At 44.9% G+C, this 111,097-nt stretch carries 97 protein-coding genes, 2 tRNA genes and 1 riboswitch; of the genes, 66 read left to right on the top strand and 33 right to left on the bottom strand.

The window, feature by feature from the left end; genetic code table 11:
• Window positions 1–122 precede the first annotated feature (122 nt).
• Window positions 123–1,145 (bottom strand): porin, encoded by a 1,023-nt coding sequence (locus tag R7Q09_RS19675; protein WP_005380064.1) that lies wholly within the window; start codon window positions 1,143–1,145, stop codon window positions 123–125.
• A 545-nt stretch (window positions 1,146–1,690) separates the two neighbouring features.
• On the opposite strand from R7Q09_RS19675, the gene greA reads away from it, so the two are divergent.
• Window positions 1,691–2,164 (top strand): transcription elongation factor GreA, encoded by a 474-nt coding sequence (gene greA, locus R7Q09_RS19670; protein WP_005380065.1) that lies wholly within the window; start codon window positions 1,691–1,693, stop codon window positions 2,162–2,164.
• Between the two features lie 84 nt (window positions 2,165–2,248).
• Here the strand turns inward: greA and yhbY are convergent, their stop codons facing one another.
• Window positions 2,249–2,545, bottom strand: coding sequence for a ribosome assembly RNA-binding protein YhbY (gene yhbY / locus R7Q09_RS19665; protein WP_005380066.1), 297 nt, complete (start codon window positions 2,543–2,545; stop codon window positions 2,249–2,251).
• Window positions 2,546–2,683: 138 nt separating this feature from the next.
• Here yhbY and rlmE point away from each other — a divergent pair, with 138 nt between their 5' ends.
• The 17 genes from rlmE to R7Q09_RS19580 all read left to right on the top strand — a co-directional run bounded on the left by rlmE (window position 2,684) and on the right by R7Q09_RS19580 (window position 20,763).
• Window positions 2,684–3,313, top strand: a complete 630-nt coding sequence (rlmE, locus tag R7Q09_RS19660) for a 23S rRNA (uridine(2552)-2'-O)-methyltransferase RlmE (protein WP_005388985.1) — start codon at window positions 2,684–2,686, stop codon at window positions 3,311–3,313.
• A 108-nt stretch (window positions 3,314–3,421) separates the two neighbouring features.
• Window positions 3,422–5,395: an ATP-dependent zinc metalloprotease FtsH gene (gene ftsH, locus R7Q09_RS19655; protein ID WP_031781272.1), complete on the top strand. Its 1,974-nt coding sequence runs from the start codon at window positions 3,422–3,424 to the stop codon at window positions 5,393–5,395.
• Between the two features lie 52 nt (window positions 5,396–5,447).
• Complete coding sequence (folP, locus tag R7Q09_RS19650) at window positions 5,448–6,278, top strand: dihydropteroate synthase (protein ID WP_017820419.1); 831 nt, start codon at window positions 5,448–5,450, stop codon at window positions 6,276–6,278.
• Window positions 6,279–6,297: 19 nt separating this feature from the next.
• Entirely contained in the window at window positions 6,298–7,638 is a 1,341-nt protein-coding gene (gene glmM / locus R7Q09_RS19645) for a phosphoglucosamine mutase (protein ID WP_005388992.1), read from the top strand.
• 220 nt (window positions 7,639–7,858) lie between these two features.
• Window positions 7,859–8,197: a preprotein translocase subunit SecG gene (secG, locus tag R7Q09_RS19640; RefSeq protein ID WP_005380080.1), complete on the top strand. Its 339-nt coding sequence runs from the start codon at window positions 7,859–7,861 to the stop codon at window positions 8,195–8,197.
• A gap of 16 nt (window positions 8,198–8,213) precedes the next feature.
• Window positions 8,214–8,297, top strand: a tRNA-Leu gene (locus R7Q09_RS19635).
• 56 nt (window positions 8,298–8,353) lie between these two features.
• Window positions 8,354–8,430, top strand: a tRNA-Met gene (locus tag R7Q09_RS19630).
• Window positions 8,431–8,655: 225 nt separating this feature from the next.
• Window positions 8,656–9,111 carry a ribosome maturation factor RimP gene (gene rimP / locus R7Q09_RS19625; protein ID WP_005386424.1) on the top strand — a complete coding sequence of 152 codons (456 nt, stop codon included), beginning with the start codon at window positions 8,656–8,658 and terminating at the stop codon, window positions 9,109–9,111.
• Window positions 9,112–9,147: 36 nt separating this feature from the next.
• Window positions 9,148–10,635, top strand: a complete 1,488-nt coding sequence (nusA, locus tag R7Q09_RS19620; protein ID WP_005380084.1) for a transcription termination factor NusA — start codon at window positions 9,148–9,150, stop codon at window positions 10,633–10,635.
• 22 nt (window positions 10,636–10,657) lie between these two features.
• Entirely contained in the window at window positions 10,658–13,369 is a 2,712-nt protein-coding gene (gene infB, locus R7Q09_RS19615; protein WP_005380086.1) for a translation initiation factor IF-2, read from the top strand.
• A 114-nt stretch (window positions 13,370–13,483) separates the two neighbouring features.
• Complete coding sequence (gene rbfA, locus R7Q09_RS19610; protein WP_005380087.1) at window positions 13,484–13,879, top strand: 30S ribosome-binding factor RbfA; 396 nt, start codon at window positions 13,484–13,486, stop codon at window positions 13,877–13,879.
• Entirely contained in the window at window positions 13,879–14,832 is a 954-nt protein-coding gene (gene truB, locus R7Q09_RS19605) for a tRNA pseudouridine(55) synthase TruB (RefSeq protein ID WP_025768208.1), read from the top strand. Before rbfA ends, truB begins: the two co-directional genes overlap by 1 nt.
• Before the next feature lie 141 nt (window positions 14,833–14,973).
• Window positions 14,974–15,243: a 30S ribosomal protein S15 gene (rpsO, locus tag R7Q09_RS19600; protein WP_005380094.1), complete on the top strand. Its 270-nt coding sequence runs from the start codon at window positions 14,974–14,976 to the stop codon at window positions 15,241–15,243.
• Between the two features lie 292 nt (window positions 15,244–15,535).
• Complete coding sequence (pnp, locus tag R7Q09_RS19595; RefSeq protein WP_005380098.1) at window positions 15,536–17,671, top strand: polyribonucleotide nucleotidyltransferase; 2,136 nt, start codon at window positions 15,536–15,538, stop codon at window positions 17,669–17,671.
• Between the two features lie 178 nt (window positions 17,672–17,849).
• The gene (gene nlpI, locus R7Q09_RS19590; RefSeq protein ID WP_005380101.1) at window positions 17,850–18,770 is read left to right on the top strand and encodes a lipoprotein NlpI; all 921 of its coding nucleotides are present in this window, start codon (window positions 17,850–17,852) and stop codon (window positions 18,768–18,770) included.
• Between the two features lie 99 nt (window positions 18,771–18,869).
• A complete protein-coding gene (locus R7Q09_RS19585) occupies window positions 18,870–19,292 on the top strand; it encodes a MarR family winged helix-turn-helix transcriptional regulator (protein ID WP_005380103.1) in 423 nt (140 codons plus the stop codon).
• A 124-nt stretch (window positions 19,293–19,416) separates the two neighbouring features.
• Window positions 19,417–20,763, top strand: coding sequence for an MATE family efflux transporter (locus R7Q09_RS19580; protein ID WP_318071097.1), 1,347 nt, complete (start codon window positions 19,417–19,419; stop codon window positions 20,761–20,763).
• 51 nt (window positions 20,764–20,814) lie between these two features.
• On the opposite strand, the gene R7Q09_RS19575 is transcribed toward R7Q09_RS19580, so the two are convergent.
• The 3 genes from R7Q09_RS19575 to R7Q09_RS19565 form a co-directional block, all read right to left on the bottom strand.
• Complete coding sequence (locus R7Q09_RS19575; RefSeq protein ID WP_170894021.1) at window positions 20,815–21,693, bottom strand: U32 family peptidase; 879 nt, start codon at window positions 21,691–21,693, stop codon at window positions 20,815–20,817.
• A gap of 20 nt (window positions 21,694–21,713) precedes the next feature.
• A complete protein-coding gene (locus tag R7Q09_RS19570) occupies window positions 21,714–22,727 on the bottom strand; it encodes a peptidase U32 family protein (RefSeq protein ID WP_005386427.1) in 1,014 nt (337 codons plus the stop codon).
• A gap of 133 nt (window positions 22,728–22,860) precedes the next feature.
• Window positions 22,861–24,900 (bottom strand): bifunctional diguanylate cyclase/phosphodiesterase, encoded by a 2,040-nt coding sequence (locus tag R7Q09_RS19565; protein ID WP_005380112.1) that lies wholly within the window; start codon window positions 24,898–24,900, stop codon window positions 22,861–22,863.
• A gap of 363 nt (window positions 24,901–25,263) precedes the next feature.
• Here R7Q09_RS19565 and R7Q09_RS19560 point away from each other — a divergent pair, with 363 nt between their 5' ends.
• Both R7Q09_RS19560 and R7Q09_RS19555 read left to right on the top strand, forming a co-directional pair.
• The gene (locus tag R7Q09_RS19560; RefSeq protein WP_005394645.1) at window positions 25,264–25,791 is read left to right on the top strand and encodes an SCP2 domain-containing protein; all 528 of its coding nucleotides are present in this window, start codon (window positions 25,264–25,266) and stop codon (window positions 25,789–25,791) included.
• The gene (locus R7Q09_RS19555; RefSeq protein WP_005380119.1) at window positions 25,775–26,278 is read left to right on the top strand and encodes a GNAT family N-acetyltransferase; all 504 of its coding nucleotides are present in this window, start codon (window positions 25,775–25,777) and stop codon (window positions 26,276–26,278) included. Before R7Q09_RS19560 ends, R7Q09_RS19555 begins: the two co-directional genes overlap by 17 nt.
• 62 nt (window positions 26,279–26,340) lie before the next feature.
• Here the strand turns inward: R7Q09_RS19555 and R7Q09_RS19550 are convergent, their stop codons facing one another.
• The gene (locus R7Q09_RS19550) at window positions 26,341–26,787 is read right to left on the bottom strand and encodes a hypothetical protein (protein ID WP_031781040.1); all 447 of its coding nucleotides are present in this window, start codon (window positions 26,785–26,787) and stop codon (window positions 26,341–26,343) included.
• A 159-nt stretch (window positions 26,788–26,946) separates the two neighbouring features.
• Here R7Q09_RS19550 and R7Q09_RS19545 point away from each other — a divergent pair, with 159 nt between their 5' ends.
• The 6 genes from R7Q09_RS19545 to R7Q09_RS19520 all read left to right on the top strand — a co-directional run bounded on the left by R7Q09_RS19545 (window position 26,947) and on the right by R7Q09_RS19520 (window position 32,228).
• Window positions 26,947–27,345, top strand: a complete 399-nt coding sequence (locus R7Q09_RS19545) for a DNA polymerase III subunit psi (RefSeq protein WP_017635885.1) — start codon at window positions 26,947–26,949, stop codon at window positions 27,343–27,345.
• Between the two features lie 12 nt (window positions 27,346–27,357).
• Window positions 27,358–27,813, top strand: a complete 456-nt coding sequence (gene rimI / locus R7Q09_RS19540; protein ID WP_154205066.1) for a ribosomal protein S18-alanine N-acetyltransferase — start codon at window positions 27,358–27,360, stop codon at window positions 27,811–27,813.
• Between the two features lie 285 nt (window positions 27,814–28,098).
• Window positions 28,099–29,688 (top strand): peptide chain release factor 3, encoded by a 1,590-nt coding sequence (prfC, locus tag R7Q09_RS19535; RefSeq protein ID WP_005380123.1) that lies wholly within the window; start codon window positions 28,099–28,101, stop codon window positions 29,686–29,688.
• Between the two features lie 94 nt (window positions 29,689–29,782).
• Window positions 29,783–29,980, top strand: coding sequence for a DUF5363 family protein (locus R7Q09_RS19530; protein ID WP_005380125.1), 198 nt, complete (start codon window positions 29,783–29,785; stop codon window positions 29,978–29,980).
• Window positions 29,967–30,740 carry a TatD family hydrolase gene (locus R7Q09_RS19525; RefSeq protein ID WP_239945645.1) on the top strand — a complete coding sequence of 258 codons (774 nt, stop codon included), beginning with the start codon at window positions 29,967–29,969 and terminating at the stop codon, window positions 30,738–30,740. The genes R7Q09_RS19530 and R7Q09_RS19525 overlap by 14 nt, the downstream gene beginning before the upstream one ends.
• 204 nt (window positions 30,741–30,944) lie before the next feature.
• On the top strand, window positions 30,945–32,228 hold the full coding sequence (locus R7Q09_RS19520) for a NupC/NupG family nucleoside CNT transporter (RefSeq protein WP_005380131.1): 1,284 nt from the start codon (window positions 30,945–30,947) through the stop codon (window positions 32,226–32,228).
• Between the two features lie 358 nt (window positions 32,229–32,586).
• On the opposite strand, the gene R7Q09_RS19515 is transcribed toward R7Q09_RS19520, so the two are convergent.
• The gene (locus R7Q09_RS19515) at window positions 32,587–32,721 is read right to left on the bottom strand and encodes a hypothetical protein (RefSeq protein ID WP_005391675.1); all 135 of its coding nucleotides are present in this window, start codon (window positions 32,719–32,721) and stop codon (window positions 32,587–32,589) included.
• A 90-nt stretch (window positions 32,722–32,811) separates the two neighbouring features.
• On the opposite strand from R7Q09_RS19515, the gene deoC reads away from it, so the two are divergent.
• The 4 genes from deoC (at window position 32,812) to deoD (ending at window position 37,166) form a co-directional block, all read left to right on the top strand.
• Window positions 32,812–33,588 carry a deoxyribose-phosphate aldolase gene (deoC, locus tag R7Q09_RS19510; RefSeq protein WP_005380133.1) on the top strand — a complete coding sequence of 259 codons (777 nt, stop codon included), beginning with the start codon at window positions 32,812–32,814 and terminating at the stop codon, window positions 33,586–33,588.
• A gap of 97 nt (window positions 33,589–33,685) precedes the next feature.
• The gene (gene deoA, locus R7Q09_RS19505; protein ID WP_206953299.1) at window positions 33,686–35,014 is read left to right on the top strand and encodes a thymidine phosphorylase; all 1,329 of its coding nucleotides are present in this window, start codon (window positions 33,686–33,688) and stop codon (window positions 35,012–35,014) included.
• Between the two features lie 68 nt (window positions 35,015–35,082).
• Window positions 35,083–36,303, top strand: a complete 1,221-nt coding sequence (locus tag R7Q09_RS19500) for a phosphopentomutase (protein WP_239945646.1) — start codon at window positions 35,083–35,085, stop codon at window positions 36,301–36,303.
• Between the two features lie 143 nt (window positions 36,304–36,446).
• Complete coding sequence (gene deoD / locus R7Q09_RS19495; protein WP_005380140.1) at window positions 36,447–37,166, top strand: purine-nucleoside phosphorylase; 720 nt, start codon at window positions 36,447–36,449, stop codon at window positions 37,164–37,166.
• A gap of 94 nt (window positions 37,167–37,260) precedes the next feature.
• Here deoD and R7Q09_RS19490 read toward each other — a convergent pair whose 3' ends face one another.
• Entirely contained in the window at window positions 37,261–37,866 is a 606-nt protein-coding gene (locus R7Q09_RS19490) for a YtjB family periplasmic protein (RefSeq protein WP_005391677.1), read from the bottom strand.
• A 91-nt stretch (window positions 37,867–37,957) separates the two neighbouring features.
• Between R7Q09_RS19490 and serB the strand changes: the two genes are divergently transcribed.
• Entirely contained in the window at window positions 37,958–38,938 is a 981-nt protein-coding gene (serB, locus tag R7Q09_RS19485; RefSeq protein ID WP_130545034.1) for a phosphoserine phosphatase, read from the top strand.
• 64 nt (window positions 38,939–39,002) lie between these two features.
• On the opposite strand, the gene R7Q09_RS19480 is transcribed toward serB, so the two are convergent.
• Window positions 39,003–41,351 (bottom strand): PilZ domain-containing protein, encoded by a 2,349-nt coding sequence (locus R7Q09_RS19480; protein WP_005380143.1) that lies wholly within the window; start codon window positions 41,349–41,351, stop codon window positions 39,003–39,005.
• 136 nt (window positions 41,352–41,487) lie between these two features.
• On the opposite strand from R7Q09_RS19480, the gene radA reads away from it, so the two are divergent.
• Both radA and fusA read left to right on the top strand, forming a co-directional pair.
• On the top strand, window positions 41,488–42,867 hold the full coding sequence (gene radA / locus R7Q09_RS19475) for a DNA repair protein RadA (protein ID WP_239945647.1): 1,380 nt from the start codon (window positions 41,488–41,490) through the stop codon (window positions 42,865–42,867).
• Window positions 42,868–43,082: 215 nt separating this feature from the next.
• Complete coding sequence (gene fusA / locus R7Q09_RS19470; protein WP_005386444.1) at window positions 43,083–45,173, top strand: elongation factor G; 2,091 nt, start codon at window positions 43,083–43,085, stop codon at window positions 45,171–45,173.
• A 118-nt stretch (window positions 45,174–45,291) separates the two neighbouring features.
• Here fusA and R7Q09_RS19465 read toward each other — a convergent pair whose 3' ends face one another.
• Window positions 45,292–46,239, bottom strand: coding sequence for a LysR substrate-binding domain-containing protein (locus R7Q09_RS19465; protein ID WP_318071096.1), 948 nt, complete (start codon window positions 46,237–46,239; stop codon window positions 45,292–45,294).
• A 97-nt stretch (window positions 46,240–46,336) separates the two neighbouring features.
• Between R7Q09_RS19465 and R7Q09_RS19460 the strand changes: the two genes are divergently transcribed.
• Entirely contained in the window at window positions 46,337–46,546 is a 210-nt protein-coding gene (locus R7Q09_RS19460) for a DUF1127 domain-containing protein (protein ID WP_005380156.1), read from the top strand.
• Window positions 46,547–46,614: 68 nt separating this feature from the next.
• On the opposite strand, the gene R7Q09_RS19455 is transcribed toward R7Q09_RS19460, so the two are convergent.
• A complete protein-coding gene (locus R7Q09_RS19455) occupies window positions 46,615–48,306 on the bottom strand; it encodes an AMP-binding protein (RefSeq protein WP_206953302.1) in 1,692 nt (563 codons plus the stop codon).
• Window positions 48,307–48,454: 148 nt separating this feature from the next.
• A complete protein-coding gene (locus R7Q09_RS19450; protein WP_130545037.1) occupies window positions 48,455–49,180 on the bottom strand; it encodes a helix-turn-helix domain-containing protein in 726 nt (241 codons plus the stop codon).
• A 336-nt stretch (window positions 49,181–49,516) separates the two neighbouring features.
• Here R7Q09_RS19450 and R7Q09_RS19445 point away from each other — a divergent pair, with 336 nt between their 5' ends.
• The 14 genes from R7Q09_RS19445 to R7Q09_RS19380 all read left to right on the top strand — a co-directional run bounded on the left by R7Q09_RS19445 (window position 49,517) and on the right by R7Q09_RS19380 (window position 62,000).
• Window positions 49,517–49,690: a Flp family type IVb pilin gene (locus tag R7Q09_RS19445; protein ID WP_145473528.1), complete on the top strand. Its 174-nt coding sequence runs from the start codon at window positions 49,517–49,519 to the stop codon at window positions 49,688–49,690.
• Window positions 49,690–50,178: a prepilin peptidase gene (locus tag R7Q09_RS19440; RefSeq protein ID WP_031781044.1), complete on the top strand. Its 489-nt coding sequence runs from the start codon at window positions 49,690–49,692 to the stop codon at window positions 50,176–50,178. Before R7Q09_RS19445 ends, R7Q09_RS19440 begins: the two co-directional genes overlap by 1 nt.
• 62 nt (window positions 50,179–50,240) lie before the next feature.
• Window positions 50,241–51,554, top strand: coding sequence for a hypothetical protein (locus tag R7Q09_RS19435; RefSeq protein ID WP_005386447.1), 1,314 nt, complete (start codon window positions 50,241–50,243; stop codon window positions 51,552–51,554).
• A 13-nt stretch (window positions 51,555–51,567) separates the two neighbouring features.
• On the top strand, window positions 51,568–52,323 hold the full coding sequence (gene cpaB, locus R7Q09_RS19430; protein WP_005386448.1) for a Flp pilus assembly protein CpaB: 756 nt from the start codon (window positions 51,568–51,570) through the stop codon (window positions 52,321–52,323).
• Window positions 52,324–52,330: 7 nt separating this feature from the next.
• Window positions 52,331–53,794: a type II and III secretion system protein family protein gene (locus R7Q09_RS19425; RefSeq protein WP_005386449.1), complete on the top strand. Its 1,464-nt coding sequence runs from the start codon at window positions 52,331–52,333 to the stop codon at window positions 53,792–53,794.
• A gap of 13 nt (window positions 53,795–53,807) precedes the next feature.
• Complete coding sequence (locus R7Q09_RS19420) at window positions 53,808–54,032, top strand: hypothetical protein (protein ID WP_031781045.1); 225 nt, start codon at window positions 53,808–53,810, stop codon at window positions 54,030–54,032.
• 25 nt (window positions 54,033–54,057) lie between these two features.
• Window positions 54,058–55,377, top strand: a complete 1,320-nt coding sequence (locus R7Q09_RS19415) for a pilus assembly protein TadG-related protein (protein WP_318071095.1) — start codon at window positions 54,058–54,060, stop codon at window positions 55,375–55,377.
• A gap of 1 nt (window position 55,378) precedes the next feature.
• Window positions 55,379–55,843: a TadE/TadG family type IV pilus assembly protein gene (locus tag R7Q09_RS19410; protein ID WP_031781046.1), complete on the top strand. Its 465-nt coding sequence runs from the start codon at window positions 55,379–55,381 to the stop codon at window positions 55,841–55,843.
• Window positions 55,840–56,373 carry a TadE/TadG family type IV pilus assembly protein gene (locus R7Q09_RS19405; RefSeq protein WP_005386454.1) on the top strand — a complete coding sequence of 178 codons (534 nt, stop codon included), beginning with the start codon at window positions 55,840–55,842 and terminating at the stop codon, window positions 56,371–56,373. The genes R7Q09_RS19410 and R7Q09_RS19405 overlap by 4 nt, the downstream gene beginning before the upstream one ends.
• 4 nt (window positions 56,374–56,377) lie before the next feature.
• Window positions 56,378–57,586, top strand: coding sequence for an AAA family ATPase (locus tag R7Q09_RS19400; RefSeq protein ID WP_318071094.1), 1,209 nt, complete (start codon window positions 56,378–56,380; stop codon window positions 57,584–57,586).
• A gap of 12 nt (window positions 57,587–57,598) precedes the next feature.
• Complete coding sequence (locus R7Q09_RS19395; RefSeq protein WP_006742393.1) at window positions 57,599–59,044, top strand: CpaF family protein; 1,446 nt, start codon at window positions 57,599–57,601, stop codon at window positions 59,042–59,044.
• A 9-nt stretch (window positions 59,045–59,053) separates the two neighbouring features.
• Complete coding sequence (locus R7Q09_RS19390) at window positions 59,054–60,022, top strand: type II secretion system F family protein (RefSeq protein ID WP_046875024.1); 969 nt, start codon at window positions 59,054–59,056, stop codon at window positions 60,020–60,022.
• 2 nt (window positions 60,023–60,024) lie between these two features.
• Window positions 60,025–60,966, top strand: coding sequence for a type II secretion system F family protein (locus R7Q09_RS19385; protein ID WP_318071093.1), 942 nt, complete (start codon window positions 60,025–60,027; stop codon window positions 60,964–60,966).
• A 20-nt stretch (window positions 60,967–60,986) separates the two neighbouring features.
• Complete coding sequence (locus R7Q09_RS19380) at window positions 60,987–62,000, top strand: tetratricopeptide repeat protein (protein ID WP_005386465.1); 1,014 nt, start codon at window positions 60,987–60,989, stop codon at window positions 61,998–62,000.
• 99 nt (window positions 62,001–62,099) lie between these two features.
• On the opposite strand, the gene R7Q09_RS19375 is transcribed toward R7Q09_RS19380, so the two are convergent.
• Window positions 62,100–63,215 (bottom strand): phosphatase PAP2 family protein, encoded by a 1,116-nt coding sequence (locus tag R7Q09_RS19375; protein WP_213912240.1) that lies wholly within the window; start codon window positions 63,213–63,215, stop codon window positions 62,100–62,102.
• A gap of 113 nt (window positions 63,216–63,328) precedes the next feature.
• On the bottom strand, window positions 63,329–64,468 hold the full coding sequence (gene chrA, locus R7Q09_RS19370) for a chromate efflux transporter (RefSeq protein ID WP_318071092.1): 1,140 nt from the start codon (window positions 64,466–64,468) through the stop codon (window positions 63,329–63,331).
• 122 nt (window positions 64,469–64,590) lie between these two features.
• On the opposite strand from chrA, the gene R7Q09_RS19365 reads away from it, so the two are divergent.
• Entirely contained in the window at window positions 64,591–65,508 is a 918-nt protein-coding gene (locus R7Q09_RS19365) for a LysR family transcriptional regulator (protein WP_155486743.1), read from the top strand.
• Between the two features lie 169 nt (window positions 65,509–65,677).
• Here the strand turns inward: R7Q09_RS19365 and ebgR are convergent, their stop codons facing one another.
• Window positions 65,678–66,664, bottom strand: coding sequence for a transcriptional regulator EbgR (gene ebgR, locus R7Q09_RS19360; RefSeq protein WP_262681221.1), 987 nt, complete (start codon window positions 66,662–66,664; stop codon window positions 65,678–65,680).
• A 420-nt stretch (window positions 66,665–67,084) separates the two neighbouring features.
• On the opposite strand from ebgR, the gene R7Q09_RS19355 reads away from it, so the two are divergent.
• The gene (locus R7Q09_RS19355; protein ID WP_017636001.1) at window positions 67,085–67,672 is read left to right on the top strand and encodes an outer membrane beta-barrel protein; all 588 of its coding nucleotides are present in this window, start codon (window positions 67,085–67,087) and stop codon (window positions 67,670–67,672) included.
• A 38-nt stretch (window positions 67,673–67,710) separates the two neighbouring features.
• On the opposite strand, the gene R7Q09_RS19350 is transcribed toward R7Q09_RS19355, so the two are convergent.
• Window positions 67,711–68,262 (bottom strand): gamma-glutamylcyclotransferase family protein, encoded by a 552-nt coding sequence (locus tag R7Q09_RS19350; RefSeq protein ID WP_154205079.1) that lies wholly within the window; start codon window positions 68,260–68,262, stop codon window positions 67,711–67,713.
• A gap of 182 nt (window positions 68,263–68,444) precedes the next feature.
• Between R7Q09_RS19350 and R7Q09_RS19345 the strand changes: the two genes are divergently transcribed.
• Window positions 68,445–69,629, top strand: a complete 1,185-nt coding sequence (locus R7Q09_RS19345) for an NnrS family protein (protein WP_318071091.1) — start codon at window positions 68,445–68,447, stop codon at window positions 69,627–69,629.
• A 73-nt stretch (window positions 69,630–69,702) separates the two neighbouring features.
• On the opposite strand, the gene R7Q09_RS19340 is transcribed toward R7Q09_RS19345, so the two are convergent.
• The 5 genes from R7Q09_RS19340 to R7Q09_RS19320 form a co-directional block, all read right to left on the bottom strand.
• Complete coding sequence (locus R7Q09_RS19340) at window positions 69,703–70,656, bottom strand: CorA family divalent cation transporter (protein ID WP_005391702.1); 954 nt, start codon at window positions 70,654–70,656, stop codon at window positions 69,703–69,705.
• Between the two features lie 275 nt (window positions 70,657–70,931).
• Window positions 70,932–72,491, bottom strand: a complete 1,560-nt coding sequence (gene glpD / locus R7Q09_RS19335) for a glycerol-3-phosphate dehydrogenase (RefSeq protein WP_017636005.1) — start codon at window positions 72,489–72,491, stop codon at window positions 70,932–70,934.
• Window positions 72,492–72,667: 176 nt separating this feature from the next.
• Window positions 72,668–73,459 carry a DeoR/GlpR family transcriptional regulator gene (locus R7Q09_RS19330; RefSeq protein ID WP_005380192.1) on the bottom strand — a complete coding sequence of 264 codons (792 nt, stop codon included), beginning with the start codon at window positions 73,457–73,459 and terminating at the stop codon, window positions 72,668–72,670.
• Between the two features lie 158 nt (window positions 73,460–73,617).
• Complete coding sequence (gene glpK, locus R7Q09_RS19325) at window positions 73,618–75,135, bottom strand: glycerol kinase GlpK (RefSeq protein WP_318071090.1); 1,518 nt, start codon at window positions 75,133–75,135, stop codon at window positions 73,618–73,620.
• Between the two features lie 59 nt (window positions 75,136–75,194).
• Window positions 75,195–76,049 (bottom strand): MIP/aquaporin family protein, encoded by an 855-nt coding sequence (locus tag R7Q09_RS19320; protein WP_005380195.1) that lies wholly within the window; start codon window positions 76,047–76,049, stop codon window positions 75,195–75,197.
• Window positions 76,050–76,945: 896 nt separating this feature from the next.
• On the opposite strand from R7Q09_RS19320, the gene glpT reads away from it, so the two are divergent.
• Window positions 76,946–78,310: a glycerol-3-phosphate transporter gene (gene glpT, locus R7Q09_RS19315; RefSeq protein WP_005380199.1), complete on the top strand. Its 1,365-nt coding sequence runs from the start codon at window positions 76,946–76,948 to the stop codon at window positions 78,308–78,310.
• 56 nt (window positions 78,311–78,366) lie between these two features.
• Complete coding sequence (glpQ, locus tag R7Q09_RS19310; RefSeq protein WP_318071089.1) at window positions 78,367–79,422, top strand: glycerophosphodiester phosphodiesterase; 1,056 nt, start codon at window positions 78,367–78,369, stop codon at window positions 79,420–79,422.
• A gap of 139 nt (window positions 79,423–79,561) precedes the next feature.
• On the opposite strand, the gene dapD is transcribed toward glpQ, so the two are convergent.
• The 5 genes from dapD to R7Q09_RS19285 form a co-directional block, all read right to left on the bottom strand.
• The gene (gene dapD / locus R7Q09_RS19305; RefSeq protein ID WP_009707469.1) at window positions 79,562–80,593 is read right to left on the bottom strand and encodes a 2,3,4,5-tetrahydropyridine-2,6-dicarboxylate N-succinyltransferase; all 1,032 of its coding nucleotides are present in this window, start codon (window positions 80,591–80,593) and stop codon (window positions 79,562–79,564) included.
• Window positions 80,594–80,917: 324 nt separating this feature from the next.
• The gene (locus R7Q09_RS19300; RefSeq protein WP_009707468.1) at window positions 80,918–81,901 is read right to left on the bottom strand and encodes a GGGtGRT protein; all 984 of its coding nucleotides are present in this window, start codon (window positions 81,899–81,901) and stop codon (window positions 80,918–80,920) included.
• A gap of 23 nt (window positions 81,902–81,924) precedes the next feature.
• The gene (locus R7Q09_RS19295) at window positions 81,925–82,617 is read right to left on the bottom strand and encodes an iron-sulfur cluster assembly scaffold protein (RefSeq protein ID WP_005386501.1); all 693 of its coding nucleotides are present in this window, start codon (window positions 82,615–82,617) and stop codon (window positions 81,925–81,927) included.
• Window positions 82,618–82,749: 132 nt separating this feature from the next.
• Window positions 82,750–82,825: riboswitch (Fluoride riboswitch) on the bottom strand.
• A gap of 156 nt (window positions 82,826–82,981) precedes the next feature.
• Window positions 82,982–83,281 (bottom strand): YebG family protein, encoded by a 300-nt coding sequence (locus R7Q09_RS19290; protein ID WP_009707466.1) that lies wholly within the window; start codon window positions 83,279–83,281, stop codon window positions 82,982–82,984.
• 134 nt (window positions 83,282–83,415) lie between these two features.
• A complete protein-coding gene (locus R7Q09_RS19285) occupies window positions 83,416–84,342 on the bottom strand; it encodes a LysR substrate-binding domain-containing protein (RefSeq protein ID WP_005386506.1) in 927 nt (308 codons plus the stop codon).
• A gap of 109 nt (window positions 84,343–84,451) precedes the next feature.
• Between R7Q09_RS19285 and R7Q09_RS19280 the strand changes: the two genes are divergently transcribed.
• Window positions 84,452–85,426: a TDT family transporter gene (locus R7Q09_RS19280; RefSeq protein WP_318071088.1), complete on the top strand. Its 975-nt coding sequence runs from the start codon at window positions 84,452–84,454 to the stop codon at window positions 85,424–85,426.
• 75 nt (window positions 85,427–85,501) lie between these two features.
• Here the strand turns inward: R7Q09_RS19280 and R7Q09_RS19275 are convergent, their stop codons facing one another.
• On the bottom strand, window positions 85,502–87,325 hold the full coding sequence (locus tag R7Q09_RS19275; protein WP_318071087.1) for a DUF3413 domain-containing protein: 1,824 nt from the start codon (window positions 87,323–87,325) through the stop codon (window positions 85,502–85,504).
• A gap of 252 nt (window positions 87,326–87,577) precedes the next feature.
• Between R7Q09_RS19275 and recC the strand changes: the two genes are divergently transcribed.
• The 3 genes from recC to recD all read left to right on the top strand — a co-directional run bounded on the left by recC (window position 87,578) and on the right by recD (window position 97,218).
• Entirely contained in the window at window positions 87,578–91,069 is a 3,492-nt protein-coding gene (gene recC, locus R7Q09_RS19270; protein ID WP_318071086.1) for an exodeoxyribonuclease V subunit gamma, read from the top strand.
• A 327-nt stretch (window positions 91,070–91,396) separates the two neighbouring features.
• Window positions 91,397–95,071 carry an exodeoxyribonuclease V subunit beta gene (gene recB / locus R7Q09_RS19265; protein ID WP_318071098.1) on the top strand — a complete coding sequence of 1,225 codons (3,675 nt, stop codon included), beginning with the start codon at window positions 91,397–91,399 and terminating at the stop codon, window positions 95,069–95,071.
• Window positions 95,071–97,218: an exodeoxyribonuclease V subunit alpha gene (recD, locus tag R7Q09_RS19260; RefSeq protein ID WP_318071085.1), complete on the top strand. Its 2,148-nt coding sequence runs from the start codon at window positions 95,071–95,073 to the stop codon at window positions 97,216–97,218. Before recB ends, recD begins: the two co-directional genes overlap by 1 nt.
• Window positions 97,219–97,252: 34 nt before the next feature.
• Here recD and R7Q09_RS19255 read toward each other — a convergent pair whose 3' ends face one another.
• Together R7Q09_RS19255 and argA are read right to left on the bottom strand one after the other, a co-directional pair.
• Window positions 97,253–97,441 carry a hypothetical protein gene (locus tag R7Q09_RS19255; RefSeq protein ID WP_005380230.1) on the bottom strand — a complete coding sequence of 63 codons (189 nt, stop codon included), beginning with the start codon at window positions 97,439–97,441 and terminating at the stop codon, window positions 97,253–97,255.
• A 415-nt stretch (window positions 97,442–97,856) separates the two neighbouring features.
• Entirely contained in the window at window positions 97,857–99,194 is a 1,338-nt protein-coding gene (argA, locus tag R7Q09_RS19250) for an amino-acid N-acetyltransferase (protein WP_012841478.1), read from the bottom strand.
• A 162-nt stretch (window positions 99,195–99,356) separates the two neighbouring features.
• Here argA and R7Q09_RS19245 point away from each other — a divergent pair, with 162 nt between their 5' ends.
• From R7Q09_RS19245 to R7Q09_RS19225, 5 genes are all read left to right on the top strand, one after another.
• Window positions 99,357–99,812: a DUF2850 domain-containing protein gene (locus tag R7Q09_RS19245; RefSeq protein ID WP_213869640.1), complete on the top strand. Its 456-nt coding sequence runs from the start codon at window positions 99,357–99,359 to the stop codon at window positions 99,810–99,812.
• Between the two features lie 273 nt (window positions 99,813–100,085).
• Window positions 100,086–101,189: a murein transglycosylase A gene (mltA, locus tag R7Q09_RS19240; RefSeq protein ID WP_005391723.1), complete on the top strand. Its 1,104-nt coding sequence runs from the start codon at window positions 100,086–100,088 to the stop codon at window positions 101,187–101,189.
• Window positions 101,190–101,288: 99 nt separating this feature from the next.
• Window positions 101,289–102,098 (top strand): tRNA cyclic N6-threonylcarbamoyladenosine(37) synthase TcdA, encoded by an 810-nt coding sequence (gene tcdA, locus R7Q09_RS19235; protein ID WP_005380241.1) that lies wholly within the window; start codon window positions 101,289–101,291, stop codon window positions 102,096–102,098.
• Between the two features lie 19 nt (window positions 102,099–102,117).
• Window positions 102,118–102,546, top strand: coding sequence for a cysteine desulfurase sulfur acceptor subunit CsdE (gene csdE / locus R7Q09_RS19230; RefSeq protein ID WP_017636016.1), 429 nt, complete (start codon window positions 102,118–102,120; stop codon window positions 102,544–102,546).
• 309 nt (window positions 102,547–102,855) lie between these two features.
• Window positions 102,856–103,776 (top strand): GGDEF domain-containing protein, encoded by a 921-nt coding sequence (locus R7Q09_RS19225; RefSeq protein ID WP_053304085.1) that lies wholly within the window; start codon window positions 102,856–102,858, stop codon window positions 103,774–103,776.
• A 33-nt stretch (window positions 103,777–103,809) separates the two neighbouring features.
• Here the strand turns inward: R7Q09_RS19225 and csdA are convergent, their stop codons facing one another.
• The 4 genes from csdA to R7Q09_RS19205 all read right to left on the bottom strand — a co-directional run bounded on the left by csdA (window position 103,810) and on the right by R7Q09_RS19205 (window position 107,413).
• Complete coding sequence (gene csdA / locus R7Q09_RS19220; protein WP_062730471.1) at window positions 103,810–105,021, bottom strand: cysteine desulfurase CsdA; 1,212 nt, start codon at window positions 105,019–105,021, stop codon at window positions 103,810–103,812.
• Complete coding sequence (locus R7Q09_RS19215) at window positions 105,021–105,620, bottom strand: DJ-1 family glyoxalase III (RefSeq protein WP_006742560.1); 600 nt, start codon at window positions 105,618–105,620, stop codon at window positions 105,021–105,023. Before R7Q09_RS19215 ends, csdA begins: the two co-directional genes overlap by 1 nt.
• Window positions 105,617–106,507, bottom strand: coding sequence for a 2-dehydropantoate 2-reductase (panE, locus tag R7Q09_RS19210; RefSeq protein WP_053349833.1), 891 nt, complete (start codon window positions 106,505–106,507; stop codon window positions 105,617–105,619). Before panE ends, R7Q09_RS19215 begins: the two co-directional genes overlap by 4 nt.
• Before the next feature lie 108 nt (window positions 106,508–106,615).
• Complete coding sequence (locus R7Q09_RS19205) at window positions 106,616–107,413, bottom strand: outer membrane protein OmpK (protein ID WP_005380251.1); 798 nt, start codon at window positions 107,411–107,413, stop codon at window positions 106,616–106,618.
• Window positions 107,414–107,736: 323 nt separating this feature from the next.
• Between R7Q09_RS19205 and R7Q09_RS19200 the strand changes: the two genes are divergently transcribed.
• Genes R7Q09_RS19200 through R7Q09_RS19185 form a run of 4 tightly spaced genes read left to right on the top strand, consistent with a single transcriptional unit; the run spans window position 107,737 to window position 110,973 of the window.
• Window positions 107,737–108,333, top strand: coding sequence for an LON peptidase substrate-binding domain-containing protein (locus R7Q09_RS19200; RefSeq protein WP_017636020.1), 597 nt, complete (start codon window positions 107,737–107,739; stop codon window positions 108,331–108,333).
• Window positions 108,330–109,688 (top strand): DUF4397 domain-containing protein, encoded by a 1,359-nt coding sequence (locus R7Q09_RS19195; RefSeq protein ID WP_262647450.1) that lies wholly within the window; start codon window positions 108,330–108,332, stop codon window positions 109,686–109,688. Before R7Q09_RS19200 ends, R7Q09_RS19195 begins: the two co-directional genes overlap by 4 nt.
• Window positions 109,689–109,732: 44 nt before the next feature.
• Entirely contained in the window at window positions 109,733–110,317 is a 585-nt protein-coding gene (locus R7Q09_RS19190) for an RNA polymerase sigma factor (RefSeq protein ID WP_017636022.1), read from the top strand.
• The gene (locus R7Q09_RS19185; RefSeq protein WP_005380256.1) at window positions 110,314–110,973 is read left to right on the top strand and encodes a ChrR family anti-sigma-E factor; all 660 of its coding nucleotides are present in this window, start codon (window positions 110,314–110,316) and stop codon (window positions 110,971–110,973) included. The genes R7Q09_RS19190 and R7Q09_RS19185 overlap by 4 nt, the downstream gene beginning before the upstream one ends.
• Window positions 110,974–111,097 lie beyond the last annotated feature (124 nt).

The following is a 111,097-nucleotide window of genomic DNA, read 5'->3' as shown; positions in this document are numbered from 1 at the left end:
GAGTAGTTTTACAGGCAAAGCCGAAACGGATGATAACCACCTACTGAAGTAGGTGGTTTAGGGCTGAAAATAAAAAATGCCCGCTTAAAGCGGGCATTCGATATTCTAGTCAAAGACCGGAACTAGAAGTCGTAACGTAGACCTAGAGCTAGCTCGTCTTCAGCATCGATCTTAGTTGCAACTGTTTTGCTCGTGTCAGTTGAACCAAACTTGTCACCTGCATCAATCAGGTTGAAGTTGTAAGAAATGTAACCACGGAAGTTAGGCTTGAAATAGTAAGAAGCATCAACAGCGAAGTTGTTTGCAGAAGTTTCGTTGTTAGTTTCTGCATTGTTGTATGATGTTGTAAATACTGTTTGGCCTAGAGTGTAAGCACCCGCTAGCTCGTAACCAGTGTAATCAACTGTGTTACTGTTGTTTGAATCTTCCATTTTCTCGCCGTCAGTGAATACACCAGCGAAGTAAAGATCAGACATTGTGTAAGATGCAGCTAGCATGTACTCGTTAGCTTTGTCTTGATCTGCGTAACCAGCACCTAGCTCAAGACCAGTGTCAGCTAGAGCGTAGATTGCAGATAGAGAGTAACCGTCTTGTTTGTTGTCGTAGTACTCACCAGTGTTTTTGTTTTCCATACGATCAGCGAAGCGGTAGCTTGCTTTTACGCTTAGGTTTTCAAACTGGCCTTTGTAAGCCATCATGTTGTCTGTACGGTCTGATACAGCTAGTTTGTCTGCTGCAGAGTTACCGTGGTAAGCCATGATATCTGTGAAGTCAGTGATAACGCCTAGTGCACCTTCAGTTTTACCGTATGCGAACTCACCGTAAGCACCGCCAAGACCAGCGTAAGCAAGACGAGTTTCTAGATCGCTCTTGTCGTCGCCGTCTACAGTGCCGTTTTGAGCAGTCTCAAATTCACCTTCCCAGAAACCAACACCGTATAGGTTGTCATTGATTTCTTGTTTACCAAGGAAGTTTAGACGGATGCGAGATTTGTCTTGAGCGTCGCCATCTTTCATAGATAGACGTGCTTCAGCACGGCCGCCCATTTCTAGAGAAGTACCGTCTTGGTTGTAAAGTTCAGCTGCGTTTACGCCAGTTGCCATAGCTGCTGCAGATACAGAAAGAGCAATTAGAGTCTTTTTCATCTTATTTGTCCTAGTTAGCTGTCCATAATCATTGTTGTATGGGGGAGAGGTGATCTCTCACAAGTTGTTGGTCCAAAATTGGCTAATTGAGCGATATAGTTCGCACTTGTAAGCCATTGATCTAACAACTCGCTGGACATGTTTTACTGCTAAAGTTTCCGTATGAGTTAGTAAAATGATATAAATCCCACTGATGAACACTGTTCAATTGTGCGTTGTTTTTATTTAACTTACTGTTTTTGATTGAAATTATTGGCAATGACATTGGCCTGACATTGATTAGTTTTTATCTTTTTTGAGGTTTTTGGTGTAATGAACAGTGTTGTTTTTCAATAAATTGAGAAGGTGATTCGCCCTAGAACCGCTCTAAAAGTGAGTTATATCATTATGCCGAAAAGGCATAGTCTTGCTGTCTTTCGAATTAAGATGATTTCGTCCGGGAGTTTGTTTACACTAAACGAAATACATCTTTAAGCGCACTACCCAGTCCTATGACAGGGTGGGCTTTTTTTGTCCAAAGACCCATTTGGGCTTGAGGTTATAAAATGGAAAAAGTTCCAATGACACTACGTGGCGAGCAAAAGCTACGTGCAGAACTCGATCGTCTACTTAAACTACGTCCTCAGATCTCAGAGGCAATTGCTGAAGCTCGTGAGCTAGGTGATTTAAAAGAGAATGCTGAATATCACGCCGCTCGTGAAGAGCAGGGCATTTGTGAAGCACAAATCCGTGATATTGAATACAAACTGTCAGTTGCTCAAGTTATTGATGTAACGAAGATGGAGAACACGGGTAAAGTTATTTTTGGTTCAACCGTAACCTTGATTGATATTGACACCGAAGAAGAAAAAACGTACCAAATCGTTGGTGATGACGAAGCCGATATCAAAGCAGGTCGCATTTCAGTGAGCTCACCTATTGCTCGTGGCCTGATTGGTAAGATGGAAGGCGATGAAGTTGCTATTCAAACTCCGGGTGGCGCGAAAGACTTCGAAATTGACCGAGTAGAATATATCTAAGTCGTTTGGAGTAGCATTACTACTCTGATAAAACGCAAAAAGGTCGCCTCAGGCGACCTTTTTTCTTCAGCAACGTAAGTAGAGTTACTTACGAGGGATTTCGATTTTACGCTCTTCAGACTGGCGATATAGCACAAGCACTTTACCAATAGTCTGAACTTTTTCAGCGCCCGTCTCACGTACGATAGCGTCGATGATTAGCTGTTTTGTTTCACGATCTTCCGAAGCAACTTTTACTTTGATAAGTTCGTGATGGTTAAGAGCGATTTCAATTTCTGCTAGCACGGCTTCTGTAAGTCCATTTGCGCCCATTAGCACAACAGGTTTTAAACTGTGAGCTAGGCCTTTAAGGTGCTGCTTTTGTTTGGTGCTTAGGTTCATTACGCGGCCAATTTTCTTTAAAATAAGGGTTGAAAAAAGCTATTTTAACGCCATCTATTGCTGAAGACTATAATTTATTGAGTAATAGGTAGCGCCTATTAAAACAATAGCTCCAATTTGTGCCTTGTTGGGATTAAAATGAGTAAACAAAAACATTCGGCTAGTTCTGGTCGTTGGTTGAAAGAACACTTTGATGATAAATACGCGAATGAAGCCCGAAAAAAAGGCTACCGCTCACGTGCTTATTTCAAGATCGATGAGATTCAAACGAAAGATAAATTGTTAAAGCCTGGAATGACAGTCGTCGACTTGGGGGCTGCGCCGGGCGGATGGTCTCAATATGCTGCTAAGATAGTAGGGGACAGTGGTCAGATCATCGCGTGTGACTTGCTTCCTATGGACCCGATTGCTGGCGTTAGCTTTTTACAAGGCGACTTTCGTGATGATGCGGTATTGGAAGCTTTGCTAGAAAGGATCCAACCTTCCATGGTAGACGTAGTAATGTCTGATATGGCGCCTAACATCGCGGGAAACAATTCTGTTGATCAACCTCGCGCTATGTATTTAGTTGAATTAGCTTTAGATATGTGTCGACAAGTTCTAGCGCCTAATGGTAGCTTTGTCGTAAAGGTTTTCCAAGGGGAAGGCTTCGATCAGTATGTGAAAGAAGTCCGAGACATGTTTAAAGCCGTAAAAATTAGAAAACCAGACTCATCGCGAGCTCGCTCTCGAGAGGTCTTCGTCGTAGCCACTGGTTACAAAGGTTAACCATTTTGCTCTCTTGAGAGCGTGTTAACACTATAGCTACAGTTAATGAACTGTAGTACCCTACCTTTAATTACAATTAGTTATCGAGAGGCTTACACCTTGAGTGACATGGCAAAAAATTTAATTCTGTGGCTTGTTATCGCCGTCGTATTGATGTCGGTATTCCAGAGCTTTGGCCCTGGAGAAAGCAATGGCAGAACCGTGGATTACACCACGTTTGTACAGGAAGTTGGCCAAGGCCAGATTCAAGAAGCAACTTTTAAAGACGGTGAAATTAGCTTTGTTCGTCGTGGCGGAGGTGCCAAAATGGTCACTTACATGCCAGTGTATGACCAAAAGCTTCTAGATGACCTAATTAACCAAAACGTGAAAGTACAAGGCACGCCTCCAGAAGAGCAAAGCTTGCTTGGTACTATCTTCATCTCTTGGTTCCCAATGATCTTACTAATTGGTGTATGGATTTTCTTCATGCGTCAAATGCAAGGCGGCGGTGGTAAAGGCGCCATGTCTTTTGGTAAGAGTAAAGCTCGAATGATGAGCGAAGAACAAATCAAGACAACTTTTGCTGACGTTGCTGGTTGTGACGAAGCAAAAGAAGACGTGAAAGAACTGGTGGACTACCTACGCGATCCAAGCCGCTTCCAAAAACTGGGCGGTAAGATTCCAACGGGTGTTCTAATGGTTGGTCCTCCTGGTACGGGTAAAACGCTTCTAGCGAAAGCCATTGCCGGTGAGGCGAAAGTACCATTCTTTACTATCTCTGGTTCTGATTTCGTAGAAATGTTCGTTGGTGTTGGTGCATCTCGTGTGCGTGACATGTTTGAACAAGCAAAGAAAGCTGCACCTTGTATCATCTTTATCGATGAGATCGATGCGGTAGGTCGTCAACGTGGCGCAGGTGTTGGTGGTGGTCATGATGAACGTGAACAAACACTAAACCAAATGCTCGTTGAGATGGATGGTTTCGAAGGTAACGAAGGTATTATCGTTATCGCTGCGACTAACCGTCCGGACGTGCTAGACCCTGCGCTACTGCGTCCTGGTCGTTTTGACCGTCAAGTGGTAGTTGGTCTTCCAGATGTACGTGGCCGTGAACAGATCCTAAAAGTTCACATGCGTAAGGTCCCTCTAGCGGGTGATGTAGAGCCTTCTCTCATCGCACGTGGTACTCCAGGCTTCTCTGGTGCTGACCTAGCAAACTTAGTTAACGAAGCTGCACTGTTTGCTGCGCGCGGTAACAAGCGCAACGTTTCTATGGTTGAGTTTGAACTGGCGAAAGACAAAATCATGATGGGTGCTGAGCGCCGTTCAATGGTGATGTCTGAGGAAGTGAAAGAGTCAACAGCATACCACGAAGCGGGTCACGCGATTGTTGGTCGCTTGGTTCCTGAACACGATCCAGTGTACAAAGTGTCTATCATTCCACGTGGTCGTGCGTTGGGTGTAACAATGTACCTTCCAGAGCAGGACCGCGTGAGTATGTCTCGCCAACACCTAGAGTCAATGATTTCTAGCTTGTACGGTGGTCGTTTAGCAGAAGAACTTATCTACGGTGCTGACAAAGTATCAACCGGTGCTTCTAATGATATCGAGCGCGCAACAGATATTGCTCGTAAGATGGTTACTCAATGGGGTTTCTCTGAAAAGCTTGGCCCTCTGCTGTATGCAGAAGATGAAGGCGAAGTGTTCTTAGGGCGTAGTGTAACTCAGACTAAACATGTGTCTGACGATACAGCGAAGTTGATTGATGACGAAGTTCGTCAGATCATTGACCGCAACTACGATCGTGCGAAGAAGATTCTTCAAGAGAACATGGATATCATGCATGCGATGAAAGATGCGCTGATGAAGTATGAAACCATTGATGCTCGCCAGATTGATGACTTAATGGAGCGCAAAGCTGAAATTCGTGAGCCTGCGGGCTGGAGTGATAACTCAGCAAGCAAACCAGAAGACAGCGACAAGCCTCAAGCAAAGCAAGAAGTTAAAGAAGAAGCAACGGAGACTGCGAAAGATGTAGAACAGCCTAGCTCTTCTGAAACAACTTCTAACGAAGCGCCTGAAAAGAAAGACTCTGAATAAAGAGTATCGATAATATTAAACCCCGAGTTATCTCGGGGTTTTTGTGTTTATGATGATGATTACAGCAAATAACAAATCTTTGGACCTTTCGCGTCCACATGTCATGGCCATTCTAAATGTGACACCGGATTCCTTTTCGGATGGCGGTAAATACAACTCAATTGAACTTGCTCTTGCTCAAGTTGATAAAATGATAAAGGCTGGTGTAAGTATTGTTGATGTTGGTGGTGAATCGACAAGGCCTGGTGCACCGGATGTGTCTTTGGAAGAAGAGCTTAGGCGTGTTGTCCCAGTAATCAAAGCCATTCGTGAAAAGTATGATGTGTGGATTTCCGTTGACACCAGTAAAGCAGAAGTGATGCGTCAAGCAATTGATGCTGGGGCTGATTTGATCAATGACATCCGTTCGCTGCAAGAGCCAGGCGCTCTGGAAGTCGCAGCAGAAGCAAACCTTCCAATTTGTCTGATGCATATGAAAGGTCAACCTAGGACCATGCAAGTTGACCCTCATTATGATGATTTAATGGGGGACGTGTCGGCTTTTCTAGAAGAACGTATCGCGGCGTGTGAAGCTGCAGGGATTGATAAATCTCAACTGATTCTCGATCCTGGGTTTGGCTTTGGCAAAACAATCGAACACAATTATCATATGCTTGCTCATCTTGAAAAGTTTCATGAATTCGGCCTGCCTATTTTGGCTGGCATGTCTCGTAAATCCATGATCTTCAAACTGTTAGACAAGCCAGCAGCAGAGTGTACGAACGCAAGTGTCGTTTGTGCTACGATTGCCGCGATGAAAGGCGCGCAGATCATTCGCGTGCATGACTTTGAAGAGACAATCGAAGCAATGAAAGTTGTTGAGATGACGAAAAACAATATTTAAAAATAATAAAGGAAAGTTTATGTCGAATGAAAGACGTTACTTTGGTACTGACGGTGTGCGCGGTAAAGTAGGACAATACCCAATCACTCCAGACTTCGTACTTAAGCTTGGCTGGGCTGCTGGTCGTGTACTAGCGAAACAAGGCACAAAGAAAGTTATCATAGGTAAAGATACACGTATTTCAGGTTATATGCTTGAATCTGCACTAGAGGCTGGCCTTGCAGCTGCGGGACTTAAAGCAACATTTACTGGTCCCATGCCAACTCCAGCTGTGGCATATTTAACTCAGACTTTCCGTGCCGAGGCTGGTATTGTGATTTCTGCATCACATAACCCATATTACGACAACGGCATTAAATTCTTTTCTTCTGAGGGTACTAAGCTACCTGACGATATCGAATTGGCGATCGAAGCTGAGTTAGATAAAGAAATTGAATGTGTGGAGTCTGCTGAGCTTGGTAAAGCAACCCGCCTAAATGATGCAGCTGGTCGTTACATCGAATTCTGTAAGAGTACTTTCCCATCTGAGTTGAGCCTTGCGAACTTTAAGATCGTAGTAGACTGTGCGCACGGTGCAACGTACCACATCGCTCCAAATGTTTTCAAAGAACTTGGGGCAGAAGTTATCGCTATGGGCGTAGAGCCTAACGGCATCAACATTAATGAAAAAGTGGGCGCAACAGACGTACGAGCTCTTCAACAGCGTGTTGTTGAAGAGCAAGCGCATCTTGGTCTCGCATTTGATGGTGATGGTGACCGCATCATTATGGTCGACCACCTAGGTAACAAAGTTGATGGTGACCAAATTGCTTATATCATCGCTCGTGATGCACTTCGTCGTGGTGAGCTAAAGGGTGGTGTTGTTGGTACACTAATGACTAACTTGGGTATGGAAAATGGTTTAAAGCAGCTAGGCATTCCGTTTGTACGTGCTGCTGTTGGTGACCGTTATGTCATGGAGCAACTGCTAGAAAAAGGTTGGAAAATTGGTGCTGAAAACTCAGGCCATGTGATCTTATTAGATAAAGTCACAACCGGCGATGCGATTGTTGCTGCACTTCAAGTACTTGCTTCTGTAATTGGCAGCGATATGTCTTTATATGAACTATCGCAAGGAATGACATTATATCCTCAGGTTTTAGAAAATGTCCGTTTCTCAGGAGAAAGTAACCCTCTTGAAGCTACAGCTGTATTAAACGCTGTCGCTGAAGTAGAGGCGACACTTGGTGATAAAGGGCGTGTACTGCTGCGTAAGTCTGGCACTGAGCCTTTGATCCGCGTTATGGTGGAAGGCGAAGATGGTGAACTAGTTCAACACTCAGCATTGAAAATCGCTGAGGCTGTTAAAGCAAGTTGTTAATCATTGCGTTAAAGCATGTCTTGAATGAAAAGGGCATCTTTTGCCCTTTTTTTGAGCGCTTAACGCATTGGCATTGATTTTTTACTAATTTTCCCTTGTCAGCGTTACTGGCTTTCGCTAGTATTGCTCCGCCTCCCGTTAGGAGGTCGCTAGCCTTGTTCATTATGATTTGTTCTTTTGAACGGCGCTGGCTCAACAATTTGGAACATAGGTGGAAAAAATGTTTTCAGTTCTACTTGTGATTTACCTGTTGGCAGCGCTTGGTGTGATTGGCCTTGTGTTGATTCAACAAGGTAAAGGCGCAGATATGGGAGCCTCGTTCGGTGCTGGTGCTTCAAACACAGTGTTTGGTGCTGGCGGCTCAGGTAATTTCTTAACCCGAACAACTGCTATTTTAGCAACCGTATTCTTTATCGTTAGCTTGTTACTTGGTCGTATGTCTACGCACCAGACTGAATCACAATGGGTAGACCCAACGTTAGGTCAACCAGTTGTCGAACAAGTTAAGGATGCAGCGAGTGAAGTTCCTGCCCCTGCGGGTGATGAAATTCCTCAATAAGCTGTAAGGTTTTGATGCCGAGATGGTGAAATTGGTAGACACGCTAGCATGAGGTGCTAGTGCCTTAGGTGTGAGGGTTCGAGTCCCTCTCTCGGCACCATGTATTTACAAACTTGTAAATCACTTGTTTGCGAGTATAATGCTCAGCAAGTCGGACGCGGGGTGGAGCAGCTTGGTAGCTCGTCGGGCTCATAACCCGAAGGTCGTCGGTTCAAATCCGGCCCCCGCAACCAATCTCTTTCTTTAAAAGGAAATCGTAGATTGGCAAGTTTGCGTAGTGCTAACCACACTACGAGTTAAGAAAAGCAATTGTTGGCTATTCTTAACGTATCAGGGTCCAGCAGCATAAAACCCCGACTATCGGGGTTTTTTGTTATCTGAGCTTTTTGAAATAGCTCAGATACTGCTTGGTTTTTTGATTGGGCTCTGAGCCCTTTTTTTGTTTCTGGAGTGGTTAAATGACTGGTTTAGAAAGACAACTTACTGAAATGCTTGACGCGCCAGTAGCGGCATCAGGTTATGAGTTAGTTGGATTAGAATTCATTCGTGCAGGCGCGCACTCAACGTTACGTATCTACATTGACCATGAAAATGGTATTAACGTAGACGACTGTGCAGAAGTTAGCCACCAAGTTAGTGCAGTTTTAGACGTTGAAGATCCAATTTCTGTTGCTTACAGCCTAGAAGTGTCTTCTCCAGGTTTAGAAAGACCACTTTTTAAAGCAGCACATTACGAGCAATTTATTGGTCACGAGGTCAGCATCGTATTGAAAATGGCTGTAGCAAACCGTCGTAAGTGGAAAGGTATTATCCACGGTGTTGATGGCGAAACAGTGACAATTACTGTAGACGGTCAGCAAGAAGAGTTTGCTCTAAGTAACATTTCCAAAGCTAACCTGATCCCTAAATTTTAGTTCCCTAAAAAAGTTTAAGCTTAGAGGCTAAATACAATGAGTAAAGAAATTTTAGCGGTAGCAGAAGCGGTATCGAACGAAAAAGCGGTACCTCGTGAGCGTATCTTTGAGGCTCTTGAGATTGCTCTAGCAACTTCTACAAAGAAAAAATACGAAATCGAAATCGACGTACGTGTTGCCATTGACCGTAAAACCGGTGAGTTTGTAACTTACCGCCGTTGGTTAGTTGTTGATGACGTTGAGAACCCTACAAAAGAGATCTCACTAGAAGCAGCGCAATACGAAGATGACTCAATCGAGCTTGGCGACTACGTAGAAGACGAAATCGAATCAGTAACGTTTGACCGTATTACGACTCAAACTGCTAAGCAAGTTATCGTTCAAAAAGTTCGTGAAGCTGAGCGCGCACAAATCGTTGAACAGTTCATCGACAATGAAGGTGATCTAATCACTGGTGTCGTGAAAAAAGTAAACCGTGACACAATCGTGCTTGATCTTGGTAATAACGCTGAAGCGGTAATCCTGCGTGATGACCAACTTCCTCGTGAAAACTTCCGTCCAGGCGACCGCGTACGTGGCCTTCTTTACAAAGTCGCGCCTGAAGCACGTGGTTTCCAATTGTTCATCACTCGTTCTAAGCCAGAAATGTTGGCAGAACTGTTCCGTGTTGAAGTGCCTGAAATCGCAGAAGATATTATCGAGCTGAAAGGCGCGGCACGTGATCCTGGTTCTCGCGCTAAGATCGCTGTCAAAACAAATGACAAACGTATCGACCCTGTAGGTGCGTGTGTTGGTATGCGTGGTGCACGTGTACAAGCTGTTTCTGGCGAACTTGGTGGTGAGCGTATCGATATTGTGCTTTGGGATGATAACCCAGCTCAATTCGTTATCAACGCAATGGCGCCAGCTGATGTTGCTTCTATCATCGTTGATGAGGATGCACACTCAATGGACATCGCAGTTGAAGCTGACAACCTAGCGCAAGCTATTGGTCGTAACGGTCAAAACGTGCGTCTAGCATCTCAACTAACCGGTTGGGAACTGAATGTTATGACAGTTGCTGATCTTCAGAAGAAACACGCTGAAGAATCACAAGCATCTATTGAAAACTTCATGAAGTACCTAGATATTGAAGAAGACTTCGCTCAACTTCTTGTTGAAGAAGGTTTCTCAACGCTAGAAGAAATCGCATACGTGCCAGTTAACGAGCTACTAGAAATCGATGGTTTGAATGAAGAACTAATCGAAGAGCTTCGTGGACGTGCAAAAGATGCACTAACGACGATCGCACTAGCACAAGAAGAGTCTTTTGAAGGTCTAGAACCAGCTGAGGACCTACTTGCACTTGAAGGTCTTGAGCGTGAGATGGCATTTAAATTGGCAGCGAAAGGTGTAGCGACACTGGAAGATCTTGCTGACCAAGGTATTGACGATTTAGAAGGTATCGAAGGCCTGACCGAAGAACGTGCAGGTGAGCTAATTATGGCCGCACGTAACATCTGTTGGTTCGGCGAAGAAGCATAATTTTCGGCAAGGAGGAAGCGGCATGACACAATTAACAGTTAAAGCACTGAGTGATGAGATTGGTACGCCAGTCGACCGCTTGATTGAACAACTTGCTGACGCTGGCATTAAAAAGGCGAGCTCTGACAATGTTACTGATGAAGAGAAGCAGAAGCTTCTCTCTCATTTAAAGAAAGAACACGGTGATAAATCAGGTGATTCAGAGCCGACTCGCCTTACGCTTCAGCGTAAAACTCGTAGTACACTTAGTGTGAACGCGGGTGGTGGTAAGAGTAAGAATGTTCAGGTTGAGGTGCGCAAAAAACGTACATACGTGAAGCGCAGCACAATTGAAGATGAAGCGAAACGTGAAGCTGAAGAAGCAGCACAACGTGAAGCAGAAGAAGCAGCAAAACGTGCAGCAGAAGAAGCTGCAAAACGTGAAGCTGAAGAAGCTGCGAAACGTGAAGCTGAAGAAGCTGCAAAACGTGAAGCGGAAGAAAAAGCGAAACGTGAAGCTGAAGAAAAAGCGAAGCGAGACGTAGATACGAATGCACAACGTAATGCTGAAGAAAAAGCAAAGCGTGATGCTGAAGAGAAAATTAAGCAAGAAGCAGCGCGAAAAGAGGCCGACGAGCTTAAACGTCGTCAGGAAGAAGAAGCTAAGCGTAAGGCTGAAGAGGAAAGTCAGCGCAAGCTTGAAGAAGCTCGCGAATTGGCTGAAAAGAATAAAGAGCGTTGGTCTGCTGCAGAAGAGAAAAAGGGTGATATGGAAGATACAGATTACCATGTAACGACTTCACAATACGCACGTGAAGCCGAAGATGAAGCAGATCGCAAAGTAGAAGGCGGTCGTCGTAAGAAGAAAAAAGCAGCTTCGGGTAAAGACGACCAAGCTCGCGGTGGCCGTAACAACCAACGTGGCGGTAGAGGTCGTAAGGGCAAACTTGCTAAGCCGACTTCAATGCAGCACGGGTTTGATAAGTCAGCAACGGTTGCTAAGCAAGACGTTGTAATTGGCGAAACGATCGTTCTATCAGAACTTGCTAACAAGATGTCGGTTAAAGCGACAGAAGTTATCAAAGTAATGATGAAGATGGGCGCTATGGCGACTATCAACCAAGTGATCGACCAAGAAACAGCACAACTTGTTGCTGAAGAAATGGGCCATAAAGTAGTTCTTCGTAAAGAGAACGAACTGGAAGAAGCGGTACTATCTGACCGTGACACTAACGCGGAAGCAGTTCCACGTGCTCCAGTTGTTACTATCATGGGTCACGTTGACCACGGTAAAACGTCAACACTTGACTACATCCGTCGCACACACGTTGCTTCTGGCGAAGCGGGTGGTATTACTCAGCACATTGGTGCGTACCACGTTGAAACAGACAACGGCATGATCACGTTCCTTGATACTCCTGGACACGCAGCGTTTACTGCAATGCGTGCTCGTGGTGCTCAAGCGACAGATATCGTTGTTCTTGTAGTTGCAGCAGACGATGGCGTAATGCCACAAACAGTAGAAGCGATTCAGCACGCGAAAGCGGCAGGCGTTCCTCTAATTGTTGCTGTGAACAAGATCGATAAAGAAGACGCGAACCCAGATAACGTTAAGAACGAGCTTGCTCAATACGACGTTATTCCTGAAGAGTGGGGCGGTGAGAACATGTTCGTTCACATCTCTGCTAAACAGGGTACAAACATCGATGGTCTTCTAGAAGCAATCCTTCTTCAGTCTGAGGTTCTTGAACTTACAGCTGTAGCTGAAGGCATGGCATCTGGTGTTGTTGTTGAATCTCGCCTAGATAAAGGTCGTGGTCCAGTTGCAACAGTACTTGTTCAATCAGGTACACTAAACAAAGGCGACATCGTTCTTTGTGGTCAAGAATACGGACGCGTTCGTGCAATGCGTGATGAGCTAGGTAAAGAAATTACTTCGGCTGGCCCATCTATCCCTGTAGAGATCCTAGGTCTTTCAGGTGTACCATCTTCAGGTGATGAAGCAACAGTAGTTCGTGACGAGCGTAAAGCGCGTGAAGTAGCTAACTACCGTGCTGGTAAGTTCCGTGAAGTGAAACTTGCTCGTCAGCAGAAATCTAAACTAGAGAACATGTTCTCTAACATGACTGCTGGTGAAGTTGCTGAACTTAACGTTGTACTTAAAGCAGACGTTCAAGGTTCTGTAGAAGCAATCGCAGACTCACTAGTTAAGCTATCTACTGACGAAGTTAAAGTGAACATCGTTGGTTCTGGTGTTGGTGGTATTACGGAAACTGACGTAGTACTAGCGGAAGCTTCAAACGCAATCATCCTTGGCTTTAACGTTCGTGCAGATGCTTCTGCTCGCCGTGCTGTTGAAGCCGCAGCTGTTGACTTACGTTACTACTCAATCATTTACCAATTGATTGACGAAGTGAAACAAGCAATGGGCGGTATGCTTGCTCCAGAATTCAAGCAAGAGATCATTGGTCTTGCTGAAGTTCGTGACGTGTTTAAGTCACCGAAACTGGGCGCTATCGCTGGTTGTATGGTTACAGAAGGTGTGATCAAGCGTAACAACCCAATCCGTGTACTACGTGATAACGTTGTTATTTACGAAGGTGAACTAGAGTCACTGCGTCGTTTCAAAGATGACGTTCAAGAAGTTAAGAATGGCTACGAATGTGGTATCGGCGTTAAGAACTACAATGATGTTCGCGTTGGTGACCAAATCGAAGTCTTCGAAATCGTTGAAATTAAACGTACTCTAGACTAATTGACTAAAATTACTAATATTGTCTTTGAAAGATAAGTAGTAATTGGTTGTTGAATACACCATGGGGGGCTGGCTTTGACCAACCCCCCATTCTTTCTATATAAGAGTAAAGATATGTCAAAAGAATTTAGCCGCACGCAGCGCGTTGCACAGCAGCTGCAAAAAGAACTAGCGATGATCCTTCAACGTGAAGTTCGTGACTCTCGCCTTGGCATGGTGACGATCTCAGACGTAGAAGTCTCTCGTGACCTAGCTTACGCAAAAGTATTTGTGACCTTCCTATGTGTGGGTGAGCAAACACCTGAATCATGTCTAGCAGCGCTACGTGAGCACGAAGTGCACATTCGCATGATGTTAGGTAAGCGTATTCGTCTACGTTTAACGCCAGAAATCCGCTTCCACTATGACAATACGCTTGTTGAAGGTATGCGTATGTCTAACCTAGTGTCTGAAGTCGTTAGTTCAGACAAACAAAAGCAAAAAGATTCTGGTCGTGAGGACGAAGAATAATGGCTCGTCGTCGTAAAGGTCGTCCAATTAATGGCGTTATACTGTTGGACAAACCAACAGGTATCTCTTCCAATGATGCACTGCAAAAAGTAAAGCGAATCTACTTTGCCGAGAAAGCAGGCCACACTGGAGCCTTGGACCCATTAGCGACAGGCATGCTGCCAATTTGCTTGGGTGAAGCGACAAAATTTTCTCAGTTTCTTCTTGATTCTGATAAACGCTACCGCGTGATCGCAAAGCTGGGTGAACGTACTAATACGTCTGACTCGGATGGTGAAGTTGTAGAGACGCGTCCAGTCGATGTTACGTTAGACAAACTAAAAGCGTGCATCGATCAGTTCCGTGGCGAATCTGATCAAGTACCTTCCATGTTTTCAGCGTTGAAATATCAAGGGAAACCCTTGTATGAATACGCTCGTAAAGGCATCGAAGTTCCGCGCGAATCTCGTAAGATCACGGTATATGAGATTGTTCTTCACCGTTTTGAAGGCGATGAAGTAGAGATGGAAGTGCACTGCTCTAAAGGTACCTATATTCGTACTATCGTTGATGATCTGGGCGAAATGTTAGGTTGTGGTGCGCACGTAACTATGCTTCGTCGTACTGGTGTTGCTAAATACCCTTACGAGAATATGGTAACACTTGAGCAACTAAATGAGTTGCTAGAGCAAGCTCACCGCGAGGAACGAGCGCCTCGAGAACTACTGGACCCGCTACTTTTGCCAATGGATACAGCGGTAGAAGACTTACCAGAAGTCAACTTGGTACCTGAACTGGCGGATATGGTCCAACATGGGCAGCCCGTTCAAGTATTTGGTGCTCCGACTGAGGGCTCACTTCGCCTTACTATGGGTGAAGAACGCTTGTTTATTGGCGTTGGCGAAATGAACGAAGATGGCAAAATCGCTCCTAAGCGATTGGTCGTGTTCCGAGATGACGTTGCATCCAAGTAAATGATTGAAAATACCGACCTGAGTGTCGGTATTTTTATATTGCACGAGATAGGAAATTTCCCTATAATCCGCGCTTCGCGTAGCGGCTGAATCAGAGATTGGCTGCTACAACTTTAAACCTACTCTTATTAGGAGAGAATTATGTCTCTGAATGCAGAAACTAAAGCAGCAATCGTTGCAGAATACGCACAAGGCGAAGGCGACACTGGTTCACCAGAAGTTCAAGTAGCTCTACTTACAGCTTCTATCAACCACCTACAAGGTCACTTCAAAGCGCACAAAGGCGATCACCACAGCCGTCGTGGTCTTCTACGCATGGTTTCTCGTCGTCGTAAGCTTCTAGATTACCTAAAAGGTAAAAACCTAGCTCGCTACCAAGACCTAATCAAACGTCTAGGCCTACGTCGCTAATCAGCGACTGCATAGCAGTTTGTCTAAAAAGGGGCTTTATGCCCCTTTTTTGTTGCCTAAATTTAGCCAAATTAGACTTATGCCGTTATAATACTGGCGGCTAAACCTTGTAAGAGGTTTTCTCAAAAGCTCATAGCATTACAGTCAACCACGTCGACCAAAAGGTCGCGACTATTCAAAAGGAATTTCCGAGTTTCTTTTTACTAGTCGCGATTCGTAATGCCTTGAGTGTCAATTAACACATCTAAGATTTCTTTAAGCACTAAAGGAAGATTAGAAACAAGGAATAACAATGTTCGAAAAACCAGTTGTTAAAACGTTCCAGTACGGTAACCACACAGTTACTTTAGAAACTGGCGTTATTGCACGTCAAGCTACAGCAGCAGTTATGGTCACAATGGATGATACGTCTGTATTCGTATCTGTTGTAGGTAAAAAAGAAGCCGTTGCAGGTCAAGACTTCTTCCCACTAACGGTTAACTACCAAGAGCGTACTTACGCTGCGGGTAAAATCCCAGGCGGCTTCTTCAAACGTGAAGGTCGTCCTTCTGAAGGCGAAACGCTAACAGCTCGTCTAATCGACCGTCCAATCCGTCCGCTATTCCCAGACGCGTTTAAAAACGAAGTTCAGGTTATCGCGACAGTAATGTCTGTAAACCCAGATGTTCAGCCAGATATCGTTACAATGATCGGTACTTCTGCTGCTCTTGCTATCTCTGGCATTCCATTCAACGGCCCTATCGGTGCGGCGCGTGTTGGTCATATCGATGGTCAGCTTGTACTTAATCCTAGCCAAACTGAACTAGAAACTTCTAAGCTTGACCTTGTTGTTGCAGGTACAGAGTCAGCAGTGCTGATGGTTGAGTCAGAAGCGGACAACCTAACTGAAGAAGAAATGCTAGCGGCGGTTGTTTATGGTCATGACCAACAACAAGTTGCTATTCAAGCTATCAACGAATTCAAAGCAGAAGTTGCAACTCCTGCTTGGGATTGGGTTGCTCCTGAAGAGAACACAGCGCTTAAAAATAAGATTGCTGATCTAGCAGAAGCTAAACTTGTTGAGGCTTACCAAATTACTGAGAAAATGGCTCGTTACGACCGCATCCACGAGATCGCTGCGGAAGTAAATGAAGTTCTTCTTGCTGAAGATCCTGAAGCAGACACAAAAGAAATCCACACTATCTTCCATGATCTAGAGAAGACAGTAGTACGTAGCCGTATTATTGCGGGTAACCCTCGTATCGATGGCCGTGAAAAAGACATGGTTCGTGCACTAGATGTACGTACTGGTGTTCTTCCTCGTACTCACGGTAGCGCGCTATTCACTCGTGGTGAAACTCAGGCGATCGTTACGGCAACGCTAGGTACTCAGCGTGATGCTCAAATCATCGATGAGCTAACTGGTGAGCGTAAAGATCACTTCCTACTGCACTACAACTTCCCTCCATACTGTGTAGGTGAAACTGGTTTTGTAGGTTCTCCTAAGCGTCGTGAAATCGGCCACGGTAAACTGGCGAAGCGTGGTATTGCTGCAGTAATGCCTTCTGTTGATGAGTTCCCATACACAGTACGTGTTGTATCGGAAATCACTGAATCTAACGGTTCATCTTCAATGGCTTCAGTATGTGGTACTTCTCTTGCGCTTATGGACGCAGGTGTACCAATCAAAGCATCTGTTGCTGGTATCGCAATGGGTCTTGTTAAAGAAGGTGACGATTTCGTTGTACTTTCTGACATCCTTGGCGATGAAGACCATCTAGGTGACATGGACTTTAAAGTAGCAGGTACTAACACTGGTATCACTGCACTTCAAATGGACATCAAGATCGAAGGCATCACTAAAGAAATCATGCAAATTGCGCTTAACCAAGCTCAAGGCGCACGTAAGCACATCCTATCTGTAATGGATGAAGCAATCTCTGGTGCTCGTGAAGACATCTCTGAATTTGCTCCGCGTATTCACACGATGAAGATCAGCGCTGAGAAGATCAAAGACGTTATCGGTAAAGGTGGTGCAGTTATCCGTGCTCTAACTGAAGAGACTGGTACAACTATCGAAATCGAAGACGACGGTACTATCAAGATTGCGGCAACTGAAGGCACTGCTGCGAAAGAAGCTATCCGCCGTATCGAAGAGATCACTGCTGAAGTTGAAGTGGGCCGTATCTACACAGGTAAAGTTGCACGTCTAGCAGACTTCGGTGCATTCGTAACGGTTCTTCCAGGCAAAGATGGTCTTGTACACATTTCTCAAATCGCAGAAAAACGCGTAGAGAAAGTGTCTGACTACCTAGCTGAAGGTCAAGAAGTTCAAGTTAAAGTTCTTGAAATCGACCGCCAAGGCCGTGTACGTCTAAGCATGAAAGAAGCGGTAGAAAAGCCAGCTGAAGAAGCTGCTGCTGAAGCACCGGCTGCTAAAGACGAGTAAGACAAAATGAGACTTTCAGCCTTTTATTAGATTAAGGGCCTGAAAGCATGTTATAAAAGGGGAGCATTTTCGCTCCCCTTTTTTGGTTTGTTTCGATGTATTAACCTCAAACGAGGTTATCGCCTATATTGCATTAAGAGAAACAAATCTTGAGCGGTCCAAACAGGAGTATCAATTAGTGAAATGGTTTCAAACCGCAATTTTATGTGTTGCTATCGCGCTGACCGGTTGTGCAAATACTTCTCAACAATCAGCACAAAAGTGGTTATATCCACCGATGGCGGTGCCACTTCAGCCTAGTGTTCAACAAGAAGTACAAATCGCGCGTCTCTCGCAGTTGCTACAACGTCCCGACCTTAGTGATGAAGTGCGCGCTAAAATGCATTATGAGCGCGGTAGCTACTACGACAGCGTTGGTTTACGTGATCTTGCCCGTTTGGACTTTAACCAGTCTTTGCAGTTGAATCCTGCTCAGCCGGACATCTTCAATCTTTTGGGAGTATACTTTACCCAAGTAGGAGAGTTTGATGCGGCATATGAAGCGTTTGACTCGACCATAGAGTTGGCTCCTGATAATACCTATGCTGAGCGCAACCGTGCGATTGCACTGTATTATGGTGGCCGAATCGATCTCGCTTTAGAAGATATGACCAAGCATTATCAAGAAATGCCAACGGATCCTTTTCGTTCATTATGGCTGTACATCATCGAAGCTGAGCAAAATCCAGAGCAAGCAAAAGCCAATCTTCAACAGCGTTATTTACGTGATCGCAGTGAAGAGTGGGGGTGGGTTCTTGTTGCTATCATGCTGCGAGATGTCTCGGACGAAGACGCGCTTAAAGCAATTATGGATGGAACAAGAGAGAATTATCGCCTAGCTGAACGATTGACGGAAACGTATTTCTACCTTGGAAAGCGTAATCAGCTTGAAGGTGATATCGCAAGTGCCATCTCACTTTATAAGCTCGCGATTTCGTTCAACGTTTACGATTATGTTGAGCATCGCTATTCTTTCTTGGAGCTGGCGCAAATTTACGATCAATTACAGCAAGATAGATTGGCCAAGTTAAAGGCTGCCAAGAAGCTGGAAATTGAATGATTTAGAGCCGCTCGATGAGAGCGGCTTTTTTTATGATTGAACTTGATGAGTGACTCATTTAAAATAGTTAGTCTTGCTAACTAAGTGGTGGTGGCTTTTATGGCATTAGAAGAAAGCTTGATTGATTTAGAGCGTTTTTGCGCCAAAGCTTGGCGTGTCTATGCCAAAGAAGATCCATTATCACATCTAAGCTTTAATGAGTTCGATTATTTACGTGTGATTCAGGTTTACCCTGAGGGTGTGCGAATAACCGATCTTGCAGAAGAGCTGCAAGTGACTAAGCCTTCCGCATCGACAATGGTTGTGCGTTTGGAAAAAAAGGGTTTGGTGAAACGCATCGCATGTAATGAGGATGCTCGTGCTAAGCGTGTGTTGCTTACGGAAGAAGTCGCAGAAAAAATGTCTTTGGAGCAGGTAGTGTACAAAGATATCTCTGACCAAATGATGCAACAATTAAATCAGCAAGAAGCTGAGCAGTTACAAGCTTTACTGAATAAAGCATTGAGTAATAAGTCATTTTAAACTAAACCAAAGGCCTCCGCTGTACGCATTAGCCTTTGGTGTTTCATTTTTCTTTTATTTAATTTAACCATTTAGTTAGTCTTGCTAATTAAATGGTTAGCTTTGCTAACTACTGGTGACAGTCATGCAAAACTCAATTTATAGACAGTTTTGGAAATATACGATTCCAACCGTCGCAGCAATGCTCGTAAACGGTTTGTATCAAATAGTTGATGGCATTTTTATTGGCCGTTATGTTGGCGCTGACGGATTAGCTGGGATCAATGTTGCGTGGCCTATTATCGGCTCGATCCTAGGTATAGGAATGATGATTGGGGTGGGGACTGGCGCGCTGACTTCGATCAAGCAAGGAGAGAACGAGCATGAAGGCGCTAAGCGAATCCTAACGACCGGATTGACGGTGTTAGCGGCATTGATGCCGGTCGTTGCTACAATATTGTTCTTGTTTTCGGATGAATTTATTCGCTGGCAAGGAGCGGAAGGGCGAGTGTTTGAACTTGCGCTGCAATATTTGCATATTCTGATTGTCGCGTGCGTATTCACGTTGGGTTCTATCGCGGTTCCGTTTCTGTTACGCAATGACGACAGCCCGAACTTAGCAACGATTTTGATGGTCATCGGTGCCGTTATTAACATCGTATTAGACTACGTATTTATTGCTTGGTTGGAGTGGGAGTTAACCGGAGCCGCTATTGCCACTGCACTTGCACAATTAGTGGTCACTGTGCTCGGTATTGGTTACTTCTTTACTTCAAAAGCAACATTACGCCTTCGTATCCGCGACTTCAAAGTTCAGGTTGATGCTGCACCAAAGATTATCATGATAGGTACATCAAGTTTCTTTATGTACGCCTACGGCTCTGTGATGGTGGCACTGCACAACGCGTTATTTGCTCAATACGGAAGTGCAATGTTGATCGGAGCGTACGCCATTTTGGGGTACATCGTGACGGTTTACTATCTGATAGCCGAAGGAATTGCGAATGGTATGCAGCCTTTAGTGAGCTTCAACCACGGTGCACGTAATCAGGAGAACATCAGAAAGTTATTAAAGGTCGCGATGGGGACATCTGTGCTTGGTGGGGTGGCGTTCGTTGTTTTGATGAACCTTTTCCCGTACGAACTGGTTGCGGTGTTTAATAATGCTGACCAACAGTTGATTGATAGCACCGTGATCGGGATTCGTTTACACATGTTTGCGTTGTTCTTAGATGGTTTTTTAGTTGTGGCGGCCGCGTACTATCAATCAGTAAACAAAGGCAGCAAAGCTATGTTTGTAACACTAGGCAACATGCTGGTCCAGTTGCCATTCTTATTCATTATGCCGAAACTTTTCGGCGTGACAGGTATTTGGTTAGCTTTCCCATTGTCTAACATTGCATTGAGTTTGGTCGTGATCAGTATGTTGTGGCGAGATGTGAAAAAGCTGCTTAATGAGAGTTCTGTCGAACCAAGGGTGCAAGCCTGCTAACAAAAGCTAACAGATAAAAGCGAGGCTAGGCCTCGCTTTTATCTTTAAGGATTAAATGGTTTTTACTTCTAAGCCCGCTAGTTGATGCCAATAGCCATTGCATTGGCGGCTTTCGAGCTTTTCAGGATTATCGCCGTATTCGTTTGAGCGAAAACGCTCTAACTCTGAAAAAGTGTCGATACCAAGAGGGCTTAACCGGACCACATCAACCAGCCCTTTCATACTTGGTAAGTCATTGATGAGGTTGTAGCAATACCCTGACTGTGTTTGAATGCCGTTAAGGTTAAAGACTTCTTGCCCTTCTTGGCTGCTGACCTGGATACCCGTAGGGTATTTGATACAGCAGGTTTCGCAATCGTCTTTCGCTCGGTTTTCAGCTCGGGCTGTGAAACAGCGAGCGGAATACGCTAAAGGCAAATAACCGTGGCTAAATACCTCAACTTCAAACTTGTTACGAATACCAAGCTCGTCACACTGAACTAAAGTATCGTTTAACCATTCGCGAGAGAGTTCGACAGGCATGCACCAACGCATCATACCTTGCTTCAAAAATAAGTTGAGCGTGTGTGCGTTATAAGTATTGATTGCAGGGCCAACGACGAAAGGCACTTTATGCTCTGATGCCAATTGAACAGCAGATACGTCATTTGCTTCAATCGCGAAGTCACCGTTGTCGATGTACTTCTTCATTATGTTTACTTCACTCGGAGCTTCTAGTAGTGCCATCGTTGATAGCACCACTTGCTTGCCAGATGCAGACAGCTCTTTTGCGATTTCAAGCCAATGCGAAGGCTTCATTTCTCGACGTTTTGAGCATACGGTTTCCCCAAGATAGATGATGTCCGCGGAGCTTGATTTCGCTTGTTCATAAAACGCTTCGATGTCTTGTTTTGGCCAGAAGTACAACAGCGGGCCAAGCGCGTATTTCATTGAATTATCCATCTTAACCTCTATTGCCATTTGCGGTGATAAGCACCAAGTGTGGTCTGCGTACCTTCAGACACGTTTGCCAATGCGGCATCCCAAGCCGCTTCGACTTGGTAAGCTTCTGGGTTTGCTTGGTAACGGTCAATCGCGGCTCGCCATGTTCGAGTGACTTGTTCTACGTAAGCAGGGCTACGTTGGCGACCTTCAATTTTTACAGACGCCACATTTGCAGCAAATAGTTCTGGCAGCATAGAGAGGGTGTTCAAACTGGTTGGTTCTTCCAGTGCGTGGTAGCGTTTTTTCTCGCCTTCGATTTCTGCTTCGAAACGACCTTTACACAAGGTAGGGTAGCCCGCATTTTCACCGGCGCTGTAGCGATCGATCAAAATGTCGTTAAGGCGGGATTCCAGACCATTTTCTGTTTCTTGCCAGCGAACGTACTTAGCTGGAGAGCATGCTCCCACAGTGTTTGGAGACTCGCCTGTCATGTATGACGATAGGTAGCAGCGACCTTCAGACATGATGCAAAGGCTACCAAAAGCAAAGACTTCTAACTCGACATCGCTAGTGATGTTGCGTGAAAGCTGTTTGACCTGATGAATCGATAAAACGCGAGGTAATACTACCCGTTTTACGTTGAAGTTTTGTTTGTAAAAATCAATGGCTGCGACGTTGGTCGCTGATGCTTGCACTGAAAGGTGTAGTTCCAGATCGGGATATTTGCGAGCCGCGTACTCCAGCACAGCAATGTCTGCAACAATCAGCGCGTCTACACCCAGTGCTGCTGCATTGTCTACTGCGTTCGTCCAGCGCTCGAAGCCATTGGGATGAGCGAAGGTATTCAACGCGACATGAATTTTTTTATTGCGGTCATGAACGTATTGCACCGCTTTTTCTAATTTCTTGCCGTTAAAGTTGAGGCCAGCAAAGTGACGGGCGTTGGTATCATCTTTGAAACCAATGTAGACGGCATCGGCACCGCAATCAATCGCAGTTTTTAACGCAGGCAGGTTACCCGCGGGACACAAGAGTTCCATATGCTCACAATCATTGAGAATAAAAAGGTGTCCGCATTTTATGAAGAATTATGAATAGCGAAATTGACCTAAGTTAGGTTTAGCTCAATAAAGTCGATATTTACCTCTTGCGAGTAAGGGTATCGGGTCTGGGTTAGTTCTTGTGACGACGATTCTGTACAAACAGCTCTTCAATTTCATGTTTTGGCTGTGGGCGATAAAAATGGAATCCTTGAATCGCATTACATTGAAGGTTAGAGAGCAAAGTAGCTTGCTGGTGGGTTTCCACCCCCTCGGCAACGACAGTTAAGTCGAGCGACTTACCCAGATTAATGATGTTTTCAATCACAGTGACTTGTTTCGGTAGTGTGTCGATATCATTAATAAAAGCGCGGTCGATTTTTAGCTCGTCAATAGGGAAACGCGCTAAGTAGGAAAGAGAAGAGTAGCCGGTACCAAAGTCATCGATAGAGAGAGCGAAGCCAAGCTTTTTAATCGCATTCAACATTTGCAGTGTATGTTCGCTATCACTCATCACGGCACTTTCGGTTAGCTCGAAGGTAATGCAGCTTGGATCAAGCTCGGTAGTGCGAAGCAACTTTTCCATAAAGTCGATCAGCTGTGGGTTGCCAAATTGCTCGGGAGAGAGGTTGATGGCGACACGGCCTGGCAGTATGCCCTGTTGTTTCCAACGTTTTACCGTATTGAAAACATCACGCATCACGACACGTCCAAGGTGTTCGATTAACCCAGCTCGCTCGGCGACAGGAATGAATGAGCCAGGACTAATGTACCCTTCGACTGGATGCTTCCAACGAACGAGCGCTTCTGCGCCGTTGATACTGAAGTCTCGCGCGTTAACCTTAGGTTGATACCACACTTCCAAACCGTTCTGCTGCAATGCTTTTTGCAGTTCGATTTCAAGCCACAAACGCATACGCGCTTCTTTGTTCATTTGATCGTTAAATTTGATCAGACGATTTCTACCACGATCTTTGGCTTCATACATCGCAGTATCGGCATTTTGTAGTAGGATTCGTGCATCTTGTCCGTCTTCAGGGTATCGAACGCTACCAATTGAACAGGCAAGGCGTTTGCTGAAGTGGTGCAAGTCGAAAGGTTGGTTGATCAACGAGATAATGCGATCGGACAAAATTTCAGCCATGCGGGTATTTTCTGGCTCCGGCAGAATGACGCCAAACTCATCGCCACCCAAATGACCAATAATCGCTTGGTTTGGTAGTAACCGTTTAAGACGGGCCGATACCTCTTGAATCACTTTATCGCCAATATGGTGACCAAGTGAGTCATTAATGTTTTTGAAGTTATCGATATCCAAATAGAACACCAGAAGCGGTGTTTGCTTTTTGATCAGCTGTTCCAAACGTTTGGTGAAGCCAAAGCGGTTGTAGAGTTTGGTGAGCGAGTCAATGTGTATGTCTTCATTCGATGCAGAAGACAGGTTTTTGGGCGCATCATCAGCATCTTGGATTAGGATAATTTGAGATTCGCTACCTAATATCGCCGTGGAATCCGCGTGTAGCTGAACTTTCCGTTCAAAGCCGCATCTTGCACTGGTTAAGCAGACAAAAGGTTTGTCAGAAATTAATGTACTCAATCGATGACTAAATACCTTTTTACTGTTTTCATCGATGAATAAACGACTTAGCTCTTCGCCCAACAATTCATGAGGAGAGTTAAGTCCGAGAAGGCGCGCTGATGCGGGGTTCGCAGAGATGACAATATCATCTTCGATAAGCAGTAAGCCGTCTGGTAGCAGTTGTGTTAACTTCGCAAACTTACTTTCGGACTCTTCTAAGGAGCGAACGAGTATCTGCTTTTCTGAAGTATCGACAGCGTGAAAAACAACAAAGCGAATGTCGTTACCTTCAAAAACTGGCGAAAGACTAAAGTGAAGACTGGTTTCAAGGTCGGTTTCATCGAGCGTGATTTCGGCTTCGACATGTGCCCCTTTGAACGCGCGCTGATAGTATGGTGCAAGCTTCTTATAAAACTGTTCACCCAGCACTTGGCAATCGTTTAAGCCGACGATTTCCTCATGACTTAAACCTGCGATATCGCAGTAACGGTCACTTACCATTCGATAATTGTGTTTTTTATCAAGAATGGCAAAGAAGAAAGGGCTATTTGAGGTTAGCGTGGCAAACCAATGTTTTAATTGCTGGGAAGGCATTAGGGTATTACCGATCTCCAATGAGCCAGATTATTCGTCCGTGTATAAAAAGCGACACCCTGATAAGCCTGCGGCGGTCTACCACCAAGCTAAAGTGTTACCTGCCATTAAAGGGCTCGCGGTTTTAGCTGTGCAGTCGACAATCACATGGATACGCTCAGATAACTATAACTTTGAAAATACGGTTGTAAAAGTGTTTATCCACCTGTTCGCATCAATAATACACGTAAGTTCAAAAAAAGAAGCGTTAGTGAGCAATAAACCACCAATCTAAAATAAGCACTTTATTGATACATAACAGTAATCTCATCGCCACGATTGCTTAATATAAGCAACCTAATGACAAAGTAACGGATAATGAACGTGTTAAACAAGATTCGCAGTCAACTAGTAAAGAACGCAGCTAATATTTTGCGTTCTCCAGTCCAGTTATTACCACAGCCAATTCAGCAAAAAGCGTTGCTGGAAGGGCTAAAAATGGTGTTTAAAGAAGCCTTGGAAGATGGTGACTTTGAGTTCCTTGAAGACAAGTGGTTAAAAGTTGCGATTAAAGACTTGAACTTAGCATGGTACATCAGCTATCAAGACGAAAAATTGGTGGTAGCTGAAAAACCAGTTCAGGAAGATGTGAGTTTTAGTGGTAATCTAAACGACCTAGTACTGATTGCTGGTCGTAAAGAAGACCCTGACACACTGTTCTTCCAACGTCGCCTTTCAATTGAAGGTGATACTGAGCTTGGCTTAGAAGTGAAAAACTTAATGGACAGTGTCGACTTAGAGCAGTTACCGAAAGCAATGCAAGTCGCTTTGAATCAATTGGCTGATTTTGTTCAGAAAGGAGTTCAAGCGCCTGCACAACCAACCGGAGTAGCGAATGCTTATTCGAACTGAAGCCCCAGCGGACATTCTTACCATTGACCGCTTATTGAAACACGCCTTCCCGACGGAAGCTGAAGCTGAGCTTGTGATGCGTTTGCGCGAAAACAGCAAATTCACGCTTTCCTTAGTCGCGTGTACAGATGAGGGAGAGGTGATAGGCCATGCTTTATTTAGCCCTGTGACCTTAAATGGTGAAGATTTGTCATGGCAAGGGCTAGCGCCATTAGCTGTTCATGAAGATTACCGTCGCCAAGGCATCGCTGCAGAGTTGATCAAAGAAGGTTTTGATTCACTGCGTGATTTTGGCTACCCAGTGTGTGTGGTGTTGGGCGATCCTGATTATTACGCGCGCCAGGGTTTTCAATCATGCGACGAGATGGGCTTTGAATGTGCTTGGGATGTCCCTAAAGGTGCATTTCGAGTCGCAGAGTTGGTCGAAGGTCAATGTGCTGGACGCTCCGGACGCATAGACTATGCGCCAGAGTTCTCTGAACTGTAAATGAAAGAAGCCCACGACTAAGTGGGCTTCTTTCTTATTCACTGAAAACTGAGATAGGGAGGTTAGGATGACTGGTTACTTTTCTTTTTGCCCCAGACCTCTATTTTCGCTTTTTTACTTACCCCTAGCAGGCTGAGTTTTGTGCTTCCCCAGCTACTGTAAGTCATTTCAATCTGTTTTAGCTTGGCTTCTTTTGTACCTGGAAGGCTCCAGGCACGAGTCGACAATCCGCTTGTTAGTACGCCCATAGAGGAAAGCTTTTTCTCACTACCATCTGTCATGACGACTTTTAAACCATTAATGTCTACCGTTCCTTGCACACATTTTAGTTTTATTTTACTGAAGCTTCGGTTTCGGAATAGGCTATTTGGTGTCACGGTATCTGTTTCTGTATGAAAGTTAACGGTTTTCGTTGCAATCAGCTCCCACTCATCGCTGTTATTAGCAAAAACACTCATACTGGTGGCGGCTACCAGTGTGCAAAGTAGTAGCGTATTTAAGAATTTCATAATGTACCTCATATGTCATACCCAATGTGTGGCCGTTGGCAAAACGCTATGTTCAGGAATATCCAAATCATCTCATTGTGTTCAGGTGTTCCTTGAAGTCCTTTAGGTATAATCGCGATAATTTGATAGGATTGCCCTCGTTCAAATAGGTGACGGAAAATGTCAATTAACGAGAAACAGTATTTACGTGAAATGGGGATCAGCACATGGGAGCTGGTACACCCTGAAAGACTGGAAGGCTATCAATCGCCATTATTGGATTTGCAAAGTTCATGTAAACTCCTATTGGTATCGCCAATATGTCCAGAAAACGAGACGGCATTGATGTTTGAGCGCGTATTAAAAAGCATTAAGCTCACGCTTGATGATGCGCTACACCTAGAGCCTGAGCGCTTATCCATGCTGGGTGAACATCAGCTAGAGTGGGTGTGGTTTGCAGGCTGTGAGGCTGATAAAAGCATCAAGGCAAAGCACCTGACCTCGCCACTATTACAAGATATTGATGGTAATAACGAACAGCGCCGCGCATTGTGGCAACAAATCTGTTCGTACTCTTAACGGAGCTAATGCGTGACAATTGAAATTACGCCGATGCGTGCAGAGCACCTCGACCAAGTTTTGCAAATCGAGCAGCAAGCACATTCTCACCCTTGGGCCGAATCTTTGGTTCGTGACTTATCCAGTCGCGGTGCTTGCCATCATGTGATGCTGGAAGGCTCTCAAGTGGTTGGTTACTTCTATGGACAGAATATTGTTGGAGAAGTGACACTATTAAATATTGCAGTAGCGCCTTCTCAACAGGGCAGAGGGCTAGGGCAAAAATTGCTGGACGCGTTTATTGAATACTGTGAACAAGCCAAAGCAGAGAGTGCTTGGTTAGAAGTGCGTGAAAGTAATCACCCAGCTATCCATATTTATGAGCAAGCAGGTTTTAATGAAGTGGACCGTCGTTACAACTATTACCCAGCTAAATCGGGAAATGGTAAGGAAGACGCCATTATCATGAGTTACTTATTTTTGAGTTAGTTTTAGGCCGTTACTAATTACCTCATCAACACTTATGCTTTAAATGCGTATCCGGATTCGAGGCTTTTGAATATGTAATAATAATTTTTTGAATTTTTACATCTCTTTGTGTGGAGCTGGCTTTCCCTTGTTAGTTGCAGGTAAAGGCTGGTGAGCCGAGTAAATTCAGTTCATGTCTTTCCAGTTTGCTAGCACAGCGATAATAAGCGAGAATACCGCACAATATCGAATAGTAGATATGCTTGCCTATTTTGTGAGCATGAAAGTAATTTAGAAGATTAACTAATGTCAAATCCCCTTTTTTTAGGCGAAGTGTCTAAGCGCAGAACGTTCGCTATTATTTCTCACCCGGATGCGGGTAAAACCACCATTACTGAAAAAGTCCTTTTATTCGGAAACGCGATCCAAAAAGCAGGTACGGTTAAAGGTCGTGGTAACGCACAGCACGCAAAATCAGACTGGATGGAAATGGAAAAAGAACGTGGTATCTCGGTAACCACTTCTGTAATGCAGTTCCCTTACAATGACTGTCTGGTAAACCTACTTGATACGCCTGGACACGAAGACTTCTCGGAAGATACATACCGTACGTTAACGGCAGTAGACTCGTGTTTGATGGTTATCGATGCGGCGAAAGGTGTCGAGGATCGTACACGTAAGCTGATGGAAGTAACGCGTCTGCGTGACACGCCAATCGTAACCTTCATGAACAAACTTGACCGTGACGTTCGTGATCCAATGGAAGTATTGGACGAGGTAGAAAACGAGTTGGGCATGATGTGTGCGCCAATTACATGGCCAATCGGCTGTGGTAAAGAATTTAAAGGTGTGTACCACATTCACCGTGATGAAACGATTTTATACGAATCAGGTCACGGTCATGAGATTCAAGAAGTTCGAATCATCAAAGGTCTCGATAACCCAGAGCTTGATGAAAAAGTTGGTGCAGGCCTTGCGGAAAGTGTTCGAGAAGAGCTTGAGCTTGTTATGGGTGCTTGCCCTGAGTTTGATTTGGAAATGTTCCTAACAGGTGACCTGACGCCAGTTTACTTCGGTACTGCATTAGGTAACTTTGGTGTGGATCATATGCTAGACGGTCTAACTGAATGGGCTCCAGCGCCGAAAACTCGTCAAGCGGTTGAACGTGAAGTTGAAGCGACTGAAGAGAAGTTCTCTGGTTTCGTATTTAAGATCCAAGCGAACATGGACCCAAAACACCGCGACCGTATCGCATTCATGCGTATTGTATCGGGCACTTACACGCAAGGTATGAAGATGAACCACGTTCGTCTTGGCAAGCAAGTGAGTATCTCTGATGCAGTAACCTTTATGGCTGGTGACCGTGCACGTGCAGAACACGCTTACGCCGGTGACATCATTGGTCTACACAACCACGGCACTATTCAGATTGGTGATACCTTTACGCAAGGTGAATCACTGAAGTTCTCTGGTATTCCGAACTTCGCTCCGGAACTATTCCGTCGTATTCGCCTGAAAGATCCATTAAAGCAGAAGCAGCTTCTCAAAGGTTTGGTTCAGCTATCAGAAGAAGGTGCGGTACAGGTATTCCGTCCTCTACAGAACAACGATCTGATCGTTGGTGCCGTTGGTGTACTTCAGTTTGATGTTGTTGTGGCTCGTTTGAAATCTGAGTATAACGTTGAAGCGATTTATGAAGGCATTAACGTTGCAACTGCTCGTTGGGTTGAGTGTGGTGATGCGAAGAAACTGGATGAGTTCCAACGCAAGAATCAAGCGAACTTAGCATTGGATGGTGGTGATAACCTAACGTATATCGCTCCAACAATGGTTAACTTAAACTTGGCGAAAGAGCGTTTCCCTGACGTTGATTTCCGTGCGACGCGTGAGCACTAATTTGCGCGGTTAGGGTAAGCCTTAACGCAAACTAGATTTTAAAACGCCCTTGGCTATAAACTTAGCCAAGGGCGTTTTTATATAAGGATAAGATATGAATTGGTTTAAACGTGGGCTAAAGCGTTACGACAACTGGTGTAAAGAGATGGGGTTAACTCCCGATCAGAAACGCAGTTGTGTCCCATATCGAAAAGACCCAGCCCATCAAACTGAAGAGAAGAGTGAAGCCCAACCATCCTCTGATTTTCTGCCCGCAGATACAGATAAAAAGCGTCAAGATGAAGCTCTTTGATACGCACTGCCACTTTGATTTTGATGTGTTTCAAGATGACTTTGCACATCAACTTGAGCTTGCTCAAACGCAAGGCGTCGCAAGAATTTTGATTCCTTCCGTCGGTCCGCAAAACTGGGCTCGTATTCAAACTTTGGCAGAGCAACATGCCAATTTGTATTATGCGCTCGGCTTTCATCCGTATTTTCTTGAAGATAACGTTGAGCAGCACCTTAAAGAGCTAGAAGGCTATCTAAATCAAAAAGGGCAGCAGTGCGTGGCAATAGGAGAGTGTGGTTTAGATTTTGCCATTGATGTTGATCCACAGTTGCAAGAAAAGATACTTGAAGTTCAATTTGAGCTGGCTAGACGCTTCGAACTCCCAGTTATTTTACATAGCCGAAAAGCGCACAATCGCCTCATTCAAATGGTGAAAGCGGCGAATCTCCCTAGAGGTGGTGTGCTACACGCTTTTTCTGGGAGTTATCAGCAAGCCATGGAGTGGGTCAAATTAGGTTTTTTTATCGGTGTAGGAGGAACGATTACCTACCCAAGAGCCAAGAAAACACGCGACGCAATTCAAAAATTACCACTCGAAAACCTAGTAATCGAAACAGACGCACCAGATATGCCTATACTTGGATATCAAGGGGAGTCAAATCACCCAGCCAAACTCATTCACGTCTTTAATGAGCTCGTAGAGTTGCATAACGGCCGAAAGCAATCGATTGCCTCTCAACTGTGGAAAAATAGCAATTTTGCTTTCTCGATATGTGAATAAAATCTAAAGATGTGGTTTGAAATCGAAAACGTTTTCCTGCTTATTGTGAATTAACTCACAAAGCTGGTTGAATCAATCATGAATCTTATAGGAAAGTGTGAGGCTGGCATTACTTTAATTGATTCTGCATGAGTATAATTGCCCCCGCTTTATAGCTCCATTTTGTAACACGCCAATAAATAACTTATAAGGAAGTCATAAACTATGAGCCTGTTTATGAGCCTAATCGGTATGGTAGTGCTTCTTGCGATTGCAGTGGCATTTTCTAACAACCGAAAAGCTATCAACTTTAGAACTGTGGGTGGCGCATTCGCTATCCAATTCGCATTAGGTGCATTTGTTCTGTATGTACCTTGGGGCCGTGATCTACTAAACGGTTTCTCTTCAGGTGTTTCTAACGTTATCAACTACGGTAACGATGGTTCATCATTCCTGTTCGGTGGTCTTGTTTCTGACAAGATGTTCGAAGTATTCGGCGGCGGCGGTTTCATCTTCGCATTCCGTGTTCTTCCTACACTGATCTTCTTCTCTGCACTGATTTCAGTTCTTTACTACATTGGCGTTATGCAATGGGTTATCAAGATTCTTGGTGGCGCACTACAAAAAGCGCTAGGCACTTCGCGTGCGGAATCAATGTCAGCAGCAGCTAACATTTTCGTAGGTCAAACTGAGGCACCTCTAGTTGTTCGTCCATTCGTTCCAAAAATGACTCAATCAGAGCTATTCGCGGTAATGTGTGGTGGTCTAGCTTCTGTTGCTGGTGGTGTGCTAGCTGGTTACGCATCTATGGGTGTTCCACTAGAGTACCTAGTTGCGGCATCATTCATGGCAGCACCAGGTGGTCTACTGTTCGCTAAAATCCTTCACCCTGAGACTGACCAGCCTCACGAAAGTATCGAAGAAGCGATGGACGGCGGTGACGACAAACCAGTTAACGTAATCGACGCAGCTGCGGGCGGTGCGGCTTCTGGTCTACAACTTGCGCTTAACGTAGGTGCAATGCTAATCGCATTCGTTGGTCTAATCGCGCTAATCAACGGTATGCTAGGTGGCATCGGTGGTTGGTTCGGCATGCCAGAACTAACACTAGAGCTAATTCTAGGTTACGCGTTCTCTCCACTAGCATTCCTAATCGGTGTTCCATGGGCAGAAGCTGTAACAGCTGGTTCATTCATCGGTCAGAAAATCGTAGTGAACGAATTCGTTGCTTACTTGAACTTCACACCATACCTAGGTGAAAACGCTCAAGTAATCGCGGCAACTGGTGAAGTAATGTCTGAGAAGACAACAGCTATCATCTCATTCGCACTATGTGGTTTCGCGAACCTTTCTTCTATCGCGATTCTACTTGGTGGTCTAGGTAGCCTTGCACCAAACCGTCGTAGTGACATCGCTCGCATGGGTGTTAAAGCAGTTCTTGCAGGTACGTTGTCTAACCTTATGGCAGCGACAATTGCAGGCTTCTGCTTAAGCCTTGCAGCACTATAATTAGAATCGGTTCTTAATATATAGACGCCGTTTTACATCATGCCCTGTAGCAAGAGATTGCTGCGGGGCATTTTTCGTTTTTCGGGCTCCAAAATTTCATCGGGTGTTTGCCTTAGTCGAGGTATTACGCAGTCAATGGAATAGGGGCTAGGAAATTTTGAGATACAAACCGTTTGCGCTCTATTTGGTGCTACAGTTTTGCGGTGAAACTCTATAATGTATTAATCACAGGATAGTGGTTAAGCTTGATTCTTAATCACGTAATGAATATTACATAATCGATGGGCAAATGAATTGCCCTGCAATATCAGATCTAATAGGCGTTTTGCTTTGTGATGTGATATTAAAGACACCGCAATCATAGATTGTTGTGCCATAGGCCAAACTGGTACTGTGCGGTGACAAGGATAGCAATTGGCATATGATAAATTTTCGCTGTATATGCCGAGTCTTCAGGGAACCAAGTCCGTTCATTAATAGACTGTTTAGCCATTTACTCACATTGTCTCGACTTGTTGATTATAGTTAAAGACGTGATGTAAGGCTGAGTAGTGAATTTTTTGAATATTGATCGGAGATAGAAATGAGCGATTTAAAAGCAGCAGCGCTACGTGCACTTAAACTTATGGACCTAACTACGTTGAATGACGATGACACTGATGCAAAAGTGATCTCACTATGTCATGATGCGAAAACAGCAGTAGGCAACACAGCTGCAATTTGTATTTACCCTCGCTTTATTCCTATTGCTAAGAAGACACTTCGTGAGCAAGGTACGCCAGAGGTTCGTATTGCAACAGTAACGAACTTCCCACATGGTAACGACGACATTGAAATCGCAGTTGCCGAAACAAAAGCGGCGGTTGCTTACGGTGCAGACGAAGTTGACGTAGTTTTTCCTTACCGCGCGCTAATGGCGGGTGATGAGAAAGTAGGCTTCGAACTAGTTAAGCAATGTAAAGAAGCTTGTGGTGACATTCTTCTTAAAGTGATCATCGAAACAGGTGAACTAAAAGAAGAAGCACTAATCAAGAAAGCATCTCAAATCTGTATTGAAGCAGGTGCTGACTTCATTAAAACTTCAACTGGTAAAGTGCCAGTAAACGCAACACCAGAATACGCTCGCATGATGCTTGAAGTTATTCGCGACATGGGTGTTGCAGAAACTGTTGGTTTCAAACCAGCAGGTGGTGTGCGCACTGCTGAAGACGCAGCAGCATACCTAGCAATGGCTGACGAAATCCTAGGTGACAACTGGGTTGATGCTCGTCACTACCGTTTTGGTGCGTCTAGCCTGCTAACCAACCTACTAAATACATTAGAAGTATCGGACGACGTCGCTGATCCAACAGCGTACTAATTCCAATAATGCGTCTGAACGGTAGCACCTAAACGGGTGCTACCAAACCTCTTCTATCCTACTACAACCATGGCTCAAAAGAGCTTGGGAGGCACTAATGTATTTACCACAAGAAATCATTCGTAAAAAACGTGACGGCGAAGTCCTAACCGCCGACGAAATCAACTTCTTTATTCAAGGCGTAGCGAACAACACGGTATCTGAAGGTCAGATTGCGGCGTTTGCTATGACGATTTTCTTTAATGAAATGACCATGGATGAGCGCATCGCCTTAACGTGTGCAATGCGTGATTCGGGCATGGTTATCGACTGGAGCCACATGAACTTCGGTGGTCCAATTGTCGACAAACACTCAACCGGTGGTGTGGGTGACGTAACTTCTTTAATGCTTGGCCCAATGGTGGCAGCGTGTGGCGGTTTCGTACCTATGATCTCTGGCCGCGGTCTTGGTCATACAGGCGGTACGCTGGATAAACTTGAATCTATCCCTGGTTACAACATTACACCGAGCAACGATGTTTTTGGTCAAGTAACCAAAGACGCTGGTGTGGCGATCATCGGTCAAACTGGTGACCTTGCTCCTGCGGATAAGCGTGTTTACGCGACTCGTGATATTACCGCAACGGTAGACAATATCTCCCTGATCACGGCGTCGATCCTTTCTAAGAAACTGGCGGCGGGTCTGGAATCGCTAGTGATGGACGTAAAAGTGGGTTCAGGTGCATTTATGCCAACTTACGAAGCGTCTGAAGAGCTAGCAAAATCAATCGTTGCGGTAGCAAACGGTGCTGGCACTAAGACTACGGCAATTCTTACGGACATGAACCAAGTATTGGCGTCTTCAGCGGGTAACGCAGTAGAAGTTCGTGAAGCGGTTCGTTTCTTAACAGGTGAATACCGTAACCCTCGTCTACTTGAAGTGACCATGGCTTCATGTGCTGAAATGTTAGTACTTGGCAAGCTTGCTGAGAACACAGAAGACGCACGCGCAAAACTGATGGAAGTGCTGGATAACGGCAAAGCGGCTGAGTGCTTCGGCAAGATGGTTGCCGGCTTAGGCGGCCCCGAGGACTTCGTAGAAAACTACGACAACTACTTAGAAAAAGCAGCAATCATTAAGCCAGTTTACGCAACAGAAACGGGCATTGTCTCTGCAATGGATACACGTGCTATCGGCATGGCTGTGGTTGCTATGGGTGGTGGTCGTCGTGTTGCTACTGATGAAATCGACTACGCAGTTGGTTTCGACGAGTTCATCCGCCTAGGTGAGGTCGCAGACAGTGATAAACCTCTTGCAGTCATCCACGCTCGCACTGAAGAGCAATGGGAAGAAGCGGCAAAAGCACTGCGCAGTGCAATCAAAGTAGGTGGTGAATACACACCAACTCCAGAGGTTTACCGCCAAATTCGTGCAGAAGATATCTAATAGAACAAGTAATTACACAAGGCCTACTCAACCATAATAAAAAGCCGAGTGGGCCTAAGGAACGAGCAATGAAAAGAGCATTTATTTTAGTACTAGACTCATTCGGTATCGGTGCAACTGCCGATGCTAAAGAATTTGGTGATGTAGGTTCAGACACACTAGGTCACATCGCTGACCAATGTGAAAAAGGCTTAGCAGATAACGACAATCGCCAAGGTGCACTTCGCCTTCCAAATCTATCGAAACTTGGTTTGGCAATGGCGCATAAAGAATCGACAGGTCGCTTCGCACCTGGACTAGACGCAGACGCTGAAATCATCGGTGCATACGGTCACGCTGCAGAGCTTTCTTCAGGTAAAGACACACCGTCTGGTCACTGGGAAATCGCAGGTGTGCCTGTTCTGTTTGATTGGGGTTACTTCACTGACAAAGCAAACAGCTTCCCGAAAGAACTGACAGACCGCATTCTTGAGCGTGCAGGTCTTGACGGTTTCCTAGGTAACTGCCACGCATCTGGTACTCAAGTTCTTGACGATCTTGGTGAAGAGCACATGAAGACTGGCAAACCAATCTTCTACACGTCTGCTGACTCTGTATTCCAAATTGCATGTCACGAAGAGACTTTCGGTCTTGATCGTCTACTAGAGCTTTGCCAAATCGCACGTGAAGAGCTAGAAGATTACAACATTGGTCGTGTTATTGCGCGTCCATTCGTTGGTGCTGGTAAAGGTCAATTTGAGCGTACTGGTAACCGTCGTGACCTTTCTGTTGAGCCACCATCAGCAACGGTTCTACAGAAACTTGTTGAAGAGAAGCAAGGCAACGTGGTTTCTATCGGTAAGATTGCTGATATCTACGCAAACTGCGGCATCACTAAGAAAGTGAAAGCGACAGGTATCCCTGCATTGTTCGAAGCAACGCTAGAGCAAATCAAAGAAGCGGGTGACAACACGATCGTATTCACTAACTTCGTAGACTTCGACTCAGCTTACGGTCACCGTCGTGATGTAGCGGGCTACGCAGCGGCACTTGAGTACTTCGATGGTCGCATCAACGAAGTGCTGGATATTATGGAAGAAGACGATGTGCTGATCCTAACGGCAGACCACGGTTGTGACCCAACATGGCCAGGTACAGACCACACTCGTGAGCACATCCCAGTGATTGTTTACGGTAAGAAAGTACCAGCAGGTTCACTAGGCCGTCGTGATAGTTTTGCAGATATCGGTCAAACATTGGCAAGTTACTTCGGTACTTCTCCAATGGATTACGGTAAGAACTTCCTATAATTAGTTAGGTTTTTGAAAACTAGGAGCTTGATTGCTCCTAGTTTTATGTTTGCAGTATGTAAATGCTGCTTGTCGGAAATGAGAATACTCTGGCTTATATCGCCTTAAGCGCGGAGCGCTAGAGAAAGGTTAAGGAAAAGAAAATGGCAACTCCACATATCAATGCTGAAATGGGTGCATTTGCAGACGTCGTACTGATGCCTGGTGATCCACTACGTGCAAAATACATCGCAGAGACTTTCCTTGAAGATGTCGTTCAAGTGTGTGACGTTCGTAATATGTTTGGTTACACAGGTACATACAAAGGCCGTAAGATCTCGGTAATGGGCCACGGTATGGGTATCCCATCATGCTCGATTTACGCGACTGAACTAATCAAAGACTTCGGCGTGAAGAAAATCATCCGTGTTGGCAGCTGTGGCGCAGTGAATGAAGACATCAAAGTGCGTGATGTTGTGATCGGCATGGGTGCATGTACTGACTCTAAAGTGAACCGTATCCGCTTTAAAGGTCATGACTTCGCGGCAATCGCAGACTACAACATGGTTCGTGCGGCAGAAGACGCTGCAAAAGCTCGCGGTATTGACGTTAAAGTTGGTAACCTATTCTCAGCAGAGCTTTTCTACACGCCAGATCCAGAAATGTTCGATGTAATGGACAAGTACGGCATTGTTGGTGTTGAAATGGAAGCGGCTGGTATTTACGGTGTTGCGGCAGAATACGGTGCAAAAGCTCTGACAATCTGTACGGTTTCTGATCATATCAAGACTGGCGAACAGACTACATCTGACGAGCGTCAAACGACATTCAACGACATGATGCTAATCGCACTAGATTCAGTATTGCTTGGTGACGAAGAGTAAGCGACGAAGAGTCATTCTATTTTTCGCTCTCAAGAGCTAAAAAACAGCCCGCACATTGCGGGCTGTTTTTATATGAGTTATTAGCGCTACCTAGTTACTTGGTTAGCAGCAGGTTTGGCGCTTTTTTACGACGTATCGGTTGTCGACGTAAAATCAAGATGAATAACATACCACAGACAAAGCTCATTAAGACCATCATGTACATATAACGATCACTCTTGCGATAGTGGTGGTCAGAAATAGCCGTCACCCGGCCCGTCTCAAAGGTCACGCGAACAAAACCGATAAGCGCACCATCTGCAAAAACTGGTTCAACCAACTGCTGGCGACCAATGGAAGCTGTTGCCAAAGGCGTATCCAGGCCAAGAACTTCGCGTACCGATAATGCCTCTTCACTAGATGCTAAACGTACACCCTGTGCATCGTAGATTGTTGCATCAAACACTAAACGGTCTTGTGCTAGCTGGTTTGTTAGCTGAAGTAATCGTTCTTGATCTTTAGTTAAAATCATCTCACTGGCAGAAAGAGACGCCTGTGAAATCAAAACTTTGGTGAGTGTTTCAAGCTGTTGTGCTTGAATTTTCTCATTACCCTTACTGATCACAACACTGTTTTTTATTGTGATAAACAACATCACACACAGTAGGATTAGTGCCAGAATTCTTAGGGCATTCCTTACTGAGAACAAAGATTCACTCATGCTCTTTACTCATCCATTTAAAATAAAACAAAGACTTGCCTTTTTAGTTTGTTGAGGTAACGTTTTAGCAAAGTCATAAGGGATTATATACATGGACGCGTCAAAAAGCTTGCCTATCAGAAAACATACGACACTTTTAAAACGATTACCCGAGACTCGATTTGCCTCCCAATTAGATAAAGCAAAAGCAAACTGGATCGTATTTGCTGAGTACCTTTCGCCAAATCACTTCGAAGACATTGATTTCTTCACCGGCTTTTACAACCCGATACTAGAAACGTGGAAAGTTGGCCAATATGAAGTAGCCCTGATGGCCGGAGAGTTGACTCCTCAACATGAAACGATCTTACAAAGTCTCAACCTAGATTACGCCTCGCTTAATGAAGTGCCCGATCTATCAACCCAAGGGTTGATTGTATTTGATATGGATTCAACGGCGATCCAGATAGAGTGTATTGATGAAATCGCGAAACTGGCAGGAGTAGGGGATGAGGTAGCGGAAGTCACTGAACGTGCCATGCAAGGTGAGCTGGATTTTGAGCAAAGTTTACGTCAGCGAGTTGGTAAGCTCAAAGGTGCCGATGAATCAATTCTTGAACAAGTTCGTTCCCAGTTACCATTCATGCCGGACTTTGAAGCGCTAATTGCGACGTTGAAAGCCTTGGGCTGGAAAACAGCGATTGCTTCCGGTGGTTTTACTTACTTCTCTGATTACATCAAAGATAAAGTCGACTTAGATTTTGCTCGCTCCAATCAATTAGAAATTATTGACGGCAAACTCACGGGTAACGTACTTGGTGATGTGGTAACGGCGCAGATGAAGTCTGACATTCTAGTGGAACTGGCGGATGAATATGAAATTGAGCAGCACAACACGGTTGCTGTCGGTGATGGCGCTAATGATCTTGTGATGATGTCGGTGGCAGGATTAGGGATTGCGTATCACGCAAAACCAAAAGTGGAAGCTCAAGCGCAATCAGCGATTCGCTTTGCAGGGTTGGGCGGTGTGCTCTGTATTTTATCTGGCGCATTGGTGAAGCAGCAAAAGGTCAGCTGGAAAGCTAAACCTTAACCATCCATTCAAAAACACCGCCAGAAAGGCGGTGTTTTTTTTTCAATTTGGTATGACTTTGAATTTACTCGGTTAACTCCAATCTAATTACAACCTCTTCAGTAATGTCTTCAAATTCACTGTAACCAACGAGCGCTGTTAACTCTTTTTCTAACTTGCTCGCTTGATGTACGCCAAATTGGGTTAAGTCACTTAAATCTTGTTGCAGTAATGATGTCATCGGATCGAAAATTGGCGCAGTAGAAAGGCGAATCACGTAAAAGTCACCCATCATTCGCGCTTTCTTTATAAATTGAATCCGCTCTTTTACGCTGTTGAACTCTTGATGAAGCTTTGACTCAATGCCTGTAATTTTATTGCCTACTTTTGCGGCGCTTATGTAGATATCCTGATGTCTGGCTTGAGCACCTTCTACACGTTTTATTGGCTCTGCGATTAATGTGCTTGTCCGGCCTTTAAAGATAGGTTCAAGTGACAACAGTTGGTCATGCCCAAGACGGGCAAAAAGCTCAATGTGTTTAGGTAGCGGCAAGTTCACCCCGATAACGGGGGTTTTGATTGAAGATGACGTACTCTTACTGATAAAAATAGGCGTGCTCAGCGTACGCGAGAGCAACATGCAGTGCAGCCTTTCAAGTAGAGCATTACTTGGTAGCGTCTCTTTTTGCGGGATTAGCTTGTCTTGATTGTGCTCGATAATGCTGTTGAAAAAAGCGATTACCTTCATGGTTTGGCTGCTTTCATCAATAACTAGCTGCACGCTACAACCGTCTGGGCTTACACGAATTACTCGGTATGGCACCGACATTAACGGCAATTTTTTATCGTAGAGTTGTAATTCTCGAAAGTTGATTCTTACCTCTTGCCCAGAACGTAACATCGTGGGCTCACTTAGCCTAATTCCGAGTCCTCGTTTGGAAAGGTCAACAGTACAGCCGCCTGTTTTAGTTTGTCCTGAGTACAACTCTAAAGGTGTTTTAAAACGATAACGAGGCTCTTTTCGACGAGACTTTGCATCAAAATAAATGCCCTTTGGATTGCCGATAACTCTTCTCGGATGGCGAAACGCGTTTAATGTATTAGCGGGTAAGCGCGGCTTTTCAGTTAGCAGGTAATCCTGCCCTGACTTTTCGTCAGCAATTTCTTGCAAAATACCAATATGAGTCAGTGATTGAGACGTTTCTGCTAACTCTGGAGAGAAAGCTGCTAGGTCTTCCTGTTCTTGCTCTGATAGTTCAAAGATTGAAATTCTAAAGGCGCGCCAACTCTCTCGTTTGCCACCTAAATGCCAAAATAGCTGGCGCTGTTCGCGAGTTGCTTCAGGGCGAAACATCGAATAGAAATAGGTTCGATTCTCGTGCTCGTGAGTAAATGAATAAAGGACATTGGTTGTTCCTTTAACACCAGGCTTAATGAGTGACGCGATGCGTTGCTCGTTGAATAAGGAACCAAACATTTGCTGGTTTCTCTCATCGTGCCAGTATTGCCAAAGCTTTTGATTGTTTGGCGTTAACATTGCTAATTTTAGGTCACTACCATCAAAGAATAGAGGTAAGCTGCTGGTGTGCTTTAGTGCGATGTGCTCATAACCGCGAGTTCGAGCTCGAATAATCTTGTCTTGATTGTCGTGACGAGCCCTTTTAGCAGCACTGTTGAGCGCTTCATCTATCACTCGGGTGACGACATTGGTGTCAGTTAAGCGTATGGTTCTGAGGTATCGAACTGAGTCATTTTCGTAACAGTCATCAACCGCGAGTATGCGGTATGCGAGCGGTTTCTCTATACCTGCAACGTTAGATTTGCTGGCAAATTCAGTAAACGTGACCTGAATAATTTCCCCAAGGTTATATTTAAATGCGCTAGGAACTTTGAACTTTGCGCCAGAGCTAGATAAATCAATGCTTAATCCATGAAGAAGCTGTCCTTTAGAACGGCAAATTTCAACTTGAGATTGGACTTTCAAGCGTTTTTCTTGGCGCTTTAAATCGTAGCCTAGGTGAACGGGTTCTGCTAAGAACGGGCTTTTAGGATCCGTTAACGATTGCGTTTTTTGCTGAGTAAGGCGCTTGCTCATTACGCGAAAGTTATTTCGCGTGTTGACCAATGCTTCCCACATTCCTTCCGTGTAGCAGCCAAACTTTTTGATGTTTTTATGGTAAGCGTTGAAAGCAACGTCATCCAACCAATGTGGAATGCCATCCAAAATATACTCGCGACATTCGCCTTGAACGCGACCTCGCAAATCAATGCTTTTTTTGCATGGAGCCATTAAGCGGTTAAGTTCCATTTTAACCAAAATTTTGGCCGAAGGCGGCTCTTCCTCGGTCAGTTGGCCAAGGACAAAGTCAAAGTCATTCGTACCGTAAACGGGAATGAGTCGTTCTGCGAGCGAGAGAATTTCAGATTGCTGCATTATTTCTGTTAGAGTATGTCGTTACTTTAAATTGTATCGGCTAAGCGAAGTAATACTTAAGTATATCAATAGTTCATTTCAGTTCAGGTCTGACTTGGCTGTGCTTAGTCACATTTGTAGAAAAAATTGAGGCATCATGGCGAAAGCAAAACGAGCGTATGTTTGTAATGATTGTGGCGCGGACTTTCCCCGTTGGCAGGGGCAGTGTAACGCATGTGGTGCATGGAATACGATAACAGAAGTACGTATCGCTGCATCGCCAACCGTTGCTCGCAATGAACGCTTAAGCGGCTACGCTGGTTCCGCAACAGAAGCTACGGTTCAAACGCTATCCGAAATTGATCTGCAAGAAGTACCTCGCTTCACCAGTGGGTTTAAAGAGCTTGACCGCGTGTTGGGTGGTGGGGTTGTGCCAGGTGCCGCAATTTTGATTGGTGGTAACCCTGGTGCAGGTAAATCAACCCTTCTGTTGCAAACCATGTGTAGTTTATCTGCGCAAATGCCAACGCTTTACGTAACCGGTGAAGAGTCATTACAGCAGGTGGCAATGCGTGCTTCCCGATTGGGCTTGCCGAAAGATCATTTAAAAATGCTATCGGAAACGAACGTCGACAAAATTTGCCAAATCGCCGAAAAAGAGCAGCCTCGTATAATGGTAATAGACTCGATTCAGGTGATGCACGTTTCTGATGTTCAATCGTCGCCTGGCAGTGTTGCTCAGGTACGTGAATCTGCGACGGCTCTGACACGATACGCAAAACAGAATAATGTTGCGGTATTTATTGTTGGTCACGTAACAAAAGATGGTACCCTTGCGGGCCCCAAAGTTCTTGAACACATTATCGACTGTTCGGTACTACTCGATGGTGGAACGGATAGCCGATTCCGCACTTTGCGTAGTCATAAAAACCGTTTTGGCGCTGTGAATGAGCTTGGTGTCTTTGCAATGACAGGCCAAGGATTGAAAGAAGTGAGCAACCCATCAGCGATCTTCCTTTCTCGTGGTGAAGAAGAAACATCAGGCTCTTCCGTCATGGTGGTTTGGGAAGGCACGCGCCCTCTGCTAGTAGAGATTCAAGCGCTGGTGGATTACTCGCAGTTAGCCAACCCTCGTCGTGTTGCGGTCGGCTTGGAGCAGAACCGCCTATCACTTTTGCTCGCTGTGTTGCATAAGCATGGTGGCTTACAAATGGCAGACCAAGATGTCTTTGTTAATGTGGTTGGCGGTGTTAAGGTGACGGAGACGAGCGCTGATCTTGCTTTAGTTATGGCGCTTTTATCGAGTTTTCGTGACCGTCCACTCCCTAAAGATGTGGTGATTTTTGGTGAGGTAGGGCTTGCGGGCGAAATCCGTCCAGTGCCAAGTGGGCAAGAGCGTTTGAATGAAGCGTTCAAACATGGTTTCAAGAAAGCCATTGTGCCAGCAGCCAACATGCCGAAAGATGGCATCCCTGGCATGCAAATTCACGGCGTTAAGAAATTGTCGGAAGCTATAGAGGCTTTTGACGAGCTGTAATGCTCATAAGAATGGTATTTGTGCAATCACAAACTGTTCTATTCGTCCTCAATAAAATGCGAATAAAGTACATAAATTGCTGTGTTTGACTATGCTTTGGGGACGGAAATTTCACGTTAAAATTTTTTTTCTTCCATCCGCACGCAAGGGTATCAGTATTGACAGAATGTGATATACTCTGCGCGCACTTTATACCTTATTAACAGAGTAAGACAATGACTGATTTATCAAAATACAGAAACATTGGTATTTTTGCTCACGTAGACGCGGGTAAAACTACCTCTACAGAGCGTATCCTAAAGCTAACTGGTAAGATCCATAAGATCGGTGACACTCACGACGGTTCAACTACTACTGACTTCATGGAGCAGGAAGCTGAGCGTGGTATCACAATCCAGTCTGCAGCAACAACTTGTTTCTGGAACGATCACCGTCTAAACATCATCGATACTCCTGGACACGTTGACTTCACTATCGAAGTTTACCGTTCTCTAAAAGTACTTGACGGTGGTATCGGTGTATTCTGTGGTTCTGGTGGTGTTGAGCCTCAGTCAGAAACTAACTGGCGTTACGCTGACGAATCACACGTATCACGTCTGATCTTCGTTAACAAACTAGACCGTATGGGCGCAGATTTCTACAAAGTTGTAGATCAAGTACAGAACGTACTAGGTGCTACACCTCTAGTTATGACTCTACCTATCGGTATCGAAGAAGATTTCGTAGGTGTTGTAGACGTACTAAGCCAACAAGCTTACGTATGGGATGAGTCTGGCCAACCAGAGAACTACGAAGTTCAAGATATTCCAGCAGACATGGTAGAGAAAGCTGCTGAATACCGTGAAATGCTAATCGAAACTGCTCTAGAGCAAGACGAAGATCTAATGATGGCTTACCTAGAAGAAGGCGAAGAGCCATCTCTAGAAGACATCAAACGTTGTATCCGTAAAGGTACTCGTGATCTAGCATTCTTCCCAACTTACTGTGGTTCAGCGTACAAGAACAAAGGTATCCAACTTATTCTTGACGCGGTAATTGATTACCTACCATCTCCAACAGAAGTTGATCCACAGCCTCTAACTGATTCAGAGACTGGTGAGCCAACTGGTGAAGTTGCGACTGTATCTGCAGACGAGCCACTACGTGCTCTTGCATTTAAGATCATGGATGACCGCTTCGGTGCTCTAACCTTTATCCGCATCTACTCTGGTAAGATGAAGAAAGGTGACACAATCCTTAACTCTGCAACTGGTAAAACAGAGCGTATCGGCCGTATGGTTGAGATGCACGCGGACGAGCGTAACGAGATCGATTCAGCACAAGCTGGTGACATCATCGCTGTAGTTGGTATGAAGAACGTTCAAACTGGTCACACTCTATGTGATCCTAAGCACGAATGTACTCTTGAGCCAATGATCTTCCCAGATCCAGTAATCTCTATCGCAGTTAAGCCTAAAGATAAAGGCGGTTCTGAGAAGATGGGTATCGCGATCGGTAAAATGGTTGCAGAAGATCCATCATTCCAAGTTGAGACTGATGAAGATTCAGGCGAAACTATCCTGAAAGGTATGGGTGAACTTCACCTAGACATCAAGGTAGATATCCTTAAGCGTACTTACGGCGTTGAGCTAGAAGTTGGTGCTCCACAGGTTGCTTACCGTGAAACTATCACTCAAGCAATCGAAGATAGCTACACGCACAAGAAACAGTCTGGTGGTTCTGGTCAGTTCGGTAAGATCGACTACCGCATCAAACCAGGTGAGCCAAACTCTGGCTTCACGTTCAAATCAACAGTTGTTGGTGGTAACGTACCTAAAGAATTCTGGCCTGCAGTTGAGAAAGGCTTTGCGTCAATGATGGAGCACGGTGTTCTAGCTGGCTTCCCTACTCTAGACGTTGAAGTTGAACTATTCGACGGTGGTTTCCACGCAGTTGACTCTTCAGCTATCGCTTACGAAATCGCAGCGAAAGGTGCATTCCGTCAGTCTATGCCTAAAGCTGGCGCGCAACTTCTTGAGCCAATCATGAAAGTTGACGTGTTCACTCCAGAAGATCACGTTGGTGACGTAATCGGTGACCTTAACCGTCGTCGTGGTATGATCAAAGACCAACAAGCAGCGTCTACTGGCGTACGTATCAAGGGTGATGTACCTCTATCAGAAATGTTTGGTTACATCGGTACTCTACGTACTATGACTTCTGGTCGTGGTCAGTTCTCTATGGAGTTCTCACACTACGCACCATGTCCAACAAACGTTGCAGAGCAAGTAATTGCTGACGTTAAAGAGCGTAACGCTAAGAAGTAATTCTTAAGTTAACTCTATAACTTGAAAGCCCCGCTTAGTGCGGGGCTTTTTGTATTTAGCAGTCTTATACGCAGAGCGTGTTTGTTTTATTCCTATTTAGCGTTTGTTTTGACGATTGTTATGATGCCGTTCTAGTACTGTTGCCTTTTAGGTCAATGGTCTTAAAGTCTGGTACCACTGACTTTTCAAATATTTCTATTTCTTCCTTCAACCATTGCGCAAACAATTGAGCTTTAGGTCTTTTTAAGTAGCCTTTTGGCGCACACAAGTAATACGCAAAGTTGGGCTTGATAGCGATATCTCCAATTCGGACCAATTTGCCAGAACGAAAATATTGATGGGCTAAACTGTGTTTTACTAATGCCACGCCTTGAAGTGATAGTGCAGCCTCAAGCACGAGATGTGATCCACTGTATTTTAAGGTAGGCTTTGCTGCGCAGTGACCCAAGGTTGCTAACCACATATTCCAATCAAGATCAGGCCAAACATCTTCAATCAGCTCAGCTTTGCTTAAATCCTCGATGTTATAGATCCCGTGCTCTTTCTGGTACACCGGATGACAAGCAGGATAAAAAGCTTCGTCCATCAGCCATTGTGATTCTAAATTGGGATATTTTCCTAAACCGTAACGAACACATAAATCTATCTGACTATCTTGAAAAGACACCAAATCATTGGTTGGTTCTAATAGCAAGGCGATATCAGGGTGACGCTGGCGAAAAGCCGTAATTTTCGGGACTAACCAATGATGAGCGAAAGAGGGGAGTGTTGATATCGAAAGGTGGTTCGGGTTTGGATCTTGATTGACTAATCTAACCCCTTGCTGCAAATGAGCAAACCCTCTTTCTGCCTGACTAAACAGTAGCTCTCCCTCTGGTGTGAGCACGATTTTTCTGTGCTGACGAACAAATAGGTCCGTGCCTAAGAACTCTTCTAAATGACGAATTTGCTGACTAATGGCCGCTGGCGTAACAAACAGTTCTTTTGCTGCCGTTTTAAAGCTTCCTTCCTTTGCTGCAACGAAAAAGTAATACAAGCCCTGTAAGGGAGGTATTCGATCTTTCACATTAGTTTTCCTTAACTCTATGGCAGATTCTATCGTTTGAGGATATCAGCGTAGTCGCTGATTATTAAGTGGTCAACATTGTATAGGGAACTTTGAAATGGAAAACATGACACACACTTGTGAGCGTACTATACCTACTGCCCATCAGAGCGGGTTACAGTTAATTTATTCTAAACTGGCGGCTTGGAGAAGGAACTATAAGACACGTCGTCACTTGAGAGAGTTACCAAAGCACCTTTGGGACGATATTGGATTAGGTGAAAGGGAGATTAGTTGTGAAGTGAGTAAGCCATTCTGGAGAGAGTAGTCTATGAGTTTGATTCAAGCTCAAAGTTAAGTTGCACTCCCCAATGGTGTTGAGGAGTGCAAGCAAAATTACAAGTCTTCTTCCCACACGACCAATTCATCTTTTGGCCAATTGTGGCCTATCTCATGATACTTTTGTTCGAGCACATGACGTTTAATTTTAAGCGTTGGCGTCAGTACGCCATTTTCTATACTCCAAGGTTCTTTAATCATTAACACACCTTTGATTTGCTCATGAGAGGCGAGTTCTTGATTCATCCTGGCAATAACTTTACGTGTGGTACGTGCGTATCGCTCTCGATCAAAGTTAGGGAAGTCATGTGGCACAACCAAAAGAATTGGAGCGGGTAGCCCTAAACCGATGAGACACATCATCTCTACGCGACTGTACTCGAAAAGCTTTTTCTCGATAGGAACCGGAGAGACAAATTTACCTTTGGCGGTTTTGAAGTTATCTTTTTTACGGCCTTGAATCGTTAGATAACCATCTGAGTCGATAGCGCCGATATCGCCTGTGTGTAGCCAGCCCTCTGAATCAAAAGACTCTTGGGTGGCAATATCATTTTTGTAGTAGCCAGAAAATAGCCCTTTGCCACGCACCATGATTTCATCATCGGCTGCGATTTTTAACTCAATGCCTGGCCCTGCATTACCGACACTACCAATTTTGTCAGCTCTAAATGGGTAGTTGAGCGTGCTGTAGGCAAATGATTCCGTCATCCCCCAAGCCTCTGTGATATCAAGGCCCACTGAGTGGTACCATTCCAACAACGCTGGCGAGACAGGTGCAGAGCCACAGCCTAATACTCGAGCCTGATCTAAACCTAGACCATCTGCTAGCTTTTTCTTGATCAAAGAATTGACGAATGGGATTTTCAACAGAATATTGAGCTTCTTCTGTGGAAGTTTGTCTTGAATACGTTGCTGGAATAGCGTCCATAATCGTGGGACGGAGATAAACAGAGTTGGTCGGTGCATCTTCACATCTTCGATAAAAGTGTCCAGTGACTCTGGAAATGCTGTTGGCACGCCACCCATAATCGATGAACCGAAGATATAAACACGCTCTGTAATATGAGCGAGCGGTAAATAAGAGAACAATCGGTCGTTTTCTTGGATACCAATATGATTGATCAGTTGCTGAACAGACCAACTGAATGCGCCGTAAGTTAGCATCGCGCCTTTCGGTAACCCTGATGTGCCTGAGGTATACACCAACGACATTAGCTTGTCATCGTAATGCTGCGGACGCTCTTCACTTGGCACTGCATCAGCAATGAGCGCTTGGTATTCGTGCTTACACTTAGGTGCCGTGTCATAAGGTAGAGCGATGCTAATGAGTTCAGGCATAGCATCAATGACTTGCTGAGTTGCTTTGGGATCATCGAGTTTTCCGCCAATGATCGCTTTACTTTCACTATGAGTCACACAGTATTCGATGGTGTCTGCACCGGCGGTAGGAAAGATTGGCACACTGACATAGTCACCAAGCATCATAGCAAGATCGCAAATAAACCATTCTGCACAGTTTTTAGATACTAACGCGACTTTGTCGCCAGGCTTTACACCAAGCGTGCGTAATGCGCTGACAAGTTTTAAGGCTTGATCTGCAACATCAGAGAATGTGTACTCAACAAACTGTCGGTTAATAATTTGTTTTAGGTAGACCTCATTTGGACGCTCTTGAGCCCATTTGAGGATCATTTCATTTGGTGGTGGGAGAGCGCAACCAGCAGCGCTATTTAGATTCGGCTGATTCATTTTAAGTGACTCCATGTCTTCTCATTGTATTTATAATTGTTAACGCATTGTTAACTTTAGCATGTTAAATCGCGACACGGGAATGCATTTTGATGAAATATGTGGGGAAGATAGCGTTAGTTGTTCTGACAGTTGCTACAAATAAAGCCTAAAACTGCTGTCGATAATTTGCTGGAGACAGACCTGTTTTTTTCTTAAAAATTCGAGAAAAGTAAGAAACGTCTCGATACCCGCACTGATAAGCAATGTAAGCAATTTTCATCGATTCATTTTCAATTAGCATTTTCTTAGCTAATGAAATGCGTTTCGCCGTGACATAATCACGAAAGCACATACCCACTTTACGGTGGAAAACTTTGGAAAAGTAGTTCGGCGAGTAATGACAAAGAGCGGCTGCTTCCTCTTCTCTTAGGTCCTTATGAACGTTATTGGCGATGTAATGGACTACGTCTGAAAAGTTTGACTTGCCGCTTCGAGAGAAAAGTTTATCTACCGAGATTTGTTCTTCGTCTACTTTACTATGCAAAAAGTATTTCAATTTTATTTGTGAAAGCCAGATAGGAAGAGTGAGCTCGTTCAACTTATAATATTCCGCACAAATATGCTTGGGCGGCAAGTGAGGAGCCGTATCTTTTGGAGATACGACGATCAGTTTTTTGTCGAGGTTTTTACAGAGCGTTATAACACCTTTCAAGTGCTCTTGATGATCACAGGTTATGTAGTAAAAGAAGTAGCTATGTTCTTTATCACTGAGGACTGAGATATCTTTACTGCAGTCCATAATGTCAAAGCACCCATCAAACTCACAACGAAATTGTTCCGGCAGCGAGCAAAGGGTCTCTCCTATCCAGTAAGCTTTGGTCTGTTTATCCATATGAATCCTGCTCAGTACGTACTACACCAATGTTAGTATGCATTGAGGTCAGTCGAGCCTCATTCCTTGAGCTTCAGACCTCACCCTTTCGTTTATTAAGCTTAGGCTTATATAGTCATACTGCAAGTGTGAAATGTGTCACATAGCTTACAGTGATGTGTCTTATTTATGATACATTTTGCCTCTGAAGCGCAGACAGGCAAGAAAGTACTAACCTTTGGCAAAAAAGTCCTAACCCCCCTAATTCTTGATGACTAATGTTTAAGCATGATTCGGGTGTATATGATACCTGCGTCATGGACAAGCGAGATTTGGTTAAATAAAGGGGATAATCTTATGGATAACTTTCGCAATCTAATCAAGGACTTCATGGAAGACGAAGAGGGGCTAACACTTTTGGAGTATATCCTAGGTGCGGCACTAATTGTTACTGCATTCTTGACTTCAGGCTTCTGGACAACCTTGTCTAACAAGTTCACTTCAGTAGCTGGTCGTATTAGCACTTCGTAATGGTTAGCGAGTTAATTATTTGGTCATTACTTATTGCGATTGGAGTTTCAGACGCACAGAAACACAGAATACCGAATAAAGCAGTGCTTATGCTTTTGGTTGCAGTAACTGCAAACGTAATTTACAACCCAGCCACAACTGGTTTGGATCATTTATATGGTGGGTTGGTTGCGTTTGCGGTGTGTTTCGCGCTGTATCTTTTCAAAGTAATGGCTGGAGGAGACGTTAAGTTACTCGCCGTCATAGGGGCATGGTTGGGATTGAGTAACCTTGGGGAAGCGTCTACCGGGATAATACTCGCTGGAGGCATTGTCGGCATTTTTTATCTAATGCTACATGTGTCATCGACTAGTGTTGCTCTATCACATCAGATTAAAGGGTATTGCTTAGAAAAAGTAACACCAGGTTTTAGGTCCAGTAAGCCGTTAGTCATTCCATTCGCGCCGATAATCGTAATTGGATTAGCTTATTTTTCCTATACCCACTAAATAAAAATAATAAATGGCATGCAGCATCAGTTGGCTAAGCAACTTCAAGGAGGGGAAGTGTGATGGGCTCTGTGTATTGGGAAAAACTCGTGCCACAAATAAATCCACCAAAAGTACCTTCATCGGTAGAAGGTCTTGGCATACCGGCTTCAGTCGTTGAAAACTTAGTGTTGAAACACCTGTCAGCTTATCCGAAATGTGATTTGATCGAGTTAACACAGCGGTTATGTGTGGTTTCAAATATTGTTGAACTTGCTTTGGCGCAGTTGAGGAAACGAAGCTGGGTTGAGGTATATCAGCCTACATCTGAGAAGCTAAACCATTCGTACTCGAACATTCGTTATAGTCTAACGGAGTTAGGACTTGCGGAAGCAGACATTGCATATAGAAAAGATCCGTATATCGGTCCTGTTCCAGTTTCTTTGGAAGAGTATTGGACCGTTGTTGAAGGACAAGATCTACGCAAAAACCCTGTTACCCGTATCGATGTAGAGCGTGCATTATCTGATGTTTTTGGCTCGGATCACTTAGTTCCTGTTCTCGGACCTGCTATCAACTCTGGACGAGCTTTGTTGCTTTACGGCCACGCGGGTACTGGTAAAAGTTACGTTGCATCAAGAGTGCTCAATGCAATGAACACTTCGGTGTTTATTCCTTACGCCGTATATGCCGATGGCAACATCATCAAAGTGTTCTCAGAGCATCATCACCGTCGTTTAGACAACTCCCATTCTCAGGTTTTCGTTAAGTTGGAAACCCATTACGACAAACGCTGGGTTCTTTGTGAAAGACCAAACATTCAAGTGGGCGGTGAGCTGACATTGGAGATGCTTGAGGTAAACCACAGCGAGCATAATCGCGTATGGATTGCGCCACTTCAAATGATGGCTAACAACGGAATCTTAGTGATTGATGATCTCGGTCGTCAGTCAATGCCTGTTGACGCCTTGCTAAATAGATGGATCGTTCCAATGGAATACTTATTTGACCATCTGGCGCTGCCAAATGGTCAACAAGTAACGGTGCCATTTATGCTTACTTTGGCATTCTCATCCAATTTTGCACCAAGCAAAATTGCTGACCCTGCTTTTTTACGCCGTCTGGGGTACAAAATTGAGTTTAAGCCACTTGGTGATGATGACTATAAAGCGCTTTGGTTATCGCTGTCCAAAGACTTGCAACTCGCGTTGTCGCCTGAATTCTTTGACACATTAAATCAATTGCACCGTGAAAATAGAATGCCTAATTATCCATGCTTACCTAAAGATCTTTTGGGCATTAGCAGAGACGTTCTCGTTTTTGAAGGAAAACGAAAAGTCGTCTCATCAGACATTTTAACTCGTGCCTGGGGACTGTATTTCACAGTGGATGAATAGGGAGATCTAAATTATGAGTCGGACTCAAGTCATCATGCTATTGCTACTCTCCATTGTTTTCGGCCTTGCTGCCGTGTTGATAGCTAAACAATGGATGGATGGCAGAAACCAACCAACAGTCGAGTTAGAAGAGGTCGAAAGGCATCCCGTTTTAGTTGCCGCCATGGAGCTAGAACCAGGAACTATTCTCTCTGAGAAACATTTGTCTACTAAGCTCATGGAAGTGGACTGGATAGATGATGAAACATTGAAAGTAAAAGAACAGGCATTGGGAAGAATCGTTGCCAATACTATTTACGCGGGTGAACTTGTTAACCCTCATCGCCTTGCCCTACCTGGTGAAGGCGCAACACTTGCTGCATTAATTCCAGAAAACAAGCGAGCAATCACTATTCGCGTAAATGACGTTATCGGTGTGGCAGGTTTTTTGTTACCAGGCAACAAGGTCGATGTCCTGAATACAGTGAGTTATGGACAAGGTAAAAACGCCACAACAAAAACAGTGCTTAAAAATATCAATGTTCTTGCGGTGGACCAAACAGCCAAAACGAATGATAACAAACCCGTGATTGTACGCGCTGTGACTTTAGAAGTAACACCGAAAGAGGCAGAAAAGCTCTTATCGGCGAACAGCAAAGGCGATATACAACTTGCTCTGCGCAACCCTCATGAAGTGGATAAACCTGTTGTAGCAAGAAAATACACGCCACGACCTAGTGTGACCATTATTAAGGGATCTCAGGCATCCAGTGTCCGAGTCAGCAATTAGGTGAATTATGAAAACAATAATATTACTTGTTAGCCAGTTACTTTTCGTCAGCTTGTCTGTTAACGCAGCTACGGCGCAGTCAGGAAAAGTCGTAACCGTTGCACATCACCAATCAACTCAATTGATGATATCAGGCCAAGCAAAGAAAGTGACGTTAGGGGATCCAGAAGTCTTGGATATTTTAGTGCTCAGATCGAACGAGCTGTTTCTTATTGGTAAGAAGTTAGGTACTACGAATGTGTCGGTGTGGGATCGCCGAGGCCGGTTAATTGAGCAGTTTAACGTGGAAGTCACGCATGATCTAAATACGCTTAAGTCGAAGCTTTATCAGTTCTTGCCGGATGAAAATATCGAAGTGCACAGTGCGCAAGAAAAAGTGGTACTTAGAGGCTTGGTCAGCAGTCAGCAAAACATGGACACTGCGGTCAAAATTGCTGAAACCTTTGCTTTGGGTGAAGCGGCAGATGAAGAAGATGATAGCTCTAAAGATGATGAAAGTATGGTCATCAATCTACTTTCTATTGGTGGTGCTCAACAGGTAACGCTAGAAGTTACCGTTGCCGAAGTACAGCGCACACTTGTAAGACGCTTCGACTCAAACTTCCACTTTTTCCAAAGAAGTGGGGACTTTACTTGGGGTGGTACGACTGCTGGTGGCGGTATTGATGGCATTGGACCGATTTTGAACGTCCCAACAGTCGAAGATTTCGGTTTTCTCGGATCGTTTATTGACAGTAATACCTTGTTTACCTTTGCGCTTGATGTGGCGAAGCAAAATGGCGTAGCGAAAGTGCTGGCAGAGCCTAGCCTTACCGCATTAAGTGGTACGCAAGCCGAGTTTGTCGCTGGTGGTGAATTCCCAATTCCAGTACCAAATGAAGATGGTATTACCATCGACTACAAAGAGTACGGTGTTCAACTCGACTTTGTTCCGTTTATTTTGAGCGATAAGAGAATCAATCTAAAACTGAACGTCAATGTGAGTGAAATTTCCAATTCTGGTGTGTTGACGTTTAATCCAAACGAAGTGAATGCCACTTTCTTTATTCCACCAATCACAAAACGAAGTGCTGGTACCACGATTGAGCTAGCAGATGGTCAAACCATTGGTATTGCGGGGCTATTGAGTGAAAACGCGCGTAACGTTGCGAATGGTATACCTGGTGCGAGTGATCTACCTGTGTTAGGCCGCTTGTTTAAGAGTGAAGAATTTACCTCTGGGGAAACAGAACTAGTCATTCTGGTTACTCCTCGATTAGCAACCCCAATTGATCGACGTCGAATTACGCTACCAACAGATGGTTTTGTTGCTCCAAACGATGTGGAGTTCTATTTGCTTGGTAAAGGTGCTGAGTTGGATTTCGATAGGTACCAGCTAAACGACATTAGTGAAGAAGATACTAACAACAATTTTATTCAATACGGTTCGTCAGAAGGTGGCTCTGAGGGCAAGTTTGGGCACAGTCTATAAGTGGGAGAACAAGATGAAAAGCATAATGATAATGACCATTTGTTTCACATCATTCGGCTTGTTTGGCTGTGCGAATGACCCCGAGCTTGGTATCTCGGTTAGCCAGCTGCGCGCTGAACAAACTCTGAATCCAGAAGCCTGGTATGAGAATTTGGGCTACTTACCGGAAGGTAGTGGTGAGCGCACACAAGTTAGCTTAGAGGTATATAACAACAATGGGGTAGCCAAAGATGATTAAGTGATACGTTCACTTAGGAGGGGCTATGCGAAGGAATATGCATATAGCGCCAAGGAGAGCTCAGAAAGGGATTACCTTGGTATTAATTAGTTTAGTTTTATTATTTTTACTTGGTGTTGTAGCCTTTGGTATTGATTTGAATCACCAAGTACTCAATAAAACAAGACTACAAAACGCGGTCGACTCCGCTGCATTAGCGGCTGCGGTTGTCGTCGATGAAAGGACCGACGCGGCAGATTTGGCTGAGCGGCTTAGTTTAGCGACGCAAGCGGCGAATGATGCTCTGACTCATTCTGCTGCGTCTGATGGTAACCAAGAATTAGTTTACACGGGGGAAAACATAGATGTAACTTTCTCAAATTCGAACGCTAAAGGCTCATTTGTTGAAGCTGGAGAGTTCTCTTTGGGCAGTGACAGCGACATCTATGTTCGTGTTGCCGTTAGTAATGTTCTTTTGACACAGTATTTAAGTGGCATGTTTGGGCTCGACAAAGGGGTGTCAGCAAGTGCTGTTGCAGGACCAAGTGCGCCAAGCATTACTACATGTAACGTGTCGCCTATTGCTATGTGTGGCGATGTAGGCTCAGCTGATCTGGCGTGGGGATACATTCCTTCTTCAAACCCAAACTACAATGGTGCACAAGATCGAGATGCTGACACTATTCATGTATTGAAACCATCAGGGCACACGGATGGTGGCATTGGTTCGGGTAACTATCACCTTTTAGACTTTGGTTCCGGTAAAAATACAGTAAGAGAAATGCTGGCAGGGGATACTGAGGAGTGCATAACAGTCGGTGATTTAGTCACAACAGAGACTGGTAAAGGTACGGGACCAGTAGCTCAAGGTCTAAATACGAGATTTGATGGGGGTAAGCCAGATGAAGGCATTACTTCAGATAAGTACATCGAAGAGTCCAACGTAACATACGACAATTACCAACAACAATATCAGGATGCGGAAGACCCGGCCGTTGATAACGATGCGTTTTATTATGCCGATTATGTCGAAGGGTTAGCCGCTTGTACGGGGGGGCCTGGCGCGTGCAAGTCGCAATATTACCGAGCGGATGGGAAAACCGATCGAAGGGTATTACGAGTGCCGATCGTTCGTTGTGATGAAGCTCCAAAAAAAGGCGGCAAGATGGATTTAGAAGTACTGGGCCTAGGATGCTTTTTTGTTACTCAGGAAGTGCAAAACAAGGGGAATGAATCGGAAATATTCGGTCAGTTTCTAGAGGATTGTACGGTAAAAAATGCGTCGTCTGGGGTAGATCCGGATGAAGATGGAGTTGGGCCATACAAAATCGTTCTATACAAAGACCCGTCAAGTGGAGGGTCTTAATATGATGTACTCCAATAGAAAGCATCAGATGAAAAAGATGGCTAACCAGAAAGGACTGGCAATTATAGAGTTTATTCTTGCATTGCCAGTGCTACTGATGCTGACCGTATTAGTTATCGACGTGAGCCGAGCTTTTATTCAATACACAGAGGTCAACAAAGCGTTGCAAAATGGCGCACGGTATGCCGTGGTTGATACTTATGGCACGTTAGATTTTGAAGGTATAGCTGAAGAATCTGATATTAAAAATGTGGTGATCTATGGCACGCCGAGTGGCGTTGGTACGCCGGTAATCGACTATATTGAAGCTGCTGACATTATTGTGACTCAACCAACGGACACCAATAAGGTTGTCACCATATCGGCTACTTATAATTATGAGCCTATTTTCTCAACCTTACCTTTTACCGGAACCTCTTTGGCTTTCAGTATTGGCTCTTCTGCGTCAATGAGGACTAGCCCATGAAACAATGGATAAGGAAACAGAAAGGACTGACCCAAGTTGAGTTTTCGTTAATTGCACTTGCGGTAATGTTAGTACTGTTCATGATTATTGAGTTTGCAATCTACTTTTATTCAGTGCAAATGGTCAACGAAATTACCAGGCGAGCGGCACGACTTGCCACGGTTTGTTTTATTTCTGAACGTGATGAAATACCTAATCATCAAGCTTTGGAGAGTCTATATCCTTCAGGTTTTACCGCTAATAATTTACAAATCGAATATTTAGACGATACAGGTGCAACTGTTGATGTGTCGGATTTTTTGAGTACTCCACCTGCAGCATCTACAGTGTTAGATGCTCAGTTTTCAAAAATAAAATATGTTCAAGCAAGAGCAGTTGATTATGAATTTAAGTTTTTTGTGTTAGCTGCGCTTATTAGTGCAGTAGGAAAAACGCCTGCTTTTGAAACTGTATTGCCGGCAGAAAGCTTAGGTGTATTAAAGCCTGAAGCTGATAACCCTGCTGTTTATTCGGATTGTTCCGCGGAGTAGCTTTATGTTGAAACCAGTCAAAATGGATAATGAAACACATAAAAGTTTAAAAACTAACTTGATTATTTGGATAGTTTATTCTACATCAAATTTTAAAATTCACATTGCTGATGAACTATCAAGGTGTGTAAATCTAAATATTGATTGGATAGAGCTAGATACCTTTAACTTGGACTTTGTGAAAAATAAGCAAGTTCCTGATCTCATTTATATTGAAACCGGTGAAAGCTGGGCTCAGAAAGTGGCTCATGTTTATTCTAGTGACAGCAGTTTACAGCATAATCATACCGCTTTGATTGTATTTGGCGACGAGAACGATACTGCATCCCTTAAAATGGCATTAAGGCTTGGGGCAACAGACTATTTGTCGCGTTCTGTTGATCTTGGTGAGCTTTATCCGCTATTAAAATCGACCGCGGATGAAAAGATTGCCAATAAACAAATGGGCGATTTAACTTTATTTATCAATACAAAAGGTGGTTCGGGTGCAACAACACTGGCGATCAACACCGCGATAGAACTTTCAAGTTACGCGAAGAGTAAAGTATTGCTCATTGACTTAGATATGCAGTTTAGTGATGCGGCCGATTATTTAAACTGTAAGCCAAAATACAATATTAATGATGTGATTGATTCTGTTAATGATTTGGATGAGTTATCACTAGAAGGTCTCGTATATCAACATCCTTCAGGTTTGAATTATTTATGTTTTAACCAAAATGATACCAAGGATAATCATAAACACGCAGTTCAAGTCAGTAAGTTATTACCTATTCTGAGACAGTTTTACTCACATATTATTGTGGATTTGTCTCATGGTGTTGAGCATGTTTATCAACAAATTGTTTCTCCGGCTACGCATATCTTTTTAATTATGCAGCAGAATGTTACTTCGGTTAAGCATGCTGTCAGCTACATACGTTCTTTAGAATTAGACTATGGTTTAAGTAGTCATCAGGTTGAACTGATTGTTAATCGTTTTGAAAAGAAATCAACAATATCTTTGAAAGACATTGAAAATGCAGTTAGTGGACATGCGATACATTTAGTACCTAATAATTTTGCTATTGCTATCGAGAGCGCTAATTTGGGTAACCCAATTGTTCAATCTAAGAAAAATAGTGCGCTGAAAGCTTCTTTGGCTGAAATATCGCACTTATTAGAAAGTCCGACCAAAGAGAATCAAAGTTGGATCAAAAAACTATTTTCTTAGTAAGGGGGAGTTATGTTTTTCAAACGGAAAGGCGTCGGGAGTTCTTTCAATTCCGTAGATGAAACAAAAGAATCCAAAGTTGTGAATGTCGAGTTGGCAAAATCTGACGAAGATACGTCAGATGAGCAAAGGGCTTTATCGCCTGTTGAAGCCAAGATGAAAGCGATCGAGGAGCAGAAAAAACAGCTAGAACAAGATCTCTCGATCAAACACTACTATCACAAAAAGCTACTGGATACCTTGGATCTCGGGCTTCTATCGCACTTGCAAGAAGATCGCGCGAAAGAGGAGTTACGCGAAGCGGTCGTTCAGCTCATTGCTGAAGATCAAACACACCCGTTGAGCTCTGAAGCTCGCAATCGCGTGATACATCAAATTGAAGATGAAGTGTTTGGTCTAGGGCCGCTGGAACCGCTGCTTGAAGACCCAACGATCTCAGATATCTTGGTCAATGGTCCGAAAAATATCTTTGTCGAACGTTTTGGTAAGCTCGAGAAAACGCCACATACCTTCTTAGATGAGCGCCATCTGCGCAACATCATTGATCGCATTGTTAGCCAGGTTGGACGAAGAATCGATGAAGCATCACCAATGGTGGATGCTCGACTCAAAGATGGTTCGCGTTTCAATGCGATTATTCCTCCTCTTGCCATTGATGGCCCTTCCGTTTCTATTCGACGTTTTGCAGTTGAACGTTTGAATATGGATAACCTATTAGAGCTTGGTTCGTTATCTCCAGAGATGGCGAAGTTTCTCAATGCTGCGGTTGTGGGGGAAATGAATATCCTGATATCTGGTGGTACAGGCTCTGGTAAAACAACCACGCTGAATATTTTGTCGGGCTTCATTCCAAGTGATCAACGTATTGTGACCATTGAGGATTCGGCAGAGTTACAGCTCCAACAGCCACATATTATCCGCTTAGAAACACGTCCTTCTAATATCGAGGGTAAAGGTGAAATATCTCAGCGCGATTTAGTGAAAAACTCGCTACGTATGCGTCCCGATCGGATAGTTGTTGGTGAGGTTCGTGGCTCAGAAGCGGTGGATATGCTATCCGCAATGAACACGGGTCATGATGGGTCTTTGGCTACTATCCACGCGAATACACCAAGAGATGCGCTGAGCCGGATTGAGAATATGTTCTCGATGGCAGGGTGGAATGTGTCGACAAAAAACTTGAGAGCGCAGATCGCGTCTGCCATCAATATTGTTGTGCAAATGGATCGTCAGGAAGACGGTAAACGTCGCATGGTTAGCGTACAAGAAATTAATGGCATGGAAGGTGACGTTATTACCATGTCGGAGATCTTCACCTTCCAAAGAAGAGGGGTCGATCAAGAAGGCAATGTGTTAGGTGATTACATGGCTACAGGGATTGTACCAAGCTGCCATGACCAATTAGTAAAACGAGGCTTAGACGTACCATTTGAAATATTCAATGAAAAAGCCCGTTAGGAGATTGCTATGGATAGTCAATTCCCCCTTTTTCTTGTACTGCTGTTTTTGTCCGTATTCTTTATTAGCCAAGCGTTAATTCTGCCTTCTGCGGGTAAAAAGGTTAAGCATAAGCAATTAATCAAGCGGATACACGAAAGCCATAAACATATTGATCAAGAGAGTATTTCTTTATTAAGGGAAAACTCGCTCAAGAATCTATCGCCATTAGAGCGATGGCTTGTGAGGTTTAGCCTGTTCGATAACTTTAAGAAGAAGTTGGAACTGGCTGGGATACACATGGGGTTCAGTCGGTTTATTTTCCTCACATTCCTCGGAGGGACTGCGGTTGGTCTATTTCTGTTCTTGTTCGGGCAAGTTTGGTACCTCTGTGCTGGTGTTGCTTTTGCTTGCTGGGTGTCTGTTTACTTCTACATACAGAAAAGGATTGCTGATCGTTTAATGAAATTTGAAGAGCAACTGCCAGAGGCTCTCGATATCATCAAGCGAGTTTTGCAGGCAGGGCAGCCAATTACGCAGGGGTTTGGAGAAGTAGGCAGAGAGGTTAGTGCTCCGCTTGGTCCTGAGTTCATGAATACCTTTAACTTACTCAACTATGGTTATGACCTCCGTTTGGCGATTATGCAAATGTCGGAGAGAACTCCTACCGTATCTATGCTTGCTTTTTCCAGTGCTGTGTTACTGCAAAAGGAAACGGGTGGTAACTTAGTCGAAAACATTGAGAAGCTCTCCCATATCCTACGTGCTCGTTTCAAACTTGCTCGAAAAATAAAAACCATTTCGGCGGAATCTCGAATGTCGGCATGGGTATTAGTATTAGCGCCTTTTGGTTTATACGTCATCATTTCCCTTGTTCGACCTGAGTATATTGAGTTACTCCACACGCATCCAATGGGGATCAAAATGGTCATTGGTGGGATGGTAGCGTTGTTTATCGGTACGCTTTGGATTCGTAAAATCGTCAATATTGAGGTGTAGCCATGGAAAGTATTCAAGGATGGTTAAACGATTTTGCTGTCGGCCAAGAAACACTGCTTATGGGGTTGATCCTCATCACTACAGTGTTGGTTGTGATGACGTTAGGCTCGATAATTATCGGGGTTAACTCGCCAATTAAACGAAAGTTAGCCGAATTGTCTGGTGATAAGAAAGAAGTCTCTCATCACAACAAAAAAATGTCAGACACCTTGGAGTCGTTAGCGCCTTTAACTTCCCCAGCCAGTGAAAAAGAGCGCCAAACGACACGCAATAAGCTGATGCATGCTGGGTTTCATGAAAGCAATGCATTATCGATGTTTTATGCCATTAAATCGGTCACGACGATCTTAGGTGTGATGGTGGCGGCACTGGTGTATTTCTCGGTTCCGGAATCTAAATACCTGTACACGTATATGGCGTTATCCGTATTTATTGGGCTTTTATTTCCTGATTTTATTTTGCGTCGAATGGTGAACAAGCGTCAGCAAGCGATTCGTGCAGGTGTGCCCGACATGCTTGATTTGCTGGTGGTTTGTACCGAATCAGGGCTTGGCTTTAATGCAGCGTTGCGTCGGGTTGCTGATGAACTGGTTATCTCTCACCCAGAGCTTGCCGATGAAATCGATACGGTGTGCAACAAAATTAAAGCGGGCAAACCAATGCCAGAAGCGCTGAGGGAGCTAGTATTAAGAACAGGGTTAGAAGAATTAATGGGGCTGGTAAGTATGCTTAGCCATGCCTCTCGAATAGGGGGGAGTTTAGTCAACTCCTTGCGTGAATATACCGAAGACTACAGGGATAAGCGTCAACAAGCAGCAGAAGAAATTGCTGCAAAAATCCCAGTCAAAATGATGTTTCCAATGGTGCTATTTATTTGGCCTTGCTTTTTTATAGTGGCTATCGGACCTGCGTTAATTTCATTGGCTGAGGCATTTTCTAATTAAAAAGCAAAATAGGGATCGTTATGTGGATTAAGAAATACGTCATCATCTCGTTGTTGGTGCTTACCGCATGTTCAACAACTGAACAGTCATCAGATTTCGATTCAACGCTGTACTCAGGTAAGCCCGTTGAGTCTCTCACTAATGATGAACCTCCCAAAACAGAGGAAGAGGCAATCTCACGAGGGGATATTGCATTAAGCAACAAAAATGTCGACTTAGCCTTGTATGAATATATTCGCTCGCTCTCTTTCCCGAATGCGGTCCATAAAGATAAAACCTTGTACACCGTGGGGCGCATCCATTTAGCTAGGGAGAATTCAGAACTCGCCGATAAATCATTTCGAGCATCTTTGGCTGAGAACCCCGATCATATTGGCTCCCTGACTGAGCTTGGTACTTTATACACGAAGCGTGGAGAAAAGGACGTCGGGAAAAGCTACTACATACGCGCTTTGAATGCTGACCAAATTCGCATGGATGGCGATCCTACCATCACTAAAGACAACATTACTGCAGAGAGCGTTGCAACATATCGCTATGATGATAAATCACCAGTCTCTGCTTACTCCGGTCTAGGTGTGCTTTACGACATTCGTGGCGACCACGATATTGCGCAGGCGTTAATTCGAAAAGCGTTGGATATTGACTCAAGAAACGTAAACGCTTTGGTCAGCCTTGGCTACTCCTACTACATGGAAAAAGCTTACTCAAAAGCGGCGCACTTTACTCAAGCCGCACTAAGTATCAAGCCAGGAGATGAGAGAGGAATCAATAATTTAGGTCTCATTGCTTTAGCTAAAGATCAGCCACGACAAGCTCTGAGTATTTTTAGTCGACACATGACAGAACCCGAAGCGCTCAACAATGTTGGCTATTTCTTGATCCTTCAAGGCAAACCAGGAGAGGCGATTCCTTATTTACAACAGGCTATTGATAAGAACCCTGCCTACTATGAACTGGCAAATAAAAACCTAGAACGAGCATTGGCAATGGTGAGAGAGCGAGGGGATACCTCTACCGCGCTTCTCCAATAAATTTGAAGACCCTTTTAAAAGAAAGCCACTCTGCAAGATAGAGTGGCTTTTTCATTTATGGGGAGTAGTCCGTTGCAAAGGTGTTTGTTCAATTAGCCGTCATTCGCTTCTTTCAGGGTAAGAAGCATAGCGCCGTAAAGCCCAACCAACTATCTTCCATAACATCACCGTCAAGAGTGTTGCGAGGTAGCCATCAATCGCATAATGCCAGGCTAAATGTACCGAACCGATTTGAATGATGACTGCGAAAGCGTAAGCAAAGTAGCCGATGGTTTTGTTGAGTCTATAAATTGATAGCGCCATCAAAACAGCAATGGAAACGTGCAAACTCGGCATTGCCGAAATGCCAGAGCCAATACCATTGGCATTCGCGATGTACTCATCCCAAAGATATTGCTGTGTAGGCAATGCCCACAATTGCCCAGCGTCTACATTGGTAAGATATTGGCTTTGGACTTCGAGCGTTTTCATCAGAGGAACAAACTGTTCATCTCCAGTGATAAGCTCCACATAACATGGGCCTGCTGAAGAAAGCAACGTGGCGAAGAAGACACCAAGAATCATCCAAGACAATGCGAACGTGAGTAAAAACTGTTGCCTTACCAACGGGTATTTTTTGTAGATAAGGAAAAAGATGAGTATGCCCCACATACAAAAAAACCATGCGTTGTAGGCTACATTTAGCCCTAATGAGGCCCAAGCATTGGAGAATAATGCATGGGTCAACTCCCACGGAGCAAACCCGAAGTGTAGCAACGAATCAATATTCGCAAAGGTCAGATCCCACTTGAATGGATTGATGATTGGAATCAGCGATTTCAAAAACGTGTGGTTAGAGAAAATCAGGTTGAGTGCCATCATCGAAACAAACACTGATACAGGTCGGTACAGCGGAAAAATAAGATGCTTCAGTTTTCGTATGAAGCGCTTTGCTGGCTGTTTTTCTTTGCGCAGTATGAGATAGAAATAATAGTAGATACACCAGCTTAAACCTGTGACATACAAAGCTTGTATGAGTGTTTCAAGGTAAGTGGTAAAAGAGTAATCGATAGGGAAATCGAGATACAAAGAACAAAGATAAATGACAGCAGTCGAGATAAAGCAATAGGTGTAGAAAATCTTATCGTTCAATAACTCATTCTTTACTGATGTGAGTAAAGCCGATGCTTTTTGCTGCCAGCTAAGGTTGAGCTCGTAATTGTTGTCTTGTTCCATTGATGATCCGTCATCTCTATCCTTCCAATATCATTAAGCTTAGTTGAGAAAACGGGCACTCGTATTTGAGTACCCGTGGTTTATCTGGATTCAATAGTTGGCGTATCAGCAGGCTACATCATGCCCGTGACAAGGCCTGCCGCCACAAAAAACACGATCATCCACAGAACCGAAAGGTTGAGCTTTTTGTGTAGATAAAAACCTGCAACCACTAACGCCATGTCGATGGGAGCAACAACTGCGCTGCTAAATACTGGCTGGTAAAGTGCCGCGAGTAGTAACCCTACTACCGAGGCATTTACACCGTTGATGGCGCCGGAGACCAGCGGTTTGCCTGCCAGTGCTTGCCAGTTTTTAAGAACGCCAAGCAGTAAAATAAACCCTGGGAGGAATACGCCAAGCGTTGCGATCAGAGCGCCTAAAATTGGCGTATCCGAAAGCTCATAACCGATAAAAGTCGCAAAGGTGAACATTGGCCCCGGTACAGCTTGTGCAGCGGCGTAGCCTGTTAAAAATGCATCTTGGCTGAGCTGGTCGCCAACAATGTTTTGCAGAAGCGGCAGAACCACATGACCGCCACCAAACACTAAGCTACCAGCTTGGAAAAAATCACTAAACAGCCCAAGTAAAGGTAACGTATGAGCCACTAACGGTAAGCCGAGTAAAAGCATCGCAAATAGAGCCAATGGCGCGATAGACGGTTTAAACGACTCGGCTGATGGCTCGGAGTCTTTCTTCAGATATCGCATTCCGACAAAACCTGCTGCGATCAACACGAACATTTGCGTCATGATGCTTGGTGCCACCAGCAACGCAATCGCAGTCGCAACGCACAAACCCGCGGTCAGTTTACTTTGGCAGAAGTTTTTGTACATGCCCCAAGTCGCATCCGCCACGACGACGACTGCGAGCAGTTTTAGGCCGTGAACGATGTTTTGGAACACTGCGGTGTCGGTGATTTGGCTGCTCACCATCGCCAGCGCCAACATGATGACCACTGAAGGAAGCGTGAATCCGACAAATGCTGCGCATGCGCCACCTAAACCGCCACGTTTATAACCCAATGCAAAGCCAACTTGGCTTGAGCCCGGTCCCGGCAAAAACTGACTGAGCGCGACAATTTGCGCGTACTCGCTGTCATCAAGCCATTTCAGTTTCTCAACAAATGTTTGGCGAAAATAACCAATATGAGCCGCAGGGCCGCCGAAGCTGAACCAACCCAGCCAGAAAAAAGTTTTGAATATGGTGAACATGTCGAGCCTGTTTATCTAAAAAGCATTGTTGCTAATTTATCGAATGCTCTAAAATGACTCAAATTGATGATTTTAATTTCATCTATGAATGAAATGAAATGAAATGGGATGAGGATGTTGGAGTGAAAGAGGACATTCAGTGGCGCAACATTGACTTGAACTTATTGGTGACGTTTTCCTACTTGTATCGCTATCGAAGCGTTAGCGTCGCGGCAGAGAAAAGTTACGTTAGCCAGTCGGCGATGAGTCATAGTTTGTCTCGTTTAAGGTTGTTGTTTGACGACCCGCTTTTTGAGCGAAAAGGGCACAAGATGGAGCCCACCGAGCACGCTCACCACATCGCGCCAACTGTGCATCACTTGTTGGATTCTATCGCCAAAGACTTGCTCACTAAGTCTGCCTTCCAACCTAAAAATTATGCGGGTGTATGTCGCATTGGATTAACGGATTATGCCGAGTTTATTTTTGCTCCTCGGCTTTATGACGAAATACGCCAGCGCGCACCAGAGGCCCAGATCAGTTTTATTAACGTCAATCGTAGCAACTACGTGGCATTAACTGAGCACGAAAAGATCGATGTCATTATTGGCAGCATGCCAGTGTTGGATGACAACTTTGAGAGCTTGTACTTGTACACGGAAAAACACGTGTGTATGTGTGATAAACAGGCATTGAAAGGGGAAACACAGCTGTCTCTGGAAGCGTTCGCGAACATAGAGCAAGCTCTGGTAAGTCCCGATGGGAGCTTAAAGACACAAGTAGACCAAAAGCTTGCAGAACATGGCTTGAGCCGCAAAGTCACCGTGGCGTCGCGCAACTTTCTCACTATTCGGCATCTATTGAAAAAACGCGATCTCATTGCCATCGTGCCAGAAAAAATGGCATTGGCGGAGGGCTTTTCGGACGATCTCGTTACCGTTAAGCCGCCGATCGCCGTTGCGGATTTTGATATTGCTATGCTGTGGCATTCCAGCCGAAACAATGAAGACAAAGGCATTTGGCTACGCGAGTTGGTTTCTTCGACCATCACCTCTAAATGATAAACATTTGGGGCACTCATGGTGCTTAGAGTGATTTGTTGTTGAACTTCTTACTACCCGCTGAGTTATCGGCGTTATACCGAAACAGTACTGATTGAGCAAAATGAATGTCTTTGGTTGGGGGGGATGTTCCAGATTTAATTCATAAAAGAGATTAATGGAAAAGGTATCATTGAGTTGTACCACGTAGTTTAAGCTCTGTTTGCACGTATACATGAAGAGGTTGTAAGCGTCCATCTCGGTATTTTTCCACCAGTAAGTTCACTCCCTGAGTTCCCATCAACTCAGAGTGAATACGAATTGTAGACAACGGCGGAAAGGTAAAGCGAGCAGTAGGAATATCATTCATACTAATCAACGTAATATCCTCTGGTATCTTTAAGCCAAATTCATGGATTGCACGTACTATGCCAATCGCGATGGAGTCTGAATCAATGAATACTGCTTTCGGGAAGTCACCTTTGGCTAGCATCTCTTTCGCTAAGTTATAACCGGACAAACTAGAGCAGGAACAATAGTGTATATCTTGTTCTGCGACCACGCCTTTTAGATAGCCATAGTCCAAAAACACATTTTCACGAATGTCAGCTGCGTCGGGCTTGTTTTGACCGCCAATATAACCGATGCGGCGGTGGCCTCGTTGTACAAAGAAATCAACTACTTGCCTACTGATTCGAATAAGGTCGACATCAACGCAATCATAAGGGCAGGTTGGATCTGAAAAGTTTATGTAGCAGATGCTATCGGCTAGACGTTTAGGTAATTTATCTACTACCTTTTGGTCGACATTTCCGACTAAAAGGACACCTGTTATCTTTTTCGTTTCAACATCAATTTCACTGTTATAGCAATTGGTTAGCGTAATACCTAATTTGTCGCATTGCGTTTCAATCCCATGACGAATTGATAAGTAGTAAGGGTCATTCACCTCTGTTTCTTGTTTGTAGTTATATAAGGCTAAAAAGTGATGTTTTTGCTTAGCTTCTTTGATGCCTTTCTTCGAGCTACTGGTGCGGTACTCCAGTTTTTCTGCAATTTCCAAAATGCGGTATTTGGTTTCTTCTTTAACGCTCAACGTTGGGTCGTTGTTCAAAACCCGCGATACGGTTGCAAGTGAGACGCCTGCTTCAATGGCGATATCTTTTAGCTTTGCCATGTAAATTTCCCGTTGGCACTGCCCAAGTGTGAGCTCAATAATCTGACTATTTTAAACAGCTACTTAGAGATGCACAAACCTTTAGTAAGACAGTCCTAAACACTTTAAATCAGCATATCAAGCCAACTTGTTTTCATGAAATACACTCTATTGAGTAATAAATAAAGCCGTAAACGTAAGGATTATATTGCTGTAAAAATACTGAAAAACGTGACTGGTTTGGAAACTTGCTATTTGTGGTAACTCTAGTACTTAATAGGACTCGAGCTGTTTAGAGTTTAACCAAGCAAACGTTTTATTGTTCATGTTTATGTTTTGTGTCTCATTTTATAAACAAATCAATAGGAAAGTATTCAACTCTATTTATAATCTCCGCGCTTTTAAAAGCTGTCTAACAGTATGAAAAATTAGGAAATTATAATGAAAAAAGTATTGCCATTATTGGCTTTAGGTGCAGTGGTTGCTTCAGCGTCAGTTCAAGCAAAAGGTAACTGGTATGTTGGTGCTGATTTGGTAAATTCAGATCTTAAAGTTAAAAGCTTGTCAAAAGATTTTTCTGCGACAGGTCTTAGCCTTGCTGTAGGTAAAGAGCTGCAATATTCAGAAAACTTCAAACTAGCTTTTGAAGGTGAGTACATATACTTTGGCGACTTTGAAGAAACATTTTCTTACATGGGGTGGCCGGTTAAATTTAGTGTTGATGCTTCTGCGTTCAATTTCAATGCGAAGCCTAAATACCAATTTGCAGGTACAGGCTTCTATGTTGGTGCGATTGCTGGCCTTGGTGTAATGAGTGTTTCTTATGAAGTGAAATCATCTAGCACTGTTACCGATGATGGTCGTGATGTAGGCTTTAACTACGGTGTTGAGGCTGGTTATGAGTTCGCTTCAGGTTTGGTTGTATCTGGTGGCTACCGTGCTTCTTCGGTAAGTATTGATGCCGAAAACGGTGGCAGCGAAGATTTTGATTTTGACAGCCTGTACGTTGGTGTTGATTACAAGTTTTAAGCTCGCGTAAGCAAAACATAGATACTAAAAAGGAGCCGTCAGGCTCCTTTTTTGATCAGATTATCAATCAACTCATAGTGGTGATCTTGTACGCCTGCAAGGTTGCCATATTTGGGTTGATGGCGGTCATTTTCTTTCGCGTGTTGCCAGCCAATGGTGTGACGCACAAAATGCTCTGCAAACGCGTGGGAAACTTCCAAGCAACCTGCCAGCACGGTATCAACATAACTTTGCATGATTGGGCTCTTTGCGCATGGTGGTAGTGGCTCGTCTTTTACGTAAACCCAAATGTCATGTTCTTGGTTAAAACTCGCATCTGTTTCGATTTGATCTGGCTGAAGTTGAATACGATGATAACCTCGTTCACGGCGGTCGAATTCTGCGAGCGCTTCTTCATTTACTTCGAGTAAAACGCCATTAACCTGTCCATCGCCTTGGTTCACCACTAATGGAGAGAGGCTGTAGCTGTCGTCAATCTTCCCCCAGTAGCGAACCAACCCATGTGCTATGACGGGAATGGCTTCTCCCGTTTGTCCGGTTAACTTACGCGACGCAGAATTAATCAAACTGCCATAGCCAAATATGTACATTGTCGTTGCATCCCTTAACTGATAGTTGTGCCTCTCATGTTTATACCTAACCCGCATCTGAAGCACAACTTTACCTCTTAAGTATAATCTTAATTATAAACATGTATTTTCTATACATGTTTATGGTAGCATCAATATGTAGTTGAGTTAACCAGCATCGAGAGACGCTTGAGGGCAAGATAATGCTGAATATCACCGATAAAAAAGTAGAAGAAAAAATCCCCGCATGGCTGCGATTAGGCTTTCGGCCGTTTTTTCTGTTTGGGTCGATTTACGCCATTGTTGCGATTGCGTTATGGGTGTGGATGTTCCAAAGTGGGCCGCCAAGCGCATTGGCCGTGCCTGCATTGTGGTGGCACGTACATGAAATGTTGTTCGGTTTTTCAATGGCCATCGTAGTTGGCTTTGTACTGACCGCGGTACAAAACTGGACTGGGATTAATGGTACCAAGCATTACATGCTTCTGGCTTTATTTGGCTTGTGGTTAGTGCCCCGCATATTGCTTTGGACACAAGCACCGTTATGGTTAACCAGCAGTATCGAAGCGGTATTTTTACTGTTTGTCGCCTATGAGGTGGGCATTCGTGTGTATCGAGCCAAAGGTTGGCGTAATTTGTTTTTCGTTCCACTGTTTCTTTTAGCCATCTTTGCGAACTTTGCAAGCTACGCAACGATAAAAGGTATGCCGCCCTTTAGCTCTTCAGCGGTGTGGCAAGCAATGCTGTGGTGGTTTACCTTGCTGTTGTCAGTGATGGGCGGACGTGTGATTCCATTTTTTACTGCGCGTCGATTTAATTTCGAAAAAGCGCAACCATTGGCTTGGTTAGAGTGGTTTGCGAACTTGCCGTTGGTAATGCTATTTGTGCTGAGCTTTTTCCCTGTGACGTTTGCAGAACTAGGTAGTCCTTTGATGCTGTTTGCAGGTGTTGCTCAGTTGGTGCGTTTTGTTCGCTGGAAACCTTGGTTAACCCTGAGCGAGCCTTTAGTGTGGTCGCTGCATGCTGCGTATTTGTGTTTACCACTAAGCTTAATTTTGCGAGGCGTCTGGGGAGATTCATTTGCCAGCCATAACCTCATTCATCTGTTTGCGATAGGTGCGTTAGGCGGTTTGATTTTAGCGATGATTACACGGGTGACGATGGGACATACTGGTCGCATGATCTACAAAGGGCCAAACATGAGCCTTGCGTTTGCGGCGATTACCGCGGCAGCTTTGGTTCGCAGTTTCGCCGTGATCTTTGACCCAGCGAACATGATACTGTGGATTGATATCAGCGGCGGATTATGGATTGTTGCGTTTGGGCTATTTGTGTGGCGCTTTGGTGTGATGCTTGTGACCCCTCGTGTGGATGGTCACCCCGGATAAGATTCTGATGTGATTAGAGAAAAGAGGAACCGCGTGCTCCTCTTTTGGTTTTTGTTCTTTATAGGTTTAGTGTTTATTCGTCTTCGTCGTCCGCTTTATTCGTGAGCCCCAAGCGTTTAAATAGCCACCACTCTAGACCAAAAATGACAATTAAGGCGATGCAGAACCAGGTGAATGCCATGGTGGATTCCACACCTGGCATTCCACCAACATTGATGCCGAGTAAACCTGTTAAGAAGCTGGTTGGTAGAAAAATCGTTGCTACCAAAGTAAACAGGTAACTGTTTTTATTGGTTTTCTCATCACGATGATGTTTGATCTCTTCTTGGAAAAGCGCCACTTCTCCAAGATAAAACTCAAGTGTTTCATTTATGCGCGTAATATTATTGTGTGCGAAGCGATATTGATGAGGTCTCAAAGCAATCAATTCTGATTCTGACTCCACAAGATCACGGATAGCGTACTGCTGAGGGCGAATAAAACGCTTAATAGAAATCAGTGCTTTTTGAGTCGCCATATGTTTGTACGTCGACTCATCATTCACGTCGAACTGGTTTAGTGTTTCTTCAATCGTATCAAGGTAAATGTCTATTTTACTGTTTAATCCTTCAATGATCTGATGAAGTAAACTAGCAAGACTTTTTGGGCCTTTGTGTTCCGCTAATGCTTGGCGAATCTCCATGATCGCGCGTGATGGAATTTTACGAGTTGAAATGAGTGCGCCTTGAAAGTAGAGAATTCGAATACTAAGCATATCTTCTGGTGATGCATTGCCGTTCATATTGACGCCTCGTAAAATCAACATGAAGTTCTCGTCATCTAAAGGATGGAAAGATGGTCGGCTTTCGTCGGCTAATAGATGATCAACCGTAGCTCGAGGTACTTGGTTCTGCTCCAGCCAACCACGAATATCGGGATGCAGCCGTTCGCAATGGTACCAATGCTTAGCTTGAATTTGCTCTGCCGTGGTGGATTGTTGAGTTGCTTCTGGGGTTGAGAAGTCCCAATGTTCAATCATAAAACCCATTTTCTTTTCCTTGTTTGAGCCGATACCAAAATAACCTCAAGATACTTCTTTCGCGAGAATTGCATTGCCATACAGAGGCAATACTCTGAGTACGGTACTCTGAAGTCATTGATGCATTATTTTTCAAATGAGTATGATTGTATTTAACGCCAAATGTCTATGAATAGTTGTTCTTATTTGCAATCGAGTGGAGCGCACCAAGGTGTTGTGCTTAAACAACAAAACAAAAAGCCTGCAACTAAGCAGGCTTTATTGTGGGGGAGGGAGGGGAGCTGTTAGCCAACTTGAGAAAGATTAACCACTTTCTGTTGTAGCTTTTTCTTTAAATAGTCCGTTAAGGCCTGTTTTTCTTCCTCGTTCATGTAAAGACCAAGCTTAGTACGGCGCCATAAAATGTCTTCATCGGTCATTGCCATTTCATGGTTCATTAAGTAATCGATCTCACGTTGGTAAACACCACCTGCTTGTGCCGAGAACGTTTGTCCTAAGTCAGCTTCACTTGTTGTGCCTTCCATTAAGTTCCAGGTTTGGGTACCAAACTGTGTGACATAACGAAGAATCAATGCTTCTGGCGCCCAAGTGTATTTAGCGTGAATTTGTTTAGCTAATTGTTCACGACTACAGCTGAAGTTACCACCAGGAAGGGTTTGGTTGGCCGTCCAGTCTTTACCCATTTCAGGTAGGAACGGAGCAAGTTTCTTCATTGCTGCTTCACCTAACTTACGGTAGGTCGTTAACTTACCACCAAAAACAGAAAGCAGAGGTGCATGGTCGTATTCCGCATCGAGCTCTAGCGTGTAGTCTCGTGTGATTGCTTGCGGAGAGTCAGATTCATCGTCACATAAAGGACGAACACCGCTGTATGTCCAAACTACATCTTCGCGAGTCAACTGGTGGACAAAGTGTTGGTTTACGATATCAATGAGGTAATCGACTTCGTCATCTGAGATCGACACTTCACGTGGGTCACCTTTGTATTCCACATCTGTTGTACCAATGATTGAGAACTTATCTAAGTAAGGAATCATAAATACGATGCGATTGTCTTTGTTTTGAAGGATGTAGGCTTGCGGTTCGTTGTGGATACGAGGAACAACGATGTGCGAGCCTTTGATTAAGCGAATGTTACGAGGAGAGGCTTGCTCTAATCCATCATCAAAGAACTGTTTTACCCAAGGCCCCGCAGCATTGACTAACGCTTTCGCTTTACGTTCGAAACGTTGGTCTGTCATCACATCGTGAATAGTAACGTGCCAGATACCACCTTCACGGTGTGCTTTTTCCACGCGGCAGTAGTTACGTACTTCAGCATGGTTTTCGCGAGCCGCAAGAACGTTCAGTAATACTAAACGTGCATCATCAACCCAACAGTCAGAGTATTCGAAACCCGTTTTCATTTCTGGTTTTAGCAAGCCAGATTTCGCAAGGTTGACGGTTTTACTGCCTTGCAGCGTCGTACGTTTACCCAAGTTATCGTAAAGGAAAAGGCCACAACGAATCATCCAAGCTGGGCGTAGGAATGGGCGATGCGGTAAACGGAAACGCATTGGTAGTGCGACGTGTGGTGCTTTACGAAGAATAACCTCACGCTCTGCGAGCGCTTCCGAAACTAAACGAAACTCGTAGTGTTCAAGGTAGCGTAAACCGCCGTGTATCAGTTTAGAACTTGCTGAAGAAGTCGCAGATGCGAAGTCATTTGCTTCATATAAGCCAACACTCAAACCTCGGCCAGCTGCGTCTGCCGCAATACCAGCTCCGTTAATGCCGCCACCGATTACGATCAAGTCTAAGGTAGTGGATGAGCTAGTAGTGGAAGCATTATTTTGTATACTCATAAATTTGACCTCTTGGTGAGCGAACGAGCATTTTAGAACATAATGTAATCCTAGCTCAGGTTTCGTTTGTGATCATCTATTATTTTCGTTTGTGAGCGTTTTGTGTGATTTAGACACAAAAAAACCTCTGTCTAATTAAGACAGAGGTCATTTGAGGGGGAATTATACGATTGACGTTACTCGTTTTCGGAGTTTGATTCGTTAGCTTCAACCACTTCAAGTGGGATAGAAGCTTCCTTCAAAATTGACAAGATTTCTTCTGGTGGCTGCTTATTGGTAAAGATCATGTTGAGCTGTGCAATATTGCCTAGTTTCACCATAGCATTGCGCCCGAACTTGGTGTGGTCTACGGCAAGAAATACACTACGGCTATTGTCAATGATCGCTTGTTTTACCCGGACTTCGTGGTAATCAAAGTCTAATAGCGAGCCATCGAAGTCGATACCGCTAATGCCGAGAATACCAAAGTCGAGACGGAACTGTTTAACGAAATCGAGGGTAGCCTCGCCAACAATACCGCCGTCTCTGCTGCGGACTTCTCCACCCGCCAAAATGACTTTGATTTCAGGGTTAGGGAAAAGAATGGTCGCAACATTGATGTTGTTGGTGACAACACGCAACTGTTTATGGTTTTTATTGAGCGCTCGCGCAACTGCTTCTGGTGTGGTGCCGATATCGATGAATAGTGTGGCACCATCTGGAATGTGTTTGACTACCTCGTCTGCAATGACATCTTTTTCATTGAAGTTGAGCGCTTTACGCGTGTTGTAAGATGTGTTTTCAGAACTGAGAGGAATAGTGGCTCCACCGTGATAACGACGAATTTTGTTGTCATCGGCGAGTTCATTGAGATCGCGTCGGATGGTTTGTGGGCTGACATTGAATCTTTCTACCAACTCATCCGTGCTGACATAGCCTTGTTTTTTCACCAGCTCAACAATCTGCTGGTGTCGAGGTATTTGCTTCACTTACCACTCCCTTGTGCATTGGTAACGGCCAATGCTTCAAATTCGAAGCTCTATTGTGCTCGAATTTGCTCGTTGTGAGAAGTAAGCGAGTTCAGGAATCGGGGATAAAGCGCAAAAAGAGCGCACAAATGGCGCTCTTTTTTCTTATGGAGATGAGATTAATCTTCTTCGTCGTGAAGTTCAGACCAGGTTTGTGCACATTTCACTGCACGTTTCCAGCCCTTGTAACGACGATTGCGTTTTTCTTCATCATCGTGTGGCTCAAAGGTGCGATCAAGTACCGCTTTATTCTGCAACTCATCAATGCTATCCCAGTAACCAACTGCAAGGCCGGCAAGGTAGGCTGCACCAAGAGCGGTAACCTCAGTTACTTGAGGGCGGTGTACTTCTGTGTTCAATACATCGGATTGGAATTGCATTAGGAAGTTGTTCGCTACTGCACCACCATCGACTCGAAGGTTCGCAAGCTTAATGCCTGAGTCAGCTTGCATCGCATCCAGTACGTCACGAGTTTGATAAGCGATGCCTTCCAATGTTGCACGGATGATATGGTTTGAATTCACACCGCGAGTAAGGCCGACAATCGTGCCACGTGCGTAGGCATCCCAGTATGGAGCGCCTAAACCAGTAAATGCAGGCACGACATAAACGCCGTTTGATGTATCCACTTTTGTCGCGAAGTATTCAGAGTCTTCTGCACCGTTTAGGATTTTCAATTCATCGCGTAGCCATTGGATAGAAGCTCCACCCATGAATACGGCACCTTCAAGTGCATAAGCTGGTTCGCCTGCAGGACCACAAGCCAAAGTTGTTAGAAGGCCATGTGTCGAAGTGACTTTTTCTTGGCCAGTATTCATTAGCAAGAAACAACCCGTACCGTAAGTGTTTTTCGCTTGACCCGCTTCAACACACATTTGGCCGTAAAGCGCCGCTTGTTGGTCACCTGCGATTCCAGAAATAGGAATACGAGTACCGCCTTTACCACCGATGTTGGTTTTACCGTAAATTTCCGATGAGCGCTTCACTTCTGGCATCATAGATGCTGGGATGCCAAGCTCATCTAACATTTTTTGATCCCAACATAGATCGTTGATGTTAAACAGCATGGTACGCGATGCGTTAGTGTAGTCGGTTACGTGAACGCGACCTTGAGTCATCTTCCAAACTAACCAAGTATCGATAGTACCAAACAACAGCTTACCTGCTTCTGCGTCTTCTCGTGCGCCTTCAACATTGTCCAGAATCCATTTAACTTTGGTACCGGAGAAGTAAGGGTCAAGCACCAAACCAGTGTTGTCACGTACATAGTTTTCGAGACCGCGTGCTTTTAAATCTTCGCAGATATCAGCAGTACGGCGACATTGCCATACGATCGCATTGTAAACGGGTTTACCTGTTTCTTTATTCCAGACGATGGTCGTTTCACGCTGGTTAGTAATACCGATAGCCGCTAATTGGTCGCTACGGATACCAGACTTAGCTAGAGCTTCTACTAAGGTAGAGCTTTGTGTTGCCCAGATCTCCATTGGATCATGTTCAACCCAACCAGCTTCTGGATAAATCTGAGTAAATTCGCGTTGCGCGACGCTTACGATGTTCGCATCGTGATCAAGAATCACTGCGCGAGAGCTTGTTGTACCTTGGTCTAGGGCAACAATGTATTTTTGCTCAGTCATGGTAAGAATCCTTTTGTTTCGTTATTTATATTTTAGTAAATGTTCGAGTTACGTCAGTTTTAAGCTCTAGCTTCTTCTGTTTCTTCTTCCGTCTCACATTGGTTTGGAATCGTGCAACCGTGGCCTTGTTGTGGAAGGTAAGCTGCAATCGCTTTTGGATACAACCAACCACCAAAACACGCACCTGCAATCGGAGCAAGTAAAGGCACGATAAAGTAAGGAATGTCTTTAGCACCTGTCAGAGCGTAATCCCAACCTGCGAAGTAAGCGAACAGTTTCGGTCCAAAGTCACGAGCGGGGTTCATCGCAAAGCCTGTTAGTGGGCCAAGTGAACCACCGATGACGGCAATCAAAATACCGATCAATAGAGGGTTCATTGCGCCACGTGCCGCGCCGTTATTTTCATCGCCCAGAGCCAGAATCGCAAACATCAGCACAGCAGTGATAACGAATTCCACAGCAAAAGCACCAAAGAAAGAGAGGGAGGCATGCGGATAGGTTGAGAAGATACCAGCAGTTGCTAGTGCATCTTGGCTGCTGCGAACGAAGTTATGAGCGATTTCGTAGTCGGTGAAAAGGTTGCTGTATAAGCTGTATACCAATGCAGCAGAACAGAATGCCCCAAGCATTTGAGCGATAATGTATGGCACCACTTTCGCCTTATCAAAACCATGGAACATAGCAAGTGCGATGGTAACGGCAGGGTTGATGTGTGCACCAGAGACGCCAGCCGTACAGTAAATAGCGATGGCGACACCGAAGCCCCATACAATACTGATTTCCCATTGTCCAAATGATGCGCCTGTTAGAACTAAGGCTGCAACACAGCCTACGCCGAAGAAAATAAGTAGTCCTGTACCGATAAACTCGGCCAAACATTCTCCAAGCAGAGAGGGGTGTTTGTTCGTTGTCATGTTAAAAGTCCTTTGATCATTTTTGCCTGTCTAGCACGATACTATTGTGCATATATAAACGTTTGCGAAAACAAACGAGCGTTAAAAATGAGCGTTTGAGCATAAATTTGTTAATCAAAGTCTTCGTTTTTGTTAAATGGCGCATCTTTTAACCGGAAAAGAACACAACGAAAATAATTTATTTGTCACGAGGCCAGTGTTGAGAGCGCTCAAATTACCGATGTGAAAAAGAATGCACAACTGGTAAGAGGAGTTTTGTGAAGCTGCTACGTGCTTGGAGATTTATTACACAGAACTTGTGTAGCAGTTAACCCTAAAGGAGTAGGAGGATGTCAAATGTATCAAGGGCTAGCAGTGATATAAAAATACGCAGTCATGTTTGGACTTTTAGAAAAAATCGTCATCCCATTGATACCAATAGGATGAGTTGAGAAGAGAATAAACGCTGTTAATGTCTTGTGTTTGTGAATCATTGCTTCGGCTTGTATTCAAATAAAAAATTGTTTTTTTTATTTCGTTTGATGCTAACCGTGATCGTTTTTCAGCTTTTTAGTTATTAGTTGGTTCGGAGCGAGTAGGGCAGGCGTAAATCGCCCTTTTTACGGTTAGTTTATGTTCTAATTCGAGCCTTTGTTTCAAAGGTTTCGAATTGGAATGCTAAAGTGAGGGGTTTGAACATCAGTTTAATATTAACGAATCTTGAGTAAAGTTGAACGATGATCTAATTAATGCTCATATAATTTACTGTATTTACTTATATTTAATTCATGTGCAACATTTGTCACAGAAATAAAATCCTAACTCCATACAATTCATGAACTTTCGAACGAAGATTTATTTTGTTTCGTTCGCTCCTTTTGTGTTTTTACCATCGCATACAAAATAATGAGGTTCCTATGTTTGGAATATTCAAACCTAAGGCGCACATTGATCGTCTGTCCCCTGGCAGCATCGATAGCACCTACTCTCGCCTCCGTTGGCAACTCTTTATCGGTATCTTTGTTGGCTACGCCGGTTACTATCTAGTTCGTAAAAACTTCAGTTTGGCGATGCCTTATCTTATCGAGCAAGGCTTTAGCCGCGGAGACTTAGGTGTCGCCTTGGCAGCTGTTTCCATTGCATATGGTCTCTCTAAGTTTCTAATGGGCAGCGTTTCAGACCGCTCCAACCCTCGCTATTTCCTTAGTGGCGGCCTATTGATGTCTGCATTAGTGATGTTTTGCTTTGGCTTTATGCCATGGGCGACTGGTAGCGTCACTGCGATGTTCATTTTGCTTTTCTTGAACGGTTGGTTCCAAGGGATGGGGTGGCCTGCTTGTGGCCGAACCATGGTGCACTGGTGGTCACGTAAAGAGCGTGGTGAGATCGTTTCGGTTTGGAACGTGGCGCACAACGTGGGTGGTGGCTTGATTGGTCCACTATTTATTCTTGGCCTGTGGGCATTTAACGATGATTGGCGCACTGCATTTTATGTTCCTGCATTTTTCGCCACGTTGGTTGCTGTGTTTGTTTGGATGACGGTTCGCGATACCCCTCAGTCTTGTGGTCTGCCTCCTATTGAAGAATACAAAGACGATTACCCAGATGACTATGACAAGTCCCATGAACAAGAAATGACAGCGAAGGAAATCTTCTTCAAATACGTCTTCAATAACAAACTTCTTTGGTCGATTGCAATTGCAAACGCATTTGTTTACCTAATTCGTTACGGCGTACTGGACTGGGCACCTGTTTACCTAAAAGAAGCGAAGGATTTCTCGGTAGATAAATCGTCATGGGCTTATTTCTTATACGAATGGGCTGGCATTCCAGGAACACTATTGTGTGGTTGGATCTCTGACAAATTGTTCAAAGGTCGTCGTGCACCTGCTGGTATCTTATTTATGGTGTTAGTGACAGTTGCAGTGATGGTTTATTGGTTTAACCCTGCGGGCAACCCAACAGTAGATATGATGGCGCTTATTGCAATTGGCTTCCTAATCTATGGTCCGGTTATGCTGATCGGTTTGTACGCACTTGAACTCGCTCCGAAGAAAGCGGCAGGTACTGCCGCTGGTCTTACTGGTTTGTTTGGATACCTAGGTGGGGCAGTTGCCGCAAACGCGATTTTGGGCTACACCGTAGACCACTTTGGCTGGGATGGTGGCTTTATCATCTTAGTGGGTTCTTGTATTACTTCTATCGTGTGTTTGATGTACGCCTTCTTAGGTGAACGTGCGCACCACGAGCAAAAAGAGCGCGAGAAGGAAGCGCTAGCGTAATATTTATTTAAAGAGGCAGTGGAATACTGCCTCTTCGCTTTATCAAGGAAATAACAATGAAAACAAAGTCAGTATGTCTTACTTTTTTAGCACTTAGCCTCTCTGCTGGTGCGATTGCGAAGCCGCTTGTCATTGCGCATCGTGGTGCATCGGGCTACTTGCCTGAGCACACGCTAGAAGCCAAAGCACTTGCTTACGCAATGAAACCTGACTACATAGAGCAAGATGTGGTAATGACGAAAGATGACCAGTTGGTCGTGTTGCATGACCATTATCTCGATCGCGTAACGGATGTTGCGGAGCGTTTTCCTGACCGCGCTCGTAAAGATGGCCGTTACTACGCGATTGATTTCACGTTGGCAGAAATCAAATCATTGCGAGTCACTGAAGGCTTTAACATCGACGAGAAAGGGAACAAGGTTGCTGGTTATCCGACACGATTCCCAATGTGGAAATCAGACTTCACCGTACCTACTTTTGCCGAAGAGATTGAGCTGATCCAAGGCTTAAACAAAACGCTGGGTTATGACATCGGTATTTACCCAGAAATCAAAGCGCCTTGGTTCCATCGCCATGAAGGCAAAGACATCTCAAAAGCGGTGCTTAACGTTTTAAAACAGTACGGTTACGATTCGCAAGACGACAAAGTATACCTTCAGTGTTTTGATGCGAATGAGCTTCAACGCATCAACAGTGAGCTCATGCCTGCAATGGACATGGATTTAAAGCTCGTTCAGCTCATGGCTTACACCGACTGGAACGAGACCATGGAGTACAAAGGCGACAAGGCAACACCATACAGTTATGACTGGATGTTTGAAGCCAATGGTATGAAGAAGGTCGCGGAATACGCGGAAGGGATCGGTCCTTGGAAGCCAATGTTGGTGGATGACAAATCAACCAAGGATAACATCATCATCAAACCTTTGATGAAAGCAGCAAAAGACGCGGGCTTGCAAGTACACCCTTATACTTTCCGAGCGGATCCAGGGCGTATTCCTGCGTACACGGATAGCTTCGATGGCATGATGGATATCTTCTACAATCAGGTGAAAGTGGATGGTTTGTTTACTGACTTCCCTGATAAAGCGGTGAACTTTTTGAACAAGTAAAGTTCTAAAAACAGAGTGTTTGAAACGCTCAGTATTACGTCACACGCCATGTCGTAACAATGTGCCATCTATCAGGCAATAAAAATCCCCCAACAGTTTCCTGCTGGGGGATTTTTCGTAGGGCTAATTCACAAATGAATTAGTTGTTTTTATGCAGTTCGCTGTTTAGTTCAACCGCGCTCTTGTTTGCAAGACACTCGATTTGACCTGTTACAGAGTTACGACGGAACAGTAGGTCAGAAACACCAGCAAGATCACGTGCTTTCACTACTTCTACTTCTTGGCCAGCAGAATCTAGCATGCGTACTTTAGAACCAGCAGTTACGTATAGACCTGATTCGATAGTACAACGGTCACCCATTGGGAAACCAAGACCTGCGTTCGCGCCTAGTAGCGAGTTTTCACCGATAGAAACCACAACTTTACCGCCGCCAGATAGCGTACCCATGATAGATGCGCCGCCGCCGATATCAGAGCCGTTACCAACCACTACGCCAGCAGAGATACGACCTTCAACCATGCTCACGCCAGTTGTACCCGCGTTGAAGTTGATGAAGCCTTCGTGCATTACCGTTGTGCCTTCGCCAACGTGTGCGCCAAGACGTACGCGAGAAGTGTCAGCGATACGAACGCCAGTTGGTACCACGTAGTCCACCATTTTAGGGAACTTGTCTACGCAATCTACGCTTAGTGCACGACCCGCTAGGCGAGCTTCGATTTGACGCTCTGCTAGTTCAGGTAGGTCGATTGGACCTTCGTTAGTCCATGCGATGTTGTGTAGTAGACCGAAGATGCCGTCTAGTACCGTGCCGTGTGGTTGAACTAGGCGGTTAGAGATAAGTTGAAGCTTTAGGAAGCCTTCAGCAACACTTTGTGGCTGTTCGTCAGTTGCAAGGATAACCAGTACAAGTGGTTGTGCTGATTCTGCTGCTTTTGCTGCGAAAGATGCGTTTACCGCATCGCCGTTTGCTTCAAATGCTGCTGCCAGTTCTGCGCTTTGTGCTGCAGAGATCTCGATAGCTTGGTTGCCTTGCTCGTAACCTGCTACTGCTGCTAGTGCGTTAACAAGCGCTTCGCTTGGGTTAAGAACTGGGTTTGGGAAAAACGCTTCGATGATTTTGCCGTCGCGGTTTTTAGTTGCCGTACCAAAGGCTAGAGAGAAGAAAGCCATAGTTGATCTCCATGTGTTGAGTCTTGTGTCTCGTCTGTTCACTGACAAGAAATAATTAAGTTGTCAGCCATCATAAAGAGAGTGTTGGGGAGTTTAAAGAGGGGAAATGGAGAAAGTCTGTAGATGGATACCTTTTGTCTTTTTAGAGATATGTTTGTCTGATGAGAAATGTGTCGCAAAAGCCTTATCAGACCGATTTTGGACAGAGACACAGTGAAGTTGGAGAAGGGCGCATCGCAAAAAATAAGGGGAGGACCGAAGTCACTCCCCCTACACTGGGTTTGTTGGACTTACTGGCTTTGGATAGTAAAGCGATAAATCGATTTAGAGGCTTAGCTCACCGACCTCTACTGCAAGTGCAACCGTTGCCCCTACCATTGGATTGTTGCCCATACCGATGAAGCCCATCATCGCTACGTGTGCAGGTACTGAAGAGCTGCCCGCGAATTGTGCATCGGCGTGCATGCGACCCATAGTGTCTGTCATGCCGTAGGATGCAGGACCTGCCGCCACATTATCTGGGTGTAGAGTACGACCAGTACCACCACCTGATGCCACAGAGAAGTAAGGCATGCCTTCACGGTTACGTTCCGCTTTGTAGATACCTGCTACAGGGTGTTGGAAGCGAGTCGGGTTGGTTGAGTTACCTGTGATGCTCACATCCACTTGTTCTTTATGCATGATAGCCACGCCTTCACGCACATCGTCTGCACCGTAGCAAAGGATCTCACCTCGTGGACCTTGGGAGAAACGGCGACGTTCTACTTCCACTAACTCACCAGTTTGGTAGTTGTATTGAGTGCGCACGTAAGTGAAACCGTTAATGCGTGAGATTAGGTAAGCGGCGTCTTTACCCAAACCATTTAGGATAACTTTCAACGGATTTTTACGTGATTTGTTCACGTTCAATGCGATTTTGATTGCGCCTTCTGCCGCTGCGAATGACTCATGACCCGCAAGGAAAGCGAAACAGCCACTTTCTTCATTCAATAGACGAGCCGCCAATGCACCGTGACCGATGCCCACTCGGCGTTGCTCTGCTACGCTGCCTGGTTTTGTGCAGGCTTGAAGGCCTTCACCGATGATGTTTGCAGCTTCTTCTGCTGTTTTTGCTCCGCGAAAAATCGCCAAAGCAGTGCCTAGCGTGTAGGCATCGGCAGCGCTTTCAAACGCGATAGGTTGAGTGTCCATCACTAGTGCTTTAGGGTCGATACCACGATCCATACAGTATTGGTAAGCCTCTTCCAGAGAAGAAAGTTGCATTTCGTCTAATGTGCGACGTACAGATTCAGTAATTGGAGTGTTCATAATCTCTTTCCTCTTGGTGGCAATTATTGTTGGCGTGGGTTGATGGTAGTTACGGCTTCGTCAAAACGACCGTAAGTCCCCGTTGCTTTGTCTGCGGCTTCTGCTGCAGATACGCCTTCGTTGATGGCTTTCATCATCTTGCCTAGGTTGAGATATTGGTAACCAATCACTTCTTTGTTTTCGTCTAGTGCGAGTTTTGTTACGTAGCCTTCAGCTAACTCCATGTAACGTACGCCTTTTGCTTTAGTTGAGTAGCTAGTACCCACTTGGCTACGTTGAGTTTGACCAAGGTCTTCCAGTGCCGCACCAATTTCCAAGCCGCCTTCAGAGAAAGCAGATTGAGTACGACCGTAAACAAATTGAAGGAAGATTTCGCGCATCGCGACGTTGATAGCATCACATACCAAATCGGTATTCAGTGCTTCAAGAATGGTTTTGCCAGTTAGGATTTCTGCGGCCATCGCTGCTGATTGAGTCATGCCTGAACAGCCGATCGTTTCGATCAAAGCTTCTTCGATGATGCCATTTTTGACGTTAAGGGTCAGTTTTGCTGCGCCTTGTTGAGGAGCACAAGCACCAACGCCGTGGCTAAGACCAGAAATCGCGATAACGTCTTTTGGATTGATCATTGCGCCTTCAACAGGGATCGGTGCAGATGCATGAAGATCGCCGCGTTGAATCGGGCACATTGATTGGATTTCGTGTGAATATTGCATAATGTTTTCCCAGTGTATTTTTATTTTTTGAGAAAACAGGAGCGGGGTTGGAGAAGAGTTGAATTGCTCACTACAGAACTCTTGCTTTCACAACACAGGCGAGAGCATTTCCAACAGGGCTGACCTGTTTTCGTTTCTGTAGGAGTCATTAGCTTTGAAAGCGGTTCGAACCTTTCGATTCCGGTGGCACCCCATCACCGTGCCCATTTAGATTAGATCTAAGTCACACTAATCTGCAACATGAAATTTAGAGCAATTTGGGATATCAAATCGGTTCTTTATATTCTCAGAGATATATGGCGATAAATACAACGCATAAAAAAACGCCGCATAATGCGACGTTTTTTCTAAACAAATGAGAGGCTTATGCAGCGTCTTCTTGATCGCCATCTTCTTCAACAGCTTCAAGCTTCTTTGCTTTTTTTGGTGCAGGTTTACGTTTTGCACCCAGAGCGTAAAGCACTTCTTCTTTGTTTTGCGCAAGGTACATTGCAAGATCTTCTTGCTTACCTTCGTCTTCTAGAAGTTCACTCTTACCCAGCAGTGAGAATAACTCGTCCGCCATATCCAGCATTTTGTCGTATGCGTCAGCTTCCGCTTTAGAGGTAAAAGTCATTTTCTCTTCTCCATTGCGTTCTACCACGTACTTGACGATTACAGCCATGGTTGGTCCTCTAAGTTAATTTGTTAAATTTTATACTGGCTTTTTATACAGTTTTTGACCAATTAAGTCTAGCCACAAGCCTCAGAATGAGAGACACGTACAACTAACTGACTAGCATTTAAACTATCTTGGTTTCACTTTGCGGGTTTGTCCGTCAAAGGAAGGTTTGTTGGTCGCTCCCAATCTTGGCAAAATTCGATAAACGTTTTGAGCAATGGGCTTTGATATTTCTCTTTATGAACCAGTAACCAGAAGCGACGTTTCATATCTAAAGGCATGTCGAGCAGTTTTACGCGGCCGTCACGAATAGCAGGTTCTGCAGACAAACGTGACAAGCAGCCCAAGCCTAACCCTGCCGATACTGAGTTGATCAACGCTTCGGTGGTATTGAGCTGAAAAGCTTCATGCCAATGTTCCAAGCGCGGTGCGACAACGCGCATAAAAAATTCGCGTGAACCAGATCCTGCCTCTCGCAATATCCATTCACTGTTTTCTAGCTCGGTTAAGTTTACTGGCCCTTCGTGCGCGGCTGGGTAATCGGGCGCGCAAATCACGCACATTTCATCTTCGCTAAACTGGGTAGACTGCAATTCAGGGTGAAGTGTTTTGCCCTCAATGAGGGCTATGTCTAACTCGTAATCGGTCAGCATGTCGCAGATTTGTGCGGAGTTAGAAATGAACAGGCTTTGAGAACGATGGTTCGTTTGCTGACGAAATTCGCTAAGCAAATAGGGCGCGACTTGGTTGCCAATGGTGTCGCTGGCACCAATGCGAAGTTGGCCCGATAGCGCTTGGTCACCATCGAAAATGCTCTCGATGTCTTTGGCTCGGTTGAGTAACTCATCCGCCAGTGGTAGCAGTTTTTGACCTTCTTGGTTCAAAATCAGTCGGTTATTAACACGATCAAACAAGTGATGGCCGATCTGTTTTTCTAATTCTGAGAGTGCCATGCTCACTGCGGCTTTCGATAAAAAGAGACTATCAGAAGCCGCTGTGAGCGTTTTGTGCTGCGTGATCGTCGTAAACACTTTCAGTTGTTTAAGAGAAATGTGACTTGCCATACCCTACCGTTAAGTAATTCTGAACGTTTGTTTTAAATAATTAGATATATCGGAACGAAGTGCAAGCGTATTATACGTCCCATCAAGAGTGAGTCTGGTTGAGGTCATCATGATTCAAAGAACAAAAGCAAAAGTAATGGGAGCGCCAACTCCAATGGCGGGTTTGGCTCTTGGTATTGCAAGCTTGGGCTGGAGTTGGGAGAACTTCGCCGAATTACATGGCTACGGACAGTGGATTAGTGCGGGTATCGCGAGCATATTATTGGCTATATTGGCAACCAAGTTTTTGCTACATAATCATCTATTGAGACAAGATCTTGCTCATCCGGTTGTGGGTAGCGTGGTTCCGACATTTGCGATGGGCACTATGGTGGTATCGAACTCTCTCGGCCATTTTTACCCATTGGCTGGTGATGTGCTTTGGCTGATTGCGGTGGTTCTGCACATCGTGTTCTTGGTGAGCTTTGTTTACCATCGCGCCAAAGATTTTGAATTGCACCACATGGTTCCTAGTTGGTTTGTACCGCCAGTGGGTATCATCGTTGCGGATGTGTCTTTCTCTGGCAACCCGATGTTAGCACCAGTGGCACAAGGTGCATTGATGTTTGGTATGGTGGCGTACGCGATCATGTTGCCGATGATGATTTACCGTTTCATGTTTACCCATGAAATTCCGGATGCAGCGAAACCAACAATGGCAATCATGGCAGCGCCAGCAAGTTTATCATTGGCAGGGTACTTAACGGTCACTGCGACACCATCACCAGTGATCATCGCTATGCTATTTGGTATCGCGGTATTGATGACAGCCATCATTTACCTAGCATTCTTTAAATTGCTAAGACTGCCATTTAGTCCAGGTTACGCAGCGTTTACCTTCCCAATGGTGATTGGTGCAACGGCTCTGTTTAAAATGGCGAATTGGATGGAGTTGCAAGGATTGGCTGCGCACTATGTTCAACAAGTGCGAGGCTTAGCTGGTCTTGAGTTGATTGTGGCAACATTTGTTGTCTCTTATGTGGCCTTACAATACATCAACAACTTGTTGATTCAGCCACGCTTGATACACGCTCATCACGCTTAAATAGCAGATAGGAAAAAGCCTCTTGGTCTTACAACCAAGAGGCTTTTTTATTTCAATCGGCGTCGATGTTGGACGCTAGCCTTTTTTGTAAAATCGCGACATCTCATCCAGAGAATGACGAATGATATCGACAGGAACTTTCTGTTCTTTCTCGACTTTTAACTGGCGATTCAGTTGCTGAGAGTGCCCGCCAGGATTGACCACAAGCATCAGTTCTTTGCCGACCAATGCATAGTTGTAGTAGCTGCCAGCAATATACCAATCGCGAGGGGCAGAGTTATCAAACAAGTTATGACCAACACTGTATGAACTTGTTGTGCCTTGAACGTCAAACAGCGTATTCATCATGGTTGGCACGACGTCAAAATGGGTCGTGCGGTAATCAATTTGCTCTGGTTGACGATTTGGCATGTACACGTAAAGAGGAACATGTACTTGAACGTCACTGTAGTTACCCGTGTGGCCCCAATAGTTCATCTTATGGTCGTTAAACTCTTCACCATGATCAGATGAAATCACCACAATGGTGTTGTCTAAGTCGACGTTTTTCAGCACATCACCAATCAAGCTATCGATGTAGTACAACGAGTTCTTGTATCGATTGTGGTAAAGCGAAGCGTCAAAATCGTTGTTGAGCAAAATGTGGTCAACGCGTTCCCAGTATGGTTTGAATTTCGCAAATTCAGGTTCAGGAAACACCGTGCCGTGGGCGGCATCGTAGAACAGAAAACCAAAGTACGGCTTGTCGCTGTCCTGCTTTTGGAACTCGATGAACTTGTCTGTTATCTGCTGATCGCGCTCGACAGCTGTTTCCCCAGTTTGTTTCAGGGTCAAGTCCGACACTTTTTTGAATACCGTGCGAGAAAGTGGCGGGCTGGTGAGCGGCGCCGAGCCAAAAATGCCCATGCGGTAGCCTTCTGCTTGCAGCGTATCCATAAAAACAGGAGAGCGTTGGCTTGCGTAAAAGCTTTCCCAGTAGGTCGCTGGCAAGCTGTAAAACAGGCTGAAAATACCCGCTTGAGTTGAGTTGCCACCGCTCATATGTTGTGTGAAATTCACCGTTTTTTCGGCGAACTTGCTGACATTTGGCATGACTTCCGGCGTCGCATCACTATAGCGCCATGCGTCAACCAAGATAAACAAAACATTGGGCTGTTTCTCTTTGCTTTGCACTTGAATCGGCGCAAGCGGGTAGTTGAGTGAGCTACGTTCAATGTTGGTTAACTCTACGCGGTTCTTCGATGCAATGTTCTCATCCACTAGGTCGTGTTTGTAAATAAATTTACGAGCCGTCAGCGGGTAGTAAAGTGGCCAGTTATTCGAAAACTGACTGACTTCATCGTCGTAAAGTGCGTTTTTGTACGCATGAATCATCTGCGTGCTAAGCAATACAGCAAACCAGACGCTGAGCAAAACGAACTTAGCTCGGCTTTGTGCCAGTTGATTACTTACCCAAACGGTACAAGCGAGCCCGATCACCAGAACGGCAATTTCACTGATGAAGATTAGCCAACTCATCCACGAAATATCGAAGACATCACCGCTACCTTCGAAAAACATACGGATTAATAGAGCGTTGATGTGAAGTTTGTATTGCTGAAAAACGAGGATATCGACTTTAAACATGATCAATAGACAGATCGCGATAGCGATCACGATACCTTTGAATGCTCGAGTCGGTAGAAAAGAGAGCAATAAACTCAACAACATAAATGGAAGAGCGATCAAGCCCAGCCAGCCATATTGAGTCGAAACCAAATAGTAACCTTGCAACAAGGTTAGCGGTTCATTCTGATTGTTAGACAACACAAAAGGATAACAAGCGATCGACAGGTACACTGCAAAGCAAGCAAAAAAAGCAATCAGCCAAGCGCTGTTGGAAGACAGTTTGCGAAACATACTTTTTGTTTGTTTATAAATTATGGGTAGAGGGAGTATAAAACAGTGTTTTTTATTATGGAATAGTTGCGACGAATGTCACATTTTGTATGGAAGTGTCAGACTTGATTGACATGTGAAAATTCAGAAGATTCATACTCTATTTGAGTGATATATAACCTTTTGTTTTTTCCGAACGCGAGATCACTGCGGGTTTAAATGGGGCTGTGCTAAGCTAGCTAACAGTTTCAATCGGCGCTCGGTATTCCCAATTTGTTTACTGTTTATCACTCCAACCAAGTTGACGTTCTTAAATCACTCCTTGTCGAACTGATTCGAATCAGTCCGCTGGAAAACCCGTTCGAAAAAGAACAAATTCTGGTTCAAAGTCCGGGCATGTCTCAGTGGCTAAAAATGGAATTGGCCAAAGAGTTTGGTGTTGCCGCGAACATTGATTTTCCGCTTCCTGCTACCTTCATTTGGGAAATGTTTACGCAGGTGTTGCCAGACGTGCCAAAACGCAGTGCGTTTAACAAAGAAGCGATGACTTGGAAGTTGATGCATCTGCTGCCGGGGCTTCTCAACCAAGACGTGTTTTCGCCGTTAGCGCAGTACCTCAAAGATGACAGTGATCACTCTAAGCTGTATCAACTGGCTGAGAAAATTGCCGATATTTTCGATGGTTACTTGGTGTATCGTCCGGAGTGGATCGCAAGTTGGGAAGCAGGGCAGAGTGTGCCAGAGCTGGAAGATGAGCATCCGTGGCAGCCGATCTTATGGCAAGCGTTGTATGATCACACTGTGTCATTAGGACAGTCTCCATATCACCGTGCCAACCTTTATGAGCACTTTATCGACACGTTAGAGAGTTTTAACGGCAATTTTGACCATTTACCCAAGCGTTTGTTTGTTTTTGGCATTTCTTCGTTGCCGCCTCGCTATATGGATGCGCTAAAAGCAATTGGTGAACACATCGACGTGCATCTGATGTTCACCAACCCGTGTCGTTATTACTGGGGTGAAGTTCGAGATCGCAAATATCTGGCTCGTTTGGCGGCGAAACATCGTCAGCACGTTGTGTGGCAGGACGATCACTCGGAAGTGCAAGGTGAAACTGAGCAACTGAAAGGAGCACTGGAAGATAATGTGATCGATGAGCTGCACACCGATGTGGTCGGAAACAGTCTGTTGGCATCCATGGGTAAACTCGGGCGCGACAATATGTATCTGTTGTCTCAGCTGGAATCTCATGAAATCGAAGCCTTTGTTGATGTTGAGCGCGACAGTCTGCTCCATCAATTGCAAGCGGATATTCTCAATCTTGAAGAACATCAAGATGATCAACAGATTGAAAACAGTCATCACAAACAAGTGGTTAGCTTGGGTGATAAATCACTGAGCCTACACGCTTGTCACAGCCCGATGCGCGAAGTGGAAGTGCTGCATGATCAACTGTTGGCGATGTTCGATGCTGACCCAACGTTAAAACCGCGCGATATTATCGTGATGGTCGCGGACATCAACGCTTACAGCCCTGCGATTCAGGCGGTCTTTGGTAACGCTCCGGGTGAGCGTTTTATTCCATATTCGATTTCTGACCGAACCGCCGATCAAGAGAGCCCAATTCTCGCCGCATTTATGCAGTTGGTGAACTTACCCAATACGCGCTGTTTGGCATCAGAATTACTCGAACTTCTGGAAACTCCGGCGATATTAAAGCGTTTTGAACTCAGCGAAGATGATTTTTTACAAGCCAAACAATGGGTTGAGGAATCGGGGATTCGCTGGGGATTGGACGCCAATACCGGACGCGAATTTGAACTGCCGGAAACCCGTCAAAACACATGGCAATTTGGTATTCAACGCATGTTGCTTGGCTACGCGATGCCGGAATCCGCAGGTTTGTTTGAAACCGAGCAAGGCAGTTTGTCTCCGTACAACGAAGTGCAAGGCATGGGCGCAGAGCTGGCGGGCAAGTTGGCACACTTTATCCAACAAATTAGCACTTATCGAAGCAAACTTTCTCATGTTCAAACTATCGATGGTTGGCGAGAGACTTTGGTTTCACTGCTGGATGACTTCTTCTCGGTTGAGTTAGAAGGCGAAATGGCGCTCAAATCCATTCGCGATACGCTCAGCCAACTCAAAGAGCAATTAGCTGATGCCGCATTTGATGATGCGTTATCGCCGTCGATCATCAGCCAATACCTTCAAAACAAATTATCTGGCACACGAGTCAGCCAGCGCTTCCTTGCTGGTCAAGTGAACTTTTGTACTCTGATGCCGATGCGCTCTATTCCGTTTAGAACCGTTTGTCTACTGGGGATGAATGACGGCGTGTACCCACGCTCCATGCCGCCAGAAGGCTTTGACTTGATGACGGGAAGAACCAAGCCGGGGGACCGTTCGCGCCGAGATGATGACCGTTACCTATTCCTCGAAGCAATGCTATCGGCACAGCAAACGCTCTACATCAGTTATGTTGGCCGTTCAATCCAAGACAATACCGAGCGAGTGCCTTCGGTTCTGGTTTCTGAGCTGATGGAATACTGCCACCAAAACTATTGTTTAAGTGGTGATGAAGCGTTGCCCGTTGATGAGTCTGGCGACAACTTATTAAATGCGTTGGTGAATACCCACGCCATGGTGCCGTTTAGCCCAAGTGCGTTCCAAGGCATGCACGCCAGCTACGCGAAAGAGTGGATTCCAGCGGCATTGACTCAAAGTAGTCAATCGCAAGGCTATGTTCGTCGTGATTTTAATCGGGCATTAGACGACTATCTGTTAGGAGCGACGTTCCCACTTGAGCTCGACTTAGTCGAGTTGCAACGTTTCTGGCGCTTACCTGTGCAGTATTTTTTCAATCGTCGTTTAAAAGTAACCTTTGAACCGCCACTACCGGTGATGGAGGACGACGAACCCTTTGTTTTAGGTGGTTTGGAAAGCTATCAAATGCGTGATGAGCTGTTAGAAACCTTGCTTGAAGCGACATTGATGCAGCCAGAGAAAAAAACAGAGGTGCTTAAACACTTTATGAGTCAACAGCGCGCGCAAGGCAAACTGCCGGTGGGGGCGTTTGGTGATATCGAATTTGAAACTAACCGAGTTCAAGCGGAAGAGCTGGTGGATAAACTGGCGTTTTTATCTGGTGCGCCTCAAGACGATTTGGAAATCGACCTGACGTTTGATTCCTTGTTTGAGCGAAATGAAGGCGAAGAGAAAAACGTTCGCCTAACAGGTTGGCTAACCCAGTGTTACCAATCTGGGTTGATTCGTTACCGAAGCGGTAAGATTCGATCGCAGGATTACCTTGCAGCGTGGATCGATCACCTTGCCATGTCGGCGTCGGGTTATGCTAAGAAAACTCACATCATTGGTTACGATCGTAAAGAAGGCGCGCTGCATTTGATCTACCCAGAAATTGCCGATGTGCAGTATGCCAAACAGCTACTGACTGAATTAGTTCGCTTATTCTTCGAAGGCATGACTAAGCCTTTGCCTTATTTCCCGAAAACGGCGTTGGCTTGTGTTGAAGCGGGCTTTAGCCGTGGTCAGTGGGTCGATGACGAAGAGAAATCTTTGAAGAAAATGGCTGACGCATTCAATGATGGCTTCATGAGCCCGGGCGAAGGCAATAATGCGTACATCTCTCGAATTTGGCCTGCTTGGAATGATGAGTTGGCCTCAGAAGTTCGTTTGCTGACAGCATTAGTACTGCAAGGTGCGCGCTTAGCGGTTCAAGACGCTGATGATGTAAAAGAGTGATAAAGAAAGTTGGATAAAGAGAAGGAAGAGTAGGGTGGCCGCCAGAAAATCATTATTTTTTGTAGGGCGTTCGCTGTACGGCCACAAGGTCAGAGGGACCATGATACTTTTGTTTAATTCATTTGAGTTGTGCCGCCAAAAAGGTTTGGCTCATCTCGTGGGGCGCATACTAACGGTACGTCTTATGGATAACCGTGAGAAAGATCTCACAAAGCTCTAAATTATCCAACTTGTTAAACATATTAATAGAATTTTTAACTATAGATCACATTTATTAGGTGATACGTCCTAGTAAATAATCCGGAGAGATTCAGCGTTATGGATCAAATGTCAGGTGCAGAGTGTCCTCTACATACGTTAGACCGCACAGAGCAGCCTCAACCAACGCCACTAGAACCGATGACGTTCCCTCTGCACGGTGCGAGGTTAATCGAGGCATCAGCAGGTACAGGTAAAACCTTCACTATTGCAGGTTTATATCTGCGTCTTTTGCTTGGTCATGGTAGCGCGGAAACTCGACATCGCGTACCGCTTACGGTCGACCAAATTCTGGTCGTAACCTTTACCGAAGCGGCAACTGCGGAATTACGCGATCGTATCAGGGCAAGAATCCATGATGCGCGAATCGCGTTTGCGCGTGGACAGAGTTCCGATCCGGTGATCCAACCTTTGCTTAATGAGTTTGACGATCACAAGCAAGCCGCAGAAATTTTATTGCAGGCAGAGCGTCAGATGGACGAGGCGGCGGTCTACACCATTCACGGTTTTTGCCAACGTATGCTAACGCAAAATGCGTTTGAATCTGGCAGCCGATTTAATAACGAGTTTGTGACCGATGAAAGTCACCTAAAAGCGCAAGTTGTAGCCGATTACTGGCGCCGAAATTTCTACCCGTTGCCATTTACCTTGGCTGGAGAAATTCGCCAGCTATGGGGCTCTCCATCTGCGTTGTTGTCTGACATCAGCAATTACTTAACTGGTGCGCCGTTAAGCCTTTCTGTTCCTGCAATGAAAGGCAGTTTGGCTGATCTTCATACTGAAAATTTGAAAAAAATTGATGAGTTAAAAGCACAGTGGCGAGAAAGCCAAGATGACTTCTTAACGCTGATTTCAGATTCAGATATTAACAAACGCAGCTACACCAAAAAGTCTCTGCCGACATGGTTGGAAGCGGTGAATGCTTGGGCAGCAACGGAAACTACAGGTTACGATTATCCAGACAAGTTGGAGAAATTCGCGCAAAACGTCTTGTTGGAAAAAACACCGAAAGGCAGTGCGCCGCAGCATGCGGTATTTGAAGCCATTGAAACATTTCTTGCCAACCCAATCAGCTTAAAAGCGCCACTGCTTGCTCATGCAATTGAACATTGTCGAGTGATGCTGACCAACGCGAAAAATCAAAAACAGTGGCTCTCTTTCGATGATTTGCTGACGCAACTTTCTGCTTCTATCGATACGGATGAAAGCGAGCTTTTAGCGGCGCGTATTCGTACTTTGTACCCTGTCGCAATGATTGACGAGTTCCAAGATACCGACCCGCTTCAATACAGTATTTTCAGCCGTATTTATCTGAACAATCCGGAATGTGGTTTGTTTATGATCGGTGACCCCAAGCAGGCGATTTATGGCTTTCGTGGCGCAGACATTTTCACTTACATCAAAGCGCGTAACCAAGTAAGTGCCCACTACACGTTAGGAACCAACTGGCGTTCTAGCGCAGATATGGTGCAGGCGGTAAACCAAGTATTTGCTTTGCCAGACAGTCCATTTATCTATGATTCGGACATCCCGTTCTTACCCGTTAAGTACAGTCCCAATGCCGAAAAACGCATTTGGACTATGGGTGGCCAAAAGCAACCCGCGCTGACTTATTGGTTGCAAGAAGCGGACGATAAACCGCTACCAAAAGGCGAGTATTTGACTCGGATGGCGGAGGCGACCGCAAGCCAAATCCAAACTATTTTGACGCAGGCTCAACAGGGGCAAGCGTGTCTGGTGAATGGCGAAAAACAGAAAGCGGTTCAAGCGGGCAATATCGCGGTGTTGGTTCGAACAGGTAGTGAAGGTCGAATGGTCAAACAAGCGCTGGCAGACCAAGGCATTGCCAGCGTGTACCTGTCTAACCGAGACAGTGTGTTTACCAGTTCGGTGGCGCAGGATTTACAGCGTTTGCTGCAAGCGGTGCTGACTCCAGAAAATGACCGTGCGCTGCGTGCAAGTCTTGCTTCTGAGCTGTTTGCCCTCGACGCAGCAAGTTTGGATGCACTTAATAACGATGAAATTGTGTGGGAAAACGCCGTAAACGAATTCAAAGAATATCGCAAACTTTGGGTTCAACGTGGTGTGCTGCCGATGTTGCGCGCGGTGATCAGCAAACGCCATATTGCCGAGCGATTACTAGAAGAAGGCGCGAGTTCACAGGGTGAGAATGGTGAGCGAGTACTTACCGATTTAATGCACATCGGTGAACTGCTTCAACAAGCCAGTAATGAACTGGATAGCGACCACGGTCTGCTGCGTTGGCTCGCTCAGTCTATCAGTGATGCGGAAAACGGTTTGGGCGGCAGTGATGACCAAATCCAACGTTTAGAATCGGAACGTAACTTAGTACAGATCGTGACTATTCACAAATCAAAAGGCTTGGAGTATGACCTCGTATTTCTGCCGTTTGTGTTCAGCTATCGAGAAGCCAGCGAAGCCAAATATTACGATGCAGCCAATGACCGCACGGTACTGGATATCACTGGCAACGATGCGTCCATGAAGCAAGCGGATAAAGAGCGTTTGGCGGAAGACTTACGCTTGATATACGTGGCACTAACGCGTGCTGTGTATGCGTGTTTTATTGGAGCCTCGCCTTTGCGCAATGGTCGTTCGACCAAAGAGCCAACTGGCGTACACCGCAGTGCGATTGGCTATTTGATTCAGAATGGTCAAGAAGGTGGCATTAACGATTTGCACCAAGGTTTAACAAAGCAACAAGACGAGCTTGATTGTGTCGTCGTGGCCGATCCGCCGCAGAAACTCGAAGAGAAGTACGTAGCGCCACAAGAAGAAGTACACGATCTTAGTGCGAAAGAACTGCAAAACCCTATCGACAGAAACTGGCGCATCACCAGTTACTCTGGCTTGGTCAAGCAAGGCTCTCATCACGCCGAGCATGATGCCACGATTGAGATTACAGGTTTCGATATCGACTCATCTGAAGAACAAGACGAAGCGGATTTGGTGGAGCCAGAGCGTTCGATTTTTACCTTCCCTCGTGGTGCGCGTCCGGGTACGTTCCTGCACAGCCTGTTTGAGGAAATTGAATTTACTCAGCCAGCCACGACGGAAGAGAATACACAAATCATCCTTGGCTTGATGGAAAGCGAACAGCTCGATGAAGAGTGGTTGCCCATTTTACAGCAATTGATTGATACCGTACTCGCAACGCCGTTGGATGGTAAGTCTTTGCTGCTGAATCAAAAAGCACCGTCGCAACGTTTGGTGGAGATGGAGTTTTTGCTGCCGATTGAAGTTTTGTCTGCACCGGCGTTAAACCGAGTCATTCAACGTCACGATCCGTTGTCGGCGAAAGCGGGGGATTTAGGTTTCCAAACCGTGCAAGGCATGCTCAAAGGTTTTATCGACTTGGTGTTTGAACATCAAGGTAAATACTACGTGCTTGACTGGAAATCGAATCATCTTGGCGACGATGTGACGAGCTACCATGGTGAGGCTCTGAAATCGGCGATGGCGGATCACCGCTACGATTTGCAGTACCAGATTTATGCGTTAGCACTGCATCGTTTCCTACGCAGCCGATTGGCGAATTATCAATATGAGCAGCACTTCGGTGGCGTGTATTACTTGTTCTTGCGCGGCATGGATGGGCAGAGTGACCACGGCATTTTTGCCGCGAAACCAACTTTCGAGTTCTTACAAGAGATGGATCGTTTGATTGATGGTCAAGCACTCGAAACGCGCTCAACTCAAGCCGGGCAGATGGAGCTACTTTAATGACGACAAATCACAATCTTCATTCTGACCAAGATAGCCTATTGGTAGTGTTGGAACGCTTGGCGCACAAAGGTGCTATTCGTCAGCTCGACTACCAATTCGCCTGTTTTATTGATTCTCAAACGCATGATGAACAGTCGGACAGTCAAGCATTGGCGTTTATCGCGGGTGTTGTCAGTAGTGAGCTCGGCAAAGGACATATCTGTCTGTCTCTGTTCGATGCACAAGGGCAATCTACGGATTTAGCCAGTAAGCTAGGGCTGTTTGGTGAGTCGGCATTGGCGCTCAATACACAGTTGCAAGGCATAGACTGGATTCAAGTATTACAAAATTCCAACTTGGTCGGCGCGCAAGGAGAAGCCTTGCCGCTGATGTTCGATGGCGAGCGTCTGTATCTGCACCGCTATTGGCATTATGAAGTGACACTGGCGGAAAAGCTCAATCAGTTGGGCGCCGCAGTTAACTTGCAACCACAAGAGTTTGTGCGATTATCGGAGTTGCTCAACCATTTGTTTGCACGCCAATACCATTTTCTGTTTAACGCGTTAGGCAAAGCAGTAGAAGCGGGAAGCAGCAACCAAGTGTTGCGCCAGCAATTGGTATGTGATCACCTTGATGTGGTCGCAAGCGAATCGTTGGATTGGCACGCCATTGATGCAGTGCTTAGCAATGCGCGCAAGGTTCAGGACTTGCAAACACTGAATGAACTTGTGCCACTCTCAGCTTGTGTGAACTGGCAAAAAGTCGCGGCGGCGGTTGCGTTAACTCGTCGATTTGCTGTGATTTCTGGTGGCCCAGGTACGGGTAAAACGACGACGGTAACCAAATTGCTTGCTGCTTTGATTGAACAGGCGACACACGAGAAAAATCTAACCATCAAGTTGGTGGCCCCGACGGGGAAAGCGGCGGCGCGATTAACCGAGTCCATTGGTAAAGCAGTGCAAGAACTGCCAGTTTCTCCAGAGCTAAAAGCCAAAATTCCGACTGAATCGAGCACCTTGCATCGATTGCTGGGCGCGATTCCTAATAGCGCAGAATTTCGTCACAACAAACAAAATCCACTGCATTTGGATATTTTGGTTATCGACGAAGCGTCGATGGTCGATTTACCGATGATGTACAAAGTGGTCGATGCCTTACCGAAACATGCGCGGCTGATTTTGTTAGGTGATAAAGACCAACTTGCCTCAGTTGAAGCTGGGGCAGTGTTGGGTGATATCTGTTCGTTCCATGCATTGGGTTATGGCAAAGAGCAGGCGTCAGCCATCGCAAAACTGACGGGTTTCGATACTTTAGCGCATACGGGTAACAGTGCATCTAGCATTGCTGATAGTTTATGTATGCTGCAAAAGAGCTACCGATTTGACGCTCGCTCAGGCATTGGTCAGTTGGCAAAAGCGGTTAACTCAGGTTCTGCTGCGAGCGTAGATAACGTCTGGGCGCGTGACTTTTCTGACATCGAACATTTCGCGCTAAGTAGTCAACATTACAACCAAATGATGCAGACGTTGGTGCAGGAATACGGTCGTTACCTCAAACGCATTGGACAACAGGAAACTGATCCTAAAACCGGAAAGCCAGAGTCGCTAACGCACAAAGCCAAAGCGGTGTTAGATACCTTCAACCAATGCCGGTTGCTGTGCGCGATCCGTGAAGGTGACTTCGGTGTGGCTGGGCTAAACCAACGTATCGAGAAAGCGCTCGCAGCGCGCAAGTTCATTCAAGTTCAGGATGAAATTTGGTATCACGGCAGACCCGTCATGGTTACGCGTAATGATCACGGTTTAGGTTTGTATAACGGTGATATTGGTATTTGCATGCGAGATGACACTGAAGAAGAACCGCGTTTGAAAGTCTTTTTTGAGTTACCTGACGGCAGTGTGAAATCGGTCTTACCGAGCCGAGTACCTGAACATGAAACGGCTTATGCCATGACCATCCATAAATCGCAAGGCAGTGAATTTGATTACACCCTGATGATTTTGCCACCAGACTTTAGCCCGATATTAACCCGTGAGTTGATTTACACAGGCATTACCCGCGCGAAAAAGCGTTTAGCTCTTTACGCCGAACTCAATGTTCTGAAGCGAGGCATTAAGGTGAAAACGACTCGCGCGAGTGGGTTAGTACAGCGGCTTACTAACTAAAACAAGAAGACCGAGCTTATGGCTCGGTCTTCTTTTATGCATGTTTTGCAAACGCATTGGTAAAAGACACGCTGCGTATTTTGTATTGCTGTTGATAAGCAAGAATAAAATCTCGGATAGCGTCATTTACGGGGAAAACACAGTGGACGTCTAGGCCTTCTAAAAACTGATTGTCAGCCATATCCCAGAAGCTTTGAAGCGAATTACAAATGATTGTTCTCATAACAGTGCTCGTCTCGGCTTATTTAAAGTCAGATTAACAACTGTCCTTGGTGTGCAATACGGAGCTAACTAGTTTTTCAATTGCCCAGTATTTTAGGGTGAAGGCTACATTACATCACCTAGATCCATTCGTATTGGTTAAAAACCAATCACTAGCGAGCAGAGTATAGCCAACCAAATGTATATTTAAAAGATAAAATTGGAACAAAAATCAAGCAATGGTTTGCGCATTTCTAAGTTGGGTTTACATGATGACCCGCTAGTCCGGAGTAGGGTTTATGTGTGGCCTTACTCCTAAACAAAATCGTTCCTAAACAAGCTCGATGTGCAGGGTTGAGCGTTAATGAACTGAATCCCGCACCTTGAGGTTTTGGTATAGCGGAACGTTAAGTTTCGCTCCCTGATTTAAGGTTAAGCTATAAATCTAACGCTAAGATTTTTGACTTACGCTGGAAGTTATATAACCCTTGTTTGGCTCCAGGCAAATAGTCGACACTGACTTCGTAAAAACCTTGCTCTCTAAACCAATGCAAACTATGTGTCGTGAGGACAAAAATCTGATCAATGGTTTCGGATTTAGAACGATGTTTCATGTAGTTGAGCAGTAACAAACCTCGGTTTCCATCACGATAGTCAGGGTGAATCGCTACGCAAGCCATCTCAGCTTTGCGCTCTTCTGGGTATGGATAAAGGGCAGCACAGCCAATAATCAAGCCGTCTTTTTCGATGATGGTAAATTTTCCAATCTCTTGCTCTAGCTGCTCTCGAGAGCGCCTAACGAGTACACCTTGTTCTTCTAAAGGGCGAATGAGGTCTAAGATACCGCCAATATCGTCAATATTAGCTTGCCTCACTTGTTCAGCACTCGCCATAACAACTTGGGTACCGATACCGTCGAAAGAGAACAACTCCTGAATTAAGGCGCCATCTACTTTATAACTGATCAAGTGGCTACGAGGTACTCCGGCACGGCAAGCGGCAATAGAGCCTTTAAGAAAGCGCAGTGTCCCAGTGTTGTAATCTAGGTCAGGAGACGTATTTTCAGAGAGTGTTTTGATGACATGCTCCGCTTCAATTGGCAGTAACTCGGCGACAGCATTGCCGTTGTCATCAATGACACCTTGTTCGGAGCAAAAACCAATCAGCTTATCCGCACCCAGCTTTATCGCTAGTTGGGTGGCGACTTCTTCCGATAATAAATTGAAGCACTCGCCAGTCACAGAGCTCGCAATGGGGCCAAGTAGCACAATAGAGCCTTGGTCGAGCGTGCGATTAATCGCGTCGGTGTCAATGCGGCGAATACGTCCACTATGGCAATAGTCCACACCATCATCAACGCCGAGTGGTTGGGCAATGATGTAGTTTCCGCTAACGACATTGAGCTGGGTACCTGCCATCGGAGTATTGTTGAGGCTCATTGATAGGCGCGCAGTAATCGCAAGCTGAAGTTGTCCGGCAGCTTGCATAACAACAGATAAAGCCGATTCATCCGTAATGCGGATATTTTTGTGGTAAGGCGTAGTGAGGTCTTGTTTTTCTAGCAGCTGATTAATTTGAGGACGTGCACCATACACCACCACGACTTTGATTCCGAGGCTGTGCATGAGGGCGATATCATTAATAATGTTGCCAAAATTTTTGTGTGCGACGGCTTCTCCGCCCAGCATGATCACCATGGTTTTTCCGCGGTGAGCATTGACATAAGGTGTTGATTGACGGAATCCTTTTACGAGAGCAGTACTACGAATTTTCACTACAGCCATTCCTTTGTTTAATTATGTTAAAATAATGCCTTTTTATTCATTTGGTGGCAAGATGAAATTTTGGAATAAAGCACAAACATATTGAGGTAGGTTCTTGGTCCCGTTAAAAGGGAAGGTTACAATGGGTGCGTCTTTCCTCAATACGTGAACCTCATGTCTTCTGCTGTTAATAAGAATGCTGCGATCACTGCTTCAAATCTGTCAAAAACGTCATCTAAATCAATGCTTCGTAAGTGGCTAGAGCGTTCTCTCATGCTTATAGCGATAGTTGGAACCGTTGTCGTGTGCATGCTGTATAGTGATTTGATTACTCGAACCATTAATCCGCCCATTCCCAAATCGATAATTTATGGTCGCTGGGTTGAGCAAGATGTTGCGCCTTATGCTCGTGAAGAATTTGTGTTGAGTGAGCGCGGTGTTACCGTAAATGGTTCTACAGTGGCGACCAGTTTTGAATTCGATGGGGATTCGTTTTCGTATCGAGTGGGTTCAAATGAGCGGCACTTCAATTTTGTGGGTAAGCAGCATGCAGAAATGAAGCTGGATGCTAATGCACATTATCTACCTGTATTCCGTTTAGAGGGGCGTGCAAGGATTGAGGTAAGATAGTCGTTTTTATTATTGTCTCTTAAGCTGACAGCTTTTTCGTCTGTGAGTCACATGGATGATCACAATTTCATCTCTCAATCAGTAAATCTTACTTTCAAACATAATCCGGACAATTCCGTAATTCTTCCGCTGCTATCATGTTGTATTAACTGAATGAATTCACAACGAGTAAACGGATTGGCTTAGCGTTGAAACATTTTGTCGTTGCTTTTCAATTGCACCGTATGCATTTGTTTGCCATCCTTTTGCTATTCTCTTTTACGGAAAAGACACGTGTTAAAAAAACTCCTTCCTATTATCTCTTTGAGCCTACTCTTTGGCTGTGCTCAACAAAATGATCGTGCTCAGCAATATCTTGATGGTGAGTTTCCTCAGATCCTCAATCAAGTGGATGTGGTTGAGTCTAACAAACCACGCGATTTTACTGAATTTAACAAGCAAGCTGAGCAAGTGGTGATAAAGTCACCATCCATGGCGAAGATATACCAACCGCTATATCAACGATTGAGTGAGTGGGCGCAACAGAGCGGAGACACCAGTGCGTTGAGTGCGTTTGGCATTCAAGCCGCGCAATTGGGTGGTGGTGATAAAAAAGGTAATGTGCTGTTTACCGGATACTTTTCTCCCGTGATGGAGCTGCGTCATACACCAAACGACATTTTTAAGTACCCAGTTTATGGCAAGCCAAACTGCTCATCAGATTGTCCGACTCGCGCGGAGATCTACAACGGGGCATTAGATGGCCAAGGTTTGGTGCTAGGTTACGCGCCTAATCGTATCGACCCATTTATGATGGAAGTGCAGGGCAGTGGCTATGTGCATTTTGAAGATGATGATACGTTGGAGTACTTTGCGTACGCGGGTAAAAACAACAAAGCTTACGTCAGCATTGGCCGCATTTTGATTGAACGTGGTGAAGTGCCGCGTGAAAAAATGTCTCTCAAAGCGATTAAAGAGTGGGTAATGGACAACGACGACGCAACAGTACGCGAGTTGTTGGAGCAAAACCCTTCTTACGTCTTCTTTGCGCCAAAAGCGGAAGCGCCAGTAACGGGGTCGGCTGGTATTCCTTTGTTGCCAATGGCCGCGGTCGCGGGTGACCGTTCTATCTTACCAATGGGCACACCAATCTTGGCGGAAGTACCATTGCTGAATGCGGATGGTACGTGGAGCGGTGCTCATCAACTGCGAATGCTGATCGTTTTAGACACTGGTGGTGCGGTAAAACAGAACCATTTGGATCTGTATCATGGCATTGGTGCGAGAGCAGGAACGGAAGCAGGGCACTACAAGCATTTTGGTCGAGTTTGGAAACTTGGGCTGGAAAACTCACCAACTCAAGCGCCTTGGGCTTTGCCGCCAGAAAAGCTACAATAGCGACCCAAGAAAGAGGAACACTCTCTTATCTAGACATTTCATCAAAGAGTGCGTATAAATCGCACTCTTTGTTTTTCTATCGATCATCTGGACTTCAATATGCGTGAACTCGATACCCCAGCATCTGACAGCTACAATCAACGCTTTGGCGGCACTCGTCGTCTTTATGGCAACAGTGAAGTAGACATTCTTCGCGCTGCACACGTTTGTGTGATTGGTATTGGTGGCGTAGGTTCATGGGCGGTGGAAGCGCTGGCTCGTACGGGGATCGGTGAGTTGACTCTGATTGATATGGACGATGTTTGTGTCACGAATATTAACCGCCAAATTCATGCGATGACGGGCACCGTTGGCCAAAGCAAAATTGAAGTGATGGCCGAGCGTGTCAAATTGATCAACCCAGAGTGTAAAGTCAATCTGATTGATGATTTCATCACGCCAGACAATCAACATGAGTACTTAAGCAAAGAGTTTGATTACGTGCTAGATGCGATTGACAGCGTAAAAGCGAAGGCGTCTTTGTTGGCGTATTGCCGCAGCAACAAGATCAAAGTGATCACTACGGGGGGCGCTGGTGGTCAGGTTGACCCAACGCAGATCATGGTCGCTGATTTAACGAAAACGATCCAAGATCCTCTAGCGAAGAAAATCAAAGACACCTTGCGTCGTCATCATAACTTCCCTAAGAATCCGGCTCGTAAGTTTGGTATTGATTGCGTGTTTTCAACCGAGCAGCTGAAGTACCCTCAAGCAGACGGTTCAGTGTGTGGTGTGAAGTCGACAGCGGAAGGCCCAAAACGTATGGATTGTGCTAGCGGTTTTGGTGCGGCGACTGTTGTAACTGCAACGTTTGGCTTTGTCGCGGTATCGCGAATCGTTGAGAAGTTGATTTCAAAATATAAGAAGTAAACTAGAAGAAGAGCGCATCATGACAGATTTTCCCGTTTCTCCATTTGGTACAGATATCACCAGCGAAGACATTGTAGCGACTATGCAGCAATTTCAAGGCTGGGAAGATCGCTACCGTCAGGTTATTCAGTGGGGTAAAAAGCTGCCACAAATGCCAGAAGAGCTGAAATCAGAACAAGTTACCGTTTCGGGTTGTGAAAGCTTGGTGTGGTTAGTGAGCCAAGAGCAAGATGGCGTTTGGCATTTTTGTGCGGACTCCGATGCGCGTATCGTCCGTGGATTGATTGCCTTGGTGATGGCGGCTTATGACGGAAAAACGGCCGATCAAATTCAAGCATTTGATATTGATGCTTATTTTGATCAACTGGGGCTTGTCTCCCATTTAAGCCCGTCACGTGGTAATGGCTTGAAAGCTATTGTAGAGCAGATTAAGCAAACCGCCGTGTAACGAGTCATTTTCCCAATTCTTAAAAACGCCGAATAACCTAGCTGTTTGGCGCTTTTTTGTATCTGAGTTAAGATATTTTTTGCATATGGATAAAAAGTATGCAAATGGTCGACTATTTTAGCGTTAATTAACCATTCTATTGATCCTGGTTCATTATATTGCCCACTTGGTTTTTATAAACTCAATTGTATTTAAAATTTGTCTATATTAGATAGTAGACATATGCCTCATTCGCTCCTGTTCCCCAATGCTGACACGCATTTGGAGGCGATTGGGATATTTAGGTACAAACGCTAGGAACCTCCCTATATGCAATTCACCTTGGAACATGCGCAAGACGTATTATCCGGAATGCCAGACCCCACTTTTATTCTGAGTGAAGATGGTATCTATATTGATGTTTTTGGAGGAACAGATAAAAAAGCCTATCACGATGGAAGTAATTTGATAGGTGAGACGCTGCACAGCGTACTCGAGAAAGATAAAGCTGACTGGTTTATCGAGCAGATCAATCGATCACTGAAACAAGACAGTATTGTGACGGTCGAGTACAAGATGTGCGCCGACAGCATTCAGGGAATAGATGCTAACAGTGGGCCAAGAGGCGACCTATACTACGAAGGCAAGATCTGCCCACTCGCTATAAAATACCGAGGTCGTCGCGTTGTCCTTATTCTTACACGCAACATCTCCAATCGCCACCGAGTTGAAACCCTTCTTCGCCATCAAAGCCAAATTGATGCTCTTACCAACATCTACAACCGACGTGTCTTTTTCGAAAAGCTCACAGAAGAAGTTATTAAATCCCAAGCTCCGGATTATCACTCCGCGTTGTTATTATTTGATTTGGATTTTTTTAAAGTCATCAATGATAAACGTGGTCATGATGCGGGGGATTATGTCTTAGAGACGTTAGCTGATTTGGTTTCTCACTTACTCGTCAAAGACGAAATTTTTGCAAGAGTCGGAGGGGAGGAGTTTGCGATTATTTTGCCAGAAACTTCTCTGTCGGCGGCGAAAGAGGTAGGAGAGGAAGTACGTTCCCACATTCAAAATTGTCAGTTCGAATTTGAAAAGATTGAAATTCCGGTCACGGTGAGTGTAGGCGTGGTGGAAATAGGCAGAAATGAAACCACCAAACGTTTGTATGCGCATGCAGATAAAGCGCTTTATGCTGCGAAAAGAAATGGCAGAAATTGCGTGGCGACTCTGGATAGGCAGATGGAGTAACCTTGTTGGTTACTCCAAATCAAACCGTTGGCGTTATAGCATGTCGACGGCTTTTTCTACGGCGGCGATGAGTCTTTCCACATCGTTCGTCGTGTTATAAATACCAAAAGAGACGCGTACCGTGCCTTTCACATTTAGCGCATCCATCAATGGGTGAGCGCAGTGGTGTCCTGCTCGTACCGCAATGCCTTGTTGATCGAGCAGCGTCGCAATATCTTGGTGATGAACGCCGTCCATGACGAACGTCAGTACAGAGGCATTCGGTTGATAGCCTAGAATATGAATGTCATCCAAAGCGCTTAGTGCTTGGTAGGCCTTATCCTGAAGCGCATGGAGATGAGTCTCTACTTCGTGATGGTCAAAACCTTGGTACCACTCAATGGCTTTCGCTAGAGCAATCGCGCCCGCAACGTTTGGTGTGCCCGCTTCAAATTTTCCAGGAAGTGCAGAAAACGTCGTTTTTTCGAAAGAAACGCGTTCAACCATTTTACCGCCGCCGTGCCATGGTGGCATGGCTTCCAAAAGTTCAAGCTTGCCGTATAAAACCCCAATGCCTGCTGGTGCATAAAGTTTGTGACCTGAGAAAACGTAGAAATCGATATCTGATGTCGATAAATCAAGTTGCTCATGTACGATGCCTTGCGCGCCATCAACTACAACAACCGCGCCAACGTTGTGCGCCAGTTCAGTGATTTTTTCGATAGGTTGGCGTGTGCCTGTTACGTTGGTTATTTGTGTGCAAGCAACAAGTTTACAGCGGTCAGACAGAAGCGCCTCAAATGCACTGATGTCGAACTGGCAATCTGATGTCATCGGAACTTTAATGACTTTAGCACCCGTTTGCTCTGCCACGATTTGCCAGGGCACGATGTTGGCGTGGTGCTCCATCTCGCTAATCAAGATCTCATCACCTGGTTGTAACGTGCTACGGGCGTAGGTTTGAGCAATTAAGTTCAGTGCTTCGGTTGCGCCCCGTGTCCAAATGATCTCTTTAGAGCTGTTTGCACCAATAAAGCTTGCCACTCGTTCTCGTGCCGCTTCAAATTGGCTGGTGGCATTAGCCGTTAAACTATGGCTGCCACGGTGAACATTGGCATTTTGCGCACTGTAGTAATGACTGATGACATTAATCACACATTGCGGTTTTTGCGTTGTCGCTGCGCTATCTAGATACACTAAGGGCGTATCGTTGACGGATTGGTTTAGAGCAGGAAATTGCTCGCGTACAGCATTTACGTCAAACATTATTCTTCACCAAGCTTGTGGTAGTGCAGAGTAGGCAGAGGGATCATTGGTTCAGCAACTGACCATGCGTGTTTTTTACCTGAGAGTTGAATGATTACTTCCATCGCGAACTCTAAAGCTGTACCCGGACCTTGACTGGTGATCAGGTTGTGGTTGATATCAAAGGTCACGCGTTTGCTGCGCCACTTCTCTTCCGGGATATGTGACTGAAAGCTCGGGTGACAGGTCATCAGTGATTGTGGGAAAAGATCATGGTGTTGCAATACCAACGCCGGTGCTGCGCAGATAGCAGCGACCAATTTTCCCTCGTAGATGTGCTGCTTAAGGATTTCTATCATCACCGTGCTATCACGAAAAATTTCTGCACCACCAACACCACCAGAAAGCGCTATGGCGTCAAACTCATCATCAGCGATATCGACTAGCTTACAATCGGCAGTTAGTGTGACTCCGCGAGAAGCTTTCATCGTCAATGAGCCATCAAAAGCAGCACTCGCTACTGTAACGTCATAACCCGCGCGAACCATCATGTCGATAACGGTGACGGCTTCCATTTCTTCGGTGCCCGGAGCGATTGGCACTAAGATTTTCTTACTCATTGTTCTGTCCAGCTTTGTTCTATTTGTTTGATGCGTTGGTAAAGTTTTAAATTCTCAGGCGTATTGATGCGATGTTTCTCGGCAGCCTTTAACAAGTGTCCGGTTATAAAATCAATTTCCGTTCGACGCTGATGGAATACGTCTTGTCTCATTGAAGAATAGTTCTCAGCTGTGGCGTTCACCACTTGCATTACCGTATCGAAAAGAGAGCGAAACTCGATGGCAATACCTTCTTTACTCATTACTTCAACCAGTTCTTGAGTGATGCTTTCGAGTTGTATCTTAAACTCGGGCTGCGCAAGCTCACCATTCTTACACTGGTGAATCGCAGTCAGTGGGTTAATCGCGCAGTTGATCGCTAACTTAGTCCATAACGCAGATTGGATGTGTGGATTCCAAATGGCCTCTGGAAGGGCATGATGCATAACATCTTGCAGAAAAGCGCACTGCATTCCTTTGTCATTATAACCACCCACTTGCGTTGTTCCGTGACCGGTATGCAGTACGTGTTGGTTATCTGGTTTGTATGCGCCGTGCGTCGTTGTGGCGAGCACGATAGGATTGTTTGGCAGAGCCTTCTCCACGCCAGAGGCGGTACCCATACCATTGTGCATCAGCATGATAATCGTGTCTGCGTTGATATGAGGCAGTAAAGGCTGAATGGCGTCTTCCATTTGCCAAGCTTTTACCGTGATCAAAATGAGATCTGCTTTATTTACGGAGGAAATATCTTGATTACTGAATACGATTGCGGGTGTGTCATCCAACTGAAGTGATTGTTGGCTTTCAGAACTTCTTCCCCACAATGAAACATTGTGCCCGGCAAGCTTAAATTTTGTTGCCCAGAGTGAGCCCACCGCACCTGGACCGAGGATAAGGATATTCACCAAACGCTCTCATTAAAAAGGTTTGCTGCAAGGATAATGAGGGAAAAAAGGAAAGCAAATAAAAATGGCGCAGAAAGGCGCCATTTTTGAGCAAACTTAGTGGTTCAATTAGAACTTGTAAGTTACAGCAAGGTAGTGGCCAAAGCCAGTTGACTTGAACCCATCAGTATCTTTGATACCGTACACGTCTTTGTAACCTTTTAGACCGTAACCCACTGCGAAGCGGTCTGAGTGCCAGTAGATACCGTTGAACATTGCACCACCGTTTGACGCGGTTGAACCAAACTTGTTACCAGCAGCATCATCCATACCGAATTGGTAATCGATGTAGCCTTGGTAAGAAATGAATGAACCGTTCTCGAAGAAGTAGAATGGTTTGAACCAGTTAGTCGAGATTTGGAAACCGTTCCAATCCTTTTTGTTGCCGTCGTAAGTGCCGTATAGGTTAACACCAACTTTACCAAACCAAGGAACCATTACGTCAGAACCTAGACCGATTTTTTGAGAGTTAACACCAGAGTTACCACCCCACTCGATTAGAGTTGCAACGTATAGCTCTTGAACTGGACCGAAAGATAGGTCTTTACCAGTTACCGCATCTAGAGACATACGTGGAGCGAATTTCATAAAGATCTTCTCTGCGCCAGCTTTGTCGCTACCTGGATCAGAAGTTAGGTTGAATACATCAACGTAGCCGTAAAGGTCGAAGATACCAGAGCGGCCGCCGAATTCCATTTCTAGGTAGTCGTGTGAAGACTCACCTGGAAGTTCGTCAAATGCACCCATTAGGTTAAATTGCATCCACTTGTAATCGTTTTTGTGAATATCGCCGTCAGAGTAATCTGCCGCCATAACTGGAGCTGAAGTAGCCGCTAGAAGGCTAAGAGCTAAAAGTGATTTACGCATAAGGGGACTCTCTATGTTTGTAATGATTCAGAACACGCAATCTGTGCTGCGCTTTCCAATTGGCGGGAATAATAGCGATAAAAATCCCAAATGAAAGTGATAAAGGGTGCAAAATGAAACGTTTTTAGTGAGTTGCATCACGAAATTATCTTTATTTACGGAACTTTTTGTTTGTTGCATTTGATTGCAATAAATGTGTGATTTGGATCGTTTGCGTAAGCGATTTTATGACTTTTTAAGCCAGTCGATTAACCAACATAAATCGTTAGTGATCGGAGTGATAAGGGATTCGTATGTATCCGTGAATCAAAGAGGACGTTTGAATGAAAGAAGTCATGTTATTCCCACTCACTTCAGTTGTACTCCCTGAAGGTAAAATGAATCTGCGCATTTTTGAGCCACGATATAAGCGAATGGTAAAGGAATGCAGCCTACAAAATGTGGGCTTTGGAGTTTGCCTAGTAGGAAGTGAAGGTGACCCTAAAGACGTGGGTAACGTTTCATCTATCGGAACTTTGGTCAGGATCGTTGATTTTGAAACACTCAGTGATGGCCTTCTTGGTATTACAGTTGCTGGTGAGCAACGCTTTGTTGTCAAACGCGTCCGTGCAGATGCGGATGGCTTACGTCATGCAGAGGTTGAATGGTTAGACAATTGGCAACATCTAGACAACTCACCAGATTTCTTCTTTTTAAGCCAGCAGTTATCCCATGTTTATGAAGAGTTTCCTCAACTTGGAAGCCTCTACCAGCATCGTTTTTACGATGACTCTGCTTGGGTTACTCAGCGTTGGCTTGAGTTACTACCCCTAGACTGCAATCTGTTCGAACAGCTAGTCGGCGCAGAGGACTGTATTCCGGCGTTGCAATTTCTGACAGAAGCCATAGAAGCCCCGACTAACAAAGAGGCAAGGATATGAAAGGATTTAATAAAGCTGCGCTAACTATTGTTGCGACATTAGGACTGGCGGCGTGTGGCTCCGACAGTGACACTATCGAGTATTCCAATTTACAAGCAGTGCACGCTTCTTCTGATGCGCCGCTTGCAAATGTGTGGATCAACGATAAACCATCATTAACGAATGTTGATTATGGTGTGGGATCTGGCTACGTTAAATTGCGAGAGGGGATGAATTCGATTCAGGTCGATGTTCAGCTCCCAGGTAATGAAACCGCGACCGTAATACCTAAAACAGAACTAGATCTTGATTCCGACCTCAATTATAACGTGTTCGTTGTTGGCGATGCCGATGGTTCGCCAAACCCAGTTGAGCCTTTAGTTGTGACTCGCAGCGCCGATTCAATGGCTGATGCCAATAGTCTAGATGTTCAAGTTGTTCATGCAGCTTCAGGCGTTCCTGCTGTTGATCTTTATGTCACTGAGCCAGGTGTTGCTCTTGCTAGCGCGACTCCAATAACTAACCTTGCTTACAAAGCTTCTACCGACGTATTGAACATCCCAGCTGGTGAGTATCAAGTTCGACTTGCCGTAGGAGACAGCGTTGCTTTTGACTCCGGTACAGTACCTCTTGCGGCTAATTCCAACTTGACGATTGCCGCTATCGGCACAGGAGACTCGAATAGCACGTCACCTGTCAAACTCTTGGTGTTGGACGGTTCGGGCTCTTCTATAATTGAAGATATGGGCAGCCAAGCTGAAGTAAGAGTCGGACACCTTGTCGATGGAGCGCCAGTCGTCGATGTTAACGTTAACGGGGCGGCCTTCGCTCCTCTTGCCGACTTAGCGTTCAAAGAGATTCGTGGTTATTTGGATCTTGCTGCTGGCGCTTACGATATTGACGTTTACGTGGATGGCACAACAACCAATCCGATCATAGATGTTGACGGGTTAATGGTTGCAGGTGGAATGGATTACAGTGTTTACGCAGTCGGTGTTGTTAGCCCAGCGATTGATATCGAACCTCTGGTTGTTGAAGACATGAGACGTGCAGTGGCAACTAGCGCGACGCTGAATGTGACACACGCGGCGGCTAATCCTATAGCGGAAATGGTGGATATTTACCTCACTACGAGTGCAGGAATAGATGGAAGTGATCCAACCATCGCTAATTTTGCGTATAAAAATAGCGTACAAGGATTATATGTCGCTGAAGGTACATATTATGTAACGGTAACAGTGGCTGGTAACCCAAGTATTGTTGCGGTTGACTCAGCACCAGTCAATGTAATGAACGGTGTTGTGTACCAAGTCGTTGCCATTGATGATGGGAACAACGGTGGTTTCAACTTGTTGGTCGATGACGTGACCGATTAGGACGAATGGGAGGAGGAGACTCCTCCCACAAATTAAGGCTGATTATGATGAGTGATAGCCCGAAAAAACTGGGGCGCAGTGATTGGAACGATTACATGGATAAAGTGAAGGATCGAGACAAAGATGCGTTCGCTTTTGTATTCCGTTTTTACGCACCCAAGCTGAAGCAATTCGCTTACAAACATGTTGGTAATGAGCAAGTTGCTATGGAGATGGTGCAAGAGACCATGGCGACAGTTTGGCAGAAAGCGCACCTCTACGATGGTGAAAAGAGCGCGTTATCGACTTGGATATATACCATAATCCGAAACCTTTGTTTTGATTTGCTGAGAAAACAGAAAGGTAAGGAATTACACATTCATTCTGATGACATTTGGCCGTCAGAGTATTATCCACCTGATCTTGTTGATCACTATTCACCAGAGCAAGATATGTTGAAAGAACAGGTGGTTAAGTTTTTAGATATATTACCGAAAAACCAGAGAGATGTTTTACAAGCGGTATATCTTGAAGAGCTACCTCATCAACAGGTCGCGGAATTATTTGATATACCCCTCGGTACTGTAAAATCCAGGCTGAGGCTTGCAGTAGAAAAGCTAAGGCATTCAATGCATACGGAGCAACTATGAACAAACACCCAGATAACAGCTTGTTAGAAGCATACGCTTCGGGAAGCATTGATGCAGTTTCTGGTCTTGTGGTCGCAACCCATTTAGAAACATGCACCAAGTGCCGAGCTTATGTGAACCAAGTCGAAGCAAGTCAAGCGAACATCGTAAGTGACATACCTTCTGAGTATGTTTCTGAATTTGACGACATGTTTAATGACATCATCAATGCGGAGCCAGCGACTGATAATATCGTGATCCGCGACTCTGCTGCTGTTAATGTGGCAGGAAAAAGTTTCGCTCTTCCTAAAACTCTAGCGCGTTTCTCTGACCTCGTAGGGTCATGGAGAAGTTACGGAGGCAAGGTTTTCAGTGCTCAGATTGACCTAGGGGAAGACGCTCGTGTCAGCTTAATGTACATCGGGGAAGATGTGCAAATTCCTCAACATACGCACAAAGGCCTGGAGTCTACATTGATCCTGCATGGCGGATTTAGTGACGAGGATGGCCAATATGAAGAGGGCGATTTGATGATTAGAGACGCATCAGTGAAGCACAGCCCTTACACTAAGGCCGGAGAAGACTGCTTGTGTTTAACCGTATTGACTGAGCCGATGATCTTTACTCAAGGCGTGGCACGTATATTTAATATGTTTGGTAAAGGGTTATACCCATAGACCTCTTATCTTATATCTCGAAAAACAAAAACCACCGAATTCGGTGGTTTTTTATTTTCAGCCCTAAACCACCTACTTCAGTAGGTGGTTATCATCCGTTTCGGCTTTGCCTGTAAAACTACTC

It is taken from the genome of Vibrio sp. 2130-1 (genome assembly GCF_033339515.1).
Note: the sequence above shows the minus strand (reverse complement) of the source record. Positions and strands in the feature narration are given on the sequence as shown.

What these genes read in the sequence shown, in the direction of transcription:
- R7Q09_RS19545 (WP_017635885.1), top strand. Translation starts at nt 26,947, where the DNA reads ATGTCAATTAACGAGAAACAGTATTTACGTGAAATGGGGATCAGCACA.
- folP (WP_017820419.1), top strand. Translation starts at nt 5,448, where the DNA reads ATGATGATTACAGCAAATAACAAATCTTTGGACCTTTCGCGTCCACAT.
- R7Q09_RS19225 (WP_053304085.1), top strand. Translation starts at nt 102,856, where the DNA reads ATGCAATTCACCTTGGAACATGCGCAAGACGTATTATCCGGAATGCCA.
- infB (WP_005380086.1), top strand. Translation starts at nt 10,658, where the DNA reads ATGACACAATTAACAGTTAAAGCACTGAGTGATGAGATTGGTACGCCA.
- rlmE (WP_005388985.1), top strand. Translation starts at nt 2,684, where the DNA reads ATGAGTAAACAAAAACATTCGGCTAGTTCTGGTCGTTGGTTGAAAGAA.
- R7Q09_RS19380 (WP_005386465.1), top strand. Translation starts at nt 60,987, where the DNA reads ATGTGGATTAAGAAATACGTCATCATCTCGTTGTTGGTGCTTACCGCA.
- rbfA (WP_005380087.1), top strand. Translation starts at nt 13,484, where the DNA reads ATGTCAAAAGAATTTAGCCGCACGCAGCGCGTTGCACAGCAGCTGCAA.
- csdE (WP_017636016.1), top strand. Translation starts at nt 102,118, where the DNA reads ATGACAGATTTTCCCGTTTCTCCATTTGGTACAGATATCACCAGCGAA.
- R7Q09_RS19285 (WP_005386506.1), bottom strand. Translation starts at nt 84,342, where the DNA reads ATGGCAAGTCACATTTCTCTTAAACAACTGAAAGTGTTTACGACGATC.
- R7Q09_RS19445 (WP_145473528.1), top strand. Translation starts at nt 49,517, where the DNA reads ATGGATAACTTTCGCAATCTAATCAAGGACTTCATGGAAGACGAAGAG.
- R7Q09_RS19420 (WP_031781045.1), top strand. Translation starts at nt 53,808, where the DNA reads ATGAAAAGCATAATGATAATGACCATTTGTTTCACATCATTCGGCTTG.
- R7Q09_RS19530 (WP_005380125.1), top strand. Translation starts at nt 29,783, where the DNA reads ATGAATTGGTTTAAACGTGGGCTAAAGCGTTACGACAACTGGTGTAAA.
- cpaB (WP_005386448.1), top strand. Translation starts at nt 51,568, where the DNA reads ATGAGTCGGACTCAAGTCATCATGCTATTGCTACTCTCCATTGTTTTC.
- nusA (WP_005380084.1), top strand. Translation starts at nt 9,148, where the DNA reads ATGAGTAAAGAAATTTTAGCGGTAGCAGAAGCGGTATCGAACGAAAAA.
- R7Q09_RS19245 (WP_213869640.1), top strand. Translation starts at nt 99,357, where the DNA reads ATGTCTTCTGCTGTTAATAAGAATGCTGCGATCACTGCTTCAAATCTG.
- R7Q09_RS19395 (WP_006742393.1), top strand. Translation starts at nt 57,599, where the DNA reads ATGTTTTTCAAACGGAAAGGCGTCGGGAGTTCTTTCAATTCCGTAGAT.
- R7Q09_RS19190 (WP_017636022.1), top strand. Translation starts at nt 109,733, where the DNA reads ATGATGAGTGATAGCCCGAAAAAACTGGGGCGCAGTGATTGGAACGAT.
- R7Q09_RS19415 (WP_318071095.1), top strand. Translation starts at nt 54,058, where the DNA reads ATGCGAAGGAATATGCATATAGCGCCAAGGAGAGCTCAGAAAGGGATT.
- glpT (WP_005380199.1), top strand. Translation starts at nt 76,946, where the DNA reads ATGTTTGGAATATTCAAACCTAAGGCGCACATTGATCGTCTGTCCCCT.
- R7Q09_RS19280 (WP_318071088.1), top strand. Translation starts at nt 84,452, where the DNA reads ATGATTCAAAGAACAAAAGCAAAAGTAATGGGAGCGCCAACTCCAATG.
- tcdA (WP_005380241.1), top strand. Translation starts at nt 101,289, where the DNA reads ATGCGTGAACTCGATACCCCAGCATCTGACAGCTACAATCAACGCTTT.
- R7Q09_RS19400 (WP_318071094.1), top strand. Translation starts at nt 56,378, where the DNA reads ATGTTGAAACCAGTCAAAATGGATAATGAAACACATAAAAGTTTAAAA.
- R7Q09_RS19215 (WP_006742560.1), bottom strand. Translation starts at nt 105,620, where the DNA reads ATGAGTAAGAAAATCTTAGTGCCAATCGCTCCGGGCACCGAAGAAATG.
- R7Q09_RS19500 (WP_239945646.1), top strand. Translation starts at nt 35,083, where the DNA reads ATGAAAAGAGCATTTATTTTAGTACTAGACTCATTCGGTATCGGTGCA.
- R7Q09_RS19450 (WP_130545037.1), bottom strand. Translation starts at nt 49,180, where the DNA reads ATGGATAAACAGACCAAAGCTTACTGGATAGGAGAGACCCTTTGCTCG.
- R7Q09_RS19480 (WP_005380143.1), bottom strand. Translation starts at nt 41,351, where the DNA reads ATGCAGCAATCTGAAATTCTCTCGCTCGCAGAACGACTCATTCCCGTT.
- R7Q09_RS19390 (WP_046875024.1), top strand. Translation starts at nt 59,054, where the DNA reads ATGGATAGTCAATTCCCCCTTTTTCTTGTACTGCTGTTTTTGTCCGTA.
- R7Q09_RS19300 (WP_009707468.1), bottom strand. Translation starts at nt 81,901, where the DNA reads ATGAACACTCCAATTACTGAATCTGTACGTCGCACATTAGACGAAATG.
- R7Q09_RS19565 (WP_005380112.1), bottom strand. Translation starts at nt 24,900, where the DNA reads ATGCCTTCCCAGCAATTAAAACATTGGTTTGCCACGCTAACCTCAAAT.
- R7Q09_RS19515 (WP_005391675.1), bottom strand. Translation starts at nt 32,721, where the DNA reads ATGGCTAAACAGTCTATTAATGAACGGACTTGGTTCCCTGAAGACTCG.
- fusA (WP_005386444.1), top strand. Translation starts at nt 43,083, where the DNA reads ATGACTGATTTATCAAAATACAGAAACATTGGTATTTTTGCTCACGTA.
- R7Q09_RS19275 (WP_318071087.1), bottom strand. Translation starts at nt 87,325, where the DNA reads ATGTTTCGCAAACTGTCTTCCAACAGCGCTTGGCTGATTGCTTTTTTT.
- R7Q09_RS19295 (WP_005386501.1), bottom strand. Translation starts at nt 82,617, where the DNA reads ATGCAATATTCACACGAAATCCAATCAATGTGCCCGATTCAACGCGGC.
- glpK (WP_318071090.1), bottom strand. Translation starts at nt 75,135, where the DNA reads ATGACTGAGCAAAAATACATTGTTGCCCTAGACCAAGGTACAACAAGC.
- serB (WP_130545034.1), top strand. Translation starts at nt 37,958, where the DNA reads ATGGACGCGTCAAAAAGCTTGCCTATCAGAAAACATACGACACTTTTA.
- R7Q09_RS19460 (WP_005380156.1), top strand. Translation starts at nt 46,337, where the DNA reads ATGGAAAACATGACACACACTTGTGAGCGTACTATACCTACTGCCCAT.
- deoC (WP_005380133.1), top strand. Translation starts at nt 32,812, where the DNA reads ATGAGCGATTTAAAAGCAGCAGCGCTACGTGCACTTAAACTTATGGAC.
- R7Q09_RS19575 (WP_170894021.1), bottom strand. Translation starts at nt 21,693, where the DNA reads ATGAAATACGCGCTTGGCCCGCTGTTGTACTTCTGGCCAAAACAAGAC.
- R7Q09_RS19555 (WP_005380119.1), top strand. Translation starts at nt 25,775, where the DNA reads ATGCTTATTCGAACTGAAGCCCCAGCGGACATTCTTACCATTGACCGC.
- R7Q09_RS19490 (WP_005391677.1), bottom strand. Translation starts at nt 37,866, where the DNA reads ATGAGTGAATCTTTGTTCTCAGTAAGGAATGCCCTAAGAATTCTGGCA.
- R7Q09_RS19455 (WP_206953302.1), bottom strand. Translation starts at nt 48,306, where the DNA reads ATGAATCAGCCGAATCTAAATAGCGCTGCTGGTTGCGCTCTCCCACCA.
- R7Q09_RS19205 (WP_005380251.1), bottom strand. Translation starts at nt 107,413, where the DNA reads ATGCGTAAATCACTTTTAGCTCTTAGCCTTCTAGCGGCTACTTCAGCT.
- R7Q09_RS19405 (WP_005386454.1), top strand. Translation starts at nt 55,840, where the DNA reads ATGAAACAATGGATAAGGAAACAGAAAGGACTGACCCAAGTTGAGTTT.
- recD (WP_318071085.1), top strand. Translation starts at nt 95,071, where the DNA reads ATGACGACAAATCACAATCTTCATTCTGACCAAGATAGCCTATTGGTA.
- secG (WP_005380080.1), top strand. Translation starts at nt 7,859, where the DNA reads ATGTTTTCAGTTCTACTTGTGATTTACCTGTTGGCAGCGCTTGGTGTG.
- glpD (WP_017636005.1), bottom strand. Translation starts at nt 72,491, where the DNA reads ATGAGTATACAAAATAATGCTTCCACTACTAGCTCATCCACTACCTTA.
- R7Q09_RS19185 (WP_005380256.1), top strand. Translation starts at nt 110,314, where the DNA reads ATGAACAAACACCCAGATAACAGCTTGTTAGAAGCATACGCTTCGGGA.
- deoA (WP_206953299.1), top strand. Translation starts at nt 33,686, where the DNA reads ATGTATTTACCACAAGAAATCATTCGTAAAAAACGTGACGGCGAAGTC.
- R7Q09_RS19425 (WP_005386449.1), top strand. Translation starts at nt 52,331, where the DNA reads ATGAAAACAATAATATTACTTGTTAGCCAGTTACTTTTCGTCAGCTTG.
- R7Q09_RS19290 (WP_009707466.1), bottom strand. Translation starts at nt 83,281, where the DNA reads ATGGCTGTAATCGTCAAGTACGTGGTAGAACGCAATGGAGAAGAGAAA.
- R7Q09_RS19195 (WP_262647450.1), top strand. Translation starts at nt 108,330, where the DNA reads ATGAAAGGATTTAATAAAGCTGCGCTAACTATTGTTGCGACATTAGGA.
- prfC (WP_005380123.1), top strand. Translation starts at nt 28,099, where the DNA reads ATGTCAAATCCCCTTTTTTTAGGCGAAGTGTCTAAGCGCAGAACGTTC.
- ftsH (WP_031781272.1), top strand. Translation starts at nt 3,422, where the DNA reads ATGGCAAAAAATTTAATTCTGTGGCTTGTTATCGCCGTCGTATTGATG.
- R7Q09_RS19255 (WP_005380230.1), bottom strand. Translation starts at nt 97,441, where the DNA reads ATGAGAACAATCATTTGTAATTCGCTTCAAAGCTTCTGGGATATGGCT.
- dapD (WP_009707469.1), bottom strand. Translation starts at nt 80,593, where the DNA reads ATGGCTTTCTTCTCTCTAGCCTTTGGTACGGCAACTAAAAACCGCGAC.
- pnp (WP_005380098.1), top strand. Translation starts at nt 15,536, where the DNA reads ATGTTCGAAAAACCAGTTGTTAAAACGTTCCAGTACGGTAACCACACA.
- greA (WP_005380065.1), top strand. Translation starts at nt 1,691, where the DNA reads ATGGAAAAAGTTCCAATGACACTACGTGGCGAGCAAAAGCTACGTGCA.
- R7Q09_RS19520 (WP_005380131.1), top strand. Translation starts at nt 30,945, where the DNA reads ATGAGCCTGTTTATGAGCCTAATCGGTATGGTAGTGCTTCTTGCGATT.
- R7Q09_RS19410 (WP_031781046.1), top strand. Translation starts at nt 55,379, where the DNA reads ATGATGTACTCCAATAGAAAGCATCAGATGAAAAAGATGGCTAACCAG.
- radA (WP_239945647.1), top strand. Translation starts at nt 41,488, where the DNA reads ATGGCGAAAGCAAAACGAGCGTATGTTTGTAATGATTGTGGCGCGGAC.
- R7Q09_RS19440 (WP_031781044.1), top strand. Translation starts at nt 49,690, where the DNA reads ATGGTTAGCGAGTTAATTATTTGGTCATTACTTATTGCGATTGGAGTT.
- R7Q09_RS19525 (WP_239945645.1), top strand. Translation starts at nt 29,967, where the DNA reads ATGAAGCTCTTTGATACGCACTGCCACTTTGATTTTGATGTGTTTCAA.
- R7Q09_RS19550 (WP_031781040.1), bottom strand. Translation starts at nt 26,787, where the DNA reads ATGAAATTCTTAAATACGCTACTACTTTGCACACTGGTAGCCGCCACC.
- chrA (WP_318071092.1), bottom strand. Translation starts at nt 64,468, where the DNA reads ATGTTCACCATATTCAAAACTTTTTTCTGGCTGGGTTGGTTCAGCTTC.
- truB (WP_025768208.1), top strand. Translation starts at nt 13,879, where the DNA reads ATGGCTCGTCGTCGTAAAGGTCGTCCAATTAATGGCGTTATACTGTTG.
- R7Q09_RS19375 (WP_213912240.1), bottom strand. Translation starts at nt 63,215, where the DNA reads ATGGAACAAGACAACAATTACGAGCTCAACCTTAGCTGGCAGCAAAAA.
- ebgR (WP_262681221.1), bottom strand. Translation starts at nt 66,664, where the DNA reads ATGGCAAAGCTAAAAGATATCGCCATTGAAGCAGGCGTCTCACTTGCA.
- R7Q09_RS19320 (WP_005380195.1), bottom strand. Translation starts at nt 76,049, where the DNA reads ATGACAACGAACAAACACCCCTCTCTGCTTGGAGAATGTTTGGCCGAG.
- R7Q09_RS19345 (WP_318071091.1), top strand. Translation starts at nt 68,445, where the DNA reads ATGCTGAATATCACCGATAAAAAAGTAGAAGAAAAAATCCCCGCATGG.
- yhbY (WP_005380066.1), bottom strand. Translation starts at nt 2,545, where the DNA reads ATGAACCTAAGCACCAAACAAAAGCAGCACCTTAAAGGCCTAGCTCAC.
- rimP (WP_005386424.1), top strand. Translation starts at nt 8,656, where the DNA reads ATGACTGGTTTAGAAAGACAACTTACTGAAATGCTTGACGCGCCAGTA.
- glpQ (WP_318071089.1), top strand. Translation starts at nt 78,367, where the DNA reads ATGAAAACAAAGTCAGTATGTCTTACTTTTTTAGCACTTAGCCTCTCT.
- R7Q09_RS19200 (WP_017636020.1), top strand. Translation starts at nt 107,737, where the DNA reads ATGAAAGAAGTCATGTTATTCCCACTCACTTCAGTTGTACTCCCTGAA.
- R7Q09_RS19570 (WP_005386427.1), bottom strand. Translation starts at nt 22,727, where the DNA reads ATGGAACTCTTGTGTCCCGCGGGTAACCTGCCTGCGTTAAAAACTGCG.
- R7Q09_RS19355 (WP_017636001.1), top strand. Translation starts at nt 67,085, where the DNA reads ATGAAAAAAGTATTGCCATTATTGGCTTTAGGTGCAGTGGTTGCTTCA.
- R7Q09_RS19675 (WP_005380064.1), bottom strand. Translation starts at nt 1,145, where the DNA reads ATGAAAAAGACTCTAATTGCTCTTTCTGTATCTGCAGCAGCTATGGCA.
- deoD (WP_005380140.1), top strand. Translation starts at nt 36,447, where the DNA reads ATGGCAACTCCACATATCAATGCTGAAATGGGTGCATTTGCAGACGTC.
- R7Q09_RS19385 (WP_318071093.1), top strand. Translation starts at nt 60,025, where the DNA reads ATGGAAAGTATTCAAGGATGGTTAAACGATTTTGCTGTCGGCCAAGAA.
- csdA (WP_062730471.1), bottom strand. Translation starts at nt 105,021, where the DNA reads ATGTTTGACGTAAATGCTGTACGCGAGCAATTTCCTGCTCTAAACCAA.
- glmM (WP_005388992.1), top strand. Translation starts at nt 6,298, where the DNA reads ATGTCGAATGAAAGACGTTACTTTGGTACTGACGGTGTGCGCGGTAAA.
- R7Q09_RS19580 (WP_318071097.1), top strand. Translation starts at nt 19,417, where the DNA reads ATGCAAAACTCAATTTATAGACAGTTTTGGAAATATACGATTCCAACC.
- R7Q09_RS19340 (WP_005391702.1), bottom strand. Translation starts at nt 70,656, where the DNA reads ATGGGTTTTATGATTGAACATTGGGACTTCTCAACCCCAGAAGCAACT.
- R7Q09_RS19585 (WP_005380103.1), top strand. Translation starts at nt 18,870, where the DNA reads ATGGCATTAGAAGAAAGCTTGATTGATTTAGAGCGTTTTTGCGCCAAA.
- rpsO (WP_005380094.1), top strand. Translation starts at nt 14,974, where the DNA reads ATGTCTCTGAATGCAGAAACTAAAGCAGCAATCGTTGCAGAATACGCA.
- R7Q09_RS19435 (WP_005386447.1), top strand. Translation starts at nt 50,241, where the DNA reads ATGGGCTCTGTGTATTGGGAAAAACTCGTGCCACAAATAAATCCACCA.
- R7Q09_RS19350 (WP_154205079.1), bottom strand. Translation starts at nt 68,262, where the DNA reads ATGTACATATTTGGCTATGGCAGTTTGATTAATTCTGCGTCGCGTAAG.
- recB (WP_318071098.1), top strand. Translation starts at nt 91,397, where the DNA reads ATGTCAGGTGCAGAGTGTCCTCTACATACGTTAGACCGCACAGAGCAG.